Raw genomic sequence first — 112,147 nt, forward strand, 5'->3', positions numbered from 1 at the left:
TGCGCGCGTATCGGCGCCGAGATCGTCGGTGAGTTCGTTCAGCAGCGGCACGTCCTTGCCCGACAGCGCGTCGTACAGCGACTCGCCGCGCTCGGCGGCCTGCGCATCGCGCGCCAGCAGCGCCGCGAGCACGCCCGCATGGCCCAGGTCGAGACGGATGCGCGACAGGCCCGCGAGATGCAGCGAATCGAGCATCAGTTGCTGGATCTCGAGATCGGCTTCCAGCCCGGCATGCCCGTAGATTTCGGCGCCGATCTGGATCTGCTCGCGCGTCGCATGCAGGCCTCGCGGGCGCGTATGCATCACGTGGCCCGCATAGCAGAGGCGCGTCACGCCCTGACGGTTCAACAGGTGCGCATCGATCCGCGCGACCTGCGGCGTGATGTCCGCGCGCAGGCCGAGCGTGCGGCCCGACAACTGGTCGACCAGCTTGAAGGTGCGCAGGCGCAGATCGGCGCCGCCGCTCGTCAACAGCGACTCGAGATACTCGAGCAGCGGCGGCATCACCATTTCATAGCCGTACGAACGGAAGCGGTCGAGCAGCCTGCGGCGCAGCTCCTCGATCTTGCGCGCTTCCGACGGCAGTACGTCGGCGATATTCTCGGGAAGTAACCAGGTCGACATCGGTACGGTCCTACGACGGGAAACAGCGCGCGACACGCGCGCCGCGATATGAATCGGAAATTCGGAATCGGGCGGGACGAACGGCGGATGCGCCGTCCGGATCAGGTGGCGAGCAGCAGCAGCACGAGCCCGAGCACCATCACGATCAGCCCGCCGATCCGGATATGATGCGGCGGCCGCTCAGCTATTCTACGAAACGTGTCGCGCCAGGCGACGGGAAACACGAAGGGGAACGCCCCCTCGATGATCAGCATCAGCGCTACTGCGAGCAACAACGAGCCAGCCAGGTCCATGCGAGCGACGGCGCCGCTCGACGCGGCGCCCCAAGGTCAGTGTTTGCGGGGAGCAGGCGCCGCCGGTGCGGCACCGCCCGTCGGGCTGCGCATGAAGCGGAAGAACTCGCTGTCGGGATCGACGACGATGATGTCGTTGCGCTTGAACGTGTTCCGGTAGGCCTGCAGGCTCGCGTAGAACTGATAGAACTGCGGATCGCGGCCGAACGCGTCGGCGGCAATCGTCGCAGCCTTCGCGTCGCCCTCGCCCTTGATCGTCTGCGCGGACTTGTACGCGTTCGCGAGCACGGCCTGCTGCTCGCGTTCGGCGTCGGCCTTGATCTGCTCGACGTCGGCCGCGCCTTCCGCACGCACCTGCGCCGCCTGATCGCGCAGCGCGCCGATCATCCGTTGATAGACGGCGTCCGTCTGCGCGGCCGGCAAGTCGACGCGCGTCAGCTGGACGTCGACCACGTCGACGCCGAAACCGGACGCCTTCGCCTTCGCCACGTCGCGAGCCGCATCGGCGATCGCGCGCTGGCCGCCGAGGGCGTCGTCGAGCGCGTGCTTGCCGAACGCGTCGCCGAGTGCGCTCTTCAGCGCGCCGGCCAGGCGTTCGGCAGCCGCCGCCGGGTCGCCGCCCGTCGCCGTGAAATATTTCATCGGATCGCTGATCCGGTACTTCACCGCATAGGCGACGAGCAGGTCGTGCTTGTCTTCGGTTGCCAGTTGCAGCGGATCGGACGACTCGAGCGATTGCAGGCGCGTGTCGATCAGCGTGGCCGTCTGCAGCGGCGGCGGCAGCTTGAAATGGATGCCGGGGCCCGCCAGTTCGGGCTGCGCGCCGTCGCGGCCCGACAGCACGACCGTATGGCGCGGATCGACGGTGAGGACCGTCGAGGATGCCGCGAAGGCAACGATCACGATTGCGACGACGAGCGCAATGATTCGGTTCATGTTCTGCGCTCCCCGTTACTTCAGATCGTCTTCGCGCGACCGGCTGCGAAACGCTTCGCGCGATCGCAGCACGTCGCTGCCCGACGCCGCGGCGGCCGCTGCCGCGCTCGCGGGTGCGGCTGCCGCCGGTGCCGACGCCGCATCGGGCGAGGATGCGCCGGCGGGCGCCGCGGCGTTTTGCCGCCCCTGCTCGACGAGCTTGTCGAGCGGCAGATACACGACGCTGTTGCCGCCCTTGTTGCCGACGAACACCTTCGTTGCGTTCGAATAGATTTCCTGCATCGTCTCGAGGTACATCCGCTCGCGGATCACGGCAGGTGCCTTCGAGTACTGCGCGTAGACCTGCTTGAAGCGGTCGGCATCGCCTTCGGCTTCCGTGACCACGCGACCGGCATACGCGTTCGCTTCGTCGACGAGCTTCGCGGCATCGCCCTGCGCCTTCGGCAGCAGGTCGCTTGCGTACGCCTGCGCGGCGCGCTTCGCGGCCTCGCGCTCATCGCGCGCCTTCGCGACTTCGCCGTAGGCAGCCTGCGTCTGCTCGGGCGCCGCAACGCTTTGCATCGTGACGGCCGTCACCTCGAGCCCGGACTGGTAGCGGTCGAGATCGCGCTGGATCGCGGCGGAAAGCTGCTCGCGCAGCGCGTCGCGATCCTGGTTCAGCACGTCGGCCGCGCTGCGCGTGCCGACGATCGCACGCACCGCGGCCTGTGCGGCCTGCGACACGCTGCGCTCGGGATCGACGCTGCGGAACAGGTAATCGGTCGCGGAACGGATCCGGTACTGGACGATGAAGCGCACGTCGACGATGTCGGCATCGCGCGTCAGCATCGCCGCTTCCTTCACGTTTGCGAGACGCACGACGTTGTTGCGTCCGATCTCGACCGAACGGACCTGCGACGTATCGACGATCTCGTGCGACGCGAACGGATACGGCGCGCGCCAGTGCACCCCCTGGCCGACCGTGCCCGACAGCTTGCCGAACTGCAGCACGACGCCCGTCTGGCCATCCTGCACGACGAACAGCCCGCTGCCGGCATAGACCGCGACCAGCACGCCGATCACGATGCCGACGCCGACCCGCGCGGCCCGCCCGTTGTCGGGACGGAAGCCGTTGCCGCCCTTGCCGCCGAAAAGGCCGTTCAGGCGCCGGTTGAAGTTGCGCCACATCTCGTCGAGATCCGGTGGACCATCACCGTCGCCGCCTTGCGGACGCTTCGATTCGTTCGCCCGGGGACGGGATCCGCCATTGCCTTCGCCACGTCCCCAGCGGGGATCGTTGCTCGACAGCAAGGCGCGCATCCGCCGCCAGGTACTCCGCTCGTTGTATTCGTTCACCAGAGTTTGTTCACCAGATTAGACGCCGGCGAACCGGCCGGGACCGGTTAGCGCCCGTGTTCGGAAATCGTGTGGTCTTCGTGTGGTCCAGCGGACGCGCCGTCGAGCGGCATCGCGCCGGAAAGGTGTTCCGCGGAGGCGATTTCGGCGATGGCGGCACGCAACACGTCAAGACCCTGACCGGTGCGCGCGCTCAAAAAGACGCGCGAAATATTACCATACTCATCCCGCTCGACCGCGTCGCCGCGGGCCGCCAGTTCGGGCACGGCGTCGATCTTGTTGAACACCAGCACCTGCCGGATCGTGTCCGCGCCAATCTCGTGCAGCACGCCGTTGACCTGCTCGATCTGTTCGAGCCGGACCGCGCTCGACGCATCGACCACGTGCAGCAGCAGATCCGCGTGGATCGTTTCCTCGAGGGTTGCACGGAACGCGGCGACGAGTTGGTGAGGCAGCTCGCGGATGAACCCGACCGTATCCGACACGACGATCTGGCCGACCTCGTCGCCGAGGTACACGCGCCGCGACGTCGTGTCGAGCGTGGCGAACAGCTGGTCGGCCGCGTAGGCCTGCGCTTTCGTCAGCGCATTGAACAGCGTCGACTTGCCCGCGTTCGTATAGCCGACGAGCGATACCGACATCGTGCCGCTGCGCGCGCGCTGCCGGCGTTGCGTGCTGTGTTGCCGGCGCAGCCGGTCGAGACGCGACTTCAGCATCTTGATGCGCTCGCCAATCAGCCGGCGGTCGGTTTCGAGCTGGGTTTCGCCGGGGCCGCGCAGGCCGATACCACCCTTTTGCCGTTCAAGGTGGGTCCACGCACGAATGAGCCGCGTCGACAGGTATTGAAGCTGCGCGAGTTCGACCTGCAGCTTGCCTTCGTGGCTGCGGGCACGCTGCGCAAAGATGTCGAGGATGAGACTCGTACGATCGATCACGCGCCGGTTAAGTGCCCGCTCCAGATTGCGTTGCTGAGCCGGTGCCAGTGCGTGATTGAAGATGACGATTTCGACGTCGTGCGCGTCGCAGGCAAGCCGCAGTTCTTCGGCTTTGCCGCTGCCGATGAACATCGCGGCATCGGGACTGGAGCGACGGCCCGTGAGGGTGACGGCGGGATGGGCCCCCGCGCTGGAGGCGAGAAGACTGAGTTCTTCGAGACTGGCTTCGAAATCGGTCTTGCCGAAATCGATGCCGACGAGCGCTGCGTTAATCAAATTTTCGGGTGTCAAGATAAGGCGGCTGGCATCGGTCGCTCGCGGCGACCGGATGCCGGCCGCTGCGATAGGTTAGGACGAGACTTCCGCGTCCGGGTGGAAATTCACCGGGCGCGCCGGCACGACCGTCGAGATGGCGTGCTTGTACACCATCTGGGTCACCGTATTACGGAGCAACACGACGTACTGGTCGAACGATTCAATGTTCCCTTGGAGCTTGATGCCGTTGACGAGGTAGATCGAAACGGGAACGTGCTCTTTGCGCAGTGCGTTCAAAAACGGGTCTTGTAACAATTGCCCTTTGTTGCTCATGGCGTACTCCATCTTTTTTTGCAGGTTGATCTGGATTGGCGAGGAAGAAAAAGAGATCCGGCGCCAATCGCTACACTATAGCCGATTTTGCCTGCCCCGCCCGGGGCGTAGGCCTTGCGGCCTATCCCTTGCGGGGCGTGCTTCAGCCCTTGTCCGCGTACGGATTGTTCGACGAACGGAACTCTATTCGCAATGGAGTCCCGGTCAGGGAGAAAGTTTCGCGGAACCGGTTTTCCAGGTAGCGCTTGTACGTTTCCGTCACGGCGTCGAGCGCGTTACCGTGGATAACAATGAGCGGCGGATTCTGGCCGCCCTGGTGCGCGTAGCGCAGCTTCGGACGCACCGGGCCGCGCCGGCGCGGCTGCTGGAACTCGACGGCCTCGATCAGCGCGCGCGTGAGCTTCGGCGTCGGCAGCTTGGCCATCGCGGCCGCATACGCGTCGTCGACCGAGCGCATCAGCGCGCCGATGCCGGTCTTCTTCGCGGCCGAAATGTAGTGCGACTTCGCGAAGTCGAGGAATTTCAGCTTGCGGGTCAAATCCGCTTTCGCGCGATCGCGCGCGTGCTCGTCGAGCCCGTCCCACTTGTTGACGCCGATCACGAGCGCGCGGCCCTGCTCGACGACGAAGCCGGCGATGTGCGCGTCCTGGTCGGAAATGTCCTGCTGCGCATCCAGCAGAAGAATGACGACGTTCGCGTCGGAGATCGACTGCAGCGTCTTCACGACCGAAAACTTCTCGATCGCCTCGAACACCTTGCCGCGGCGCCGCAGGCCAGCCGTGTCGATCAGCGTGTATTTCTTGCCGTTACGCTCGAAATCGACGTAGATCGAGTCGCGCGTCGTGCCCGGCATGTCGAACGCGATCACGCGGTCCTCGCCGATCAGCGCGTTCACGAGCGTCGACTTGCCGACGTTCGGCCGGCCGACGATCGCGATCTTGATGCCGCGCGACGGATCGTTCTCGTCCTCGTCCTCCGGCTGGCCCGTGTACGCGACTTCCAGCGCCTCGTTGATCATGTCGGTGACGCCGTCGCCGTGCGCGGCCGAGATTGCGCGCGGATCGCCGAGCCCGAGTTCGTAGAAGTCGGTCGCGACCGCCGTGTACTTCATCCCCTCGGCCTTGTTGACGACGAGGAAGATCGGCCGGCCGGTCTTGCGCAGGTAGTCGGCGATCGACTTGTCCTGCGGTGCGAGGCCGTTGCGGCCGTCGACAATGAACACGACGACGTCGGCTTCCTCCACGGCCTGCCGCGTCTGGCGCGCCATTTCGTGCAGGATGCCGTCCTTCGCGACGGGTTCGAAGCCGCCCGTGTCGACGACGAGATACGGCCGCTCGCCGACGCGCCCTTCGCCGTAATGGCGATCGCGCGTCAGGCCTGGCAAGTCGGCGACCAGCGCATCGCGCGAGCGCGTGAGCCGGTTGAACAGCGTGGATTTCCCCACATTGGGGCGCCCAACGAGGGCAATGACCGGTTTCATCTGTGTTTTCTACGGTGATGCGCAGCAGCGGGAGGCCCGCTGCTGCGGGCGGCTGCGCTGAATGAAAATATCACGAATTCGCGCCGCGCCGGATGCGCGCGCCGGGCGCGCGTTGCGCGCCGTCGTCTTTCGTCTCGAACTGCCTTTCAAATACCGAGCGGCCGGGAACACCGGCCGCCTTCATGTCGCGCGGCCCGGGCGCGCGGGACAAACCCGCCGCGCCGCGGCCGCGCATGTTTCCTGCGTCAGCGCGGACGGAACCCGTACAGGCCGCCGTCCTTCGTCTGCACGACGAGCGTATTGCCCGCGAGGACCGGCGCCGCCGTAATCGCGCTGCCGTCGGTCTTCATCCGCGCGATGAAGCTGCCGTCTTCGCGCGACAGGAAGTGCACGAAGCCCTGGTAATCGCCCATCACGACCGCATGCCCGAGCAGGTACGGCACGCCGACGTCACGACTCTTCAGCTTGTCGTTGCGCCAGAGCTGGTTGCCGGAGGCCGCGTCGTACGCCGTCACGACCGACCAGTCGTCGCCGCCTGCGACAACCGAATCATCCTGCGCGAGACCGCTGCGGCTCGAGAACGCCTTTTCCCACAGCGGGCGGCCCGAGTTCGCATCGAAGCAGCCGAGCTGACCCTGGAACGTCACCGCGCAGGCTTCCGCGCCCACGAGCGTCGGCGGGCCGCTGACGTCGTTGATGCGCTCGACCTCGGTCACGCCCTTCGGGAACGACACGGGCGTCTGCCAGAACGGCTCGCCCGACTGCAGGTTGATCGCGACGAGGCCGCCGCCGGGGAAGCCCGCCAGCACCGCCGCGTCACCCGCGAACGTCATGCCGGCTGACACGCGCAGGTTCAGCGGAACCGCGCGGTTGCGGTAGTTCCACTTCTGCTCGCCCGTCTGCGCGTTGAACGCGATCACCTGGCCATCGATCGTGCGGATGACCACGAGGCCATTGCCGACGAGCGGCGGCGAGAAGATCTCGCCCTGCACGCTGGTCTTCCACAGCTGCTTGCCGTCCGGACCCAGCACGAACACGCCACCCTTCAGCGCGCCGACCGCGGTCAGGTTGCCGTCGCTGCCGACACCGGCCGACAGGTCCGAACCGACCTTCGAGCGCCAGAGCGTCTGGCCCGTCTTCGCGTCGATCTTCTCGACCGAACCGTTTTCGCCCGCCGCGTAGACGGCGTCGCCCACGGCCACCGGCGAGAACAGGTAGCGTCCGCCCTTGCCGACACTCGCCTTCCAGACCTGTTGCACATCCATCACGGGCTTGAACTCGGTGAGCGGCGTCGGCACGCGGCGCGCGTCCTTCGACGACGAGCAGGCCGCCAATGCGAGGACAGCCGCCGCGCAGGCAACGGGCACAGCGTAACGTTTCAGCAAATTCATCGGTTAGCGAAGCAGAGTTAAGAGGTTGAGGGGACCGGGGTTCAGCCGCCGAGCGCGTCCAGCTTGAACTGCACGAGCTGGCGCGCAGACTGGTCGTCCTTCGACAGGCCGTCGAGCGCGAGCTTGTAAGCGGCGCGCGCGTCGTCGGTCTTGCCTTGCGCGGCAAGCAGATCGCCGCGGCGATCGGCCACAAGGCCCTTGAATGCATCGACCGGCGTACCCGACAGCAGCGCGAGGCCCGCGTCGTATGCCTTCTCGTCGAGCAGCAGCGACGCGAGGCGCAGCTTCGCGATCTGCTTGTACTCGTCATCCTTGGCGTGGTCGACGGCCCATTGCAGTTGCGCCTTCGCGCCTGCCGCGTCGCCGGCCGCGTACAGCACCTTCGCGGCCGCGAGCGCCGTCATCTGCGCATACGGCGTGCTGCTGAATTTGTCTTCCATGTCGGCGGCCGCGCGGGCCATCGTCGCCTTGTCGTTCGCGGCGGCGGCCTTCTGGACCTGCTCGTACAGCCCGGACGCCTCGGCAGCCTGACGGCGCTGCCAGTAGTTCCAGCCGTTGAAACCGGCCGCGACGACGAGCGCCGCGAGCACGATCCACGTGGTGAGGTTGCCCCAGCGGGTCCACCACGCCTTGAGACTTTCAATCGATTCTTGTTCGTCGTGATAACTCATCGGCGAGCGATTCCTTCCTGTTCAGGCCTTTCTTGTCGAGCGGATACCAGCGCGATCAGTCGTCGCCGTCTTCGGCGGATGCAACCATCGCATTGATTAGGAATTCGGTCAAGCTTTCGACCGGTACGGTCTGCTGAACGTTCTTTTCCCCTTCCTCGCCCGCACCGCGCAGCGCTTTCACGCCCACCGTACCGTTCGCGACCTCTTCTTCGCCGAAGATCACCGCGAACGCGGCACCGCTTGCGTCGGCCCGCTTCATCTGCGACTTGAAGCTCGCCGTCGCGCCGTCGGCGCTGCAGTGGAAGATCACGTCGAGGCCCGTGTCGCGCAGGCGCTCGGCCGCGATGAACGCCTGTTCGCGCGCGGTCTCGCCCTGGTGCACGACATACACGTCGACGCCTTCCTGCTCGGGCGCGAGATCCTCTTCCTTCAGCAGTTCGAGGATGCGCTCGATGCCCATCGCCCAGCCGCACGCGGCGGTCGGCTTGCCGCCGAGCTGCTCGATCAGCGGATCGTAGCGGCCGCCGGCCGCGACCGTGCCCTGCGCGCCGAGCTTGTCGGTCACCCACTCGAACACGGTCAGGTTGTAGTAGTCGAGGCCGCGCACCAGACGCGGATTGATCTTGAACGGAATGTTGTTCGCGAGCAGCAGGCGCTGCAGCCCTTCGAAGTGCGCGCGCGATTCGTCGCCGAGGAAGTCGATCAGCTTCGGCGCGTTCTGCGCGATCTCCTGCAGCGCGGGATTCTTCGTGTCGAGCACGCGCAGCGGGTTCGTATACAGGCGGCGCTTGGCCTCCTCGTCGAGCACGTCGGCGAACTGCTCGAGGTACTTGATCAGTTCGACGCGGTGCGCGGCGCGCTCTTCTGCGAGGCCGAGCGAGTTGATCTCGAGCTTGATGCCGGTCAGGCCGAGGTCGTCCCACAGGCGCTGGCACATCATGATGATCTCGGCATCCGCATCGGGACCCGCGAAGCCGAGCGCCTCGACGCCGACCTGGTGGAACTGGCGATAGCGGCCGCGCTGCGGGCGCTCGTGGCGGAACATCGGGCCGATGTACCACAGGCGCTTCGGGCCGTCATACAGCATGTTGTGCTCGATCGACGCGCGCACGACGGCCGCGGTGTTTTCCGGGCGCATCGTCAGGTTCTCGCCGTTCAGCGCGTCGGTAAAGCTGTACATCTCCTTCTCGACGATGTCCGTGACTTCGCCGATACCGCGCGTGAAGAGCTGCGTATGTTCGACGATCGGCGTGCGGATGTTCTGGTAGCCGTATGCGCGCAGCAGCGATTTCACGGTAGCTTCGAAGAACTCCCAAAGGCCGGCATCCTGCGGGAGGATGTCGTTCATGCCCTTGACGCCGGCGAGCTTTTCGATTTTGCGTTTCTGTTCAGTCATCGTGTGTGTGGACGAATTAGTTCTGGGCCGCGGCGCGGCCGTAATTGCGTGCGACGTAGTCGCTGACGATCTGCTGGAATTCCTCGGCGATCCGCTCGCCGCGCAGCGTCTTGGCTTTCTCGCCGTCGATGAAGACGGGTGCGGCCGGGTTCTCGCCCGAGCCCGGCAGGCTGATGCCGATGTTCGCGTGCTTCGATTCGCCCGGGCCGTTGACGATGCAGCCCATCACCGCGACGTTCATCTTCTCGACGCCCGGATACTCCTCGCGCCAGACGGGCATCTGCTCGCGCAGGTAGGTCTGGATCTGCATCGCGAGTTCCTGGAACAGCGTGCTCGTCGTACGGCCGCAGCCGGGGCACGCGATCACCATCGGTGCGAACGAGCGCAGGCCCATCGTCTGGAGGATTTCCTGGCCGACGATCACCTCGCCGGTGCGCGACGCGCCCGGTTCCGGCGTCAGCGAGATGCGGATCGTGTCGCCGATCCCTTCCTGCAGCAACACGCTGAGCGCGGCCGTCGATGCGACGATGCCCTTCGAGCCCATGCCGGCCTCGGTCAGCCCGAGGTGCAGCGCGAAGCCGCAACGGCGGCCGAGCTCGCGGTACACCGCGATCAGGTCCTGCACGCCGCTGACCTTGCACGACAGCACGATGCGGTCACGGCCGAGGCCCAGTTCGACCGCACGCTCGGCCGAGCCGATCGCCGACTGGATCAGCGCCTCGTACATCACGCTCTGCGCGTCCCACGGCTGCGACCGCGCGCCGTTCTCGTCCATCATGCGCGCGAGCAGGTCCTGGTCGAGGCTGCCCCAGTTCACGCCGATCCGCACGGGCTTGTCGTACCTGGCCGCGGCCTCGATCATCTGCGCGAACTGCGTATCGCGCTTCGCGCCCTGACCGACGTTGCCGGGGTTGATCCGGTACTTCGACAGCGACTCGGCGCAGCCCGGGTAGTCGCGCAGCAGCAGGTGGCCGTTGTAATGGAAATCGCCGACGAGCGGCACGGTCACGCCCATCCGGTCGAGCTGCTCGCGGATCGCCGGCACGGCGGCCGCGGCCTCGGGCGTGTTGACCGTGATGCGAACCAGTTCGGAGCCCGCATTAGCGAGTTCCTTGATCTGGATCGCCGTGCCGATCGCGTCGGCCGTGTCGGTATTCGTCATCGACTGCACGCGCACCGGCGCGGCGCCGCCGATCGTCACGAGCTGCCCGCCCCAACGGACATCCACCGCATGCGACACGCGGCGCGGCTGATGCCCGCCGAACACCGGCTCGGTTGAACAAATCTGACTGCTGCGTGGGGATTGAGCTTCGGATTGCATCGATAGATCCATTTACGCGGAATGCGCCGCGACGCGGCGCACGAATTGAAAAAGCGCCGTGCCCTCACGGCCTGCCGATATCGACGACAGGCCTTCGCCACGGCGCTTGACGTCAGGGCAACGTGAACCGCGCCACATTACCCCGCGCTGCCGAATATTTTGCCGGATCGACAGGCTTTCCGTCGAACGCGACCGCGTCGAGGCCCGCCTTGTTGCCGATCGTGACCTTGAACGGCCCGTCGCCGGCGACCTGCTTCGTCTCGCCGGCCCGTACCAACGCCGAGAACAGCTCCTTGCCGTTCTTGTCGCGCACGCTGAACCAGCAATCCTGCTTGACCTTCAGTTCGACCATCGACTGCCCTGCCGCGACCACGACGCTCGCCGGCTGAGCCGGCGCGGCGGCGCTCGCCACCGTCGTTGCCACGACAGGCTGCGATGCAGACGCCGTCACGACCGGTGCCGCTGGCACCGGAACGGCGGACGCAATCGCCTGCGCCGCGACTGCGGACGTCGCAACCGGGGCCGGAACCTCATTGGCAGCCACGGTCGACGCGCCGTTCGCGGCCGCCTCTTCGACGGACGACGAGGATGCCGCCGACGCGCTCGCGGCCGACGCATGCTCCGCGTCGGCGCCCTTGAAGCGCGCGAGCAGGCTCGACGAATCGCCGCCAGTGTGCCACATCAGTACTGCGACCACCGCGACGACGACGATCGCCGTTCCCCACAGCCACGGGTGGTGGCCCGACGAGCCACCCAGCGGAATCGACACGCGGCCGCGCGGCAGATCCGTCCCGGACGACGCAGGCATCGACAGGTCGACTTCCTGCACGCCGCGCTCGCGGCGCAGCGCCTGCGCGAACGGTTCCGGGTCGACGCCGAGCATCTTCGCGTAGCTGCGCACGACACCGAGCGCGAACGTCACACCCGGCAAATGGCTGATGTCGCCGGCCTCGAGCGCCCGAAGCTTCTGCGGTGCGACCTTGAGCCGCGCCGACACGTCGTCGACCGTCCAGCCTTTCGCATCCCGAAGCTGCGCCAGCCGGCTGCCGACCGCCGCCAGCGATTCCAGCCCCGCCGGTGCCGGCTTCGCGGCATTCGTCTCTGCGCCGTTAGACGGCTGCGGCTCACTCATCCTTGTCCTCGCGTCGATTCTTCTTCACTGGCGGCCGCCGCCGGCTCCCGCCAGCCGGCACCCGCAACTGTCCGTACCATGCGCGGCGCCGTGGCGCCGCGACCGATCGCTATTCGCGTGCTGTACCGCCAAAAGGTTCGGGCATCCCCGGCCAGGCGCCCCCGTCAAACCGCCCGAACCTCGATGATTTTTCCTGCTGCGCCCGTTCGTTCCGCGAGGCGCGTGCGGTCCTTCACCGCGCCGGCCAGCTGGCCGCACGCGGCATCGATGTCGTCGCCACGCGTCTTGCGCACGGTCGTGACGACACCCGCATCGATGAGGACCTGCGCAAAGCGCTTGATCTGTTCCGGCTTCGAGCGGATGAGGCCCGATTCCGGAAACGGATTGAACGGGATCAGATTGAACTTGCACGGCACGTCTCGCGTGACGGCCAGCAGTTCGCGCGCATGCGCTTCGGTGTCGTTGACGCCGTCCAGCATGCAGTATTCGAAAGTAATGAAGTCGCGCGGCGCGACTTTCAGATAGCGCTGGCACGCAGCCATCAACTCGCGAAGCGGATACTTCTTGTTGAGCGGCACCAACTCGTCGCGCAGCGCATCGTTCGACGCGTGCAGCGAAACAGCCAGCGCGACCGGCAACTCGGCGCCGAGGCGGTCCATCATCGGCACCACACCGGACGTCGACAGCGTGACGCGGCGGCGCGACAGGCCGTACGCGTTGTCGTCGAGCATCAGCCGCATCGCGGGCACGACCGCGCTGTAATTCAGGAGCGGCTCGCCCATGCCCATCATCACCACATTGGTGACGACCCGTTCGGCCTTGCCGTTCGGGCCGGGCGCACGGCCCAGCGACGCTCGCAATGCAAATTCGGCCATCCGCAGCTGGCCGATGATTTCGGCTGTCGACAGGTTGCGGGAAAAGCCCTGCTTGCCCGTCGAACAGAAGCGGCAGTTGACCGCACACCCGGCTTGCGACGACACGCACAGCGTGCCGCGCGTCTCTTCCGGGATGAACACGGTTTCGACCGCATTGCCGCTTCCGACGTCGATCAGCCACTTGCGCGTGCCGTCGGTGGAAACGTGATCGCTGACGATGTCCGGCATCACGATCGACGCGCGGCCCTTGAGCTTTTCCCTCAGGGACTTCGCGAGATCGGTCATGCCGTCGAAATCGCCGGCGTTGTACTGGTGGATCCAGCGCTGCAACTGCTTGGCGCGGAACGGCTTCTCGCCGAGGCTGCCGCAGTACGCGACAAGACCCTCGGCATCGAAGTCGAGAAGATTGACGGAAGTTTCGCTCGTCATGATGTGCTGCCTTGCCGCGTGCGCTGAATCCTGCCTACTTGCTGTCAGCCAGGGCTTAACGCGAGTAAACGTTCATTTCCGGGAAGAAGAACGCGACTTCGACAGCAGCCGTTTCCGCTGCGTCCGAGCCGTGCACGGCGTTCGCGTCGATGCTGTCGGCGAAGTCGGCGCGGATCGTGCCCTTTTCCGCCTTCTTCGGATCCGTTGCGCCCATCAGGTCGCGGTTCTTCAGGATCGCGCTTTCACCTTCCAGAACCTGGATCATCACCGGGCCCGAGATCATGAAATCGACGAGGTCCTTGAAGAACGGACGCGCTGCGTGAACCGCGTAGAACTTCTCGGCATCGGCACGCGACAGGTGCGCCATGCGCGATGCGATGACCTTCAGGCCGGCGCCTTCGAAACGGCTGTAGATCTGGCCGATCACGTTCTTTGCCACCGCATCCGGCTTGATGATCGACAGGGTGCGCTCGATTGCCATAAAAACTCCAAGAAATTAAGAAGTTACAGGTTCAAATGAATCCGCTATTGTAGCACGATCCCGTGTATCATTGCGATTGAACCCTTACACACGTGAAAGGTTCAGAATCCATATATTTTGCGCCGCCCTGGCATTGAAACCTCGCGGCACGGAACGTATCTTAGCCATAGCTGCTCCGGTTTGCTGCGCCGCACACCGCGCGCGCCGAACCGGCCCCGGACGCCCACGCGTTCAATGTTAGGAGAAACCATGAACGACTATCCGTACAATTTCGGCCGCGGCGGTTCCGTCAGCACCGCCGAGGTTCGCAACCGCGTGCTGCGGAACACGTACTGGCTGCTCGCGTTGTCGATGGTGCCGACCGTGCTGGGTGCCTGGGTCGGCGTCACGACGGGCTTCTCGCTGTTCGCGGCCACGAGCCCGATGATGAGCCTGCTCGCGTTCTTCGCCATCGCGTTCGGCTTCATGTTCGCGATCGAGCGGACGAAAAACAGCGCGGCCGGCGTGTTCGTGCTGCTCGGCTTCACGTTCTTCATGGGCCTGATGCTGTCGCGGCTGCTGAGCTTCATCCTCGGTTTCTCGAACGGCCCGTCGCTGATCATGCTCGCGTTCGGCGGCACCGGCATCATCTTCGCCACGATGGCGACGATCGCCACCGTCAGCAAGCGTGACTTCTCGGGGCTCGGCAAGTGGCTGTTCATGGGCGTGATCGTGATCCTGCTCGCGTCGGTCGCGAACATCTTCCTGCACCTGCCGGCACTGATGCTCACCGTGTCGGTGCTCGCGATCGCGATCTTCTCCGCGTACATGCTGTTTGACGTCCAGCGCGTCGTGAACGGCGGCGAGACGAACTACATCTCGGCGACGCTCGCGATCTACCTCGATCTGTACAACGTGTTCACGAACCTGCTCGCACTGCTCGGCATCTTCGGCGGCAACCGCAACTGACGTTCGTCAGGCACCACGAAAAACCGGCCCGAGGGCCGGTTTTTTTTCGTCCGCCGCCTGGCTCAGTCGCGCTCGAACAGCGCGATCGATTCGACGTGCGACGTATTCGGGAACATGTTCACGACACCGGCGCCCTTCAATCGGTAGCCGGCCTCGTGCACGAGCAGGCCGGCGTCGCGCGCAAGCGTCGACGGGTTGCACGATACGTAGACGATGCGCTTCGGCAGCGGGCCTTCGCCGCTCTGCGCAATCTCGGCCAACGCCTTCGACACCGCGAGCGCGCCTTCGCGCGGCGGGTCGATCAGGAACTTGTCGAATGCACCGAGCGCGCGGATGTCGTCACCCGTCACTTCGAACAGGTTCCGGCACGCGAACGTCGTGTGTCCGTCCACACCGTTCTCGCGCGCGTTCGCCAGCGCGCGCGTCGTCAGCGTGTCGCTGCCCTCGATGCCCATCACCTCGCGCGACAGCCGCGCGAGCGGCAGCGTGAAGTTGCCGATCCCGCAGAACAGGTCGAGCACGCGTTCGTCGCGCGACGGCGCGAGCAAGCGCAGCGCGCGGCCCACCAGCACGCGGTTGATCTGATGGTTGACCTGCGTGAAGTCGGTCGGCTTGAACGGCATGCGGATGCCGAATTCCGGCAGCGTGTAGTCAAGCGACACGTCGAGCGGATAGAACGGCGTCACCGTGTCGGGGCCCTTTGGCTGCAGCCAGAACTGCACCTTGTGCTCGTCCGCGAACGCGCGCAGCAGCGCTTCGTCGTCCGCGTTGATCGGCTCCAGCACGCGCAGCACGAGCGCCGTGACTTCCGAGCCGACCGCGAGCTCGATCTGCGGCATCCGATCGCGGATCGACAGCCCCTCGACGAGCCGGCGCAGCGGCACGAGCATCGCCGATACGTGCGGCGGCAGCACCTCGCAGCTCGTCATGTCGGCGACATAGCTGCTCTTCTTCTCGTGGAACCCGACCAGCACGCCGCCCTTCTTCGCCACGTTGCGCACGGTCAGGCGCGCACGGTAGCGATAGCCCCACGACGGGCCGTGGATCGGCGCGAACATCGTTTCCGCGCGCAGCTTCGCCAGGTGCCACAGGTTGTCTTCGAGCACGCGCTGCTTGATCGCCACCTGCGCGCGCATGTCGAGATGCTGCATCGAGCAGCCGCCGCAGGTGCCGAAGAACGCGCATTTCGGCTGCGTGCGCATCACGCTCGGGCGCAGAATGTCGACAACCGTCGCCTGCTCGTAGCTCGGCTTGCGGCGGTAGCTCGAATAGGTCACGCGCTCGCCCGGCAGCGCACCCTCGACGAAGATGACCTTGCCCGGCTCGCCGTCCTCGTTCATCGTGCGGCCGACACCGCGCGCTTCCATGTCGAGCGATTCGATCTCGAGAACCGGGGCGATCCCGGGCGCGACGGGCGCATTTTTCGATTTGCGCGCAGAAGTGGGGACGGCTTCGGACACCAGCTTTTCCTGACAAACGTTGAAGAAGGCGAGATTGTAGACGACGAAGGCCCGCATCGCCCGCTTTGCATGGGGCGAGCGTCCACACTGAAGCATAGACGGCCCTGCATCGCGCCGGAACGGGCAGGCAGGCGGCTCGCCCCGTCGGTAGCCGGCGGGGCGTAGAGCCAATCAGGACAGGCCGGAAGGCCAAAATCCGCCCGGCAGGAGTTCGACCATGCGACTGATCGACTGGAACATCCAATGGGGTCGGGACGCGGACGGCGTTGTCGACCTTTCGCGCACCGTCGCGGCCATCCGCCGGCTCGGCGATTTTGACGTGCTGTGCCTGCAGGAGGTCACGCGCGGCTTCCGCGCACTGCCCGGCGAGCCCGGCCCCGACCAGTTCGCCGAACTCGCGGCGCTGCTGCCTGGCTATCTGATCGTCGAAGCAATCGGCGCCGACCTGCCGGCCATCGAACCCGGCGCACCGCGCCGCCAGTTCGGCAATGCGATCGCGACCCGGCTGCCGGTCGGGCGCGTGCTGCGCCAGTTGTTGCCGTGGCCGGCCGACGCCGGCGCGCCGTCGATGCCGCGCGTCGCGCTCGACATCGAGCTGCAGGCACCCTTCGGGCCGCTGCGCGTGGTCACCACGCATCTGGAATATTATTCGGCGTGCCAGCGGCTTGCGCAGGTCGACGCGCTGCGCGACCGGCATCGCGAGGCCTGCGCGCACGCGGAACGCCCGGCGCCCGCCGAAACCGCCGAAGGACCGTTCAGCGCGACAGACCAGCCGCGCGATGCGATCGTCTGCGGCGATTTCAACAGTGCGTTCGGCAGCGATGCCTACTGCCGCTTCCTGGCGCCGATCGCAGACGCCCCGTGCTTCGTCGACGCATGGGTCGAGCGGCACCCCGGCCGCACGCCGCCGCCGACGGCCGGCGTCTACGATACGGTGCAATGGTCGGAAGGGCCGCTCGCCTGCGACTTCGTGTTCGTGACCGATACGCTGCTGCCGCGCGTCATGCGGTGCGAGATCGACGGCGGCGTGCGCGCGTCGGATCATCAGCCGGTGCTGCTCGAACTCGCGTGATCGCACCGGCTGCGGTGCGGCCCGCCTGCGTTACGCGTCGAAAGCAGCCAGGTATTCGGCCCAGTGCGGCGCGGGTTCCTGCGCGAGCGCGTTCTTCACGAGCAGGATCTCGTCCGCATACTCGCTCTGCGTCAGGCCGCCGCGCATCAATTGGAACCGGCAATACAGCAGGTAGGTATTGACGACGTCGGTTTCGCAATAGTTGCGGATTTCGTCGATCCGGCCGTCCTGGAACGCCGGCCACACCTGGCCGCCGTCCATCCCGAGCTTGCCCGGGAAGCCGCACAGCTTCGCGAGCGCGTCGAGCGGCGCGTTCGCGCGCGCCTGATACATCGCGAGCACATCCATCAGATCGGTATGCCGCGAGTGATAGCGCGAGATGTAATTGTTCCACTTGAATTCGCGGTCGTCCTCGCCGAGATCCCAGTAGCGGGTCGCGGGGATCCCGTGCACGAGCGCACGATAATGGAGCACCGGCAGATCGAAGCCGCCGCCGTTCCACGACACGAGCTGCGGCGTGTATTTCTCGATCACGCGGTAGAACGACTGGATCAGCGTCGCTTCGTTATCCTGCGGCGTGCCGAGCGAGCGCACGCGAAAGCCGTTGTTGTCGCGGAACACGCACGAGATCGCCGCGATGCGCTGCAGGTGGTGCGGCAGGAAATCGCCGCCGGTCTTCTCGCGGCGTGCGGCAAATGCATGTTCGGCCACCGCGGCATCGTCGAGTGTCGCGGGCAGGTCTTCCAGACGGCGAATGCCGTCGACATCGGGAATCGTCTCGATGTCAAAAACGAGAATCGGTGTCATCAGTTACAGAACGGCGTCCTTGCGCACGCCGTTGGAGGCGAAAAACCGCTTGAGGCGCACCAGCGCTTCCTGCTGGATCTGCCGCACGCGCTCGCGCGTGAGCCCCATCTCGTCGGCCAGCTCCTCGAGCGTTGCCGGTTCGATGTGGTTCAGGCCAAAGCGACGCTCGATCACGTGCCGATGCTTGTCGGACAGCCGCGACAGCCACGCGCGCGTCAGCGTCTCGAGCTCGCGGTGCTGCACCTCGGCGTCGGGCGACTGGCTCTGGTCGTCGGGCAGCAGGTCGAGCAGGCTGCTCGCGGGATCGAGGTCGAGCGGCGCGTCGAGCGACGCCGTGTGCTCGTTGAGCGCGAGGATGTCGGTGACTTCCTCGGCGGTCTTGCCGGTGAGATAGGCGATGTCGTCGATGCTGGCTTCGCGGCGTTCGGCCGCCTCGCCCGTCGACATCGAATTCTTTTCGAGGTGGCGCTTCGCGCGCAGCACCTGGTTCAGTTCACGGATCACGTGCACGGGCAGGCGCACCGTGCGGGCCTGGTTCATGATCGCCCGCTCGATGCTCTGCCGAATCCACCACGTCGCGTAGGTCGAGAAACGGAAACCGCGCGTCGGGTCGAATTTCTCGATCGCGTGCATCAGACCGAGGTTGCCCTCCTCGATCAGGTCGAGCAGCGGCACGCCGCGGTTCAGATACCCCTTGGCGATACTGACGACGAGACGCAGGTTGCGCTCGATCATCACCTGCCGTGCCTCGAACTCGCCGGCCTTGGCGAGACGGGAATAGCGCTGCTCCTCCTCGACGGTCAGCAGCGGCTTCACGCTGATGCGGTTCAGGTAATGCTGGATCGTGTCGGCCGTGAGTTCGGCCTGCAGCAGCGTGCGGAAATCGTCGACATCGGGCGCTGCTTCCGGGCGGCCTTCGCGCTCGTCGTCGCCACTGTCCGCCTCGGCGTCGCGTGCCTCGAGTTCGCGTTCGTTTTCCGCGACGTCGTCTTCGTCGTCCGTCGAAGCACCCGCTCGCCTCACCGATGCTTGCGTGGCACGACTGATCTTCTCAGACTCGGCTTGCGGCTCGTGGCGCTTCGATTTCGGCATGGTCGTCTCGGTTATTGAGGCGGCAAATACTTCAGCGGATCGACAGGCTTACCCTGCCGGCGAACCTCGAAATGCAGCATCACGCGGTCGGCATCGCTATTACCCATCTCGGCGATCTTCTGCCCCTTCGTTACCGCGTCCCCCTCTTTTACCATCAAAGCGCGATTATGTGCATACGCCGTGAGGTAAGTTGCATCGTGTTTGATGATAATGAGGTTGCCGTAGCCGCGCAGGCCGCTGCCCGAGTAGACGACGCGGCCGTCGGCCGCCGCCTTCACGGCCTCGCCGGCCGTGCCGCCGATATTGACACCCTTGTTCTTCGCGTCGTCGAACCCGTTCAGCACGGGGCCGCGCGCGGGCCACGCGAACGTCACGGCGCCGCTCGGAGCTGCCGCCGTGTCGCTCGATCCGGTGGCCGCGGCCGGCGGCGTCGCGAGCGTGGACGACGTGCCGGCGCCCGGCATCGCGGGCCCGCTGCTCAGCGGCGCGGTCGCGACGGCTGCGCCCGCGATCGGCGCGGCGGCCGGTGCGCCCGCAGCCGGTACGCCCGCAGCCGGTACGCCCGCAACCGCGGCGCCGCCCGGCGGCGCGACGCGCAGCAACTGATCGACCTCGATCTGGTTCGGGTTCGTCAGGTTGTTCCACGACGCGATGTCGCGGTAGTTCTGCCCGTTCTCGAGCGCGATCCGGTACAGCGTGTCGCCCGGCTTCACACGGTAGAAGCCAGGCGGCGGCGGGCCGAGCGGCACCGCGGGCTGCGTGGTGGCGGTCGAGCCCAGCGACCCGGAGCGGTCGACGACGGGCGCGTTGTCGAGCCGCGTCGCACAGGCGGCCAGTAGTGTGGAGAACGCGGCTACACAGATCGCGCGCTGGGCGAGTGTGAGCGGTTCCCTGGATCGGTTGTTTTGCATCGCGCGCAACATACTCATCGGTTTCAAATCACTCCGGATTTTAAAGGGACAAAGAAAACGCGATCAAGCCGTGACTCTCGCCATTGCGCGTGCGCGACGCGCTCGACGAGCGTGAGCACCTGGTGCTGCCCGCTCTGCGCGCCGACCGGCGCGACGAGCCGCCCGCCGATCGCGAGCTGCTCGAGCAGCGCCTGCGGCACGTCGAGCCCCGCCGCCGCGATCACGATCGCGTCGAACGGGGCCGCGGACGGCAGACCGACACGCCCGTCGCCGTAGTGCAGACGGATGTTCGGCACGCGCAGCGGCCGCAGGTTCAGCTTCGCGCGCTCGTAGAGCGGCTTGATGCGTTCAATCGAATACACGTCGCGTGCCACGTGGCTCAGCACGGCGGCCTGATAGCCGCAGCCCGTACCGATCTCGAGGACGCGCTCGAGCGTGCGGCCGGCCATCGCGAGCTCGATCATGCGCGCGACGACCGACGGCTTTGAAATTGTTTGCTGATGGCCGATCGGCAACGCCGAATCTTCATAGGCCTGCGTCGCGAGCCCCGGATCCACGAACAGGTGGCGCGGCACCGCGGCCATCGCGTCCAGCACACGCGCGTCGGTCACGCCGTTCGCGCGCAGCCGTTCGACCATCCGCTCGCGCACACGTTCCGACGTGAGCGCGAACGCGCCGGCCGGCGCGACGCTCGGCGCAGCCGGCTTCGGCAGCGCGGGCTTCAGCGCGGTCGGCTTCGGCGCGGTCGCGGGCTTCGCGGCGGCGGAACCCGGCAACGTCGTCCGCACGACAGCGGGCTTCACCGCAACCGGTTTCAGCACGGCCGCGGGCTTGTCGGCGGCCTTCGGCACCGCGACCGCAGCATGGCGTTCGCCGGCCCGACCCTCCGACTTGCGTGGCGCTCGCTTGAGATCTTCGAGCGCGAGCGGGAACCGCTTCGCGCGCTCGCCGCTCATGAAGCCCGCCCTCCGGCGCGCGCCCATTCGCGCGTCGCAGGCAGCATCTGCGTATGCGTGAGGTCGAGCTGCAGCGGCGTGATCGACACGAAACCGTTTGCCACGGCATGGAAATCGGTGCCGTCGCTCGCGTCCAGCGCCGCGCCCGCCGCACCGATCCAGTAGACTGGCTCGCCACGCGGGTCGGTCTGGCGAATCACCGGCTGCGACGGATGACGCTTGCCGAGGCGCGTGACCTTCCAGCCCTTCAGTTCGGCGTACGGCAGGTTCGGAATATTGACGTTCAGCAGCGGCTGGCCCGGCAGCGGATGCGCGAGGTAGTGCTCGACGATTTCCGCGGCGACGCGCGCGGCGTCCGCCAGATGAGCCCAGCCCTTGTCGGCCAGCGAAAATGCGATGGCCGGCACGCCGAACATGATGCCTTCGGTGGCGGCTGCAACTGTCCCCGAATAGAGCGTGTCTTCGCCCATGTTCTGGCCGTTGTTGATCCCCGACACGACGATGTCCGGCCTTGCGTCGGTCATCCCTGTCAGCGCGACGTGCACCGAATCGGTCGGCGTGCCGTTCACGTAGAAGAAACCCGTACCCGGCGCGCGCTGCACCGACAGCGGCCGCGACAACGTGAGGGAATTCGACGCGCCGCTGCAGTTCTGCTCCGGCGCGATCACCGTGAGTTCGGCCAGCGGCTGCAGCGCTTCGCTGAGCGCGGCGAGACCGGGGGCGAGATAGCCGTCGTCGTTGCTGAGTAGGATTCGCATCCGGCGATTGTAACCGAGGAAAGATGGCGCGAGAGCGACAGTCCGGCGGCCGCGGATGGAAGGGTGTGCGCACGCGCACCCGATGCGCCGCCGCGTTGTGCGGCGGTGTTCTGCGCTCTCAAGAAAACGCCGGGCCGCCCCAAGTTTTCCGCCCCGCAGGAAGTCCCCTTGGGGGATGCCCCCGTCGGGGGGCCTGGCACGAAGCGACCGGTCTGGAGGCGCTCAAATCGCGCCCGCGTGGCGCAGCGCGGCAATCGCCTGCACGTCGTAGCCGAGGCCGCGCAACACCTCGTCCGTATGCTCGCCGAGTTCGGGCCCGAGCCAGCGCGTTTCGCCGGGCGTGTCCGACAGCTTGGGCGTGATGTTCGGCAGCGGAATGTCGGTGCCGTCGGCCAGCTTGAAGCGCTGGATCATCTGCCGCGCGACGAACTGCGGATCGGTGAACATGTCGGCGGCGCTGTAGATGCGCCCGGCCGGCACGTCGGCCGCGTTGAGCACGACGAGCGCGTCGTCGATCGTGCGCGGCGCGAGCCACGCGGCAATCGCGTCGTCGATCTCCTGCGTGCGCGGCACGCGCCCGTCGTTTCGCGCCAGCGCGGGATCGTCGGCGAGGTCGTCGCGCTCGATCGCCTTCATCAGCCGCTTGAAGATCGGGTCGCTGTTGCCGCCGATGACGATGCTGCCGTCGCGGCACGCATACGTATTCGACGGAACGATGCCCGGCAGCGACGCGCCGGTGCGCTCGCGCACCATCCCGTACACGCCGTATTCGGGCACCACGCTTTCCATCATGTTGAATACGGCTTCGTACAGTGCAACGTCGACCACCTGCCCCGCACCGCCATTGACCTGGCGGTGATGGAGCGCCATCAGCGCGCCGATCACGCCGTGCAGCGCGGCGATCGAATCGCCGATCGAGATGCCGATGCGCGGCGGCGGCAAATCGGGATAGCCGGTGATGTGGCGCAGCCCGCCCATCGATTCGGCGATCGCGCCGAAGCCGGGCCGGTCGCGGTACGGGCCCGTCTGCCCGTAACCGGACAGGCGCACCATCACGAGGCCCGGGTTGTCGGCCGACAGCACGTCGTAGCCGAGCCCGAGCTTTTCGAGCAGGCCCGGACGGAAGTTCTCGATCACGATGTCGGCCTCGCTCGCGAGCTGCCGCGCGATCGCCTTGCCGGCATCGGCTTTCAGGTTGAGCGTGACCGATTTCTTGTTGCGCGCCTGGACGGACCACCACAGCGACGTGCCGCCCTGCTCCGGGTGGAGCTTGCGCCACTTGCGCAGCGGGTCGCCGCCGTTCGGATCCTCGATCTTGATCACTTCCGCGCCGAATTCGGCGAACAGCCGCGATGCGAACGGCCCCGCGATCAGCGTTCCGAATTCGAGCACTTTGACGCCCGCGAGCGGGCCCTGGCTGGTGCTCATGTGTCTCCCTGGCATGAGGAACGGCGCCGCCTGCAAGCGGCGCCCGGCTTACATCGTGCGGCGGTCGAGCATCGCACGGGCGATGGTGCCCGCGTCGACGTATTCGAGCTCGCCGCCCACCGGCACGCCGCGCGCGAGGCGCGTGACCGCGAGCCCGCGCGCCTTCAGCGTCTGGCCGAGGTAGTGCGCGGTGGCTTCGCCCTCGTTCGTGAAGTTGGTCGCGAGCACGACTTCCTTGACGATTCCGTCGGACGCGCGGCGCACGAGGCGGTCGAAATGGATTTCCTTCGGGCCGATTCCGTCGAGCGGGCTCAGTCGCCCCATCAGCACGAAATACAGCCCGCGGTAAGTCATGGTCTGCTCGAGCATGATCTGGTCGGCAGGCGTCTCGACGACGCACAGCAGCGTCGGATCACGCTCCTCGTCGCTGCAGACCTCGCAGATCTGCGCTTCGGTAAACGTGTTGCACTTCTCGCAGTGCTGCAGGTGCTCGGTCGCGAACAGCAGCGACCGGCCGAGCCGCTCCGCGCCCTCCCGATCGTGCTGCATCAGGTGGACCGCCATGCGCTGCGCGGATTTCGGCCCGACGCCGGGCAGCACGCGCAACGCTTCGACGAGAGCGGACAGGGCGGACGGCTGTTTCATACGGCGGCAAAAAGTGGCACGGACGCCGCGCTCAGAACGGCAGCTTGAAGCCCGGGGGCAGCGGCAGGCCCGACGTCATGCCGCTCATCTTTTCCTGCGACGTCGCTTCGGCCTTGCGCACGGCGTCGTTGAACGCAGCCGCGACGAGATCCTCGAGCATGTCCTTGTCGTCCGCGAGCAGGCTCGGGTCGATCGACACGCGACGCACTTCGTTGCGGCACGTCATCGTCACCTTGACGAGGCCCGCCCCCGACTGCCCTTCGACTTCGATCAGCGCAAGCTGCTCCTGCATCTTCTTCATGTTTTCCTGCATTTGCTGCGCTTGCTTCATCAGTCCGGCGATGTTGCCTTTCAACATGGGAATACTCCTTCGTGATCGTGTGAAAACCGGCACGCGGCGCGTGCCGGCCAATGTGTGCGGGCGTAATTGTGCCTGTCGCGGTGCGGTCAGTTCAATGCAGCGTCGGCGGCGGGCCGTCCGGCGCCGAATCGGCGAGCGGACGCACCGAACCCTCGACGATGCGCGCACCGAAGTCGCGCACGAGCTGCTGGACGAACGGATCGCCGTGAATCTCCTGCTCGGCCTCGCGCTGACGTGCCGCGCGTACGGCCGCATCGAGCGCCGCCGCCGTACGCCGTGCGGGCCCGACCTCGACCGCCACCTCGACCGGCTTGCCGAGCGCGTCGGCCAGCGCGGCCTTCAGCTTTGCCACCTGCGCGGCGTCCGCATACTGCGGCACCGGCACGGAAAGTTTCAAGGTGGTCGCATCGACGGCCGTCAGTTCGCTGTTGAACGCGAGCTGGTACGCGACGCCCTTGAGCGGCAGCTGCGCGGCCAGCGCCGGCCATTCGCCGTCGAAGCCGACCGGATCGAGCGCGATCGCGGGCGGCAACGGGCGCGAGTCGACCGGTGCGGCCGGACGGGCGTCCGCCAGCTTCGGCGTCACGCGCACATCGTCGGGACCGCTGTCGAACACCGGCACGAAGCCATCGTCGGACGGGCCGCCGAACATCTCGTCGGCACTGAGCGGTACGTAGTCGTCCGGCGGGATGTCTTCCCACGGCGGCGAGGCCTGGCGCGAATCGGCCGCCTGCGGCGCACGGGCGGCAGCGCGCGGCGTCGGCACCTGTACGGCGGGACGCGGCGCGGCCGGCTTCTCGGCGGCCGGCTGGGCCGCCGGTTTCGGGGCGGCACCTGCCCGCCCGCGGTCGGACGACACGCGCATCCCCGCATTGCGCAACACGTCGAGCGCGGCGGCGGCACCGCCTGAACGTGCTGCCTGACGTGCGGCCGGCTCGGGCGGCGCAGCACGCGGTGCCGGTTCCGCCGGCGCAGCCGGTTCGTCCGCAACCGGCTCATCGCTTTGCTGCGCAACGGCAACAGCGGCCGGCGGCTCGGGCTCCTTGCGAGCGGGTGGCGGCATATCGCCCGCCGTCGCCGCTTGCGGCGCGGCATCCGTTTCCGGCTGCGGCGTCTCGATAACTTGCGCGTCAACCGAAGCCGGCACGGATGCCTGGACGGCAGCCGGCTTCGCGGCCGGCCGGCCTGCTTCGTCGCCGGACTGCGCCGGTGCCGGTGCTGGTGCTGGTGCCGGCGCTGAACGCGCAACCGGCGCAGCGGGTGCGTCAACCTGCGGACGCACTGCCTCGGCGGGCACAGCCGATACCGGCTTCGCCGCAGCGGCCGATGCCGCGGCAGCGCGCGGGACCGGCACGGCACGCGGCACGGACGGCTGGCCGCCCGGCGCACTGCCGGCGGCAACCGCCGGTTCGAACGCGAGCATCCGCAGCAGCGTCATCGTGAAACCGGCGTATTCGTCCGGAGCCAGGCCGAGCTCCGCGCGACCGACCGTCGCGATCTGATAGAACAGCTGAACCTGTTCGGGGCTCAGCGTCTCGGCGAAGCGGCGCAGGTCGGCCGCTTCCGGCCATTCGTCGAGCACCGAGCCCGGCGCGAACTGCGCCCACGCGATCCGGTGCAGCAAGCTCGCGAGATCCTGCAACGCCGTCGAGAACGACAGGCTGCGCAGCGACATCTCGTCGGCAATCGCGAGGATTTCCGGGCCGCTGCCGGCCGCGAGCGCGTCGAGCAGGCGCACCATGTAAGTCTGGTCGAGCGCGCCGAGCATGCCCGACACGGCCGACTCGGTCACCTCGTTCGCCGAATAGGCGATCGCCTGGTCGGTGAGGGACAGCGCGTCGCGCATGCTGCCCTGCGCGGCGCGCGCGAGCAGGCGCAGCGCCTGCGACTCGAACGTGATCTGCTCTTCGCCGAGGATCCGTTCGAGATGCGACACGATGTGCCCGGCCGGCATCTGTTTCAGGTTGAACTGCAGGCAGCGCGACAGCACGGTGACGGGGATTTTCTGCGGATCGGTCGTCGCGAGGATGAACTTGACGTGCGGCGGCGGCTCTTCGAGCGTCTTCAGCATCGCGTTGAACGCGTGATTCGTCAGCATGTGCACTTCGTCGATCATGTAGACCTTGAAGCGCGCATCGACGGGCGCGTACACCGCGCGCTCGAGCAGCGCGGCCATCTCGTCGACGCCACGGTTGCTCGCGGCATCCATCTCGACGTAATCGACGAAACGGCCTTCGTCGATCTCGCGACAGGCACGGCACACGCCGCACGGCTGCGACGTGACGCCGGTTTCACAGTTGAGTGCCTTCGCGAAGATCCGCGACAGCGTCGTCTTGCCGACACCGCGGGTTCCGGTAAACAGATAGGCGTGATGGAGACGCCCGCCGTCGAGCGCGTGCGTGAGCGCCCTGACGACGTGCTCCTGGCCGACGAGCGAAGCGAAATCCTTCGGACGCCACTTGCGTGCGAGAACTTGATAGGTCATCGGGAAATTGTATCAGTAACGCTGCGTCGCGCCGACACGCGAAACGGTGCGGAAGACGGGCAAAGCGCAGGTAAAACGGAGTGTGCCGCAGAAATAAAAAACGCCCGGCGAACGGGGCGAGAAGAAAGGTGACGAGCCCGACCCTCGGCACTGGCAGAAAACGATTGTGGCTGCTTCGTTCCCGACCTGACCAGGTTCACCGCCCCACCATGCGAGGAGGCCCGTCACGACATATTCTATCACCGCTTCCGGATGAATGCGACCGTTTGTTCGCATCAATGCGAACGGCCGGGCAAACCGTCGCGCATCCGGCCGCACGAATCGCATGCGTGCCCGCCCCCTTGTAATTTGCGAGCCGGCCTCCACCTGCAGGGCACAACGGTCGAACGTCGCGTCGTACCCCTACTCGCGAAGCGGCTACTATCGCCGCCCGCAGCAGATAGCAAATTAGGCTAATATGACGCCCGAACGACCCGCGAGCCGCGGCATGCAGCGCTTACGCCCTTCCTTTACGTAGAGCGGAGCGACCTGCCGCAGCGGCCGGCAGCCAACGGCGGCCGGCACGCCGCAACGCGCAAGCAGGCAGTCCCCGAACCTGTAAGAGGTATTGACCCAATGAGCGAACAGATCAAACACATCAGCGACGCATCGTTCGAACAGGACGTCGTCAAGTCCGACAAGCCCGTGCTCGTCGATTTCTGGGCCGAATGGTGCGGCCCGTGCAAGATGATCGCCCCGATCCTCGACGAAGTCGCGAAGGATTACGGCGACAAGCTGCAGATCGCGAAGATCAACGTCGACGACAACCAGGCAACGCCTGCGAAATTCGGCGTGCGCGGCATCCCGACGCTGATCCTGTTCAAGAACGGCGCGGCCGCCGCGCAGAAGGTCGGCGCGCTGTCGAAGTCGCAGCTCACCGCATTCCTGGACAGCCACCTGTAATACCGGCAGTTCCGCGGACGTGTTGTCAACCGGCAACACGTCCGTCATCAAGCCGCCGATCGGCCGCTCAAGCGCGAATCGGCCTATGCTAGAATTAAAAAACGTCTACAAGACGCATTTAAGTCTCTGAGCGCCTCCGCTCGCCCTCCTCCCTTTATTTCTTTCGTCGCTTCTCCTCCCTGGCGGGTTCCCCGTATGCATTTATCCGAGCTCAAGTCTCTGCACGTCTCCGAACTGATCGAAATGGCCAATGGCCTCGAGATCGAAAACGCGAACCGCCTGCGCAAGCAGGAGTTGATGTTCGCCATTCTCAAAAAGCGCGCCAAGACGGGAGAGACGATCTTCGGCGACGGTACGCTCGAAGTGCTGCCGGACGGCTTTGGCTTCCTGCGCTCGCCGGAAATGTCGTACCTCGCGAGCACCGACGACATCTATATCAGCCCGTCGCAGATCCGACGCTTCAACCTGCACACCGGCGACACCATCGAAGGTGAAGTCCGTACGCCGAAGGACGGCGAGCGCTATTTCGCGCTGGTGAAGGTCGACAAAGTCAACGGGCAGCCGCCCGAGGCCTCGAAACACAAGATCATGTTCGAGAACCTCACGCCGCTGCACCCGAACAAGCCGCTCTCCCTCGAGCGCGAAATGCGCGGCGAGGAAAACGTCACGGGCCGCATCATCGATATGATCGCGCCGATCGGCAAGGGCCAGCGCGGCCTGCTCGTCGCGTCGCCGAAGTCGGGCAAGACCGTGATGCTCCAGCACATCGCGCACGCGATCAAGCAGAACCACCCGGACGTGATCCTGTTCGTGCTGCTGATCGACGAGCGCCCTGAAGAAGTGACCGAAATGCAGCGCTCGGTCGCCGGCGAAGTGATCGCATCGACGTTCGACGAACCGGCCACGCGCCACGTGCAAGTCGCCGAAATGGTGATCGAGAAGGCCAAGCGCCTCGTCGAAATGAAGCACGACGTCGTGATCCTGCTCGACTCGATCACGCGTCTCGCACGCGCGTACAACACCGTGATCCCGGCGTCGGGCAAGGTGCTGACGGGCGGTGTCGACGCGAACGCACTGCAGCGTCCGAAGCGCTTCTTCGGTGCGGCGCGCAACATCGAGGAAGGCGGTTCGCTGACGATCATCGGCACCGCGCTGATCGAAACCGGCAGCCGCATGGACGACGTGATCTACGAAGAGTTCAAGGGCACCGGCAACATGGAAGTGCACCTCGAGCGCCGTCTCGCGGAAAAGCGCGTCTATCCGTCGATCAACCTGAACAAGTCGGGCACGCGCCGCGAGGAAATGCTGATCAAGCCCGAGATCCTTCAGAAGATCTGGGTGCTGCGCAAGTTCATCCACGACATGGACGAAGTCGAGGCAATGGAATTCCTGCTCGACAAGATCCGCCAGACGAAGAGCAACTCCGAGTTCTTCGACCTGATGCGCCGCGGCGGCTGATCGCCCCCGCCCCGCAACGAACGGCCGCCCGTGCATCTTGCTCGGCGGCCGTTTTTCGATCCCAACCTGAACGTGAACGTACAGGTTGATCTATAATCGCGCCATCGCCCCGACCGAATCCTCCGCTTCCCGATGCCGAACGACGCCTCCACCCCATTGCTGACCGTGAGCGATGCCGCGTCGCGGCTCGGCGTCACGCCGCGCACGCTGAAGTATTACGAAGAGCGCGGGCTCGTCACGCCGTCGCGCAGCGAAGGCCGCTACCGCCTCTACGACGAAGCCGACCTCGAGCGCTTCGCGCGCATCCTGCGGCTGCGCGCGCTCGGCTTCTCGCTGCACGGCATCACCGAAATGCTGAAGCGTCCGCTGGAAGAAACGGGTGACGGCCGGCGCCGCTATTCGGATGCGTCGCTGCGCGACATTCGCACCGGCCTCGCCGAGCAGATCGGCACGCTCGACCGGCGGATCGCGGCCGTCCAGCGCGAACTGAAGGAAGCCGTCGCGCTGCGCAAGGAACTGCAGCACGACATCGACTACGTCGAGCGGCGTCTCGCCGGCGAAAACCCCGATGCACTGATCGCGCAGCGACAGGCCGAAGCCGGAACGCGGCGCACGCGCAAGGATCGCGAATGAACGCGGTGCCCGGTCGCTCGCCGCTGTGGAGCCGCGCGAACCTGCGCGCGGACCTGTTCCCGTGGGCGCTCGCGCTCGTCACCGGCATCGACTACTTCGACAACGCGGTCTTCTCGTTCTTCGCGAGCTATATCGCGGGCGGCATCAACGCATCGCCCGACGAACTCGTCTGGTCGTCGAGCGCGTACGCGGTCACGGCCGTGCTCGGCATCCTGCAGCAGCAATGGTGGGTCGACCGGCTCGGGCATCGCCGCTACGTCGCCGGCTGCATGCTGATGTTCTCGTTCGGCGCGATCGCGGCCGCCCTCGCCGATACGTCGCTGGAACTCGCGTTCGCGCGCGGTTTCCAGGGGTATTTCATCGGCCCGATGATGGGTGCGTGCCGGATCCTGATCCAGATCAGTTTCAAGCCGCAGGAACGGCCGCCCGCGACGCGGGCGTTCCTGATCATGATCCTGCTCGGCAGCGCGCTCGCGCCGATCGTCGGCGGGCTGCTCGTCGCGCATTCGACGTGGCGCGCGCTGTTCGCGTGCACGGCGCCGGCCGGCATCGCGTTCGCGATCCTCGCGCTGCTCACGCTGCCCGATTCGGGCAGGACGCCCGACGACGAACGCGGCTCCGGACACTTCTGGCCGTATCTCGTGTTCGCGCTGGCGCAAGGCGCGCTGCAGATCGTGCTGCAGCAGGTGCATTACCAGCTCTACAGCGGCTCGCCGATGCTGATCCTGCTGACGATCGCGGGGGTCGGCGCGCTCGCGTGGTTTGCGTATCACCAGTGGAATCATCCGACGCCGCTCGTGCGGCTGCATGCGTTCCGCGAGCGGACGTTCCAGGTCGGGCTGCTGCTCTACATGTTCTATTACTACGAGACGACGGGTTTCAGTTACCTGACATCGCGGCTTCTCGAAGGCGGGCTCGGCTATCCGGTCGAGAACGCCGGGCGCCTGGTGGGTACGATGTCGCTGATTTCAGCCACCGCGCTGTTCGCCTACCTGCGCTACGCGAAATTCGTCACGCACAAGAAGTGGTTTGTCGTGCCGGGGTTCGCGATCGCCATCACGGCCGCGCTGTGGATGACGCGCATGACGCCGCAGGTCGGCGAAGCCGCGCTGATCGTCCCGCTGCTGCTGCGCGGGCTGCTGCTGCTCTTCATCGTGCTGCCGGTGGCCAACCTGACGTTCCGGATCTTCGCGATCGACGAATACACGCACGGCTACCGGCTGAAGAACATCGTGCGGCAACTGACGATCTCGTTCGCGACGTCGTCGGTGATCATCGTCGAGCAGCACCGCGTGGCCGTGCACCAGACGCGGCTCGTCGAGCGCGCGAACGTGTTCGACCCGCTATTTCAGCAGACCGTCGACACCCTCACGCGCAGCTATGCGGCAGCCGGCCACGCGCTGAACGAGGCGCACGGCCTCGCGATCGCCGCCATCGCCCGAATGGTCGCGCAACAGGCGTCGTTCCTCGCGTCGCTCGACGGCTTTTACTTCCTTGCGGGCGTTGCGCTCGTCGGCGGCCTCTTCGCAGCATGGCAAAAAGAGATCGATTGAGTTAAAAGACAGGCTTTGGATTACCATCCGCCGCCTCCATGCTCTCGAAACTGACCCGCTGGTTCGACGACCGCCGCCGCGACCGCGCACTGCGCAGCCACCCGATCTCCGATGCGCTGTGGCAGGAAACCATCGAGCGCCTGCCGTTCCTCGCGACGCTGTCGCCCGACGCGCTCGGCCGGCTACGCGAGCTGACGAGCCTGTTCGTCGCGAAGAAATCGTTTTCGACCGCGCACGGGCTCGAGCTGACCGACGCGATGATCGTCGCGATCGCCGCGCAGGCCTGCCTGCCCGTGCTGAATCTCGACCTGTCGCTGTACGACGGCTGGGTCGGCGTCGTCGTGTATCCGGGCGAATTCGTGATCCGCAAGACCGTGCAGGACGAGGACGGCGTGGTCCACGAAGTCGAGCAGGATGCGAGCGGCGAGGCATGGGAAGGCGGCCCCGTGATCCTGTCGTGGGAAGACGCGCAGATGACGGACGGCCACGACGCGTACAACGTCGTGATCCACGAGTTCGCGCACAAGATCGACATGGTCAACGGCTCGGCCGACGGCTATCCGCCCCTGTTTCGCCGCTGGCACGCGCCGCACCTCGACGCGCAGGCGTGGGCCGACGTGTTCGAGCATGCGTACGACCAGTTCTGCGCGCGCGTCGACGCGGTGCCGGACCGCGCGTGGGCGCGCTTCGAGCGGGAATCGCTGATCGATCCGTATGCGGCCGACCACCCGTCGGAATTCTTCGCGGTGTGCAGCGAAGCGCTGTTCGTGCGGCCGCGCGCGTTCGAGGCCGAATTTCCGGAGCTGTACCGGCTGCTCGCCCGCTACTATCGGCAGGATCCGGCCGGCACCGGCGCGCTCGACGCACCATGAAAATTATTCGCCAACCATCTGATTTTCTGGCATAATCGCCGTTTTTCGACCTTAGGCAAGTGGCTCGCGCCGAGCTTGGCGTGGTCTGGTACGCGCGATTCGCGCGATCCGGCACGACAAGCGGCGGGTTGGCTACCGCTCTCACCAAGGAAAGACCATGAAAGAAGGCATCCACCCGAATTACCGCGAAGTCGTCTTCCAAGACATGTCGAACGGCTTCAAGTTCATCACGCGCTCGACGATCCAGACGCGTGAAAACATCGAACTCGACGGCAAGACCTACCCGCTCGCCAAGATCGAAGTGTCGTCGGAATCGCACTCGTTCTACACGGGCCAGCAAAAGATCATGGACACGGCCGGCCGTGTCGAGAAGTTCAAGAACAAGTTCGGCGTACGCGCCAGCGGCAAGGCGAAGTAAGCTTCGCACCGCATCCGGTGGTTGCATCGCACCGGTATCGCACAAAAGGGCAGCCCAGGCTGCCCTTTTTTGTCTCTGCTCGCCCGGAAACCGCCGGCCGGCGCCCGGGCATCGACCTGACGCGCAACAGCCGGCGCGTCTACAATGCCGGATGCTCGAAACCGGCTCGACCGCTCGCAACCGCGCCGGCCGCCCGCCCATAATAAATCGCTCATCTGCATGAAGCCTGTCGTCCGTCTCACCGCCTCCGCCACGCGTGCGCTGCCGCGCTGGCTGCTGCTCACGCTCTGCCTCGTCTACGCGGCGTTCGGCCTGTTCGGCCGCGACCCGTGGAAAAACGAGGACGCGGCGGGCTTCGGCGTGATGTGGACGATGGCCAAGGGCGGCTGGCACGACTGGCTGCTGCCGAACCTGGTCGGCAAGTTCATCACGACCGACGGGCCGCTCGGCTACTGGCTCGGCGCGCTGTCGATCCGCGGCCTCGGCCCGTGGGTCGATGCGAGCAACGCGTCGCGCGTCGATACGGGCGTGCTGTTCTGCGTCGCGTGCGCGTTCGTCTGGTACGCGGCCTACCTGCTCGGCCGGCGCGCCGAAGTCCAGCCGTTCAAGTACGCATTCGGCGGCGAACCCGAGCCGCGTGATTATGGCCGCACGCTCGCCGACGGCGCGCTGCTGGTCCTCGTCGCGTGCTTCGGCCTCGCGGAACGCGGGCACGAGACGACGCCGCAGCTCGCGCAGTTCGCGTGGATCGCGATGCTCGTCTACGGGATCGTGCGCGGCATCGACAAGCCGATGCAGGGCGCACTGTGGTGGGGCCTCGCGATCGGCCTCGTCGCGCTGTCCGGCAACCCCGTGCTGGTCGTCGCGCTGCTCGCCGGCACGGCCGCGCTGTGGCTCGTCACGCCCGAGATGCGCAACCTGCGCCTGCCGCTGGTCGGCGTGCCGCTCGCGGCCGCGATCTTCGCGTTGTGGCCGCTTGCCGCGTTCGTCGCGGCGCCCGACGATGCCGCCTGGTTCTTCAACCAGTGGATTCACGGCAGCCTGATGCGCTTTTCGGGCCCGCCGACCGCCGTGCTCGGGTATGCAGCGAAGAACCTGCCGCTGTTCACGTGGCCCGCGTGGCCGCTCGCGATCTGGGCCTGGTGGAGCTGGGCCGGCATGCGCCGCCGCGCGCATATCGCGATTCCGCTGTCGGTCGCCGTGCCGCTCGTCGCGCTCGTGATCCTGCAGAGCCAGCAATCGAACCGCATGTACATGCTGCTGCTGCCGCCGCTCGCGGTGCTCGCGACGTTCGCGCTGCCGACCCTCAAGCGCGGCGCGATCAACGCGATCGACTGGTTCGCGGTGCTGAGCTTCACGATCCTCGGCACCTTCGTGTGGCTCGTGTGGCTCGCGTCGCTCACGGGCTTCCCGCATCCGCTCGCGCGCAACCTCGCGCGCCTGGTGCCCGGCTACGAGCCGCATTTCAAGATCCTGTCGTTCATCTGCGCGGTGGTCGTCACGGTGTGCTGGTGCGTGCTGGTGCGCTGGCGCATCTCGCGGCAGCCGAAGGTGCTGTGGCGCAGCGTCGTGCTGTCGGGCGCGGGCACCACGCTGATGTGGGTGCTGCTGATGACGCTATGGCTGCCGATCGTCAACTACGGCCGGACCTATCGCGATGTCGCGCAGCAGATCGCGGTGCACCTGCCGTCCGACTATGAGTGCATCTCGCCCGTGCGGCTCGGCGATGCGCAGATCGCAACCTTTGCGTATTTCGGCGACATGCACTTCGACTTCTCCGGCGACTGCGACGTGATCCTGCGCCAGGACCGCGCGGACTTCGGCGAGCCGAGCGCGATGTCGCAATACGTATGGCGTCTCGTGTGGGAAGGTCGCCGCGTCGCCGACCGCGACGAACGCTTCCGTCTGTACGAGCGCATCGAACGGCCGAAGACGCCCGTCAAGCGGCGTCCGCCGCGCCGCCAGGCGGCCGATTGACGATGTTCGGCGACATCCGCCGGATCGTCGGTCTTGCGTGGCCGGTGCTCGTCGGCCAGCTTGCAATCATCGCGTTCGGCGTGATCGACACTGCGATGGTCGGCCGCTACTCGGCCGTCGATCTGGCCGCACTCGGGCTCGGCTCATCGATCTACGTCTCGATCTATATCGGCCTGACGGGCATCCTGTCCGCGCTGCAGCCGATCACCGGGCAGCTGTATGGCGCGCGGCGCTATGCCGAGATCGGCGAGGAGGTGCGCCAGGCGCTGTGGCTCGCGCTGCTGCTCGCGGTGCCCGGCTTTCTGCTGCTGCATTTTCCCGAATTCCTGCTGCGCGTCGCGCACGCGCCCGCCGCGCTGCACGACCGCACCGTCGACTACCTGCGCATCCTGTCGTACGGGCTGCCCGCCAGCCTCGTATTCCGCATCTACAACGCGCTGACCAACGCGGCCGGCAAGCCGCGTCTCGCGATGATCCTGCAGATCGGCGCGCTGCTGCTCAAGTTTCCGCTCAACGTGTGGTTCATCTTCGGCGGGTTCGGCGTGCCGGCCCTCGGCGGCCCGGGCTGTGGGCTCGCGAGCACGCTGATCAACTGGGCGCTCGCGCTGATCGGCTACACGCTGCTCGCAAAGCTCGACGTGTTCGCGCCGCTCGCGATCTTCTCGCGCTTTTGCTGGCCCGTCTGGGAGCGCCAGAAGGCGATCCTGAAACTCGGGCTGCCGATGGGCCTGTCGTACCTGATCGAGGTCACGTCGTACACGTGCATGGCGCTTTTCATCGCGCAGTTCGGCACGACGACGCTCGCCGGCCACCAGATCGCCGGCAACATCGGTGCGGTGCTGTACATGACGCCGCTGTCGATCGGCGTGGCGGCCTCGACGCTGGTCGCGCGCGCGCTCGGCGCCGGACGTCCCGAAGAAGCACGGCTGCTCGGCCGGCACAGCGTGATATTCGCGTGCGGCATTGCCGCCACCTACGGCGTGCTCGTGTTGACGCTGCGCCCGCTGATCGTCAGCGGCTATACACCGAACCCGGCCGTCGCCGCGGCCGCGATGCCGCTCGTTGCGATCGTCGCGTGCTATCACTGCTTCGATGCGCTGCAGGTCACGTCGGCCTTCGTGCTGCGCGCATACAAGGTGGCGATCGTGCCGACCGTGATCTATGCGGTCGCGCTGTGGGGCGTCGGACTCAGCGGCGGCTACATGCTCGGCTTCGACGTGGGCGGCATCGCGCCCGCGTGGCTGACGGGCGCGCGCGGCTTCTGGTTCGCGAACACGATCAGCCTGATGCTCGCGGGCGCCGGGCTCGTGCTGTACCTGCGCCACGTCAGTCGTGCGCATGTAGCCGCCCACGCCTGACGCGCTGCCCGCTACGCATCCTCCAGCACGTCGGCCGCGTGATACGACGACCGCACGAGCGGGCCGGCGACGACTTCCCTGAAACCGAGCGCCAGCGCTTCGTCGCGCCACGCGGCGAAGGCGTCCGGGCTCACGTAGCGCCGCACCGGCAGATGGTGCGCGGACGGCGCGAGGTACTGGCCGAGCGTCAGCACGTCGACGTCGTGCGCACGCAGGTCGCGCAACGTGTCGCGCACCTCGTCGTCGCGCTCGCCGAGCCCGAGCATCAGCCCCGATTTCGTCACCACGGCCGGCCGCGCGGCCTTCGCCTGCGCGAGCAGCTCGAGCGAGCCGCGATAGTCGGCGCCCGGCCGCGCCGCGCGATACAGCGACGGCACCGTTTCGATGTTGTGGTTGAACACGTCCGGCCAGGCCGACGACAGCGCGTCGAGCGCGCGGGCGACGCGGCCGCGGAAGTCCGGCGTCAGTATCTCGACGCCGATGCCCGGCACGCTCGCGCGCACCGCCGCGATGCACGCGGCGAAATGCGCGGCGCCGCCGTCGCGCAGGTCGTCGCGGTCGACCGACGTGATCACGACGTAGCGCAGCCCGAGCGCCGCGGCCGCATCGGCCAGCCGCGCGGGCTCGTCGGGATCGAGCGGCTCGGGACGGCCGTGCGCGACGTCGCAGAACGGGCAGCGCCGCGTGCACAGCCCGCCCATGATCATGAAGGTCGCCGTGCGTTGCGCGAAGCATTCGCCGATGTTCGGGCACATCGCCTCCTCGCAGACGGAATGCAGCCGATGATCGCGCAGCACGGCCGCCATGTCGGCGACCGCCGCGCTCATCATCGGCCGCGCACGGAGCCACGGCGGCTTCGGCAACGCGGCACCGGCCGCGGGCTCGACGCGCACCGGAATGCGCGCGAGCTTGTCGCGGCTTCGCGCGCCCGGCTGGCCGAGCGCCGTGAGGCTGGGTCGTTCGAGCGCGGCGGCCATCGTCAGTCTCCGAGAAACGCGACGATCAGGCGGTTCACGTCGGCGGCCGCCTCCATCTGCACCATGTGCCCGCTGCCGGCGATCACCTCGGCACGCACACCGCCCGGCAAGCCCTGCGCGTGCTGCGCGGGAATCACCTGGTCGCGTTCGCCCCAGATCACGAGCGTGCGCGGCGCAAGCGACGCGAGCCGGTCGCGGAACACACGCCGTTGCGCCGCGCCGTCGAACGCGGCGTTCGCGATCTTCTCCAGCGCGGCCTGCACGCCTTCGAGCCGCTTGTACTTGACGAGATCCTCGACGAGTTGCCGCGTCACGAGCGCGTTGTCCGCGAACAGCGCGCCGAGGTGCGGCTTCAGCGTGTTGCGGCTGTTGCCGGCGACGAAGCCGTCGATGTAGGCGCGGTTGATGTCGGCACCGAGCCCCGCGCTCGCGATCAACGTCAGCGACGCGACGCGTTGCGGTGCGCGCTCGGCCGCCGCCATCGCGACCGCGCCGCCCATCGAATGGCCGATCAGGTGCGCGCGGTCGATGTGCTGCGCATCGAGCAGCGCGAGCACCGCGTCGGCCAGTTCGTCGAGGCTGCCCGTCTCGACCGCCTTGCCCGATTCGCCATGACCGGGCAAGTCGAGCGCCCACACGGGGCGGTGCGCAGCGAGGTCCGCGTGATTGAACAGCCAGTTGTTCAGATCGCCGCCGAAGCCGTGGATCAGCACGGCGGGCGTGCCCGATCCATCGCCGAGCCTCAGGAAGCGCACCGTGCGGCCGCCGATCTGCGCCTTCTCGGGCTGCGGGCCCGCGGCTTCGTCGGATGCCGCGCTCGGCACGAAATCGCGCTGGAAATCGGCGATTGCCGCATCGATGTCGGCATCGCTCGCGTCCGCGGCCGCGACGACGCCGAGCAGCGCGCCGACCGGCAGCGTTTCGCCCTCCTGCGCGACCTGCCGGCGCAGCGTGCCGTCGAACGCGCATTCGACGCCCGACGAGATCTTGTCGGTCTCGACGTCGAGCACTTCGTCGCCCTTCGTCACGCGTTCGCCGATCGCCTTCAGCCAGCCGTTGACCTGCCCCTGCTCCATCGACAGCCCCCACTTGGGCATCGTGATCATGTGAATCGACATCGTGTCAGCTCCTCGTCTTCAGGACCGCCTGCGCAATCGCATCGGCGGATGGGATGTACAGTTCTTCCAGCACGCTCGCGAACGGTGCGGGCGTATGCGGCGCCGTCACGAGCTCGATCGGCGCCTTAAGCGTTCGGAACGCGCGCTGCGCGACGAGCGCGGCGATGTCGGTCGCAATCGAGCAGCGCGGGTTCGCTTCGTCGACGACCACCACGCGCCCGGTGCGCGCCGCGCTTTCGAGGATCGTCTCCTCGTCGAGCGGCGATGTCGTGCGCAGGTCGATCACGTCGACCTGGATGCCGTCCTTCGCGAGCTTCGCGGCCGCATCCATCGCGAGATGCACCATCCGGCCATACGTGACGATCGTCGCGTCGTCGCCGTCGCGCATGACGTTCGCCTCGCCGAACGGAATCGCATAGGACTCCTCTGGCACGTCGCCCTCGCGCGTATAGAGCAGCTTGTGTTCGAGGAAGATCACGGGATCGTTGTCGCGGATCGCCTGGATCAGCAGCCCCTTCGCGTCGTACGGCGTCGACGGACACACGACCTTCAGCCCCGGGATGTGCGTGAACAGCGACGTGAGCATCTGCGAATGCTGCGCAGCCGCGCGCAGCCCGGCGCCGTACATCGCTCGGATCACGACCGGCGTCACGGCCTTGCCGCCGAACATGTAGCGGAATTTCGCGGCCTGGTTGAAGATCTGGTCGAAGCACACGCCCATGAAATCGATGAACATCAGCTCCGCGACGGGCCGCATCCCGCACGCGGCCGCGCCGACCGCCGCGCCGATGTAGCCGCCTTCGGACAGCGGCGTATCGAGCACGCGGCCCGGAAACTTGTGGAACAGCCCCTTCGTCACGCCGAGCACGCCGCCCCACGCGTCGTCCTCGCCCGGCGCGCCCGCGCCGCCCGCATTGTCCTCGCCCATCACGATCACGCTGTCGTCGCGCGCCATTTCCTGCGCGAGCGCCTCGTTGATCGCTTGCGAATAAGTGATCTTCCTTGCCATGTCTGTCTCCTGGAATGTTCGGTTCGCCGTGCCGGCTGCGGTATCAGGCCGCGCTCACGGGTACGACACGTAGACGTCGGTCAGCAGGTCGGCTGCGTCGGGCACCGGCGCGGCTTTCGCCTGCGCGACCGCGTCGTCGATCAGCGTCTTGACCTGTGCGTCGACCGCGCGCAGATCGTCGGTCGTCAGCGCTTCGGCGCGCACGACGCGCGTCTCGAAATGCTTCAGGCAATCCTTCTCGTCGCGCAGCCTCTGCACCTCGCCGGGCGCGCGGTAGGTTTGCGCATCGCCTTCGAAATGACCGAAATAGCGCGTGAGCTTCACCTCGACGAGCGTCGGGCCGCCGCCGTTGCGCGCACGCTCGACGGCCTCGCCGAGCGCTTCGTGCACCGCGAAGAAGTCGAAGCCGTCGACGATCACGCCCGGCATCCCGAACCCGTTCGCGCGATCGGCGATGTTGTCGGTCGCGACCGACCAGCTCGACGACGTCGCTTCCGCATAGCCGTTGTTCTCGGCCACGAAGATCGCGGGGAGCCGCCACACCGACGCGAGGTTCATCGATTCGAAGATCACGCCCTGGTTCGACGCGCCGTCGCCGAAGAAGCACACGCCGACGCCGCCCGTCTTCCGGTGCTTCGCCGCGAGCGCCGCGCCGCACACGAGCGGGCCGCCCGCGCCGACGATCCCGTTTGCGCCGAGCATCCCCATCGACAGGTCGGCGATGTGCATCGAGCCGCCCTTGCCGTGGCAGACGCCCGTCTTCTTGCCGTAGATCTCGGCCATCATCCCATGCACGTCGACGCCCTTCGCGATGCAATGGCCGTGGCCGCGGTGCGTGGTCGCGACGTAGTCGTCGAGGCCGAGGTGCAGTATCGTGCCGACCGCGGACGCCTCCTCGCCCGCATACAGGTGAACGAAGCCGGGGATTTCGCCGGTCGCGAACTCGACGTGCAGGCGCTCCTCGAATTCGCGGATCGTGCGCATCAGCCGGTAGGCGTCCAGCAGCTTGTCCCTGCTGAGCTGTGTCGAAACGGTCATGTGTGTCTCCTGGGTAGGTCTGACTGCGAATGTCGCCGCGGCCGTGCCGCGGCGACGGACTTTGGCGTTCACCCGCGCCACGCATCGGCATCGCGCAGCAGTTGCCGCGAAGCCGCGTAGCGCAGCGTGCGGCCGACGTCGACCGTCAGCGGCCCGCGCCAGTCGAGCGAAATCTCGTAGCGATCGCCGCGCGCGACCTCGATCTCGCGTTCTCCATCGAACGCGAGCGTGCCGCGCTCGAACGGAATCGCCTGCCACGCATCCGGCTCGAGCCGCTCGCAACTGCGCATCACGACGCGATCGACGCGGCCCGGCGCGATGGGCGCGATCAGCGGCGTGCCGGCCGTCTTGCCTTCGGCCGCGAAGCGCATCGCAAGCCCGTGCGGCGCGCTGCGTTCGAGCGGCGCCCACGCGCCGCCGAGCGCAGACAGGCCGATACCGTCCGGTTCCGCGAACGTCAGGTAGAGCGAGTCGATATCGTCGGATCCCGAAATCGCGCGGGCGCCGATGAAGCGCTGTCGCGCCGCGCACACGTCGACGAGCGCGATCTCTTCGCGCCCCGGCTGCACACCCGCCACGCAGCGCACGACGAGCCGCTTGTTGCGCGTGAACGCAACCTCGGCCGGCACGGCACCGGTCGCGGCGAGTCCCGCCGCGACGCCTGCGACGGTTGCTTCGCGATGTTCGGGAAACGCGTTGTTGGTGCCGGTGGACAGCGCGACGAGCGGCGTCGCGCCGCAATGCGCGGCAACAGCGCGATGGGTGCCGTCGCCGCCGAGCACGACGATCAGCGCGACCTCCATCCGGTGCAGGTACGCGGCGCCGGCCTGGGTGTCGGCAACGGTATCGGTGATCGGCAGGTCGACGAATTCGACTGCGGGCCAGCGCTCGTGCGGCGCGACCGCGCGATGCGTGTCGAGCGCGCGCAGCAGCAGCGTCGCGATGCCCGCCCGGTCGCGCAGCGTCAGCACGCGCTCGACACCCATCGCGCCGAGACCGGCCAGGAGGCGCACGACCATGTTCGCCTTCTCCGCCGTCGGGAACACGGATGCATGCGTCGTGAGGCGGCGGATGTCGCGCCCCGATGCGGGGTTCGCAATCACACCGACAGTAACGGGCGTCGTCACGGGTTTGTCTCCATCCAGTGGACCGGGACTGGCGCATTGGCGCCCGCTTCGGTCCTGCCTGTTTCGTCCGCTGCCATCGACGGGCTGCGGATCGTCGTCGCCGACGCGACCGCGCCGGACTTGCCCGTGATCTCTGCAAGCGGCGTGCCATCATGCATGCGATGACCGCAAAACCCGCGCGCATGCTGGCGCGACAGGCACGCCCGGGTTCCGGATTCGCTACCGTGACGACGCAGCGCGCGGCGAATCTGCCCGTCCGTCTCACGCCGTCGGTGCAACGACGCGATCGTCGCGACGCCTGCGCAAGCGCGACGCGCTGCCCGCAAACCCTGCGGTATCGCGGCGCGGCGCATGCCGCGTCATGCCGGACGACTGCCGCGTGCCACGCGTTTGCGTGTCTCAAACGCGCGAGACGAGCCGGGATACCGGTGAGACGAACGTCTCACGCGGGCCGCGTGCTGCGATGCAATGTGATCCGCCGGACCGGATGTGCTACAAGAACATCGAATTCCCCGCCGTACGGAACCGGAGCCGACCATGCCCTACGCCGTCCCCCAGGCCCAGCACGCCGACCGCGTGCTCGGCGCGCTCGCCGGACGCCTGCCCGCGCCGGCCGATTCCGCGCGCCTCGTGTCGTCGTGGCAACGGTCGCTGGAGCGCTACTGTCTCGACCCCGCTTCGTCGATCGGCCCGCGCGTGCTGACCGCGGCCGAGCTGCGCGAAGTGCGCGACAAGGAGGAGGCCTTCCTGCGCGCGTCGGGCCAGTGCCTGACGCGGCTGCACGACATGATCCGCGTCGCCGATTACTGCGTGATGCTGACCGACGCGCACGGCGTGACGATCGACTACCGGATCGACCGCGAGCGCCGCAACGACTTCCGCCATGCGGGGCTGCACATCGGCTCGTGCTGGTCCGAAAGCGAGGAAGGCACCTGCGGTGTCGCGAGCGTGCTGACCGATCTCGCGGCGATCACCGTGCACAAGACCGATCACTTCCGCGCGGCCTTCACGACGCTCACCTGCAGCGCGGCGCCGATCTTCTCGCCGGGCGGCGAACTGATCGGCGTGCTCGACGCGTCGGCTGTCCATTCGCCCGACGGCCGCGACAGCCAGCGCCTCGTCTACCAGCTCGTGCGGCAGAGCGCGGCACTGATCGAGGACGGCTACTTCGTGCACAGCACCGCGCAGCACTGGATATTGTTCGGGCATCCGAACCGTCACTACGTCGAAGCGCAACCCGAATGGCTGATCGCGTTCGACGAATGCGGCAACATCGTCGCCGCGAACCGGCAGGCGCGCGATGCGCTACCGGCGCTGCGCGAACCGCGCCATATCGACGAGATCTTCGATGCGACCGAGATGCCGCTGCGCGATGCCGCGCGGCTCGACGCGATCGTCGCGCTGCGGCTGCGCGCGACCGGCGCACCGCTCTATGCGCGGCTGCGTGCGCCGCTGCGGCGCGCCGGCCGCGAACCCGGCACGGCATCGCGCCGCCCGGGCACCGCGCAACGCCACGTCGGCGCGCTGACGCCGTTCCTGCACAGCAGCGACACCCACATCGCACAACAGGCCGAGCTCGCGCTGCGTGTCGCGAGCAAGCGCCTGCCGATTCTCGTGCTCGGCGAAACCGGTGCGGGGAAGGAGGTGTTCGCGCGCGCGATCCACGATGCCGGTGCGCGGCGCGCGCGGGCGTTCGTCGCCGTCAACTGCGGCGCGCTACCGGAAGCGCTGATCGAGAGCGAACTGTTCGGCTACGCAGCCGGTGCGTTCACCGGCGCGCGCAAGCACGGTGCGCGCGGCAAGATCGCGCTCGCCGACGGCGGCACGCTGTTTCTCGACGAAATCGGCGACATGCCGCTCGCGCTGCAGACGCGCCTGTTGCGCGTACTCGCCGACGGCGAGGTCGTGCCGCTCGGCAGCGACACGCCCGTGCGCGTCGATCTCGACGTGATCTGCGCGACGCACCGCGATCTCGCGCGGATGGTTGCCGACGGCACGTTCCGCGAGGATCTGTACTACCGGCTGAGCGGCGCAACGTTCGAACTGCCGCCGCTGCGCGAGCGCGCGGACGTGCGCGACGTGATTGCCGCCGTGTTCGCCGAGGAGGCGCAGGCGACGGGCCACGTGCTCACGCTCGACGCGACGCTCGCCGAACAACTCGCCGCCTATCCGTGGCCCGGCAACGTGCGGCAACTGCGCAACGTGCTGCGCTACGCATGCGCGGTGTGCGACGCAGCGCGGGTAACGCATCGCGACCTGCCGGCCGGCATCGCCGCGCAGTTCGGCGCCGACCCGGCCGGCGCGCTGCCCGACGACGAACGCGGCCGCATCGTCGCGGCGCTCACCGCGCACCGCTGGCGGCCCGACGCGGCCGCGCAGGCGCTCGGCATTTCGCGCGCGACGCTGTACCGGCGCATCGCGAAACACCGGATCGTCGCACCGCACCGCGCGTGACGCGCCGGCGCGGCCGCCATCATGCGGCCTGCGCGACCGCTTCGCTCGCCTTCCCGGCCTCACCGGCCTCAACGCCCGCTTCGTCGCGCCGTACGAATACCTCGTGCGCGGCGAACAGTGCGTTGAGGGCGGCCGGGAAACCCGCGTAGACGGCCATCTGCATGAACACCTCGACGATCTCGTCGCGCGTGCAGCCGACGTTCAGCGCGGCCTCGATATGCACCTTCAACTGCGGCTGCGCGTTGCCGAGCGCGGCCAGCGCCGCGATCGTCGCGATCTCGCGCGCTTTCAGGTCGAGCTGCGGCCGGCTGTAGATGTCGCCGAAGCTGAACTCGACCAGGAGCCGCCCGAAGTCCGGCGCAATCGGCGCGAGCGCCGCGATCACGCGTTCGCCCACTTCGCCGTCGATTTCCTTCAGTTTGTTCCAGCCGCGCGTATAGCGGTCTTCAACGAGTCGTTCCATGGTGTCCGTCCTGTTCCGATGCAGAGTGAGAAGGATTTGCCCGTCGTTCCGTTTCGCGCTCCTGCGCCTCGTAGTACGCGATCTTGTCGCCGATCGCGTCGAGGCTCGCCTGCAGCTCCGCGATATGCACGCGCACCGCGTCGCGATGCGCGACCAGCAACCTGCGCCGCGCACCGAACGTCGGCTCGCCTTGCGCACGCAGCGCCGCGAACGCCTGCATCTGCGCGATCGGCATGCCGGTCGCCTTCAGGCGCATCACGAAGGCCAGCCAGTCAAGGTCGGCCGGTGCATAGAGCCGGTGCCCGGCCGCCGTGCGCGAAATCGCGCGCAGCAGGCCGGCCTGCTCGTAATACCGCAACGTATGCGTCGACACGCCCGTCAACTCGGCGACTTGCCCGATCGTCAGCGGACCGGCGGCGGAAGGTTTGGATACGGTTTTCGACATGGCAGGCTCAAGGTTAGGAGTTAGAGTTCACTCTAAGTCAAGCCCTGTCGAACAGCCAGCGCGGCGACACCCCGCGACACCGTAAAGAATGGTCAAAATCGCTGCCTGACACGGGTTTCGGCCTTTACAGCAATGCAAGCCTTCAGCAAGATTCGGTCAGCCTGTCTTAAAAAGGGCACGCATTTGTCCTATGCTTAACGGCGATGCCCGGCCGGGTCTCGCCCCGCCGTCCGTTGCAACAGCCATTCATCCGTCAGAACCAGGGAGCCTTTGCCATGCTGAAAAAGCTGCTGATGCTGTTCGTCGCGCTATCGCTGTCGCTCGCCGCAGGCCTTGCCGCGGCCGTCGAAGTCAACACGGCTGACCAGGCCGCGCTCGAATCCGTGAAGGGTCTCGGGCCCGTGAAGTCGAAGGCGATCATCGACGAACGCATCAAGAACGGCCCGTTCAAGGACGCCGACGATCTTGCAAGCCGCGTGAAGGGACTCGGCACGAAATCGGTCGGACATCTTGAGGAGAATGGCCTGACGGTCGGCGGCGCGTCGACGCCGCCGAAGGGCGTGAAGCTGTCGAAGCCGGCCGCGACCGCGACGGCCGGCACGTCGGCGACGACGTCGGCAGGCACCGCGTCGACGTCCACGACCGCGACGGCCGGCACGACGGCGCCGGCCCCGGCTGCCAGCGCGCCGGAAGCGGCGGCGAAGCCGACGAAGAGCAAGCGGGCATCGAAGAAGGAAAAGGCAGCGGCTGCCGCGTCGGCGTCCGCAGAAGCGGGTGCGAGCGCACCGGCCGCAGCTTCGTCCGCAAAGGCGACGAAGGGTTCGAAGAAGAGCAAGAAGGACAAGGCAGCCTCCGCCGCCGCGGCGTCGGGCGCCTGATGTGCGCCGCGCGCGCGACGGCGTGCGCGCGGCATTCGTTCAACGGGCGCCCTTATCGTGGCGCCCTTATCGGTAAAGGTGAAGAATCATGGGTCTCCTCGACATCGTTGGCGGTCTGATCGGCGGCCAGGCCGGCGGCAACTCGCAAAGCGCGCTGATCACGACCGCACTCGAATTCATCAACAACCAGCCGGGCGGGCTGAACGGCCTGATCGAGAAGTTCAAGGCCGGCGGCGCCGGCGACGTCATCGGCTCGTGGGTCGGCACCGGCCAGAACCAGCCGATCTCGCCCGATGCGCTGCAGAACGTGCTCGGCTCGGACGCGATCGGCGCGCTGGCGAGCAAGTTCGGCGTCGATCCGTCGATGGCCTCGACCGTCCTCGCCCAGGTGTTGCCGCACGTCGTCAACCACGCGACGCCGGACGGTGCAGTGCCGGCCGATGGCCAGGCCCAGGTCGACACGTCGAGCGTGCTCGGCTCGCTCTCGCAGATCGCGGGCATGTTCGGCGGCAACAAGCAGGGCTGAGCGCGCACCGCGCAGCGGCCAATTCGGCCGCGCCATAAGCAAACACCCCGCCGAGGCGGGGTGTTTTTTTGCGCGCCCGGCGCGAACCGGGCGGGCGGCCGAAGGCCTGCGATCAATGCACGACGCGGTCGAACACGAACTTGCCGTCGTTGAGGTCGACCGGAATCACGTCCTTCGGACCGAAGCGGCCCGCGAGGATGAGCTTCGCGACCGGGTTCTCGATCTCCTGCTGGATCGCGCGCTTCAACGGCCGCGCGCCGAACAGCGGATCGTAACCGACCTTCGCGATCTGCTCGAGCGCCGCTTCCGACACGTCGAGCGCCATGTCGAGCTTCGCGAGCCGTTCGTGCAGGCGCGCCAGCTGGATCTTCGCGATCGACTCGATGTTGCTGCGGTCGAGCGCATGGAACACGACGACGTCGTCGATCCGGTTCAGGAACTCGGGGCGGAAATGCTGCTTCACCTCGAGCCACACCGCGTCCTTGATCTCGTCCTGCGGCGCGCCCGTCAAGGCCTGGATCACCTGCGAGCCGAGGTTCGACGTCATCACGATCACCGTGTTCTTGAAGTCGACCGTGCGCCCCTGCCCGTCCGTCATGCGGCCGTCGTCGAGCACCTGCAGCAGCACGTTGAACACGTCCGGATGCGCCTTCTCGATCTCGTCGAGCAGGATCACGCTGTACGGCTTGCGGCGCACGGCTTCCGTCAGGTAGCCGCCTTCCTCGTAGCCGACATAGCCCGGCGGCGCGCCGATCAGCCGCGCGACGCTGTGCTTCTCCATGAACTCGCTCATGTCGATGCGGATCAGGTGTTCTTCCGAATCGAACAGGAACGACGCCAGCGCCTTGCACAGCTCGGTCTTGCCGACACCCGTCGGGCCGAGGAACAGGAACGAGCCGTACGGACGGTTCGGATCGGCGAGACCCGCGCGCGAACGGCGGATCGCGTCGGCCACCGCGCTGATCGCCTCGTGCTGGCCGACCACGCGCTCGTGCAGCTTCTCCTCGATGTGCAGCAGCTTCTCGCGTTCGCCCTGCATCATCCGCGACACGGGAATGCCGGTCGAACGCGACACGACTTCCGCGATTTCCTCGGCGCCGACCTGCGTGCGCAGCAGGCGCGGACGCGTCGGGTTGTGCTGCTCCAGCTCTTCGGCCTGCGTGACCTGCTTCAGTTGCGCCTCGAGCTGCGGCAGCTTGCCGTACTGCAGCTCGGCGACCTTCTCCAGCTTGCCGTCACGCTGCAGCCGCGCGATGTCCGCACGCACCTTCTCGATCTCTTCCTTGAGCTGCGCGCTGCCTTGCACCGCGGCCTTCTCGGCGGTCCAGATCTCGTCGAGATCCGCATACTCGCGGCCGAGGCGGTCGATCTCCTCCTCGATCAGTTGCAGGCGCTTCTGCGACGCTTCGTCCTGCTCCTTCTTCACGGCTTCGCGCTCGATCTTCAGCTGGATCAGCCGACGGTCGAGCTTGTCCATCTCTTCGGGCTTCGAATCGATTTCCATCTTGATCTTCGAAGCGGCCTCGTCGATCAGGTCGATTGCCTTGTCGGGCAGGAAACGGTCGGTGATGTAGCGGTGCGACAGCTCGGCCGCGGCGACGATCGCCGGGTCGGTAATGTCGACGCCGTGGTGCAGTTCGTACTTCTCCTGCAGCCCGCGCAGGATCGCGATGGTCGCCTCGACGCTCGGCTCGTCGACGAGCACCTTCTGGAAGCGGCGCTCGAGCGCGGCATCCTTCTCGATGTACTTGCGGTATTCGTCGAGCGTGGTCGCGCCGATGCAATGCAGCTCGCCGCGCGACAGCGCCGGCTTCAGCATGTTGCCCGCATCCATCGCGCCTTCGGCCTTGCCCGCGCCGACCATCGTATGGATTTCGTCGATGAAGACGATCGTCTGGCCTTCGTCCTTCGCGATGTCGCTGAGCACGGCCTTCAGGCGCTCCTCGAACTCGCCGCGGTACTTCGCGCCCGCGAGCAGCGCGGCCATGTCGAGCGACAACACGCGCTTGCCCTTCAGCGTCTCGGGCACCTCGCCGTTGACGATCCGCTGCGCGAGCCCTTCGACGATCGCGGTCTTGCCGACGCCCGGCTCGCCGATCAGCACCGGGTTGTTCTTCGTGCGGCGCTGCAGGATCTGGATCGAGCGGCGGATTTCGTCGTCGCGGCCGATCACCGGATCGAGCTTGCCCGCACGGGCGCGCTCGGTCAGGTCGACCGTGTATTTCTTCAGCGCCTCGCGCTGGCTTTCCGCGTCCTGGCTGTGCACCTGCGAGCCGCCGCGCACCGCGGCGATCGCGGCTTCGAGCGCCTTGCGCGTGAGGCCGTGCTGACGCGCCAGCTTGCCGGCGTCGCCCTTGTCGTCGGACGCGGCGAGCAGGAACATCTCGCTCGCGATGAACGTGTCATTGAGCTTCTGCGCTTCCTTGTCGGCCTGGTTCAGCAGCCCGGCCAACTCACGGCCGATCTGGATGTCACCGCTCGTGCCCGTCACTTGCGGCAGGCGCGAGATCGCTTCGTTCAGCGCGCCTTGCAGCGCCTGCACGTGAACGCCCGCGCGCGACATCAGCGAGCGGGCGGAGCCGTCCTGCTGCGCGACCAGCGCCGCCAGTACGTGAACGGGTTCGATGTATTGATTGTCGCGGCCTGCCGCGAGGCTTTGCGCGTCCGCGAGTGCTTCCTGGAACTTGGTGGTGAGCTTGTCGATTCTCATTTAGTCGAGACCTCCAATTTTCGATTAACACCAAGATGAGGATGGTTATGCGGCTTTCAAGCGAAATTCGGGTTGATTCAGCGCAAAAATCGCTGGATATCTCTGAAGCGGCCCGAGGGCGGGCCGCTGGCGGATCGCGGAACGCGGCGCCCGCGTGTCAGCCGGCCGTCGGCGGCGGCTCGACGGGCGCAGGCGCTGCGTCCGGTGATGGCGCGGCACGCACGAGCGCGACCGGACGGATGCCGAGCAACGCCACGAGCGGCGACGCGGGTTCGGCCAGCTCGCCGAGCGTGTGACGGTCGAGTTCGGCGAAGAACGCATCGCGCGCGGCCGCCAGCACGCCCTTCAGGCGGCACTGCGGCTCGATCACGCAGCCGCGCGACTCGCCGCCGTCGGCCGAAAAGCAGCCGACCAGCGCGAAGTCGCTCTCGGTCGCGCGCACGACCTGGCCGACCGTCAGTTGCAGCGATTCGGGGAAAAGCCGCAGCCCGCCATGGCGGCCGCGAACCGTGTCGACCCATCCGAGCTCGCCGAGCTGCTGCACGACTTTCATCAGATGGTTCTTCGAGATGCCGTAGGCATCCGAGATCTCCTGGATCGTCGCGAGCCCCTCGCCGCGCACGGCAAGGTACAGCATCACGCGCAGCGAATAGTCGGTGTAGTCGGTGAGTCTCATGGGCGAATACGGAAAATATCGATCGTGCCCCGATTACGTGAGCCGAGCCGATCGGGACGCGCGCCGGGCCGGCCTGATGGCCCCGTTCAGCGGCCCCGGGTTGCCGGGATGGCGCGCACACAATAAGATGCGTGACATCTACACGTTTTTCAGGGGTTGGTGGACGCTATTTTGCGTCAAAATCCGGCCGGCGTCCTGCACGTTGCCCGCGCCGCCGCTCCATCGCTGCCCCGATCTCCCGGCCCTTTTTGCCATGACTGCCCTGCCCGCCTCGCCCGATACCGCACCGGCCCGCCCTCGCGATGCCGAGCCGACCGAAGACAACATCCGCGATCTCGTCTACGCGTTCTATGACCGCGTGCGCGCCGATCCGCTGCTCGGCCCCGTGTTCGACGCGAAGCTGGCCGGTCGCTGGGACGACCACCTGCCGAAGATGGTCACCTTCTGGTCGAGCCTCGTGCTCGGCACCAAGGGCTATCGCGGCAACGTGCAGCAGGCGCACCAACCGCTCGACGGGATCGAGCCGGCCCATTTCAGCCGCTGGCTGTCGCTGTTCCTGAAGACCGTCGAGACGCGCTACGCGCCGCCCGCTGCGATCCGCTTCATGGAACCCGCGCTGCGGATCGCGCAGAGCCTGCAGTTAAGCCGGTTCGGCTGGGATTATCAGATTCCGCCCGAGCAGCAGGCGCTGCTCGATGCCATCGCGCCGCGCCGCCGCGACGTGGGCGACGATCCGCACGCGTTGCCGTCGCGTGCCCGCGGCGAGCCGTTTCCGACGAAGATCATCGGGCGCAGCACCGATCCGGACGCATAGCGCGCGACCCGCGGCGATTGCGCACCTGCGGCACATGGCCGCAGCCCGGACGCCGCAATCAGCGCGGCGTGTTGCCCGATTCGACGCCCCAGCGCGCGAGCGCGGCATCGTCGGTCGTGCGGGCGTCGACCCAGCGCTCGCCGTCCGGCGTCGTTTCCTTCTTCCAGAACGGCGCTTCGGTCTTCAAATAGTCCATCACGAACTCGCACGACGCGAACGCATCGCCGCGATGTGCGGCGACCGTCGCCACCATCACGATCTGGTCGAGCGGATGCAGCCTGCCGACGCGATGCACGATCGCAACGTCGATGCCCGGCCAGCGCCGGCCGGCCTCGGCGGCGATCTTCTCGAGCGCCTTCTCGGTCATCCCCGGATAGTGCTCGAGCTCCATCGCGGCGACCGAATCGCCTTCGTTCAGATCGCGCACCGTGCCGACGAAACACGCGATCGCGCCGATCTTCGGGTTGCGCGCGCGCAATGCCACCACTTCGGCGTTCAGATCGAAGTCGTCGGCCTGGACTCGTACCGTTGCCATCACAAGCCTCTCACCCGCCCGTCACCGGCGGAAAGAACGCGACCTCGCAGCCCTCGGTGAGCCGCGTGTCGGGATCGGTCATCTCGTGGTTGCATGCCATACGCAGCGCACGCCCTTCGGCGAGTGTCTCGGCCCACGCACCGCCGCGCACGCGCAGCCACGCGCGCACGTCGCCGACGGTCGTCACGCCGTCCGGCACGTCGGCCTGCTCGTCGGCGACGCCCAGTGCCTCTCGCACGCTTGCAAAAAATTTCAGCTGAATCTTCATGGTTCGGGAAGCCGTCGCGTTACGACAGCAATTCGGAAAACGGAATGAAACGCACGGTCTCGCCCGCGCTGATCGCGTGCTGCGGCGGATTGTCGATCAGGCCGTCGCCCCAGACCGTCGACGTCAGCACCGCCGAGCTCTGGTTCGGGAACAGATCGAGGCCGCCGGCCGCGTTGACGCGCGCGCGCAGGAATTCGTTGCGCCGATCGCCCTTGCTTTGCGAAAAGTCGGCGCGCAGCGACAGCGCACGCGGCGTGACGTCGCGCACGCCGGACAGGCGCAGCAGGAACGGCCGCACGAACAGCAGGAACGTGACGAAGCTCGATACAGGGTTGCCGGGCAATCCGATGAAATGCGCAGCGGGGCGATCGTCGCCGCGGCGCACCGCGCCGTAGGCGAGCGGCTTGCCCGGCTTCATCGCGATCTGCCACAGCGCGAGCCGCCCTTCGGCCTCGACGGCCGGCTTCACGTGATCCTCGTCGCCGACCGACACGCCGCCGCTCGTCAGGATCACGTCGTGATCTCGCGCGGCCTCGCGCAGCGTGTCGCGCGTCGCGGCGAGCGAGTCGGGCACGATCCCGTAGTCGGTCACGTGGCAGCCGAGCCGCTCCAGCAGCCCGCGCAGCGTGAAGCGGTTCGAGTTGTAGATCGCGCCGGGCCTCAGCGGCTCGCCCGGCATCGTCAGTTCGTCGCCGGTGAAGAACACCGCGACGCGAATCCGCCGTGCGACCGACAGTTGCGCGCAGCCAACCGATGCGGCAAGACCGAGCGCCTGCGGCGTGAGCCGCGTGCCGGCCGGCAGGATCACCGAACCTTGCCGGATGTCCGCGCCCTGCGCGGTGATCCATTCACCGGCCTTCGGCGTGTGCAGGATCTCGACCGCGTCGCCGTCGGCCGATGCCTGCTCCTGCATCACGACGGCGTCGGCGCCAGGCGGCACCGTCGCGCCAGTGAAGATCCGCGCGGCCGTGCCGGCCGTGAGCGGCGCGGCCGGATGGCCGGCCGGAATGCGCTGCGACACCGGCAAACGCCGCTCGCCGTGCAGCAGGTCGGCGACGCGCACCGCATAGCCGTCCATCGCGCTCGTATGCATCGGCGGCACGTCGAGCGGCGAACTCACGTCGGCCGCCAGCACGCGGCCCAGCGCATCGAGCGTGGCGACGGTTTCGGCGCCGGGCAGCGGCTTCGCGGCTTCGAGCAGCGCGGCGAGCGCCTCGGCAGTCGACAGCATCGGCGCGCGCGGCGCCGCGGGATTCGGGTTCGGCATCGATGGAATCGGGGATCGTTGGATTCAATACTCCATTGTAGCGACGCCGTCGCACGGGCGCGCGATATGGCGGACATGCGAAAACTGTGATCGGCGCGCACGCGCGGCTCTGGCACTTGTTGCATGCGAGGGGCCGCGGCAGGCGCGCGGCGGGGTGTCGAACACCTGCGCACCGCAGCACCGCGCCACCAAACGAAACGGCCGGAACCCCGATCCGTTCGACGAATCGGCATTCCGGCCGCGCTGCGCAGCCGGGCCCGCGGCCCGGCCGTGCGTCATGCGCCCGTATGTGCGGCGATGAAGTCCTTCACTTGCTGCGCGTCGGCCTTCACGACCTCGAAGCGCTGCGGCAGCGCCTCGATCCCGTCGAATGCGGCCGGCCGCTCGGGCTCGCGATCGAGCGCTTCGCGGATCGTCTCGCCGAACTTGATCGGCTGGGCGGTCTCGAGCACGACCATCGGCACGCCCGCGTCGAGATGCTCGCGCGCGACCTTCAGGCCGTCGGCCGTATGCGTATCGATCGTCGTGTTGTAGCGCGAGAACACGTCGCGGATCGTCGCGATGCGGTCCGTGTGGCTGCTGCGGCCCGACACGAAACCGAACTCGGCGACGCGCGCGAAATCGCCGCTCGCCGCGAGATCGAAGCCGCCCTTCTCCTCGACGTCGCGGAACAACTGCATCACGCGTGCCGGATCGCGGCCGAGCAGGTCGAACACGAAGCGCTCGAAGTTGGACGCCTTCGAGATGTCCATGCTCGGGCTGCTCGTGTGATACGTGTTCTCGGCACTGCGCACGCGATACGCGCCCGTGCGGAAGAACTCGTCGAGCACGTCGTTCTCGTTGGTCGCGACCACCAGCTTCGCGATCGGCAGCCCCATCATCCGCGCGATGTGGCCCGCGCAGACGTTGCCGAAGTTGCCCGACGGCACCGTGAACGACACGCGCTCGTCGTTGGACTGCGTCGCCGCGAAATAACCCTTGAAGTAGTACACGACCTGCGCGACGACGCGCGCCCAGTTGATCGAGTTGACCGTGCCGATCTTCTGCTGCGCCTTGTACGCGTGATCGTTCGACACGGCCTTCACGATGTCCTGGCAGTCGTCGAACACGCCTTCGACCGCGAGGTTGAAGATGTTCGGATCCTGCAGGCTGAACATCTGGGCCGTCTGGAACGCGCTCATCTTCTGGTGCGGCGACAGCATGAACACGCGCACGCCGACCTTGCCGCGCATCGCGTATTCGGCCGCGCTGCCCGTGTCGCCCGACGTCGCACCGAGAATGTTCAGCGCCTCGCCGTGCTTCGCGAGCGTGTACTCGAACAGGTTGCCGAGCAACTGCATCGCCATGTCCTTGAACGCGAGCGTCGGGCCGTTCGACAGTTCGAGCAGCGACAGCGGCGCGCCGTTCTCGGTGCCGAGCGTCCTCAGCGGCGTGATGTCGGACGCGCTCTCGCCGTGGCGCGTGTTGCTGTACACGTCGGCCGTGTACGTGCGGCGCGTGATCGCGCGCAGGTCGTCGGCCGGCACGTCGTCGCAGAACTTCGCCAGGATCTCGAACGCGAGATCCGCGTACGGCAGCGTGCGCCAGCGCGCGAGCTCGTCGGCGGAAACCTTCGGATACTCGGCCGGCAGGTAGAGCCCGCCGTCCTTCGCGAGACCGCCGAGCAGGATGTCGGAGAACGTGTGGCGCTCGCCGATGCCGGCGCCGCGCGTGGAGATGTAGTTCATATCAGCCTTCAGTTCAGCGCTTCCATGCGCAGCTTCGTCACATTCGAGACGACCGTCGCGAGGCTCTCGATTTGCGCGATCGCCGCATTGACGTTCTTCTCGATCGTTTCGTGCGTGATCAGGATGATGTCGGTTTCGCCGTTCGCGTCGTCGACCTGTTCCGACTCCTTCTGCAGCAGCGCGTCGATCGAGATGCCCGATTCGGCGAGGATGCGCGTGATGGCGGCGAGCACGCCCGTCTGGTCGGCCACCCGCAGGCGCAGGTAGTAGCCGCTCGTGACTTCCTCGATCGGCAAAATCGGCGTGTTCGACAGGCTGTCGGGCTGGAACGCGAGGTGCGGCACGCGATGCTCGGGGTCGGCCGTATGCAGGCGCGTGACGTCGACGAGATCCGCGACGACCGCCGATGCGGTCGGCTCCGCGCCCGCACCCTTGCCGTAGTACAGCGTCGTGCCGACCGCGTCGCCATGCACGACGACCGCGTTCATCGCGCCTTCGACGTTCGCGAGCAGGCGCTTCTCCGGGATCAGCGTCGGGTGCACGCGCAGTTCGATGCCGTTTTCGGCGCGGCGCGTGATGCCGAGCAGCTTGATCCGGTAGCCGAGCTCTTCCGCATAGCGGATGTCGGTCGCGTCGAGCTTGCTGATACCCTCGACGTACGCGCGGTCGAACTGCACCGGCACGCCGAACGCGATCGCGCTCATGATCGTCGCCTTGTGCGCGGCGTCGACGCCTTCGATGTCGAAGGTCGGATCGGCTTCCGCGTAGCCGAGCTCCTGCGCAGCCTTCAGCGCGGTCGCGAAGTCGAGCCCGCGGTCGCGCATTTCCGACAGGATGTAGTTGGTCGTGCCGTTGATGATGCCCGCGATGTACTGGATGCGGTTCGCGGTCAGGCCTTCGCGCAGCGCCTTGATGATCGGGATGCCGCCGGCGACGGCCGCTTCGAACGCGACCATCACGCCCTGCTCGCGTGCGGCCGAGAAGATCTCGGTGCCGTGCACCGCGAGCAGCGCCTTGTTCGCCGTCACGACGTGCTTGCCGTTCGCAATCGCGCGCAGCACGAGCTCGCGCGCAATGCCCGTGCCGCCGATCATCTCGGCAATGATCGCGATCGACGGATCGTCGACGACCGAATTGAAATCGTCGGTGATCTGCGCGGTGCCGGCGTCGCCGCCGAGCGCAGCCTGCGCCTTGGCCGGGTTGCGCACGGCAATGCGCGTCACCTCGATGCCGCGCCCCGCGCGTCGCTTGATTTCTTCCTGGTTGCGGCGCAGCACCGTGAAGGTGCCGCTGCCCACCGTGCCGAAGCCCAACAGGCCAACTTTGATCGGTTCCATGCTGCGTGTGATCGATGAGTAAAAAGGGGTTAGTCCGGCGTGGCCTTGCCCGGCTCAGGCCGAATGACGCTTGCGATAGCCGTCGAGGAAGCGCGCGATCCGCTCGATCGAATCGGTCAGATCGTCGAGGTTCGGCAGGAAGACGACGCGGAAGTGGTCCGGCGTCGCCCAGTTGAAACCCGTGCCCTGCACGAGCAGCACGCGCTCCTCGAGCAGCAGGTCGAGAATGAACTGCTGGTCGTTCTGGATCGGGTAGAGCTTCGGGTCGAGGCGCGGAAACATGTACAGCGCGGCCTGCGGCTTCACGCAGGTCACGCCCGGAATCGACGTAAGCATGTCATACGCGAGTTCGCGCTGTTTGTACAGGCGCCCGCTCGGCACGATAAGCTCGTTGATGCTCTGGTAGCCGCCGAGCGCCGTCTGGATCGCGAACTGCCCGGGCACGTTCGCGCACAGGCGCATCGACGACAGGATGCCGAGCCCCTCGAGGTAATCCTTCGCATGCCGGCGGTTGTCGCCGCCGAGGCCCGACACGGCCATCCAGCCCGCGCGGTAGCCGCACGAGCGATAGCTCTTCGACAGGCTGTTGAACGTGACGGTGATCACATCCTCCGACAGCGAACCCATCGCCGTGTGCTCGAGGCCGTCGTAGACGATCTTGTCGTAGACCTCGTCGGCGAACACGATCAGCCCGTGCTGGCGCGCGATCTCGAGCAGTTCGAGCAGCAATTCGTCGGAATAAAGCGCGCCCGTCGGGTTGTTCGGGTTGATCACGACGATCGCCTTCGTGTTCGGCGTGATCTTGCTGCGAATGTCGTCGAGATCGGGCATCCACGCGTTCTGCTCGTCGCAGACATAATGCACCGGCGTGCCGCCCGACAGGCTCACCGCCGCCGTCCACAGCGGGTAGTCGGGCGCGGGCAGCAGCACTTCGTCGCCGTCGTTCAGCAGCGCCTGGGTCGCCATCACGATCAGCTCGGACGCGCCGTTGCCGATGTAGATGTCGTCGAGGCCGACGCCCACGACGCCCTTTTGCTGCGTGTAGTGCATCACGGCCTTGCGGGCCGAGAACACGCCCTTCGAATCCGAATAGCCCGACGACGTCGGCAGATTGCGGATCATGTCCTGGATGATCTCGTCCGGCGCGTCGAAACCGAACGGCGCGAGGTTGCCGATGTTCAGCTTGATGATGCGGTGGCCTTCTTCCTCGAGGCGCTTGGCGTGCTCGAGCACCGGGCCACGGATGTCGTAGCAGACGTTGAGCAGCTTGTTCGACTTCTGAATCGGTTTCACGACGACACGGTTCCTGGGTTGGCCTTGCGGCCGGGGGGACGGGATCAAAACTGGAAAGCGGCCGGTCTGTGCGCGCTGTCTAGACTGGGAAAAAGCGGGCGATCGGGCACGACTTGTGGCAGCGCGCGATGCAAGTGGCGCCCGGGGGCGACCAAAAAGTTATAATTTAGCGGATTTTGGCCGACTTTCGCAATGCACCATAGCCGCGCCGGGCCCGCGCCGTCAGGCGTCCCGCGTGCGCAGGCGCGCGAAACCGGCCGCCCGGGGCCCGTGCGGCCCTGTGACACCTTCCCCTACGGAACCGCGGAAACCCGATTTGAAACTGCACCAGGACGCGAGCGGCGCGCTCAACACCGTCACCGGCTACGGCCCCGATTATGTCGACGTCAATCTCGAACGCCATGAAACGAGCGTCATCGTGCTGCCCGGCGCGCCGGTCCAGGCGTGGCCCGTGTCGTCGTTCGACGCGCTCGCGCCCGAGCATTTCGCGATGCTGCTCGACCCGACGCCCGAACTCGTGATCTTCGGCAGCGGTGCGCGGCTGCGCTTCCCGCACCCGCGGCTCGTCGCGGCGCTCACGGCCAAGCGGATCGGCGTCGAGACGATGGATTTCCAGGCCGCCTGCCGCACCTACAACATCCTGATGGCCGAGGGCCGCAAAGTCGCCGCCGCGCTCTTAATTGAACGTTAATCCCCGATGCGGTAAAACTCGGGCCGGCGCAGCGGGTCGATCCCCCGGATCGGCCCGGCCAGGCCGCCCGCCCCCGGCGCAACCCGCCGGCGGCCCGTCACAACAACCAACAGGCTGAAAACCCATGAACGATACGCCGTCGAGGCTACCGCTCAATCGCATCACGCTCGTCCTCCTGCTCGTCGCGCTCGCGATCGTCTGGTTCGCGCCGCTCGGGCTGCGCCACCTGATCCCGAGCGACGAAGGCCGCTACGCGGAGATGGCGCGCGAGATGTTCGTCACCGGCGACTGGATCACGCCGCGCTACAACGGCTACAAGTACTTCGAGAAGCCGCCGCTGCAGACCTGGCTGAACGCGCTGACATTCGCGTGGTTCGGCATCGGCGACTGGCAGGCGCGCCTCTACACGGCCATCGCGAGCTTCGCGGGCGTGCTGCTCGTCGGCTTCACCGGCGCGCGCCTGTTCAACCCGCTGTCGGGCTTCCTCGCGGCCGTCGTGCTCGCGTGCTCGCCGTACTGGAACCTGATGGGCCACTTCAACGCGCTCGACATGGGGCTCGCGTTCTGGATGGCGCTGTCGCTCTGCTCGCTGCTGCTCGCGCAGCGGCCCGGGCTGCGCCCGGCCGCGATGCGCGGCTGGATGTGGGCGTGCTGGGCCGCGATGGCGTTCGCGGTGCTGTCGAAGGGCCTCGTCGGCCTGATCCTGCCCGGCGCCGTGCTCGTGCTCTATACGCTGGTCGCGCGCGACTGGGCGCTGTGGAAGCGCCTGTACCTGATCAGCGGCCTCGTGATCTTCTTCGCGATCGTCACGCCGTGGTTCGTGCTCGTCCAGCAGCGCAACCCCGAATTCTTCAACTTCTTCTTCATCGTCCAGCAGTTCCGCCGGTACCTGACCCCGGAACAGAACCGCCCGGGCCCGCTCTACTACTTCGTGCCCGTGCTGCTGGTCGGCTTCCTGCCGTGGCTGTCGGTCGCGTGGCAGAGCATCCGCCATGCGCTGCGGATGCCGCGCCAGCCGAACGGCTTCTCGCCGATGCTCGTGCTGCTGATCTGGAGCGCATTCATCTTCCTGTTCTTCAGCACGTCGCATTCGAAGCTGATCTCGTACGTGCTGCCCGTCGCGCCGTCGCTCGCGCTGATCATCGGCGCGTACCTGCCGCTAATGACGGCCGACCGGTTCCGCCGCCACCTGCTCGGCTACCTCGTGTTCTTCGTCGCCGCGGCGTTCGGGATCATCTTCCTCGCTTACCTGGGCGACGCCCGCACGCCGAACGCGCTGTACCGCGCGTTCCAGATGTGGCTGTACGCGGGCCTCGCGATCGCGGCCGCACTGACGCTCGCGGCCGCGCGGCTGAACCGCCGCGCGGGCGTCGCGACCGCGATCACCGCGTTCGGCGCCGCGTGGCTCGCGTTCTGCACGATCGGCGGCACCGGGCACGACGAGTTCGGCCGCTACAGCTCGGGCGCGCTGCTCGCGCCCGCCGTGCGTGCCGAACTGGCGAAGCTGCCGCCCGACACGCCGTTCTACTCGATCGAGATGCTCGATCACACGTTCCCGTTCTATATGGGCCATACGACGATCATGGTCCAGCGCCAGGACGAGCTCGCGTTCGGGATCTCGGTCGAGCCGAACAAGTGGATTCCGACCGTCGGCGAATGGATCACGCGCTGGCAGCAGGAAACCCATGCGCTCGCGATCATGCCGCCCGGCCAGTACGACACGCTGGTCAAGCAAGGCGTGCCGATGCGCGTGATCGCACGCGACAACCGCCGCGTGATCGTCGAGAAACCGCAATCGTAAGGACGCCCACCGCATGAATCCCGTTTCGTTCGTCTGCATCATCACCGGCGTAATGCTCAACGCCTGTGCGCAACTTCTGCTGAAAGCCGGCGTCAATGCCGTCGGGCACTTCGAATTCAGCCGTGCGAACATCGTCCCGGTCGGCCTGAAGATCGCGACCCAGCTGCCGATCATCGGCGGCCTCGGCTGCTACGTGCTGAGCGTCGTCGTGTGGATCCTCGGGCTGTCGCGAGTCGACGTGTCGATCGCGTACCCGATGCTGTCGCTCGGCTACGTCGTCAACGCATTCGCGGCCTGGTACCTGTTCGGCGAAGTGCTGTCGGTCCAGCGGCTCATCGGCATCGGCATCATCCTGATCGGGGTGCTCGTGCTCGCGCGAAGCTGAGCAAGCCCGCGGCGTTAAGCGTCCGCCTACAAAAAATCACGGTACGAATCCGCCAACCGGTGTTTAATGCCGGTTTCGGACGGGATCGCCCGACCCTTTTATTACACGCCATTACAGGCCAAAGCGTTCATGAGCCAGACTACCGCTCCGTTTCTGCCGTTCACCCGCCCCGAGATCGATGAGGAAACCATCCAGGGCGTCGTCGAAGTGCTGCGCTCGGGCTGGATCACCACCGGCCCGCAGAGCCAGAAATTCGAAGCGGCGCTGTCCGAGTACTGCGGCGGCCGTCCTGTCCGCGCGTTCAATTCGGGCACCTGCACGCTCGAGATCGGCCTGCGCATCGCGGGTGTCGGCGCCGGCGACGAGGTGATCACGACGCCGGCGTCGTGGGTCTCGACCAGCAACGTGATCCTCGAGACCGGCGCGACGCCCGTGTTCGCCGACATCGATCCCGTCACGCGCAACATCGACCTCGACAAGCTCGAGCAGGCGATCACGCCGCGCACGAAGGCGATCATCCCCGTCTACCTGGCCGGCCTGCCGGTCGACATGGACCGCCTGTACGCGATCGCGCGTGCGCACAACCTGCGCGTGATCGAGGACGCCGCGCAGGCGCTCGGCTCGACGTGGAACGGCAAGCGCATCGGCGCGATCGGCGACATCGTGTCGTTCAGCTTCCACGCGAACAAGAACCTGACGACGATCGAAGGCGGCGCGCTCGTGCTGAACAACGAGGACGAGGCGACGCTCGCGCAGAAGTACCGGCTGCAGGGCATCACGCGCACGGGCTTCGACGGGATGGACTGCGACGTGCTCGGCGGCAAGTACAACCTGACCGACGTCGCCGCGCGCGTCGGCCTCGGCCAGCTGCCGCACCTCGAGCGCTTCACCGCGCAGCGCCGCGCGCTCGCCCGCGCGTATTTCGCCGCGTTCGACGGCGGCCCTGCCGTGAAGCTCGGCGTCGGCCTGCCCGTCGCCGAATTCGAGAACGGCAACTGGCACATGTTCCAGATCACGCTGCCGCTCGAGCGGCTGTCGATCCCGCGCGCCGATTTCATGGCGCAGATGAAGGAGCGCGGCATCGGCACGGGCGTCCACTACCCGGCGATCCATCTTTTCACGCTGTACCGTGCGCGCGGCTTCAAGGAGGGCATGTTCCCCCACGCCGAACGGTACGGCGCGTCGACCGTCACGCTGCCGCTCTTCACGCAGATGACGGAAGGCGATGTGCGTCGCGTGGTCGACGCCATCAACCAGATTTGCGAACAATACGGAAAATAAGCGTACATGAGTCACCTTGAAGCACGCGCCGGGCATCCGGGCGCCGGGCACCTGGACGCCGGCCGGCCCGAAGTATCGATCATCATCCCCGTGTACAACGAGGAAGATGGCCTCGCCGCGCTGTTCGCGCGGCTGTATCCGGCGCTCGACGCACTCGACACGTCATACGAAGTGATCCTGATCAACGACGGCAGCCGCGACCGCTCGGCCGCGATGCTCGCGGACCAGTTCCACGTACGCCCCGACACGACGCGCGTCGTGCTGCTCAACGGCAACTACGGCCAGCACATGGCGATCCTCGCCGGCTTCGCGCAGTCGCGCGGCGAGATCGTCATCACGCTCGACGCCGACCTGCAGAACCCGCCCGAGGAAATCGGCAAGCTGATCGCGAAGATGCGCGAGGGCTACGACTACGTCGGCTCGATCCGCAAGCAGCGCCAGGACAGCCTGTGGCGACGCAAGGCGTCGCAGATGATGAACCGGCTGCGCGAGCGCATCACGCGCATCAAGATGACCGACCAGGGCTGCATGCTGCGCGCGTACAGCCGCCGCATCATCGACACGATCAACGTGTGCGGCGAGGTCAACACGTTCATCCCCGCGCTCGCCTACACGTTCGCGCAGAAGCCGACCGAGATCGAGGTCGCGCACGAGGAACGCTTCGCGGGCGAATCGAAGTATTCGCTGTACAGCCTGATCCGCCTGAACTTCGACCTCGTGACGGGCTTCTCGGTCGTGCCGCTGCAGTGGCTGTCGTTCATCGGCGTGATCCTGTCGCTCGGCTCCGCCGCGCTGTTCTTGCTGCTGCTCGTGCGGCGCTTCATCGTCGGCGCGGAAGTGCAAGGCGTGTTCACGCTGTTCGCGATCACGTTCTTCCTGCTCGGCGTGATCATCTTCGCGCTCGGCCTGCTCGGCGAATACGTCGGCCGCATCTACCAGCAGGTGCGCGCACGGCCGCGCTACCTGATCCAGGCCGTGCTCGAGCAGCACGACGGCGTGCCGGCGGTGCCGGCCGGCGCGAACCGCGCGGGGGCCGCGCAATGAAGCCGCGCGCGGTCGTCTTCGCGTATCACAACGTCGGCGTGCGGTGCCTGCAGGTGCTGCTCGCGCGCGGCGTCGATGTCGCGCTCGTCGTCACGCACGAGGACAACCCGAACGAGAACATCTGGTTCGGCAGCGTCGCGTCCGTCGCGGCCGAGCACGGCATTCCGGTCGTCACGCCGGCCGATCCCGCCGATCCGGCGCTGCGCCGCGCGGTATCGGACGCGCAGCCGGATTTCATCTTCTCGTTCTACTACCGGCACATGCTGCCGGTAGACCTGCTCGCGATCGCGCCGCGCGGCGCGTACAACATGCACGGTTCGCTGCTGCCGAAATACCGGGGTCGGGTACCGACCAACTGGGCCGTGCTGAACGGCGAGACCGAAACCGGCGCGACGCTGCACGAGATGGCCGCGAAGCCCGACGCGGGCGCGATCATCGGCCAGACCGCGGTGCCGATCCTGCCGGACGACACGGCCACGCAGGTGTTCGACAAGGTCACGGTGGCGGCCGAGCAGACGCTCTGGCGCGTGCTGCCCGCGCTGCTCGCGGGCGAGGCGCCGCACCTGCCGAACGATCTCGCGACCGGCAGCTACTTCGGCGGGCGCAAGCCCGAAGACGGCCGCGTCGACTGGTCGAAGCCGGCCGCGCAGGTCTACAACCTGGTGCGCGCGGTCGCGCCCCCGTATCCGGGCGCGTTCACGGACGTCGACGGCACGCGTTTCGTGATCGCGCGCGCGCGCCTCGCGGCGCCCGGCAGCGCTGCTGCCGCGGCTGCGGCAGATTTGCCGCCCGGCCTGCACGTAAGCGATAATGCGCTATTCGGCGTCTGCGGCGACAGCCGCGCCCTATCCATTCTCGAGCTGTGGCAGCAGCGCGACGGCAGCGAAACCGTCGTGACGCCCGCGGAATTCGCGCAGTTCATTCATTCTTCCCGTCATTCATGAAAGCAAAAAAAGTCCTGATCCTGGGTGTGAACGGCTTCATCGGCCATCACCTGTCGAAGCGCATTCTTGAAACCACCGATTGGGAAGTGTTCGGCATGGACATGCAGACCGATCGGCTTGGCGACCTCGTCAACCACGAGCGGATGCATTTCTTCGAAGGCGACATCACGATCAACAAGGAGTGGGTCGAGTATCACGTGAAGAAGTGCGACGTGATCCTGCCGCTCGTCGCGATCGCGACGCCCGCCACCTACGTCCAGCAGCCGCTGCGCGTGTTCGAACTCGACTTCGAGGCGAACCTGCCGATCGTGCGTTCGGCCGTGAAGTACGGCAAGCACCTGGTGTTCCCGTCGACCTCCGAGGTCTACGGCATGTGCTCGGACGAGCAGTTCGACCCGGACGCATCGGCGCTCACCTACGGCCCGATCAACAAGCCGCGCTGGATCTACGCATGCTCGAAGCAGTTGATGGACCGCGTGATCTGGGGCTACGGGATGGAAGGCCTGAACTTCACGCTGTTCCGTCCGTTCAACTGGATCGGCCCGGGCCTCGACTCGATCTACACGCCGAAGGAAGGCAGCTCGCGCGTCGTCACGCAGTTCCTCGGCCACATCGTGCGCGGCGAGAACATCAGCCTCGTCGACGGCGGCTCGCAGAAGCGCGCGTTCACCGACATCGGCGACGGCATCAGCGCGCTGATGAAGATCATCGAGAACCAGAACGGCGTCGCATCGGGCAAGATCTACAACATCGGGAATCCGAAGAACAACTTCTCGGTTCGCGAGCTCGCGCACAAGATGCTCGAACTGGCGGCGGAATTCCCCGAGTACGCCGATTTGGCCAAGCAGGTGAAGCTCGTCGAGACGACGTCCGGCGCCTACTACGGCAACGGCTACCAGGACGTGCAGAACCGCGTGCCGAAGATCGACAACACGATGCAGGAGCTCGGCTGGGCGCCGCAAGCGACGTTCGACGACGCGCTGCGCAACATCTTCGAAGCGTATCGCGGCCACGTGGCCGACGCCCGCGCGCTCGTCGAACAGCAAGGCTGAGCGGGACTTTCGCTTGGCTCGCATCGTCCTCAAGATCGACGTCGACACGCTGCGCGGCACGCGCGAAGGCGTGCCGAACCTCGCGCGCATCTTCGACCGCTTCGCTGCGCGCGCGACCTTCCTCTTCAGCCTCGGGCCCGATCACACGGGCTGGGCGCTGCGGCGCGTGTTCCGCCCCGGCTTCCTGCAGAAGGTGTCGCGCACGTCGGTGGTCGAACACTACGGCGTGAAGCAGCTGATGTACGGCGTGCTGCTGCCGGGCCCCGACATCGGCCGCCGCGCGATCGCCGACATGCGCGCGATTCACGAGGCCGGCTTCGAATGCGGGATCCACACGTGGGATCACGTGTACTGGCAGGACAACGTCCGCGTGCGCGATCGCGACTGGACCGCGCGTGAAATGCAGAAGAGCCACGCGCGCTTCATCGAGATCTTCGGCGCGCCGCCCGTCACGCACGGCGCGGCCGGCTGGCAAATGAACGACTCCGCGTTCGAACAGATCGACGCATGGGGGATGCGCTACGCATCCGACGGCCGCGGCCATTCTCCGTACCTGCCCGTCGTCGGCGGCCGCACGCTGTCGCACGTGCAGATGCCGACGACACTGCCCACGCTCGACGAAGTCCTCGGCATCGACGGCATCGACACGCACAACGTCGCCGCGCACATCCTCAAGTTCAGCGAAACCAATCCGCACGACCAGGTGTTCACGCTGCATGCGGAACTGGAAGGCCAGAAGCTCGCGCCCGTGTTCGAGCAACTGCTCGCCGGCTGGCGCGCGCAAGGCCACACGTTTGCGACGATGGGCGACTACCACGCGACGCTGGACCGCGACTCGCTGCCATCGTACCCTGTCACGTGGGGCGAAATCCCCGGCCGCTCCGGCGAATTGATCGTCCAGCCCGACTGAGTTCGCGCGCGAGCCGGCGTCGCCCGCTGCGCCCTTGCGGCGCGCTGCCGCGACGCCCCGCCGAACCGCGCCGCCGCAGCGGCGCCTTTCCATAACAACAGGAGAAACACGTGTCTGTCGAAGTTGACCGTCAAGTTCCCGATTTCACCGCACCGGCCACGGGCGGCGACATTTCGCTGTCCGACCTGAAGGGCAAGAAGCTCGTGCTGTACTTCTATCCGAAGGACAACACGCCGGGCTGCACGACCGAAGGGCTGCAGTTCCGCGATCTCTATCCGAAGTTCAAGAAAGCCGGTGCGGAAGTCATCGGCGTGTCGCGCGACAGCCTGCGCTCGCATGACAATTTCAAGGCAAAACTCGAACTGCCGTTCCCGCTGATTTCCGATGCCGACGAAGCGCTGTGCGCGCTGTTCGATGTCATCAAGATGAAGAAAATGTATGGCAAGGAAGTGCGCGGAATCGAGCGCTCGACGTTCCTGATCGACGCCGACGGCGTGCTCCGTCAGGCATGGCGCGGCATCAAGGTACCGGGCCATGTGGACGACGTGCTAAGTGCTGTACAAGCGCTTTGAGGCGCGTTATATTGGGCCGCAATGAATGCCAGTTCGCCCCATCTTTCTCGTAGCTGCGCCGGTGCTCGTTGCGATGCTTGCCGGCACCTGACGCGCATTACGACGGTATCAGCCAAGCCGCATGTCCCTGTCGACGGGGCAGCGGCTTTTTTTATGGATTGCGCGCCGGTCCTTGGTCCGGCCCTCACCCCGTCAAGGAGCTGATCGACACTTAGGCGAACCGGCTAGACGAAATTCCTGTGCGCCACCGCGCGCAAACTGCATGCGTCTACGTCACGCAGGATGCGATCAGCGGCGCACGCCATGCGACCCGATTCCTCCCGAGGGACACCATGCCTTTGCCTACTCCCCCCAGCAAGCTCGGCAGCCTGCTGCCGCCCGACGAATACAAGGCGAAAGCGCGGCCCGCGAAAGCCGCGAAGAAATCCGCCGAAGGGGACGCATCCACAGCCGGTGACTATGGCCCGGCCAGCGTGGCCCAACCGATGATCGAAGCCGCGAACACGGCCGCGCCGCTGCGCGCCGTCGCGTCTTCGGCGCAGGATGCCGCGAGCGCACCCGCACGCGGCCGCAAGACCAGACAGACGGCTGCCCTGCTGCAGCCGATGCAGGCGCCCGCCGAACCCGCGGCGCCCGTCGTCGCGCGCGACGACAAGCCGGCCGCCGACAAACCGGCCGCGGCTCCCGCGCGCGGCGCCGGCGCAGCGACGAAGTCGCGCGGCCGCAAGCCCGCCGAAGCCGAACTGCAGAAACTGTTCGTGCTCGACACCAACGTGCTGATGCACGACCCGAGCAGCCTCTTCCGCTTCGAGGAACACGACGTCTATCTGCCGATGATGACGCTCGAGGAACTCGACAACCACAAGAAGGGGATGTCCGAAGTCGCGCGCAACGCGCGCCAGGTCAGCCGCACGCTCGACGCGCTCGTCGCCGATGGCGGCCCGATCTCGGCCGGTATCCCGCTGTCGCGCCTCGGCAGCCGCGAGGCGCTCGGCCGCCTGTACTTCCAGACGAAGCTCACCGACATCGCGCCCGTCGAAGGCTTGCCCGAAGGCAAGGCCGACAACCAGATCCTCGGCGTCGTGCGCGCGCTGCAGCGCGACCGGCCCGACCGCCAGGTCGTGCTGGTGTCGAAAGACATCAACATGCGGATCAAGGCGCACGCGCTCGGCTTGCCCGCGGAAGACTACTTCAACGACCAGGTACTCGAGGATTCGGATCTCCTCTACACCGGCGTGCGCGAACTGTCGCAGGACTTCTGGACCAAGCACGCAAAGGGCATGGAGAGCTGGCAGGACACGAAGACGGGCACCACGTACTACCGCGTGACGGGTCCGCTCGTCACGTCGATGCTCGTCAACGAGTTCGTCTATCTCGAGCCGCAGAACGGCGAGCCGACGTTCCACGCGATCGTCCGCGAGCTGAACGGCAAGACGGCGCTGCTGCAGACGCTGCGCGACTACAGCCACCACAAGAACAACGTGTGGGGCATCACCGCGCGCAACCGCGAGCAGAACTTCGCGCTGAACCTGCTGATGAACCCCGAGATCGACTTCGTCACGCTGCTCGGCCAGGCCGGCACCGGCAAGACGCTCGTCGCGCTCGCGGCCGGCCTCGCGCAGGTGCTCGACGACAAGCGCTACAACGAGATCATCGTGACGCGCGCCACCGTGCCCGTCGGCGAGGACATCGGTTTCCTGCCCGGCACCGAGGAAGAGAAGATGCAGCCGTGGATGGGCGCATTCGACGACAACCTCGAAGTGCTGCAGAAGACCGACGACGCTGCCGGCGAATGGGGGCGTGCCGCGACGCAGGAGCTGATCCGTTCGCGCCTGAAGGTGAAGAGCATGAATTTCATGCGCGGCCGCACGTTCGTCGACAAGTACCTGATCATCGACGAGGCGCAGAACCTGACGCCGAAGCAGATGAAGACGCTCGTCACGCGCGCGGGCCCCGGCACGAAGATCGTGTGCCTCGGCAACATCGCGCAGATCGACACGCCCTACCTGACCGAAGGCAGCTCGGGCCTGACCTACGTCGTCGACCGCTTCAAGGGGTGGGGCCACAGCGGCCACGTGACGCTCGCGCGCGGCGAACGCTCGCGGCTCGCCGACTACGCGTCGGACATCCTGTAACGCGGCAGGCTGGCCGATCGGCCGGCTTTCGACGCATCGCGGCGCTCCGTTTCCGGAGCGCCGTTTTTATTTGGGGTCGAAAACGCAGGTAATCCGTCGTCACGAAACAACCCTGTTTACGCGCGAAACTTCAAGTAAATTCTCAAGAATGGTTGCTTAAGCCCCGCCGGAGCGTCTACCATCGGGTCTGTCTGTTGTCATACGATTCGCGAGCGCACCGCGCTCGCCCGCCTTGCCATGCTTCGATTCTGGGTTCCCGTCGCCGTCGTTTCGCTGCTTGCGGCCTGCTCCAGCGTGCCGCCGCAGTCGGCATCGCGCACCGCCTCGGGCATGAAGATCACGACGCCGCGCGCGTTCCCCGCACCCGCCAATTTTCCGAAATTCGTCGATCACAGCGTCGGCCAGGAAGAAATCTCGATCCAGGCGATGAGCCTCGTCGGCGTCCCGTATCGCTGGGGTGGCAACACGCCGACGAGCGGCTTCGACTGCAGCGGGCTCGTCCGCTACGTGATCGGCCGCGCGGCCGACGTGAACCTGCCGCGCACGACCGCCGACATGAGCGACCGCGGCGTGTCGATCGATCCCGACCAGGTCGCGCCCGGCGACCTGATCTTCTTCAATACGACCGGACGGCCGCATTCGCACGTCGGCATCTATGTCGGCAAGCTGCGTTTCGTCAATGCACCGTCGACGGGCGGCACCGTGCGGCTCGACTACCTGACGAATCCGTACTGGGCCAAGCGTTTCGACGGCATTCGCCGCGTCGCACCGCCGCGTGCGACGCCCACGCCGTTCGATGCGCCGACCTACGATGCACGGCGCGACGAGCCGCGCAACCCGCCGGCGGTTGCGCCCGCCCCTGTCGTGACGGCCGCCGTGCCGCGGCAGCCTGCCTATGCTTCGCCGCAAGCTGGCGCGACCCAGTCGCCCGCTCCGGTCATGCCGGCCACGCAGGCCGTGTCGACCGCCGCAGTTGCCCCTGCGGCCGCGCCCGCCGATCCGTACGAGCCGCCGCCGCCGCGCGTGCAGGCGGCTCAGCAACAAGCAACATTCGCGACTGGCGGAATGACGGCCAATGCAGCGCCGGCCACGCCGGCAGAGGTCGGCACGCAGATTCCGACGACGGCGCTGACGGCTGCCCAGGCCGCCGCTTTCGATGCGGAGCCGCCGTCCGCAACCGCCGCGACGTCGCCGCGCAGCACCGAGCCCGCGCCCGCTGCCGTGCAGGTACTGCGTGCGTCGACGCAATCCGCGCCCGTCAGCACGCGCCCCGGCACGGCAGATGACCCGATTGCCCGGTTCGCAAACGGAAGTGACTAGTTCGCTTCGCCAACCCCGGCCACCCGGGACGGCATCCGCCATTCGTCGCACACTCCCGCGCCCCTAAAGAAAATGCGCCGCAGCCTTTCGGCATGCGGCGCATTTCATGTCGGCCCGGCTGCGTTGGCGATCAGAAGATCCGGTGCCCGAGCCACCATCCGCCGGCCGCGATCAGCGCCGACGCCGGAATCGTCAGCACCCACGCCCACACGATGTTGCCGGCAACGCCCCAGCGCACGGCCGACAGCTTCTGCGTCGCGCCGACGCCGACGATCGCGCCGGTGATCGTATGCGTGGTCGATACGGGGATGCCGAGGAACGACGCAATGAACAGCGTGATCGCACCGCCGCTTTCCGCGCAGAAACCGCCGACCGGCTTGAGCTTCGTGATTTTCTGACCCATCGTGCGCACGATGCGCCAGCCGCCGAACAGCGTGCCGAGACCCATCGACAGGTAGCACGCGCCGATCACCCACGCGGGCGGCGCATCGGACGTCGCCGACGCATAGCCCGACGCGATCAGCAGCATCCAGATGATGCCGATCGTCTTCTGCGCGTCGTTACCGCCGTGGCCCAGGCTGTACAGGCCGGCCGACAGCAGCTGGAGGCGCCGGAACCGCCGGTCGACCTTGCTTGGCGCGGTACGGAAATACAGCCACGACACGCCGAGCATGAACAGCGAACCGAGGATGAAGCCGAGCAGCGGCGAAATGAAGATGAACGCGACGGTCTTCATCAGCCCGTCGATGTTCAGCGAGCTCCAGCCCGACTTCGCGAGCGCCGCGCCGACCAGGCCGCCGATCAGCGCGTGCGACGAGCTCGACGGGATCCCGTAGTACCAGGTGATCACGTTCCAGCCGATCGCGCCGACCAGCGCGCCGAACACGACATAGTGGTCGACGATCTCGGGATCGATCGTGCCTCTGCCGACGGTCTGTGCGACTTTCAGGTGGAAGATGAAATACGCGATGACGTTGAACGCGGCCGCGAACACCACGGCCTGCTGGGGCTTCAGCACCCCGGTGGACACGACGGTGGCGATCGAGTTCGCCGCGTCGTGAAAGCCGTTCATAAAGTCGAATACGAGCGCGACGAGCACCAGCGTCGCGACCATCCATAGGGCGAGTTGTATCGAATGCATCGTGGTCCGCTCAGGCGTTTTCCAGCACGATGCCTTCGATGATGTTCGCGACGTCTTCGCATTTGTCGGTGATCTCTTCGAGCAGCTCGTAGATCGCCTTCAGCTTGATGAGCGTCTTCACGTCGTCTTCCTCGCGGAACAGCTTCGACATCGCTGCGCGCAGCACGCGATCGGCCTCCGACTCCCAGCGGTCGATCTCCTCGCATTGCTTGAGGATCTGCGCCGACTGCTTCATGTCGGACAGCATCCCGACAGCCTGCTGCACATGCTGGGCCGACTGCGTGACGATGTGCGCGAGCTGGCTCGCCTCGGACGTGACGGCCTGCACGTCGTACAGCGACACGGCCGTCGCGACGTCCTCCATCAGGTCGAGGATGTCGTCCATCGTCGTGATCAGCTTGTGGATCTCGTCGCGATCGAGCGGCGTGATGAAGGTCTTGTGCAGCAGATCGATCGCTTCGTGCGTGAGCTTGTCAGCCGCCTTCTCGGCGGTCTGCACGTTTTGCTTGTGAATCTCGGCGTCGGCGAGATTGTCGATCAGCAGTTCGAGCTCGCGGCCACCGGAAACGATGTACTTCGCGTGCGCATTGAAGAGTTCAAAGAACTTGCCCTCGGTGGGCATGAATCGACCGAACATGGGATTCCTGAGAGATTGTCAAACTACTGTCACGAAAACGGGCGACATTGTACCGTTTCCGGTCGCGCCGCGGCGCGCGCATATACACGCGCCGGGATTGGATACAACGCTTGGCGAAATAGGGGTTTACTTCCGGCGCTATTCGCCGTGGAAGTTTTGCGCCCCTGCAAAGTTGTCGAACTTCGTGTATTGACCCAGGAACGTGAGCCGAACGGGGCCGATCGGGCCGTTACGCTGCTTGCCGATGATGATTTCGGCCGTGCCCTTGTCGGGGCTGTCCGGGTTGTAGACTTCGTCGCGGTAAATGAACAGGATCACGTCCGCATCCTGTTCGATTGCGCCCGATTCGCGCAAATCCGACATCACCGGACGCTTGTTCGGGCGCTGTTCGAGGCCGCGGTTCAGCTGCGACAGTGCGATCACCGGCACGTCGAGTTCCTTCGCGAGACTCTTCAGCGAACGTGAAATTTCCGAGATTTCGGTCGCACGGTTCTCGCCCTGCGACGACCCCGACATCAGCTGCAGGTAGTCGACGATGATCAGGCCTAGCTTGCCGCACTGACGCGAAAGCCGGCGTGCGCGCGAACGCAGTTCCATCGGGTTCAGGCCGCCCGTTTCGTCGATGAACAGCTGCGCCTCGCTCATTTTCTGCACCGCGTGGGTGAGCTTCGGCCAATCCTCGTCGGTCAGGCGGCCCGTGCGCATCCGGTGCTGGTCGAGCCGGCCGATCGAGCCGAGCATCCGCATCACGAGCTGCGTGCCCGGCATTTCCATCGAGAACACCGCGACGGGCAGGCCATACTCGACCGCGACGTATTCGCCGATGTTCATCGAGAGGGCCGTCTTACCCATCGACGGGCGCCCCGCGACAATGATCAGCTCGCCGCCGTGCATGCCCGACGTCATCCGGTCGAGGTCGACGAAGCCCGTCGGCGTGCCTGTGACATCGCTCGGGTTCGCGGTGTGATACAGCGTGTCGATCCGCTCGACGACCTGCGTGAGCAGCGGGCCGATCTCGAGAAAGCCCTGGTTGCCGCGTGCGCCGTCTTCGGCGATCGAGAACACCTTCGATTCCGCCTCGTCGAGCAACTGGCGGACTTCCTTGCCCTGCGGATTGAATGCGTCGGCGGAGATCTCGTCGGCTACCGACACGAGGCGACGCAGCACCGCGCGGTCGCGCACGATTTCCGCGTAGCGGCGGATGTTGGCCGCGCTCGGCGTGTTCTGTGCGAGCGCGTTCAGGTAGGCGAGCCCGCCGACGTCGTTCGCCTTGCCGGACGTCGTCAGCGCTTCGTACACGGTCACCACGTCGGCCGGGCGCGTCGACGCGATCAGCCGGCCGATGTGCTCGTAGATGATCCGGTGGTCGTAGCGGTAGAAATCGCCCTGCGACAGGAAGTCGGCGATCCGGTCCCATGCCGCGTTGTCGAGCAACAGGCCGCCGAGCACCGACTGCTCGGCTTCGACCGAGTGCGGCGGGACTTTCAGCGATTCGATTTGGGGATCTTGCGGCGCGTTCATGGGTTGGGATTATCGCGAATTACACAGGACGGCGCCATACCGGCCGCCAGTGATGCGGCAATAAAAAAGGCAGGCCCCGGTTGCCCGGGCGCCTGCCCTTGTCCGGACGACGGAAGCCGCCCGGAAAGCTTGCGTACGCTTACGCGTGGTCGCCGATCACGTTGACCGTGATGTCGACGATGACGTCCGTGTGCAGTGCAACCTGGACGTTGTGCTCGCCGATCATCTTCAGCGGGCCTTCCGGCATGCGAACCTGCAGCTTCTCGACTTCGAAACCTGCCTTCTTCAGCAGTTCCGCGACGTCGCCGTTCGTGACCGAGCCGAACAGACGGCCGTCAACGCCCGACTTCTGCGTGATTTCGAACGTCTGGCCGTTCAGCTTCTCGCCGACTGCCTGCGATGCCGCCAGCTTTTCAGCGGCGATCTTTTCGAGTTCAGCGCGGCGCACTTCGAATTCGGCGATCGCTTCCTTCGTTGCACGGCGAGCCTTGCGGTTCGGGATCAGGAAGTTGCGAGCGTAACCGTCCTTGACCTTGACGATGTCGCCGAGGTTGCCCAGATTGGCGACTTTTTCCAACAGAATGATTTGCATTCGAATTCTCCTTATTGCGTCGCCTGATTACGCCTTGTGCTGATCGGTGTACGGCAGCAGCGCGAGGAAACGCGCACGCTTGATTGCCGTATCCAGCTGACGCTGATAGTGCGACTTCGTACCCGTCAGGCGAGCCGGCGTGATCTTGCCGTTTTCGCCGATGAAGTCCTTCAGCGTATCCGTATCCTTGTAGTCGATGTGATCGACACTGGCTGCCGTGAAACGGCAGAACTTCTTGCGCTTGAAGAGCGGGTTTTGTTGCTGACGACGCTTGTCGAATTTCTTACCAGTCGGGCGGGGCATGATTTCAGTCCTTTCCAATGTCCTGCAATGCTGTGATGTGAAACACCAAGGTTCTCGCGTTGCGGCTTTTCTTTGCCAGGAAGCCCGTGAACAGCGTTTCGACGCCCATTTCACGGCTTTCCAGCCTGCCGCTCGCCTCACCGGCCGCCACCGCCTCGATCGTCATTTCGACCTGACGGGGAATGCCTGCTTCGACGACTTCCGTGCGGTGGTGCAACGTGGCGCTTGCGATCGGAACGCCGGCCGGCGTATATCGCACCGGTGCGCGTTCGACGACGCTCGCCGTCAATTGCAACCTGTTCACGTGAGTGGCGCGCTCCTTGATGGCTTAATGAATGACGAACTTAAGCCTGCGCTTCGGTCGGCTGAGCTGCAGCCGCCTTCTTGGCTTCTTCGCGCTGAACTTCCTTCATCATCGGCGACGGGCCGGTCTCGGCCTTCTTCATCTTGACGATGAGGTGACGCAGCACGGCGTCGTTGAACTTGAACGCGTGTTCGAGTTCGTCGAGCGTCGTCTGGTCGCACTCGATGTTCATGCAGACGTAGTGAGCCTTCGCGAGTTTCTCGATCATGTAGGCCAGTTGGCGACGGCCCCAGTCTTCGACGCGGTGGATCTGACCGCCGTGCGACGTGATCGTGGTCTTGTAACGCTCGATCATCGCGGGCACTTGCTCGCTCTGATCGGGGTGCACGATGAATACGATTTCGTAATGACGCATTACACACTCCTTGTGGATTAAAGCCACCCGGGCGTCTGAACCGGTGTGGCAAGTGAGAAGCCGAAGATTCTAACCTGGATACGGGGCGCATGCAAGGCCAATCGACGCTACGCGAGCGGATTCAGCCGTGTTTTCAAAGACTTGAATAGCCGGGCCAGCGAACGCCATAGGCTTTCGGCCTTTTCTAGATCGGGGTCGGATCTCAAGCGAGCCCGAGGCCCGCAACCCATCATGCCGTCACTCGCTGCGCGTGCCGGCGAGCCGCGCGTCGAGCGCCGTCCTGAACGCCGCAAGCGCCGACGGCTCGGCGTCGGTCACGGCCCACCATGTCATCCCGGCCGCGTCCCAGCGGTCGAGCGCATAACCCTGCGACACGGTCGCGTACGGCGCGGCCGCCGGCCCTTCGCCGGCCGGCCGCACGTAGACGTCGATCACGTGCTGCCGGTAGCGGTAGACGAGCACCGCGACGCGGCGCCGTCCGACGTAGTCGAGCCGGCCGCCGACCAGCGCGAAGCCGCTCGCCGCGAGATCCTCGACCGGCGGCGCATAGTCGAGCCGGCCGTTGAACCACGGCTTGACCGTGTGCCGGTCGGTCGAGATCACGTCGATGTCGCGCGCCGACAGGTCGGCACGCACGTGGCTCGCGACGAGTTCGTCGACCGTCCGGTCGGTGTCGGCATGGCGCGCGGACAACGCCATTCCGGCCGCTGCGGCAAGCGCCACCATCAGCGCGACGCCCCAGCCGAGCCCGGGCAGCGCGGCAACGCGCGGCCCCGGGCCGGCAGGCGCCGGGCGTGCCGACACGCCGCGGCCGGTCGGCCAGGAGAACCAGCGGCGGCCGCGCGGCTGCGGTTGCGATCGAGGCTCGGGCCGCGACTCTGCACGCGACTGCCCGCGGGCCCGCCCGTCGTCCGCCGCCGGCAGCCCCGCGAGGATGCTCGCCCGCAGCGCATCCGGCGCACGGTGATAGTCGGCCTGCCGCACGGCCTGCACCAGCGTGACGATCCGCGCGCGTTCGCGGCGGCACGCGTCGCACCCTTCGACATGCTGCTGGACCCGCAACGCATCGGGCGCCGACAGCTCGCGGTCGACGTCCGCGTCCAGCAATGCTCGCGCTTCGTTACAGTCCATCGATAGCCTCCGATGCGGTTCCACCCGCCTGCGCACGGCCCGGCTTGCCTCCGGACGCCGGCGCCGGCACGCCGCCCAGCAGCGCGGCGAGCCTGCGGCGGCCGCGCGAGAGCCGCGACATCACCGTGCCGACCGGCACGTCCGCGATCGCCGCGATCTCGCGGTAGCTCAGGTCCTCCATCTCGCGCAGCACAAGCACCTCGCGGTATTCGGGCGGCAGCTTCGCGAGCGCCGCATTCACGAGCCGCACGTTCTCGCCGCGCAGCAGTTGTGCGAGCGGATCCTCGGTCGCGGGCTGCCAGTCGTCTGGAACGTCGGTGTCGTCGAGCGTGTCGGGCAGCGCGACCTCGTGCGCATGCGTGCGACGCCGCCATTCGGTGTACCAGGTGTGGCGCACGATCGTCAGCAGCCACGGCCGTGCGTTGTCGCCGCGACACGAATCGACGAAGCGCAGCGCGCGCATGCACGCGTCCTGGACAACGTCGTCCGCATCGCCCGCGCTGCCGCTCAGCCAGCGTGCGAGGTTGTATGCGGCGTCGAGATGCGGCAGCACGAGCACGCGAAACCGCTCGCCGCGCGCCACCGCGTCGTCCGCGGCCCGCTCCTCGACCGCCTGTCCGGCTTGCGCCACATGGCCTCCCTGGTCCCGGCGGCCAAGGCCGCGCCCGTTCCGCGCACGGCGCCCGGACAGACCGGCAACGTGCGCGCTCGATGACCTTACCGTCGCTGCATCGAGTTTATTCCCGCGCCACGCGCATGAAGCGTAAAAAAATCGCCGGACGCCCCTGCGGCCGGGCCGCCCGCCCCGCTACGGCGTGGTGCTCCAGTAGCCGGGGCGCGCGTATGCGGCGCGCAGGTAGTCGATGAAATAGCGCACGCGGGCCGGCACGTAGCGCTGCTGCGGGTAGACCGCGAGGATGTCGTAGTCCGGCAGCGCATACTCGTCGAGCACGGTCTCGAGCTCGCCCGTCTCCAGCTGCGCGGCGATTTCCCACGTCGAACGCCAGCCGAGCCCGAGGCCTTCGGCCACCCAGCGGTGCAGCAGCTCACCGTCGTTGCAGTCGAGATTGCCGGCCACGCGCATCGTCGCGATCTTGCCGTGACGCTGGAAATACCAGCCGCGGTTCTGCCCGCCCTGCAGGTTGAACGCGAGGCAGTTGTGCTTCAGCAGGTCGTCGAGCGACTTCGGCCGGCCGTGCCGGCGGAAATAGTCGGGCGTGCCGCACACGACGCGCCGGTTCGATGCCAGCTTCACCGCGACGAAGTTCGGATCGACGGCGCCGCCGATCCGGATCGACAGGTCGTAGCCCTCGCGCACGAGATCGACGACGCGGTCGGTCAGGTTGAACGACAGCTGCATCTCGGGCTTGTCGGCGAGAAAGCCGGGCGCATGCGGCGCGACGTGCTTGCGCCCGAACGCGGCCGGCGCGGACACGATCAGGTGCCCGCTGACCGCACGCCGCCCGGCGGCCAGCTCGTTCTCGGCCTGGTCCCATTCGGACAGCAGCCCGCGGCAACGCTCGAGGAACGCGGCGCCCTCCTCGCTGACCACCAGCCGCCGCGTCGAGCGGTACATCAGCTTTACGCCGAGGCGCTTCTCGAGCGCGTCGATGCGCCGCCCGAGCACCACCGGCGACACGCCCTCCTCGAGCGCCGCCGCCGCGAGGCTGCCGGCATCGGCGACCCGCACGAACGTCTCGATCTGCTTGAAGCGATCCATCTCCGGTCTCCGTCTCTGTTCCGACACCGGCGGGAAACCCCGTCCGGCCGTCATTCAATACTTTTAGTTTCGAAATAAGCGACTCCGGCGGATCTTATCAAACCTTTCCTGCGTCCCTAAAGTGTTCCCAACAGACCCATTCGCAAGATCCACCACATTCAAGGAGACATCCATGGCCAAGATGAGAGCCGTCGACGCAGCTGTGCTCGTGCTCGAGAAGGAAGGCATCCAGACCGCGTTCGGTGTGCCGGGTGCAGCAATCAACCCGTTCTACTCCGCGATGCGCAAGTCGGGTGGCATCAGCCACGTGCTGGCCCGCCACGTCGAAGGCGCATCGCACATGGCCGAAGGCTTCACGCGTGCCGCCCCGGGCAACATCGGCGTGTGCATCGGCACGTCGGGCCCCGCCGGCACCGACATGATCACGGGCCTCTATTCCGCATCGGCCGACTCGATTCCGATCCTCGCGATCACGGGCCAGGCGCCGCGTGCACGCCTGTACAAGGAAGACTTCCAGGCCGTCGACATCGAGTCGATCGCAAAGCCCGTCACCAAGTGGGCCGTCACCGTCCGCGAGCCGGCGCTCGTGCCGCGCGTGTTCCAGCAGGCATTCCACCTGATGCGCTCGGGCCGTCCGGGCCCGGTGCTCGTCGACCTGCCGATCGACGTACAGCTCGCCGAAATCGAATTCGACATCGACACGTACGAACCGCTGCCGATCTACAAGCCCGCGGCGAGCCGCGCGCAGATCGAGAAGGCGCTGACGATGCTCAACGACGCGGACAAGCCGCTGATCGTGTCGGGCGGCGGCGTGCTCAATGCGGCGGCCGAAGACCTGCTCGTCCAGTTCGCCGAAACGATCGGCGTGCCGGTGATCCCGACGCTGATGTCGTGGGGCGCGATTCCGGACGATCACCCGCTGATGGCCGGCATGGTCGGCCTGCAGACGTCGCACCGCTACGGCAACGCGACGATGCTCGCTTCCGACTTCGTGCTCGGCATCGGCAACCGCTGGGCGAACCGCCACACGGGCAGCGTCGAGGTCTATACGAAGGGCCGCAAGTTCGTGCACGTCGACATCGAGCCGACGCAGATCGGCCGCGTGTTCGGCCCGGATCTCGGCATCGTGTCGGACGCGAAGGCGGCACTCGAGCTGTTCGTCGCCGTCGCACAGGAATGGAAGGCGGCCGGCAAGCTGAAGGACCGCAGCGCGTGGGTGGCCGACTGCCAGGCACGCAAGCGCACGCTGCAGCGCAAGACGCACTTCGACAACGTGCCGGTCAAGCCGCAGCGCGTGTACGAAGAAATGAACAAGGTGTTCGGCCGCGATACGTGCTACGTCAGCACGATCGGCCTGTCGCAGATCGCCGCCGCACAGTTCCTGCACGTGTTCAAGGCACGCAACTGGATCAACTGCGGCCAGGCTGGCCCGCTCGGCTGGACGATCCCCGCCGCACTCGGCGTGCGTGCGGCCGATCCGAGCCGCCCGATCGTCGCGCTGTCCGGCGACTACGACTTCCAGTTCATGATCGAGGAACTGGCAGCCGGCGCGCAATTCAAGCTGCCGTACGTGCACGTCGTCGTGAACAACTCGTACCTCGGGCTGATCCGCCAGGCGCAGCGTGCGTTCGACATGGACTACTGCGTGCAGCTCGCGTTCGACAACGTGAACGCACCGGAACTGAACGGCTATGGCGTCGACCACGTGGCAGTGGCGGAAGGTCTCGGCTGCAAGGCACTGCGCGTGTTCAAGCCGGAAGAAATCGAGCCGGCACTGCGGCAGGCGCAGAAGCTCGCGGAAGAGTTCAGCGTGCCGGTGGTGGTCGAAGTGATCCTCGAGCGCGTGACGAACATCTCGATGGGCACCGAAATCGACGCGATCAACGAATTCGAAGATCTCGCCGAAAAGGCCGAGCACGCACCGACCGCAATCTCGATGCTCGACTGATCTGCACGACATTTTTGACTGACCGACCGAAGAGGCTTAGCTCATGCCGAAGTTTGCTGCAAACCTGACCATGCTGTTCAACGAAGTGCCGTTCCTCGACCGCTTCAAGGCGGCCGCGGACGCGGGCTTCGACGCCGTCGAGTTCCTGTTCCCGTATCCGTACGCGAAAGAGGAACTCGCCGCACAGCTCGAGACGCACCGCCTGCGCCTCGTGCTGCACAACCTGCCCGCCGGCAACTGGGACCAGGGCGAGCGCGGCATCGCTTGCCTGCCCGATCGTGTCGGCGAATTCCAGGAAGGTGTCGGCCGTGCGATCGAGTACGCGAAGGCACTGAAGGTGCCGCAGCTGAACTGCCTCGTCGGCATCCCGTCGGCCAGCACGGCGCGCGACAAGACCTTCGTCACGATCGTCGACAACCTGCGCTTTGCCGCCGACGCGTTGAAGCGCGAAGGCATCCGCCTGCTCGTCGAGCCGTGCAACAGCTTCGACATCCCGGGCTTCGCGCTGAACCGCTCGTCCGAAGGGCTCGACGTGATCCGCGCGGTCGGCTCGGACAACCTGTTCCTGCAGTACGACATTTATCACATGCAGCGCATGGAAGGCGAACTGGCCGCGACGATCGAACGCAACCTCGCGTCGATCGGACACATCCAGCTCGCGGACAACCCGGGCCGCAACGAGCCGGGCACGGGCGAGATCAACTACGCGTTCCTGTTCGCGCTGCTCGACCGGCTCGGCTATGCCGGCTACGTCGGCTGCGAATACAAGCCCCGCTCCACCACGACGGAAGGCCTCGGCTGGCTGCAAAGCGTCGCCGGCTGCGCACCGGGCTCGGCGCGTCGCGCCGCCTGAGATCCGCCCTTCCCGCTTTCGCCCCTATAGGAGACTTTCACATGGCAACCATCGGTTTCATCGGCCTCGGCATCATGGGCGCGCACATGGCGCGCAACCTGCTCAAGGGCGACCATCAGCTCGTCGTGAACGGTGCGTTCCCGATCCCGGACGACCTGCGCGCCAGCGCGAAGGTCGTCGCGAACTCGACCGAAGTCGCACAGAACGCGGACATCATCGTCGTGATGGTTCCGGATACGCCCGACGTACGCAACGTGCTGTTCGCCGACGACGGCGTTGCGAAGGGCCTGACGGCCGGCAAGCTCGTGATCGACATGAGCTCGATCTCGCCGCTCGACACGCAGGAATTCGCGAAGCAGATCAACGCGCTCGGCTGCGACTACCTCGACGCGCCGGTGTCCGGCGGCGAAGTCGGCGCGCGCGAAGCATCGCTGACGATCATGGTCGGCGGCCCGGAAAAGGCCTTCGAACGCGCGAAACCGCTGTTCGAGCTGATGGGCAAGAACATCACGCTCGTCGGCGACAACGGTGCGGGCCAGACCTGCAAGGTCGCGAACCAGATCATCGTCGCGCTGAACATCGAGGCCGTCGGCGAAGCGCTGCTGTTCGCCGCTCGCTCGGGCGCCGATCCGGAGCGCGTGCGCCAGGCGCTGATGGGCGGCTTCGCCGCATCGCGCATCCTCGAAGTGCACGGCGCGCGGATGACGAAGCGCACGTTCGATCCGGGCTTCCGCATCGAGCTGCACCAGAAGGACCTGAACCTCGCGCTCGATGGCGCACGCAAGCTCGGCCTCGCACTGCCGCATACCGCGAGCGCGCAGCAGCTGTTCAGCGTGTGCGCATCGCACGGCGGCAAGGCATGGGATCACTCGGCACTCGTGCGCGCGCTCGAGATCATGTCGAACTTCGAGATCGGCCAGACGCCGGCCGCGTAACGCGGACGCAACGACGCGCGTTTCCGCTGCAATGGCGGATACGCGCGACAGACACGCGCGACCGGTCGCGGCCGGTCGCATCGATGCGCGACGCACTCGCGCATCACGGTGGGGCGCCCCGCCCCGCATCGCCAACGGCGTGCGGGACGGGGCGAAAAACGCCGCTCTGGGCTGAGAGCGGCGTGGTGGGGTCCGCAGCGGCACCCGGCGGCGCCGGGGAAGCCTTGGTCGGTCAGACGTCGTCGTCGGGTGTCCGCCTGTCGGATTTCGCGTATTACATTTCTTTACGTTCAAGCGTGCGATTTTTCATGCAATCGTCGCGTTGAACGCCTACACTTTCGCCACGCCTTTCGAGAAAACCGCCGCGCTTGCGGTCACCTTCGGTGACCGCGCCCAGCGCGGTGTTTTTTTCGCCACTTCACGGCGCGTTTTCTTTTCAACCACCTAAGGAGTGCAGCGATGGGTCTTCTTTCGTTTATCAAAGAGGCGGGTGAAAAACTGCTGGGTCACGCCGACACGCAAGCGGCGGAAGATCCGAATGCCGCGAACCAGACCGCGGCCGATGCGATCAAGAATTACATCAACTCGCAAAGTCTCGACACGTCGAACCTGACCGTCGCGTTCGACGGCGCGTCGCGTACCGTCACGTTGTCGGGCAGCGTCGCCGACCTCGACACGAAGGCCAAGGTCAAGGTCGCGGCCGGCAACGTGCAGGGTGTCGCAGGCGTCAACGACGACGATCTCCAGCCGGACGATCCGGAAGTGCAGTACCACGACGTGAAGTCCGGCGACACGCTGTCGGCGATCGCCCAGGAAGTGTATGGCGACGCAAGCAAGTATCCGGTGATCTTCGAGGCGAACAAGCCGATGCTGTCGAGCCCGGACCGGATCTACCCGGGCCAGAAGCTCGTGATTCCGCCGCAGTCCTGAGCATTCTTGCCGGACTGACGCAAAAAGAAGGCAGGCCGATGGCCTGCCTTTTTCATGGGCGACGCGCGCCGCTCGATCGACGCGTATCGCGTCACAGCGTATCGAATGCGCGCTGCAGTTCGTCGCGACCGCACATGCCGTTCGCGAGCGCGAGCATCAGCAGCACGCGCGCCTTGAACGGGCCCAGCGACCCTGCGCTCACGAAGCCGAGCGCATCGTCGTTCGCGGCGCCGTTGCGCATCACGTGCCCCGAACCGACGCGCGACGCGCGGACCACCGCAACGCCCGCGTTCGCCGCATCGGCCAGCGCCGCCTGCAGCGTCGCATGGATCGACCCGTTGCCCGTGCCCGCGACGACGAGGCCGCGCACGCCGGCCGCGACGAGCGCGTCGACGGCCGTACGCGTCACGCCCGCATAGCTCGCGACGACTTCGACGGGCGGCCACGTTGCGGCGATCGTCAGCTGCGTGTCGCGCGAACGCGTGACGCGGCGCGCGAATTCGACACGGCCATCCTGCACCCAGCCGAGTGCGCCGAGTTCGGGCGACTGGAAAGCGTCGACCGCATAGGTGCTGGTCTTCACGACGTCGCGCGCGCCATGGATCCGGTTGTTGAAGGCAACCAGCACGCCCTGCCCGCGCGCGGACGGATGCGCGGCCACCGTCACCGCGTTCAGCAGGTTCAGCGGGCCGTCGGACGACAGCGCGGTCGCCGGTCGCATCGCGGCCGTCAGCACGACCGGCTTGTCGCCCCGGACGACCAGATGCAGCGCATAGGCGGTTTCCTCGAGCGTGTCGGTGCCGTGGGTGACTACGATGCCGTCGACCGCCGGATCGGCCATCAGCGCGTCGATCCGCGCGGCGAGCGTGTTCCACAGCGGCAGCGCGAGATCCTTGCTGTCGATGCTGGCGATCTGCTCGGCGTCGATGCGCGCGACCGACGCGAGCGCCGGCACCGCGTCGACCAGGAAATCGACGCCGAGCGCGCCGGCCTGGTAGCCGGCCGTGCTGGCCGCGTCGGGCGCGGCGCCGGCGATCGTGCCGCCGGTGGCGAGCACGGCGATGCGCGGCAAGGCTGCAGCGGACGGAGGGGATGCGGGATTCGGAGTATTCATGGCCGCGATTGTAATGGCTCGCGGCCGGGATCCGGCAGGTTCCGGCGCGGCGGCCGACGCCGGCCGCTGCGCGTCATGGTTTGTCCCGATCGCCCGGCCGGGCGCGCCGTCAACGGCCGTGACGCCCGCAACGTTATAGAAAGTGCCGTTTTGGTGTTTTCACATTGATTTGCCATAATCGGAGCGCGCGGCGCGATGCGGCCCTATCCTCATCGCATCGTGCTTCGTGACGGCGTCGATAAAACGCAATTCACCCCATGGGAGTGTCGAAATGAAAATCCAATCGCTCGTAGCCGCAGTGCTTCTCGGCGGCATGCTGGCTTCCCCCGCGTTCGCGGCGAACAGCCAGCAGGACAAGATGAAGGCCTGTAACACCCAGGCAACCGGCAAGACGGGCGACGAACGCAAGGCGTTCATGAAGGACTGCCTGTCGGCGAAGCCCGCGAAGGCGATGACGCAGCAGGAAAAGATGAAGGCGTGCAACACGCAGGCCACCGGCAAGAAGGGCGACGACCGCAAGACATTCATGAAGAGCTGCCTGAGCAGCCAGCCGGCCGCCTGAGTCCCGGCGCTCCCGTCTCGAATGCCGCGCACCGCTTCGGCGGGCGCGGCATTTTTGTTTTCGTTGCACGCGCATCGACGCGCGCGTTCCGCCTCCTCCCGCCCGCTTTCCCGGTCCGCGATCCCGGGCCGCCACATGGTGCGGCAATTCGCCGCGTTTTCTTCTATGATGGCTGCAACGCGGCCCACCCAAGTACAAGAAGCGCCATCGGGCCGCCCTCGAGACGGACGCGCACGCGCGTCAAACGGAGGCATGGATGGCATGGAGACAACACCGCTGGTTCCGCCGCTGGCTGATCGTGATCGTGTTCTGGGCCGTGCCCGTCGCGATCGTCGCCGTCCGCGAGATCCGCGAGGAAATGGCCTACAACAAGGCGGACCTGCAGCTCGCACTGACCACCTGGCAGCTCACCGACGCGCAGCAGGCAGCCGGCACCGCCGCGAAGTGCCACGGGGATCCTGACGAGGCGCGCGCGGCCGGCTGCCCGGCCGACGTGCTCGCCGCCAATGCACCGCGCCAGCAGGCGGCCCGCGACGAATACATGGTGCGCCGCAGTACGCTCGCGGGCTACCTGTGGCATGCGTTCGTCGGCTACTGGGTCGTACCGGCCGCGTTCCTGTTCGCCTGTGGCGTCGTGATCGCGCTGATCCGCCGCGCGCTGCGCCGCCCGCCGATCAAGCCGCCCGTCCCGCCGGTCCCGCACTGACGCGCCGCGCACGCGCCGCCGCCGTCCGATTGACCATCGTGTTCCCCGCATGCCGATCAGGCACGGGCGCGCCCGGCGCGCGGGCGCCAGCTCATCCGTTGGCGCGCCGCGACACACCCGAGCGATTTGACGCTTTTTCACGCGGCAACGAAAAGGGGCTGTAATCCGCTGTGATATAACTGCCGACGTGATCCGCTCCTTGAGCGAGACTCACTCCGAACATCATCCGATGGAGAAGAACGATGCAAAAACGGAATCTTGTGCTGAAAGCCGCCGCTGCGCTTATCGTCGGTAGCCTCGCGCTCACCGGTTGCACCACCACCCCGGACAAACCGGACAACGCCGCGACCAACGCGTCGAAGCGCCAGGCGATCGACTCGAGCGTCGACGCCACGCTGTCGCGCATGTATTCCACGGTCAAGGGTTCGCGTGAACTCGTCGCGAAATCGCGCGGCGTGCTCGTGTTCCCAGACGTGATCCAGGCGGGCTTCATCGTCGGCGGCCAGTCCGGCAACGGCTCGCTGCGCGTCGGCGGCAGCACGGTCGGCTACTACAACACGTCGTCGCTGTCGGTCGGCCTGCAGGCCGGTGCGCAATCGAAGGCGATCGTATTCCTGTTCATGACGCAGGAAGCGCTCGACGAATTCCGCGGCTCGGACGGCTGGGCGGCCGGCGCCGGCGCATCGGTCGCGCTCGTGAAGATGGGCGCGAACGGCGCGGTCGACACGACCACGGCCACCGCGCCGGTCCAGGTGATCGTGCTGACCAACGCGGGCCTGATGGGCGACGTGTCGATCAACGGCACGAAGGTCACGAAGCTCAAGATCTGACGCTGACGCACTGCCCGTGCGCACCACGCGCGGGCCATGCGCAAACGGCGATGTCCTTGCGGGCATCGCCGTTTTTTTATCCGCCCGCGTCCCGCGTCAGGTCGTCGAGTCGATCACCTTGAAGCGCGAGCGCTTCTGCGCGCGGATCACCGACTGGTAGACGTCGACGTACTGCTGCGCCATCCGGCGCGACGTGAAACGCTCCTCGAAGCGCTGCCGCACGCGCGCACGCGGCAGCAGGTGCAGCCGGTTCACGGCGGCCACCGCGCTGATTTCATCCTCGACGATGTAACCCGACACGCCTTCGTCCACCACTTCCGGCACCGCACCGCGATTGAAGGCGATCACCGGCGTGCCGCACGACATCGCCTCGATCATCACCAGGCCGAACGGCTCCGGCCAGTCGATCGGAAACAGCAGCGCGTGCGCGCCCGACAGGAATTCGGCCTTCTCGTGATCGGCGATCTCGCCGATGTATTCGACGTGCGGCAACGCGAAGAGCGGCTTGATCTCGCGATCGAAGTACTCCTGGTCGGCCGCATCGATCTTCGCGGCGATCCTGATCGGCAGCCCGCACTGGCGGGCGATGCGGATCGCCGTGTCGACGCGCTTCTCCGGCGAGATACGGCCGAGGAACGCGAGATAGCGCGGCTCGACGGGCTGCGGCAGGTACAACGTGTCGGGCAGCCCGTGGTAGACGGTCGTCAGCCATTTCGCCTGCGGCAGCGGCTGGCGCTGCGAGTTCGAAATCGAGATCACCGGCGCCGTGTTGAACGTATCGAACACCGGCTGCTGCTCGGGCAGGTCGAGCCGGCCGTGCAGCGTCGTCACGTAAGGCGTTTCCTGCCGGTTGAAGACCGAGAACGAGTAGTAGTCCATGTGGAAATGGAGCACGTCGAAGTCCTTCGCGCGGCGCGCGACCGTCTCCATCAGCAGCATGTGCGGTGCGACCCGGTCGCGGATCGACGAGTCGAGCCGCAGCGCGCGCGGCCAGACGGGCTCGAGTTTCGCCTGCGTCGTCGAATCGCCGCTGGCAAACAGCGTCACGTCATGGCCGAGATCGACGAGCGCCTCGGTGATGTAGGACACGACGCGCTCCGTGCCGCCGTACAGCTTCGGCGGCACGGATTCGGTCAGCGGGGCGATCTGGGCAATTCTCATGGTCCACGTCTCCTGTGTCCTGTCCCTTGTTGTACAGCCGGCGGGCGTTTGCGCTTGCGCGCTCACCCTCCCCCATGCAGCGCTGGCCGGCATGGCGCCAGCCGGATATCCCGTCATTATTCGCGATCCCGATGCCCGGAACCGCAGGACTTTCATTTTATGGACGTTGTTACAGACAGGATACATTCGGTCCGTCGGGTCCGCTCGCACCGCATCGTGCGCAGCCGGGCCGATTCGGTCCCCCGGGCGACGATCGCGGCCGAACGCACGCCACCCTGCCCGTCAACGCGACGGCCACTTCCATGCCGGCAAGTCGCGTGTGTCGGCATCGACGAGCGCGGTCGCGCCGAGTTGCTTGTCGAGGACCAGCGATTCGCAGCCGGCCTCGCGCTCGAGCGTGGCGATGAGCCGCGCCGCATGCGACACGACGAGCACCTGCGAACGCTGCGCGGCCTGCGCGATCAGGCGGCCGAGCGCCGGCAGCAGATCGGGATGCAGGCTCGTCTCCGGTTCGTTCAGCACCATCAGCGCCGGCGGCCGCGGCGTCAGCAGCGCGGCCGCGAGCAGCAGGTAGCGCAGCGTGCCGTCGGACAGCTCGGCCGCCGCGAGCGGCCGCAGCAACCCCGGCTGACGCATCAGCACGTCGAAGCGGCCGCGGCCGCCCGGATTGTCGATCTCGACCGACGCGCCGGGAAACGCGTCGTCGATCGCCGCATCGAGTGCCACACCGTCGCCGATTTCGCGGATCGTCTGCAGCGCGGCGGCCAGGTCGGCGCCATCGTCCGCGAGCACCGGCGTATGGGTGCCGATGTGCGACTGCCGTGCCGACGCCTGCGCATCGGTCCGGAAATGATCGTAGAAGCGCCACGAGCGGATTCGCTCGCGCACCGCGATCATCTCGGGCGCGCCGATCGGGTCGGCGAACTCGGTCATCATGCTGTCGAAGCTCGCGACCGGCTGAGGCACCGTCTGCCAGTCGCCCGACGCGCTGCGCGCGCGGATCTGCGCACCCTGCCGGTCGACCAGCAGCGTCGACGGGCGCAGCAGCGCGCCGCCCCAGATGCACTCTCGCTTGACGACGGGATCGAGCGCGAACATCGATGCTTCGTTCTTCACCGGCAGGCCGAGATCGATCGCATAGCCGAAATCGTCGCACGCGAAGCCGAGCTTCAGGCTCACGGGCCCGTTGCGCACCGTGCCGGTCACCGGCGCGTCGCCCGCCAGCATCGCCCGCGAGAAGCGTTCGGGGCCCGCCCACAGCGTCGACGGCAACCCGCCCTCGCGGGCGAGCGACGGGATCACGCGCCCCTGCGCGGTATCGGCAAGCAGCCGCAGCGCGCGGTACACGCTCGACTTGCCGCTGCCGTTCGGCCCCGTGACGACGTTGAGCGCCGCGAGCGGCACGATCAGCTCGCGCAGCGAGCGGTAATTGGCGATGGCGAGCGTTTTCAGCGCGGTCATGGCGATGGATGGCGGGCCGGCACGCGGGCCGCTTTCAGCGGCCTTCGATGGCCTGCGGATCGGCTGCGGTGTTGGCCGCCGTACTGGCGGCAGGCGACCGCGCATGCGGTCGTTCGGGATTCGGCGCGTCCGGCGCGGCATCATGCGGATACAGCTCCATCCGGCTGCGCGGCAGGCATTGCGGATAGCGGTCCTGCAGGTACGCGATCAACCCTTCGCGCACACGGCAGCGCAGATCCCAGCACGACGACGAATCGGCCGCGCTGACGAGCGCGCGCAACTGCATCGTGCGCTCCGTCGCGTCGGTCACCTGCAGTACCTGCACGCGGCCGTCCCACTCGGGCGCCGCATGGACGAGCCGCGCGAGTTCCTCGCGCAGCGGCGCGAGCGGCGTGCGGTAATCGACCGACAGGTAGACCGTGCCGATGATTTCCGAGCTGCTGCGCGTCCAGTTCGTGAACGGGTTCTCGATGATCCACTGCAGCGGCACGACGAGACGCCGCTGGTCCCACAATCGCACCGACACGAACGACCCGGTGATTTCCTCGATGCGCCCCCACTCGCCCTGGATCACGACCACGTCGTCGAGCCGGATCGGCTGCGTGAGCGCGATCTGCAGCCCGGCAATCAGGTTGCCGAGCACCGGCCGCGCGGCGATACCGGCGACCAGGCCCGCGACGCCGGCCGACGCCAGCAGGCTCGCGCCCACCTGGCGCACATTCGGGAATGTCATCAGCGCGGCGCCGGCGCCGATGATCACGATCAGCACCATCACGGTCCGCACGAGCACCTTGGCCTGCGTATGGATGCGCCGCGCCTGGAGGTTGTCGACGGTATCGATCGGATGCGCCTGGATGATCGCGTCGCCGACGCCGGCCACGAGCCGCACCAGCAGCCAGGTGAGCGACACGATGGAGCCGACCGCCGCCGCGGTGCGCATGCCGCGCACGAACGACATGCCGTCGTCTGCCTGGACCCACAGGAATTCGAGCGCCAGCAGCGCGAGTACGACGAGCGACGGCTTGTCGGTGTAGCGCAGGATCACGCTCATCAGCGGATACGGCTGCGCGATGCGCTTGACGATGCGTGCGCCGAGACGGTGCACGATCGTGACGACCAGTACGACGATGACCGACACGGACAACGTGCCGAGCCACGAATGCAGCGGCGCATCGGCGATGCGCTGGAGTTCCTCGATTGAAATCATCGGCGCCCGGGATGCCTGGGTTATGAGGCGCGCGCGCCTCGTCCTGGATGCGTCGGCGACGTCCGGGCAACGCATGCGCCCGGACACGGCGTCAAATCAGTTGCCGCTCCGGCAGGGAAACGCCTTGCCGAGACCGAGCGACACCGCAGTGCTCGCGTTGTAGTCGGCCAGCTTCGGATTTTCCGCGATGTACTTGCGCACCGCGTCGGTCATCTGCTGCGCCCGGATGTCGGGCGGCAGGCAGAAATACTGACCGACACGCGGCCCCGTGGTGCCGCCGATCGCGTCGATGGTGTTGTAGACGCCGTCGGCAGCGCCTTCGATATAGGCCGCGCACGACGCCCGCGACTTGACGTCCGTCTTCGCGCACAGCCGGTCGAGATCCGCGCCCGTGAAAGCCGCCGCCGACAACGGCACGGCAAACGCCGCGGCACAAAACATTGCGCGCAACATGGTGTTCCTTATGTCAATGCGGCTCGAGACCGCCTGCTGCCTTGGCCGGCGCGGCGCCGGGCGCCCTGCTCAGGCCGGAATCCGGCCGGCCGGGCACGCACCGCCGCACCGAAAACCGTCATTTTGCACTCTTTTGCGCATCTGCCGGCGCCGATCCGCCGACGCGCACCGTCCGCTTGCTCAGGATGTCGATCGCGTCCGGCGCCTTGTAGTGCTTCGCGAACTCGAGCGCGGTGATGCCGAGCTGGTTCTTCACCTGCGGATCGGCCCCCTGGTCGAGCAGCAGGTTGACCGTCGTCGCATGGTTGCCGCGCGCGGCCATCATCAGCGGCGTCGTGCCGTTCGGCGATGCGGTATCGATATACGCGTCGTGATCGAGCAGCACCTTGACGACCGCGTCCTGGCCGTTGGTCGCCGCGTAATGCAGCGGCGCCCAGCCCTTCTTGCTGACTTCCGCGCCCTTGTCGATCAGCAGCTTCACGAGGCCGACATCGCCGTTCAGCGACGCGAGCATCAGCGCGTTCTCGCCGGCCTTGTCTTCCTTCTCGAGGTCGACGTTCGGCGTCGTGGCGATCGCCGCCGCGACCTTGTCGGACTTCTCGCGCGCGGCGATCACCAGCAGCGGATCGCCGTTCGGCGCGAGCGTGTTCGGATCGAGGCCGTTCTTGAGCTGCTTGCCGATGTCGGCGATGTCGTCGAACTTGACCGCCTTGACGATCGCGTCGAGCGACTCGGCATGCGCGCCGGCTGCGGCGAACAGGCCGCTCGCGACGAGCGCGGCGGCGACGAGTGCGCGTTTGGGCAGATGGTTGGTCGGCTTCGTCATTGTTGTGGGCTCCTTCCCTGGGTTGTCGGCTGCGCGCCCGTCGTTAGCGGGCGATCTTGAACAGCCGGAAAAAATTCTGCGTCGTCGCATCGGCGAGCGCCTCGACGGCGATCCCGCGCTCGGATGCGATAAAGCGTCCGACATGGCTGACGTACGCAGGTTCATTCGGCTTGCCGCGATACGGCACCGGCGCGAGGTACGGCGAGTCGGTCTCGATCAGCAGCCGGTCGAGCGGCACGCGCCGCGCGACGTCCTGCACGTCGGTCGCCTTCTTGAACGTGACGATGCCCGACAGCGAGATATGGAAGTTCTGCGCGAGCGCCTGCTCGGCGACGACCCACGGCTCGGTGAAGCAGTGCATCACGCCGCCCGGCACGTCCGCGCGCTCCTCGGCCATGATCCGCAACGTGTCCTCCGACGACGAACGCGTGTGGACGATCAGCGGCTTCATCGTCGCGGTCGCGGCGCGGATGTGCGTGCGAAAGCGTTCGCGCTGCCATTCCATGTCGGCGATCGAGCGCCCTTCGAGACGGTAGTAGTCGAGGCCCGTTTCGCCGATCGCGACGACCTTCGGGTGCGCGGCCAGCTCGACGAGCTCCGCGAGCGTCGGCTCGCGCGCGTCCTCGTGATCGGGATGCACGCCGACCGACGCGTAGACGTTGTCGTGCGCGTCCGCGATCGCGAGCACCTCGGGCAGCGTCTCGAAATCGACGGACACGCACAGCGCGTGCGTGACGTCGTGCTCGCGCATGTTCTCGAGAACGGCCGGCAGGCGGTCGGCGAGGCCCTTGAAATTGATGTGGCAGTGAGAGTCGACGAACATCGTGTTTCCTAATACGTAAGGCGGGCGCTCATGCGCTCGCCGGCGTGCGGCAACGGGCGGCGTTCGCGGGCCGGGCGGCCACGGTCGCGTCGCGGCGTGAACCGGTCATCGTTTCGCAACCCGCGGGAAACAATGCCGGATCACGCGAACATTTCCTGATACCCGAGAAACAATTCCTCGAATACGAGCCGCGCGTTGAGCGGATGGTTCTCGACCGTCCGCTGGCGCGTCACGGCTTTCATGAAGCGCGCGAATGCGTTCGCGTCGACCGACTCCGCGCAGCGCGCGAGCGCCGTCGCGTGCATCGGGAAGTAGCGCGGCGTGCCCGCCATCCGCTGCGCGAGCAGATCGTACAGCCAGCGCTGCAGCCAGCCGAGTACCAGCGGCACCGGCAGCTTCTGCAGTGTCTCGCCGCACGCGAACGGGTCGCACGCCGCACCGGCCGCGAGCTGCCCGAGCGTGTAGTCGCGCAGCGGGCGGTTTTCGTCGCTCGCGAGCGCCAGCGCGGCGAGCGGCGCGCCGCCGACCTCGGCGAGCAGCGCAGGCGCATGGTCGACGCCCTGCGCGGCGAGCCAGGCCGTGGCCGCGTCGGGCGCCGGCACGGTCATCGGCCACTGCCGGCAGCGGCTGATGATCGTCGGCAACAGGCGGTCGATGCGCGCCGACACGAGCAGGAACACGACGCCGGACGGCGGTTCCTCCAGCGTTTTCAGCAGCGCGTTCGACGCGGCGACGTTGAGCGCCTCGGCCGGATACAGCACGACGACGCGCGCGCCGCCGCGGTGCGAACCGACCCCGCAGAAGTCGAGCAGCGCGCGCACCTGCTCGATCTTGATTTCCTTGCTCGGCGCGCGCGTCTTCTTGCCGCCTTCGTCCGCGTCGGCCGGCTTCGCGTCGTCCGCGGCGCCCGGCGCCTCGCCCGCGAGCGCCTCCGGCAGCACGATCCGGTAGTCCGGATGGTTGCCCTGCGAGAACCAGGTGCAGGCCGCGCAGGCGCCGCACGGCTCGCCGTTCGGCCGCGGCGATTCGCACAGGAAGCCCTGCGCGAGATGCTGCGCGAACTGCAGCTTGCCGATTCCGGTCTGGCCGTGCAGCAGCAGCGCATGCGGCCATTGCGGGCGCAATTGCTGCAGGCGGTTCCAGTCGTCGGTCTGCCACGGATAGATCATGTGGTGCGTTCCTTGCGAATTACAGCGCGGCGAGCACGCGTTCGAGCTGCCGGCGGATGTCGGGAATCGACTGCGTCGCGTCGACGAGCGCGAAGCGGTGCGGCGCCTCTTCCGCACGCCGCAGGTATTCGCGGCGCGTGCGCGTGAAGAACGCGTCGGACTCGCTTTCGAACTTGTCGGGCATGCGCGCGGCGCCGCGGCGCTCGCTCGCGACCTGCGGCGCGACGTCGAACAGCACCGTGAGGTCGGGCTGGAAGCCGCCCTGCACCCAGCGCTCGAGCGTTTCGAGCTTGTCGCGCGGCAGCCCGCGGCCGCCGCCCTGGTACGCGAACGTCGCGTCGGTGAAGCGATCGGACACGACCCAGTCGCCGCGCGCGAGTGCCGGCTCGATCACGAGCGCAAGATGCTCGCGGCGCGCGGCGAACATCAGCAGCGCTTCCGTCTCGAGATCCATCGGCTGGTTCAGCAGGATCTCGCGCAGTTTTTCGCCGAGCTGCGTGCCGCCCGGCTCGCGGGTGACGACGACCTGTCGGCCGGCCGCGGCCAGCTTGCCCTGGAGGCGTTCGCAGAACCATTGCAGGTGGGTGGTCTTCCCCGCCCCGTCGATGCCTTCGAACGTGATGAATTTACCGCTCGCCATTATTGACCTCGTATGTACTTGTCCACGGCCTTGTTGTGGTCGCCTAGCGTGTCCGAGAACACGCTCGTGCCGTCGCCCTTCGCGACGAAATAGAGCGCGCTCGTCTGTGCCGGATTGATCGCCGCCTGCAGCGCGGCAACGCCCGGCAACGCGATCGGCGTCGGCGGCAGCCCGCGTCGCGTGTAGGTATTGTAAGGAGTGTCGGCCTGCAGGTCGCGCTTGCGCAGGCGGCCGTCGTACGCGTCGCCGAGCCCGTAGATCACCGACGGATCGGTCTGCAGCGGCATGCCGATGCGCAGCCGGTTCGCGAACACGGCCGCGACGAATGCGCGGTCGGCCGCGTGGCCCGTTTCCTTCTCGACGATCGATGCGATCGTCAGCACTTCGTAAGGCGACTTGTACGGCAGCCCCGGCGTGCGTGCGGCCCAGGCCTCGTCGAGGCGCGTCTGCATCAGATGGTACGCACGCCGGTAGATGTTCACGTCGCTCGTGCCCTTGTCGAACAGGTAGGTGTCGGGGAAGAACAACCCCTCGCCGCTGCCGCGCTGCACGGCGCCGTCCGACGCGCCGATCGCGCGCAGCAGCTCGGTGTCGCTCATCGCGGCCGTCGTGTGCGCAAGATCGGGATTCGCGTCGAGTTCCGCGCGCATCCGCTTGAAGGTCCAGCCCTCGATGACGGTCGCGACGTACTCGTTCACGTCGCCGCGCGCGATCTTCTGCAGGACTTCGTAGGGCGTGATGCCCGTCTTGAATTCGTAGTTGCCGGACTTGAGCCGGCTCGACAGCCCGAGCACGCGCGTCATCGCGACGAAACCCAGCGGCTCGACCGGCACGCCGCCGCGCTTGAGCTGCAGCGCGACGCTCTTCACGGTGCTGCGCGGCTTGATCGTGACGTCGAGCGATGCCGAGCCCAGCAACAGCGGCCTGGTTGCCCAGTAATACCCGCCGCCCGCGCCGGCAGCGGCCACAACGACGGCCAGCGCCACGATCGTCGCGGCGCATTTCTTCAGTAGGGACATGGAAACGTGACTCAGGTAAGACCCATATAATACTTGCTCGCCTCCGTCAAAGTCAGGGTTGACTGTTCCCTCATTCCATGAGCACACCGTTCGCTTCACCGGCTGCCCAGGCCGCATCCGCCTCGCTCCCCGTTTTCTCCCGTCCGTCCGCCGCCGATTTCGACGCGCCGGGCGCCTGCATGCCGCTTCCGCAGTTCGGCGTGATCGACGTGGCCGGCGACGACGCCGCAACCTTCCTGCACAGCCAGTTGACCAACGACATCGAGCATCTCGATGCCGCGAGCGCGCGGCTGTCCGGCTATTGCTCGGCGAAGGGGCGCCTCCTCGGGTCGTTCCTCGCGTGGCGTGCCGGCCACGGCGTGCGCCTGCTGGTGTCGAAGGACGTGCAGCCCGCCGTGCAGAAACGGCTGTCGATGTTCGTGCTGCGCGCGAAGGCGAAGCTGACGGACGCGAGCGACACGCTCGCGGTGGCCGGCTTCGCGGGCGACGTGCGCGACGCGCTGTCGGGCATCTTCGATGCGCTGCCGGACGGCGTGCACGTGAAGGTCGACGGCCCGGCCGGCGCGCTGATCCGCGTGCCCGATGCGGCCGGCCGCAAGCGCTATCTGTGGATCGGCCCGCGCGCGGAAGTCGACGCGCGCCTCGCCGCGCTCGCCGGCACGCTGCCGGTCGTGTCGCCGGCGGTGTGGGACTGGCTCGACGTTCGCGCGGGCGAGCCGCGCATCACGCAGCCGGCCGTCGAACAGTTCGTGCCGCAGATGGTCAACTTCGACGTGATCGGCGCCGTTAACTTCCGCAAGGGCTGCTATCCGGGCCAGGAAGTGGTCGCGCGCAGCCAGTACCGCGGCACGATCAAGCGCCGCACCGCGCTTGCGCACGTCGCCGGCGAGACCGATACCGTGCACGCCGGCGTCGAGTTGTTCCACAGCGACGATCCCGGCCAGCCGTGCGGGATGATCGTCAACGCGGCGGCCGCACCCGCGGGCGGCGTCGACGCGCTCGTCGAGATCAAGCTCGCCGCGCTCGACAACGGCACGGTGCACCTCGGTTCGGCCGACGGTCCGGCGCTCGCGTTCGACACGCTCCCGTACGCATGGTCGACGGAAGCGTGACGCACTGACAACCCGTTCGCGCGCCGGCTCGCGAGTCGCAGCCGGCGCCCGATGTTTCCTGCGAGAGATTCACCCGATGTGTCTGATCGCTTTCGACTGGCAGCCCGATGCCGCCGCCGGTCCCGTCTTTACCCTCGCCGCCAACCGCGACGAGTTCTTTCGCCGCACGAGCGCGCCGCTCTCGTGGTGGGAGGATGTGCCGGGCGTACTGGCCGGCCGCGATCTCGAAGCGGGCGGCACGTGGCTCGGCGTATCGCGCGACGGCCGCTTCGCGGCGCTGACGAACTACCGCGCGCCGTTCGATATCCGCGCGGGCGCGCCGACCCGCGGCAAGCTCGTGTCCGATTTCCTCGGCGGCCCGTCCGTCGCGCCGCTCGACTATCTCGGGCAGCTTGCCGAGCATGCGGCCGTGTACAACGGCTTCAACCTGCTCGTCGGCGACTGGAAGCGGCGCGAACTCGCGTGGTTCTGCAACCGCGCGCCCGAGGGCGAAAGTAGCGTCGCCGCGCCCGTCACGATCATGCCCGGCGTGCATGCGCTGTCGAATGCGCGGCTCGATACGCCCTGGCCGAAAGTGGTGCGCAAGCGCGCGGAACTCGGCACGCTGCTCACCGACAATCCGACCCCGACGCTCGACGAACTGATCGCGCTGATGCGCGACCCGCATGTCGCGGACGACGACGCGCTGCCGCACACGGGCATTCCGATCGAGCGCGAGCGCGCGCTGTCGGCCGCCTTCATCGAAACGCCCGAGTACGGCACGCGCGGCACGACCGCGCTGCGCGTCACGATGAAGGAAGGCGTGCGGCTGACGGTCGAGATCAAGGAGCGCTGCGACGACGACGGCTCGCACCGCACCGTCCGCCCGGGCACGTTCGAGCGCGCGTTCACGTTCGACCTCGACGTCGACGCGACGCCGCCGCGCTGAACGCGCGTACCCCGCGCTACGGCGCGCGCATCATCTCGACGTGCGGCACGCCGGCTTCGACGAAAGGTTCTCCGACCGCCGCGAAGCCGTGCCGCACATAGAACGACACCGCGGAATCCTGCGCGTAGAGCCGCACGACGGTTTCGCCGCGGCGCCGCGCGGCATCCAGCAGCGCGTCCAGCACGGCTGACCCGATACCCTCCCCGCGCGCGTCGGCCAGCACCGCGACGCGGCCGATCGTGCCGGACGGCAGCAGCCTCCCCGTCGCGATCGCTCGGCGGATGCCTGTCGCTGCGTCGATCCGGTATGCAACCGCATGGAGCGACAGCGGATCGTCGTCGTCGAGCTCCCATTCCGGCGGAATTCGCTGCTCGCGAACGAACACCGCGTCGCGAATCCGCGCGGCATCGCCGCCCAGTACCGTCCAGTCGCCCGTTTCCACCACGCTGTCCGTCATCGCTGCCCTCCATGCGGCGCGCCCGCCGTCAAACGTCGTCGAATGCGGCCTTCAGCGCCGCAATCGCGTCGGCATGCGCGGCCCGCACCTCGGGCACGTAGCCGCCCATCTTGAAGAATTCGTGGATCATCCCCGGATAGCAGACCAGCGTGACCGCATTGCCGGCCGCGCGCAACTTGTCCGCATACGCGGCGCCCTCGTCGCTCAGCGGATCGTATTCGGCCGTCGCGATCCATGCCGGCGCGACGCCCGCGAACGACGGCGCACCGCGCGTGCCGTCGAGCGGCGCGAAGCGCCAGTCGTCGCGGTCGGCCCGGTCGCGCACGTATTGTGTGAAGAACCACTGGATCGTGTCCTGCGACAGCAGGTAGCCGTTCGCGAGCCGTGCGTGCGATCCGCTTTCCTGGTAGCCGGTCACGCCCGGATAGATCAGCATTTGAAGCGCCAGGCGAATGCCTGCGTCGCGCGCGAGCACCGCGCAGACCGTCGCGAGCGTGCCGCCCGCGCTGTCGCCGCCGACCGCCAGCCGCGATGCGTCGATGCCGAACGCGGCAGCCTCGCGATGCAGCCACCGCAATGCGTCGTCGGCGTCGTTCACCGCGGTCGGGAACCGGTGTTCGGGCGCGAGCCGGTAGCCGACCGACAGCACCGCGCATTGCGCATCGTGCGCGAACATCCGGCACAGCGCATCGTGCGTGTCGACGCTGCCGACCGTGAAGCCGCCGCCGTGGTAGTAGACGAGCGCGGGCAGCGGCTCCGCGAGGCTCGGCTCGACCGGCAGGTACAGCCGAGCGCCGATCGTGCGACCGTCGCGCGTCGGCACGACGCATTCCTCGACCGAATGCATCGTCGCCGGCGCGACGTCGAGAATCGGCGCGCTCTTCTCGTACGCGGCGCGCGCCTGCTGCGGCGTCTGGTGGTGATAGGACGGACGTTTCGCGCGCTCGATCATGTCGAGCACCTGGGCGATCTTCGGATTCAGCGGCATCGGTGAGGACGGCGCCGGTGCGGCGCCGTGAACGGACAAGCGTGCATGATGCCACGCCCGCGTCGGGCGAGCGCGAAGCGCCGCGTGCCGAAATCCCGGCCCTTCGGCGCCCCGTGAAACGCGTCCGGTGCGCGAACCCGCGCCGCAAAACAAAACGGTCCTGCCGCTGGAGAAGCAGGGCCGTGCGGACAGGTGCTTATGCGTCGCTCGGGCCAGGCTGGGCGTCCGGTGCCGTGCGCGAACGTTGCCGCTTGATGTCGCGGCCCACCGCGAGCCGCCGCATGTACTTGAACGTGCCGAGCGCCTTCGCGACGAAATTGCCGTCGCTGTCGCGCACTTCGCCTTCGCAGTAGGCCATCGTCGTCGAGCGATGCATCACGCGTCCGTAAGCGCGCAGTTCGCCGCGGCCCGGCTGCATGAAGTTTACCTTCATCTCGACCGTGACGACGCCAACGCCGTCGTCGGTCAGGCTGCGCGCGGCCATTGCGAGCGCGATGTCCGCAAGCGTCATCGTCACGCCGCCGTGCGCGATGCTCCACGTGTTCATGTGCCGCTCGTCGAGCGGCAGCACGATCTCGCTCGCACCGTCCTTCGCGGACACGAGTTGCACGCCGAGCAGGTCGACGAACGGGCTTTCGATCGACGGGCCGTCCGTCGGGGATGCCGCGTCGCTCATCGTGCGCTGTCGACGACGTAGTCGACGCACTGGCGCGATTCGGCCACCGCGACGACGAATTTCTTCACTTCCTGGTGAACCGGATGCACCTGGTACGCGTCGAGCGCGGCCTTGTCCGTGAAATCGGACACGAGCACGATGTCGGAGGTCGCGTCGAGGCCGGGCGTCGCCACGCCGACGTCGATCTGCAGGATGCCCGGCACGAGGTCGCGGCAGCCTTCGAGCTTTTCCTTCAGCTTCAGCGCGTTCTGCGCGCGCGTCGCGCCTTCCGCCGATTCCTTCAACTTCCACATGACGATATGTCTGATCACTTCGGTTGCTCCTGTTTGTTGAGGTTCACGATGCGGGCTCGGCTCGCATCGCGGCCGGCCGGGCGACGCCCGGCCGGCCGTCTGTCTGCTTCGCTTGCACGCGGTCGCGGGCAACCGGGAAAAAAACGCGTATCGAATCGGCTATCGTCCGTCCTTTCCGGCGACGATACGCACTTTTTCACCGCGTCGATAATCGACGGCGCGATCCGCCCAAACGACGGCAGGCACCAAGCCTACCAAACTTGACGGCTCCGATGGAACGATCGCGCGGTTCGCGGCCCGAACCGGTGCCGATCATGCGGCCGTCGACCACCGGGCCGGTTATCCGGAGCGCGCTTCCGGGCCGGCAACGGCGCACGTCTTCCATTGAATCGCAGGAACGCGGATTGCTCGGGCTTCGCGCGCTGCGTTTCCGCGCATTCCGGCCTCGCCCGACAACAGCCGGCACAAACGCGACGATTCAATTGCTGTCCGGCATCAATCTCCGGATTGAAACGCCATTGCCAATTGTTTCGCCGCCGAATATCCGGGCTTCATTATTCACTTCCATTAAATCGCATATTTTACCGACTCGACGAGTAATAATTGCGATTATCTTCTAAATCCAATATCAGAAAATATAGAAAATATTATTGACTTCAACTTTCCCGTAAATTTAGAATCCCCTACGACGGCTTACGTTTTATTTTCTCCCGCCGCACACGAGTGGCCATTCGCCCGCACGAAAGCCCTCCACAGGTTATTTTCCCGTGTCGCACCGGGGCGATACCCTCTGCCAGTTCCGTTTTCGGCATTGATCAGTCATTCGCTATTTGCCGCTCAATTCGTTTACCGCAGAAGCCTCACATCCCGATTAATGACGAAACGGACAGAAGATCCGTTCATTCGAACATTTCGATAAAAATCGCCAGTCATCAGGAGGGACATCAACATGCATCGCCTTGCGAAGTCGCTATGTCTCGGGTTCGTCTGCGCAGCTCTGCTCGCGGCCTGCAACGACGACGACGTCCAATCGAGCGGCCCCCCGTCGAACAACGCCGCGCTGTCGTTCCGCATGGACACCGGCGGCCAGATCAACGCGTTCTACCGGCAGGACAAGGTTGCCGCGCACTTGCTGGCGCGCTCGTCGACGAAACCGCGCCTGCTCGTGGTCTTCCCCGCCGGCAACAGCGGCACGGGGCTGTGGTTCGACGACACCGCGCAGCCGGTGAACTGGAGCCTCGACACGCCGCCGTCCGCGCTGTCGGCTCCCGACACCCACGGCCGCCCGCTGTACGGCATCGGCGCCGACGTGTCGGTGGACACCGGCACGCTGACGATCCGCCAGGGCGTACTCAGCAACGTGCGCTTCCTGCGCGACTTCAACGGCGGCGCAACGATTCCGCAGCAAATCATCGCGGCGCCGACGATCCAGGGCAGCGCTGCGCAATGGCAACGCGACCGGATCGACGGCGCACCCGGCTATGCGCTGCGCATCACGCTGCGCGACGGCGGCAGCATCGCGCCGGCAGCGGGCGGCAAGCTCGTGTTGAGCGCACCGGCGGGCTCGCACACGCTGCGGCTGCATGTCGATGCACTGTCGGGCGAGACGCCGTTGTCGCCGATCACGCGCGCCGACCTGCTCGCGCCGTCCGTGAACCCCGACCCGGTGAGCCAGAACGTGCTCGAATTCCTGAGCTTCCACGACAAGCTGCTGGCCGGCTCATGGCAGTACGACACGTACTTCGGCCGCGATACGCTGATCTCGGTCCGCATGCTGATGCCCGTGCTCGAACCCGCGGCGGTCGAGGCCGGCTTGTCGTCGGTGCTGAGCCGGCTATCGGGCGACGGCAAGGTCGCGCACGAGGAAGGCATCGGCGAATTCGCGCTGATCGACAACCAGAAGAACGGGCGGCCGAACGATCCGACGCCGACCTACGACTACAAGATGATCGACAGCGACTACCTGCTCGCGCCGATCGCGGCCGCGTGGCTGATCGACGATACGCGCGGCCAGGCGCGCGCTGCCGCGTATCTGGCGCAGCGCGGCAGCGACGGGCAGACCAACGGCAGCCGCCTGGTCGTCAACCTGCTGCACGTCGCGACGACCGCGCAACCGTTCGCGCAGCAGCCGTCGGTCGCGAACCTGATCCACCTGAGACCCGGCGAAATCGTCGGCAACTGGCGCGACAGCACCGACGGCCTCGGCGGCGGCGTCTATCCGTACGACGTGAACGCGGTGCTCGTGCCGGCCGCATTGCGCGCGGCGAACGCGTTCCTCACGCGCGGCCTGCTCGATCCGTACCTGGATGCCGGACAGCGCGCAACGCTCGCCAGCACGGCGAACGAAGCCGCCACGTGGGAAACGCAGGCGCCGCCGCTGTTCCAGGTCAGCGTGCCGGCCGCGCAGGCAGCCACCGACGTGTCGGCCTATGCGCCGTCCGCCGGCGTGCCGGCCGGCGCCGCGCCTGGCGCACCGCTGGCGTTCTACGCGCTGTCGCTCGATCAGCAGGGCAATCCCGTTCCGGTGATGAATTCGGACGGCGGCTTCGCGCTGCTGTTCGGTACGCCGCCGGACGACGAACTCCAGCGGATCGTCACCGACGTCACGCGGCCGTTCCCGACCGGGCTCGTGACCGATGCCGGAATGCTGATCGCGAACCCGGCGTATGCGAACCAGGCGCTGTGGCCGAAGTTCACGAGCTCCGCGTATCACGGCACGGTGATCTGGTCGTGGCAGCAGGCGATGTGGGTGGCCGGGCTCGATCGCCAGCTCGCACGCCAGGATCTGTCGGCCACGACACGCACGCTGCTCACGCAGGCGCGGCAGACGATCTGGCAGGTGATCTCGAACGGACGCGACATGCGGACTTCGGAAATGTGGACGTGGTCCTACGTGAACGGCCAGTACCGGACCGATGCGTTCGGCACGCGCAGCGCGGACGCCACCGAAGCCAACGCGGCGCAGCTCTGGAGCACGACGTATCTCGCGATCCGCGATCCGCAGCAGCGCGCGGGCAAGTACTGGTGGCAGGCGTCGCAGCGCATGCAGGAGGGGCAGCCGAAGGACGCGGCGACCATGGCAGCGCGATAGCGCACCGCCCATCGCGCTGACCGTGCATGCAAACGCCCCGGGGGCATTGCCGCCTCCGGGGCTTCGGTAGGGATTGATTCGATCGACGCTTCCGCAAGACCGCGTTGCCGAACACACCGCACCCGATCACCGGCGCGAGCATGCCGCTCGCCCCCGCGTCACCGCGACACGACCCGGTTCCGCCCTTCCCGCTTCGCCTGGTACAGCCGCTCGTCGACCACGCGCAGCAACGCATCGACGGTACTGCCGTCGACCCCGTATTGCGCGACGCCGACGCTGACCGTCACCTGCACGCGCTTGAAGTCCAGCCCGAACGGCGAACTCGCGATCGTCGAGCGCACGCGCTCGGCCGTCATCCGCGCGCCTTCGAGCGGCATCTCCGGCAGCAGCGCCATGAACTCCTCGCCGCCGACCCGCGCGAGCCCGCCTGCCGGGCGAATCGCCTCGAGGCACTGGCGCACGACGCCACGCAGCACCTCGTCGCCGATCTGGTGCCCGTACGCATCGTTGATGTTCTTGAAATTGTCGAGATCGAGCGCGAGCAGGCAAAACGGCGTGCCTTCGCGCTCGGCCCGCACCATCTCGCGCTCGACCTGCGCGATGAACTGCCGGCGGTTCGACGCACCCGTCATCGGGTCGGTCGCGGCCATGTACTCGAGCTTCTGGTTCGTGCGCCGCAGTTCCTGCAGCGCACTCTCGGCGCGCGCCATCGATTCCGACAGCCGGCTCATCAGGTCTTCCTGGCTGTAGATTGCCGAAAACGAGCGCGTCGTCTGCAGCGCCTGCACGACGCCGTAGCTGAGCAGGAAGAACCCGCCCGCGAAGATCGCGTGCGCGAGCCACCACATGTGATTCCACGGCTTGCCGAGAATGAACGCGAGCGACGACAACGCGAACGCCATGATCGACATGCCGTAGATCACCATCAGCGGCGAGCGGATCCGCCGCGCGAGCAGCACGCCGACATTCAGCAGCGAGAACACGAGCGCGCCGCCCTCCATCGACAACCGCGTGCCGAGCGCACCCGCGACCGGCGAATACGCAATGTACGCAACGGCCACGTTGACGATCACGAAGAACACGATCCACGGCAGCCACGTCCGCACGCTCGTGCGCTTCTCGATGCGATCGGACGGGCGCGAATACGACAGCAGGCCCGTGAGCAGCAGGATCGACATCACGAACCGCGATGCGGGCCCGTACAGCAGGAACAGCCAGATATTGTGGTGCGCCATCCCGGTGAAGACACCGTGCAGCGCATAGATCATCGCGAAGCCGAGAAAGCCGAGCGTCAGCCAGCGCAGCAGCGGCTCGCCGGACGACCGGTAGCACACCCATGTCACGTAGGTGACGAACGCGCCCTCGAGGGTTGCGGCCGCAATTGCGATTTCGTGGAACGCGTGGCTCTCGAACACGACGCGCGGGTCGCTGAAAAACCACAGATAGGCGATCAGATAGGCAGGCAGCAACGCGAATCCGATCAGCAGGCATTTCGCGTAAAGCCTCGCGGCCGCGCTGACGACGCGCGGCGGTTCCCCGGCTGCATAGGTCGTACTCATTCGGTCCCCGGTCGGTCTGCTGCGTTTTGGTTCGAACCTTCGCGGCACGGATCACGCGCTGCACGATCCTGCCCATCGTGCCGAAAGGCAAATGTCAGAGCAAGTATAGGTGGGGCAATTCGTTTGACAAGTAAGGGGAAACGGCATTGCCGAGAGCACGTCTTTTGCTTCCCGATTGTTTCGAATGGCGGCCCTGCGCGCCGATTCGCGCGCGGCCGCCGGCTCGCCGAAGCGAAACCGCGGCCGCCACCGGCCAAAGATCAGATGATTTCGAACAATCCGGCCGCGCCCTGCCCGCCGCCGATGCACATCGTGACGACCACGTACCTCACGCCGCGCCGCTTGCCTTCGATCAGCGCATGGCCGGTCAGGCGCGCGCCCGACACGCCGTACGGATGGCCGACCGCGATCGCGCCGCCATTCACGTTCAGGCGATCCTCGGGAATCCCGAGCGTATCGCGGCAGTACAGCACCTGCACCGCGAACGCCTCGTTCAGTTCCCACAAGCCGATGTCGTCGACCTTCAGCCCCGCCTGCTTCAGCAGCTTGGGCACCGCGAACACGGGGCCGATGCCCATCTCGTCCGGCTCGCAGCCGGCCACCGCGAAGCCGCGGAACACGCCCAGCGGCTGCAGCCCTTCGCGCTGCGCGGCATCGGCGCTCATCACGACGCACGCCGATGCGCCGTCCGAGAACTGGCTCGCATTGCCGGCGGTGATCACGCCGCCCGGCATGGCCGAACGGATCTTCGACACGCCTTCGAGCGTCGTGTCGGGGCGGATGCCTTCGTCGGCCGATACCGTCACTTCCTTCGTGAACAGGCGCCCCGTCGCCTTGTCGGCAATCCCTGCGCGCACGGTGATCGGCACGATCTCGTCGCGAAAGCGACCGGCTTCCTGGGCGGCCGCGGCCCGCAGTTGCGACTGTACGCCGTACTCGTCCTGCCGCTCCTTCGCGATCCCGTAGCGCTTCGCGACGTTCTCGGCCGTCTGCAGCATGTTCCAGTAGATCTCGGGCTTGTGCTCGACGAGCCAGCCCTCCTGGATCATGTGCCGGTTCATCTCGTTCTGCACGCACGAGATCGATTCGACGCCGCCCGCGACATACACGTCGCCTTCGCCCGCGATGATCCGCTGCGCGGCCAACGCGATGGTCTGCAGCCCCGACGAACAGAAACGGTTCACCGTCATCCCCGGCACCGTGACGGGCAGCCCCGCGCGCAGCGCGATCTGCCGCGCGATGTTGGCACCGGTCGCGCCTTCGGGGTTCGCGCAGCCCATGATCACGTCCTCGACGCGCGCGGGGTCGAGCTTCGCGCGTTCGAGCGCGGCCGCGACCACGTGGCCGCCGAGCGTCGCGCCGTGCGTCATGTTGAATGCGCCGCGCCAGGATTTCGCCAGCGGCGTGCGTGCGGTCGATACGATTACGGCTTCGGTCATGCGAGTCTCCTTCGGTCCTGCTGAATCGGATGGGGAATGCGCTACGCCGCCGGGCGCGCGCCCGCGGACGTCGCATGTGCGACACCCGCTGCCTGCATCTGCTGCCATGCGTGCGCGAGCGACCCGTTCAGGTCGATGGCACGGCACGCATCGTTGATCACCGCGGCTTCGAAACCGGCCGCGCGCGCATCGAGCGCCGACCACGCGACGCAATAGTCGGTCGCGAGCCCGCAGCACCACACGCGCTTCGCGCCGAGCTCGCGCAGATAGCCCGCGAGCCCCGTGCGCGTCGTGCGGTCGGCTTCGACGAATGCGGAATAACTGTCGACCTGCGCGTCGCCGCCCTTGCGGATCACGAGCCGCGTATGCGGGATGTCGAGGTCGCGATGCAACGCCGCGCCGTCGGTGTCCTGCACGCAGTGCACGGGCCACAGCACCTGCGCGCCGTACGGCAGCGCGAGCGTGGAGAACGGCTCGCGGCCCGGATGGTTCGCCGCGAACGACACGTGGTCGCGCGGGTGCCAGTCCTGCGTCAGCACGACCTGGTCGAAGCGTCGCGCGAGCGCGTTGATCACCGGCACGACCGCGTCGCCGTCCGGCACCGCGAGCGCGCCGCCCGGCATGAAGTCGTATTGCACGTCGATCACGAGCAGCACGTCGTCGGTGCGTTTCATTGCGTTTCTCCGAATGTCGACCGGAGCGGGCGCTTCAGCACCCGCTCCGATTCCGTGTCCTTCGCGCCGCCACGCGGCGGCGTCAGCCGTTGAACCCGCGGCCGGCCTTCGCAAGCTCGGCGATCGACGGCGCGAGCTGCCATGCGTCGCCGTTCGGCGCGGCCGCGTGGCGGCGAATCGCGCGCTCGACGTTGTAGAGGCCGACCAGGTCCGCGTACAGCATCGGGCCGCCGCGCCACAGCGGGAAGCCATAGCCGGTCAGATAGACCATGTCGATGTCGGACGCCTTCGACGCGACCTTCTCTTCGAGGATCTTCGCGCCTTCGTTGACGAGCGCGAACACCAGCCGCTCGACGATCTCGTCGTCGCCGATCTTGCGCCGCTCGACGCCGCGCTCCTTCGAATACGCGACCACCATCTCGTCGACGAGCGACGACGGCTTCGCCTTGCGCTCGCCCGGCACGTAGTCGTACCAGCCGGCGCCCGTCTTCTGGCCGAAGCGGCCCTGCTCGCACAGGCGGTCGGCGATCTTCGAGTACTGCAGATCGGGCTTCTCGACGTAGCGGCGCTTGCGGATCGCCCAGCCGATGTCGTTGCCGGCGAGGTCGCTCATCCGGAACGGCCCCATCGCGAAACCGAACTTCTCGATCGCGCGATCGACCTGCGCGGGCAGCGCGCCCTCCTCGAGCATGAAGAGCGCCTGGCGGATGTACTGCTCGATCATCCGGTTGCCGATGAAGCCGTCGCACACGCCCGACACGACCGCCGTCTTGCGAATCTTCTTCGCGACGGCCATCACGGTCGCGAGCACGTCCTTCGCAGTCTGCGCGCCGCGCACGACCTCGAGCAGCTTCATCACGTTCGCCGGGCTGAAGAAGTGCATGCCGACGACGTCCTGCGGACGCTTCGTGAATGCCGCGATCTTGTCGACGTCGAGCGTCGACGTGTTCGACGCGAGGATCGCGCCCGGTTTCGCGACTTCGTCGAGCTTCTTGAACACCTGCTCCTTCACGCCGAGCTCCTCGAATACGGCCTCGACGATCAGGTCGGCATCCTTCAGGTCGTCGTAGGACAGCGTCGGCGTGATCAGCGCGATGCGCGCGTCGAGCTTCTCCTGCGTGAGCTTGCCCTTCTTCACCTGTGCGTCGTAGTTCTTGCGGATCGTCGCGACGCCGCGCTCGAGCGCGTCCTGCTTCGTTTCGAGCAGCGTGACGGGCACACCCGCGTTGATGAAGTTCATCGCGATCCCGCCGCCCATCGTGCCCGCGCCGATCACGCCGACGCGGCGAATCTCGCGCAGCGGCGTATCGGCCGGCACGTCGGGAATCTTGCTCGCCGCCCGCTCGCCGAAAAACGCATGGCGCAGCGCGCGGCTTTCCGGCGTCATCATCAGCGCGACGAAACCCTCGCGCTCGGCGACGCTACCCTTGTCGAAGCCGTTCAGCACGCCGGCCTCGATCGCGTCGATGCACTTGTGCGGGGCGGGGAAATTCGGCGCGGCGGCCTGCGCGGAATTGCGCGCGAACTGGATGAAGCCCGCGGCGTTCTCGTGAACGATCTTGCGATCGCGCACGCGCGGATGCGGCCCATTCTGCGCACCGACCTTGCGCGCGAACGCGACGGCCGCGTCGAGCAGGTCGCCCTCGGCCATTTCGTCGAACAGGCCGCTCTTCGCGAGTTGCTCCGACGGCACGGGCGCGCCCGACACGATCATGTTCAGCGCGGTTTCGAGCCCCACCGCGCGCGGCAGGCGCTGCGTGCCGCCCGCGCCCGGCAGCAGGCCGAGCTTCACTTCGGGCAGCGCGACCTGCGCGCCGGGCGCCGCGACGCGGTAGTGCGCGCCGAGCGCGAGCTCGAGGCCGCCGCCCATCACGACGCTGTGCAGCGCCGCGACGACGGGCTTCGCGCTCGCCTCCACCGCGCGGATCACGGTGTGCAGCGTCGGCTCCTGCAGCGCCTTCGGCGTGTTGAATTCGGTGATGTCGGCGCCGCCCGAGAACGCGCGGCCCGCGCCGGTCAGCACGATCGCCGTGACCGACGGATCCTGCGCGGCGCGATCGAGCGCGTCCATGACGCCGAGCCGGGTCGACAGGCCGAGCCCGTTGACGGGCGGATTGTTGAGCGTGAGGACGGCCACGCCGTCGCGAGTCGAGTAATCCACTGCCATCTGCCTGCCTCCATGCATCGCGCGCCAGGGTGGCTGCGCTTCATTGTGCGCGGTCGAACAGCCGCATGTCCGGATCGAACGGAGGCAGCATACAACGAAAAAGCACGGTCGTTCAATTTTAATTTTCATCCCGATCCGGGGACGGATCGGGCGACCGGATCGCGGCCGTTGCCGGTCCGGGCGCCGGCCTTACGGCTCGCCAACCGCCGTCGGCAACACGTAATCGCGGAACGTCTCGCGCAGCTTCAGCTTCTGCAGCTTGCCGGTCGCGGTGTGCGGCAGCGATTCGACGAATACGACGTCGTCGGGAATCCACCACTTCGCGACCTTGCCTTCATAGAACGCGAGCAGCGTGTCGCGGCTCAGGTTCGCGCCTTCGCGGCGCACCACGACGAGCAGCGGGCGCTCGGTCCATTTCGGGTGCGCGCACGCGATGCACGCGGCCTCGGCCACGCTCGGGTGCGCGATCGCGACGTTCTCGATGTCGATCGAGCTGATCCACTCGCCGCCCGACTTGATCACGTCCTTGCTGCGGTCGGTGATCTGCAGGAAGCCGTCGGGGTCGATCGTCGCGACGTCGCCGGTCGGGAACCAGCCGTCCGACAGCGGCGACGCATCGCCGCGAAAGTAGTGGTCGATCACCCACGGCCCGCGCACCTGCAGTTCGCCGAACGCGACGCCGTCCCACGGCAGTTCGTGGCCGTCTTCGCCGACGATACGCATGTCGACGCCGCAGATCACGCGCCCCTGCTTCTCGAGCAGCCGGCGCTGCGCGTCGAGCGGCCGCTGCGACTGCGCCCAGTTGAGCTTCGCGAGCGTGCCGAGCGGCGACAGTTCGGTCATCCCCCATGCATGGATCACGCGCACGCCGTATTCGTCCTCGAACGTGCGCAGCATCGCGGGCGGGCATGCGGAGCCGCCGATCACCGTACGGTTCAGCGTCGAGAAGCGCACGCCGGCTTCGCGCATGTAGTTCAGCAGGCCGAGCCACACGGTCGGCACGCCCGCGGAGAACGTCACGCGCTCGGCCTCCATCAGCTCGTACAGCGATTTCCCGTCGAGATCCTTGCCGGGCAGCACGAGCTTGCCGCCCGTGAGCGGCACCGCGTACGGCAGCCCCCACGCGTTGACGTGGAACATCGGCACGACGGGCAGCACCGCGTCCATCGCGGACAGGTTCATTGCGTCGGGCAGCGCGGCGCCGTACGCATGCAGCACGGTCGAGCGATTCGAATACAGCACGCCCTTCGGGTTGCCGGTCGTGCCCGACGTGTAGCAGAGCCCCGATGCCTGCTGCTCGTCAAGGCGCGGCCAGTCGTAGCGGCCGTCCTCGGCTTCGACGAGCGTTTCGTAGCAGAGGAACGGCGTCGCACCGGACGGCAGGTGCGCGGCGTCCGTCATCGCGATCCAGCCCTTCACGTGCGGGCACTGCGGCGCGATCGCGTCGACCAGCGGCGCGAAATTGATGTCGAAGAAGACGTAGCGGTCTTCCGCGTGATTGACGATGTACGCGATCTGCTCGGGGAAAAGGCGCGGGTTGATCGTGTGGCACACCGCGCCCATGCCGCCGATCCCGTAATACGCCTCCAGATGCCGGTAGCCGTTCCACGCCAGCGTGCCGACGCGCTCGCCGGTTTCGACGCCGAGCCGCGCGAGCGCCTGCGCCAGCTGCTTCGCGCGGCGTTCGCAATCGCGGTACGTGTAGCGATGCAGGTCGCCTTCCACGCGCCTCGACACGATCTCCGTGTCGCCGGCGTGCCGCGCGGCATGCGCGATCAGCGAGGACACCAGCAACGGCATGTCCATCATCTGGCCCAGCAACGGCTTACCCATCGTCTTGTTCTCCCTGAAGGACGCGAATCGGTGACCAGTTCCTGCGTGCCCCGTCGGCGGCCCGGACGGGCGTGGCGCACGGTGCGCGGGCCGCCATGCGGGCGGCGCGGCGCCGCCTTACAATATCGGCTTACCCAGAGGCGCTCAACATGTCGTTTTCCCGAAGCGCAGCCGATACGGCTGACACCCTCCCCGACCTCGCCGCCACGCTCGGCGCGCCCGCCGAAGGTGCGTTCGTGCGACTCGGCGACGCGTTTCATACGCGGCTGCCGGCCGCGCCGCTTGCCGCGCCGTACGTCGTCGGCTTTTCCGACGAAGTCGCGCAGTTGCTCGACCTGCCGGCGTCGATCGCCGCGCAGCCCGCGTTCGCCGAGCTGTTCGCCGGCAACCCGACGCGCGACTGGCCCGCGAACGCGATGCCGTACGCATCGGTGTATTCCGGCCACCAGTTCGGCGTGTGGGCCGGCCAGCTCGGCGACGGCCGCGCGCTGACGATCGGCGAGCGCACCGGCACGGACGGCCGCCGCTACGAGCTGCAACTGAAAGGCAGCGGCCGCACGCCATACTCGCGGATGGGCGACGGCCGCGCGGTGCTGCGCTCGTCGATCCGCGAATTCCTGTGCTCGGAAGCGATGCATCACCTCGGCATCCCGACCACGCGTGCGCTGACGGTGATCGGCTCCGACCAGCCGGTGGTCCGCGAGGAGATCGAGACGTCGGCCGTCGTCACGCGCGTGTCGGAAAGCTTCGTGCGCTTCGGCCACTTCGAGCACTTCTTCTCGAACGATCGCCCCGACCTGCTGCGCCAGCTCGCCGATCACGTGATCGAGCGCTTCTATCCGGCATGCCGCGACGCGAGCGATCCGTACCTCGCGCTGCTCGAAGCCGCGACGCTGCGCACGGCCGACCTCGTCGCGCAATGGCAGGCCGTCGGCTTCTGCCACGGCGTGATGAACACCGACAACATGTCGATCCTCGGCGTGACGATCGACTACGGCCCGTTCGGCTTCGTCGATGCGTTCGACGCGAACCACATCTGCAACCACTCGGACACCAGCGGCCGCTACGCATACCGGATGCAGCCGCGCATCGCGCACTGGAACTGCTACTGCCTCGCGCAGGCGCTGCTGCCGCTGATCGGGCTGCAGCACGGCATCGCCGACGAAGACGCGCGCGCCGAGCGCGCGGTGGACGACGCGCAGGCCGTGCTCGCGAAGTTTCCCGAGCGCTTCGGCCCCGCGCTCGAACGCGCGATGCGCGCAAAGCTCGGCCTCGAGCTCGAACGCGAGAACGACGCCGAACTCGCCAACAAGCTGCTCGAGACGATGCATGCAAGCCACGCGGATTTCACGCTGACGTTTCGCCGGCTCGCGCAACTGTCGAAGCACGACGCGAGCCGCGACGCGCCGGTGCGCGACCTGTTCATCGACCGCGACGCGTTCGATGCGTGGGCGAACCTCTACCGTGCACGGCTGTCCGAGGAAACGCGCGACGACGCGGCACGCGCGGCCGCGATGAACCGCGTGAACCCGAAATACGTGCTGCGCAACCATCTGGCCGAAGTCGCGATCCGACGCGCGAAGGAAAAGGATTTTTCCGAAGTCGAGCGGCTCGCGCAGGTGCTGCGCCGGCCGTTCGACGAACAACCGGAGCATGAAGCGTACGCGGCGTTGCCGCCCGACTGGGCCGGGTCGCTCGAAGTGAGCTGCTCGTCCTGAGGCATCCAACCCGCGCGTATCGACCGACCGATCAGGAGAACCCCCACATGTCCCACGATTCCGACGACAAGACCTTCCCGTACCCGAAGAACGACGCCGAGCTGCGCCGCCGGCTCACGCCGATGCAGTACGAGGTCACGCAGCATGCGGCGACCGAGCGCGCGTTCACCGGCGAATACACCGACACCGAAGACGCCGGCATCTACACATGCGTCGTCTGCAGCACGCCGCTGTTCGAATCCGGTTCCAAATTCCACTCGGGCTGCGGCTGGCCCAGCTACTTCAAGCCGCTCAACGGCGAGGTGATCGACGAAAAGGTCGACCACTCGCACGGGATGGTGCGCGTCGAGGTCCGCTGCAACCACTGCGGCGCGCATCTCGGCCATGTATTCGAGGACGGCCCGCGCGACCAGACCGGTTTGCGGTACTGCATCAATTCGGCTGCGTTAAACTTCGAGTCCCGACCCGAAGACGAATAAGCGACGCCGGGCGGGTCCCTACAACGGTGAAAGGCCGCGCGAGCGGCCTTTCACGCAGCTGCGAGCGCCATGAAATTCCTGTTCGATCTGTTTCCGATCATCCTGTTTTTCGCCGCCTTCAAGGTCTGGGGCATCTTCACCGCCACCGCCGTCGCGATTGTCGCGACGCTGGCCCAGGTCGCGTGGGTCGCCTTCCGGCACCGGAAGGTCGACACGATGCTGTGGGTCAGCCTCGGCGTGATCGTCGTGTTCGGTGGTGCCACCCTCGTCCTGCATGACGAGAAATTCATTCAATGGAAACCGACTGTGCTGTACTGGCTGTTTGCGATCGGGCTGCTCGCCGCGCGCTATGCATTTAGCAACAACCTGATCGAAAAGATGATGGGCAAGCAGCTCACGCTGCCGCACCCCGTGTGGGACAAGCTGAACGTCGCATGGGCACTGTTCTTTGCGGTGCTCGGCGTCGCGAACCTGTACGTGGTGCACAACTTCACCGAATCGCAATGGGTGAACTTCAAGCTGTTCGGCACGACCGGCGCGATGGTCGTGTTCATCATCCTGCAGAGCCTGTGGCTCACGAAATACCTGAAGGACGAGTGACATGACGGACGCCTTTCTCGACGCATCGCCCGACGAACGCATCGCGCTGATCGAATCGCGCCTCACCGCGTCGCTCGCGCCGCTGTCGCTCGCCGTGCGCGACGACAGCGCGCAGCACGCAGGCCACGCCGGCGCGGCCTCCGGCGGCCATTACACGGTCACGATCGTGTCGGCCGCCTTCACCGGCAAGCCGCGCGTCGCGCGGCACCGGCTGGTGTATGATGCGCTCGCTGATGCGATGCAGCGCGGCATTCACGCGCTCGCGATCGTGGCTTATACGCCCGAAGAATTCAACGAATCTTCAATCTAGTCTCATTAGGAATTCCCGATGATCCTGAAATCCCCTCGCCTGTGGGTCGCGGCGGCTGCATTCGCAGCGGCACCGGCATTTGCCCAGAACATCGCCGTCGTCAACGGCACGCCGATTCCGAAGTCGCGCGCCGACGCGATGGTCGCGCAGCTCGTCCAGCAAGGCCAGACCGACAGCCCGCAACTGCAGCAGGCCGTGCGCCAGGAACTCGTGAACCGCGAAATCCTGATGCAGGAAGCGATCCGCGAAGGCATCCCGAACCGTCCGGACGTGAAGGCGCAGGTCGCCGTCGCGCAGCAGACCGTCGTGCTGCGTTCGATGATCGAGAGTTTCCTGAAGAAGAACCAGCCGACCGACACCGAAGTGAAGGCGCGCTACGACGATCTCGTCAAGGGCGCCGGCGGCAACCGCGAGTACCACCTGCACCATATCCTCGTCGACAGCGAGCAGCAGGCGAAGGACCTGATCGCGAAGATCAAGGCCGGCGCGAAGTTCGAGGATCTCGCGAAGCAATACTCGAAGGATCCGGGATCGGGCAAGAACGGCGGCGATCTCGACTGGTCCGACCCGAAGGCGTACGTGCCGGAATTCGCGGCGGCCGCGC

Annotated in this window: 108 protein-coding genes, 1 other RNA gene and 1 pseudogene (2 of these 110 cut by a window edge); 40 read left to right on the forward strand and 70 right to left on the reverse strand. The window is 67.0% G+C overall.

Going from position 1 to position 112,147, the window contains the following annotated elements; all coding sequences use genetic code 11:
- From CUJ89_RS10055 to ndk, 14 genes are all read right to left on the reverse strand, one after another.
- On the reverse strand, positions 1–624 hold the 5' portion of the coding sequence (locus CUJ89_RS10055; RefSeq protein WP_114177202.1) for an ATP phosphoribosyltransferase regulatory subunit. 525 nt of this gene lie to the left of the window's left edge; 624 of the gene's 1,149 nt are visible here — the first part of the coding sequence; it begins with the start codon at positions 622–624; its stop codon lies off the left edge, out of view.
- 101 nt (positions 625–725) lie between these two features.
- Positions 726–917 (reverse strand): DUF2065 domain-containing protein, encoded by a 192-nt coding sequence (locus CUJ89_RS10060; protein ID WP_006478685.1) that lies wholly within the window; start codon positions 915–917, stop codon positions 726–728.
- Between the two features lie 36 nt (positions 918–953).
- Positions 954–1,853: a protease modulator HflC gene (gene hflC / locus CUJ89_RS10065; RefSeq protein WP_114177203.1), complete on the reverse strand. Its 900-nt coding sequence runs from the start codon at positions 1,851–1,853 to the stop codon at positions 954–956.
- Positions 1,854–1,868: 15 nt separating this feature from the next.
- Positions 1,869–3,188 (reverse strand): FtsH protease activity modulator HflK, encoded by a 1,320-nt coding sequence (gene hflK, locus CUJ89_RS10070; RefSeq protein WP_114177204.1) that lies wholly within the window; start codon positions 3,186–3,188, stop codon positions 1,869–1,871.
- A 47-nt stretch (positions 3,189–3,235) separates the two neighbouring features.
- Positions 3,236–4,399 carry a GTPase HflX gene (hflX, locus tag CUJ89_RS10075; RefSeq protein ID WP_201752231.1) on the reverse strand — a complete coding sequence of 388 codons (1,164 nt, stop codon included), beginning with the start codon at positions 4,397–4,399 and terminating at the stop codon, positions 3,236–3,238.
- Positions 4,400–4,471: 72 nt separating this feature from the next.
- A complete protein-coding gene (gene hfq, locus CUJ89_RS10080) occupies positions 4,472–4,711 on the reverse strand; it encodes an RNA chaperone Hfq (RefSeq protein ID WP_014896913.1) in 240 nt (79 codons plus the stop codon).
- Between the two features lie 142 nt (positions 4,712–4,853).
- A complete protein-coding gene (der, locus tag CUJ89_RS10085; RefSeq protein WP_114177206.1) occupies positions 4,854–6,191 on the reverse strand; it encodes a ribosome biogenesis GTPase Der in 1,338 nt (445 codons plus the stop codon).
- Positions 6,192–6,436: 245 nt separating this feature from the next.
- Positions 6,437–7,582, reverse strand: a complete 1,146-nt coding sequence (gene bamB, locus CUJ89_RS10095) for an outer membrane protein assembly factor BamB (RefSeq protein WP_114177207.1) — start codon at positions 7,580–7,582, stop codon at positions 6,437–6,439.
- A gap of 41 nt (positions 7,583–7,623) precedes the next feature.
- A complete protein-coding gene (locus CUJ89_RS10100) occupies positions 7,624–8,253 on the reverse strand; it encodes a tetratricopeptide repeat protein (protein ID WP_114177208.1) in 630 nt (209 codons plus the stop codon).
- Between the two features lie 55 nt (positions 8,254–8,308).
- On the reverse strand, positions 8,309–9,649 hold the full coding sequence (gene hisS / locus CUJ89_RS10105) for a histidine--tRNA ligase (protein WP_114177209.1): 1,341 nt from the start codon (positions 9,647–9,649) through the stop codon (positions 8,309–8,311).
- Positions 9,650–9,665: 16 nt separating this feature from the next.
- Positions 9,666–10,970, reverse strand: coding sequence for a flavodoxin-dependent (E)-4-hydroxy-3-methylbut-2-enyl-diphosphate synthase (gene ispG, locus CUJ89_RS10110; protein WP_114178570.1), 1,305 nt, complete (start codon positions 10,968–10,970; stop codon positions 9,666–9,668).
- 112 nt (positions 10,971–11,082) lie between these two features.
- Positions 11,083–12,102 (reverse strand): helix-turn-helix domain-containing protein, encoded by a 1,020-nt coding sequence (locus tag CUJ89_RS10115; protein ID WP_114177210.1) that lies wholly within the window; start codon positions 12,100–12,102, stop codon positions 11,083–11,085.
- A gap of 164 nt (positions 12,103–12,266) precedes the next feature.
- The gene (rlmN, locus tag CUJ89_RS10120) at positions 12,267–13,406 is read right to left on the reverse strand and encodes a 23S rRNA (adenine(2503)-C(2))-methyltransferase RlmN (RefSeq protein ID WP_114177211.1); all 1,140 of its coding nucleotides are present in this window, start codon (positions 13,404–13,406) and stop codon (positions 12,267–12,269) included.
- A 55-nt stretch (positions 13,407–13,461) separates the two neighbouring features.
- On the reverse strand, positions 13,462–13,887 hold the full coding sequence (gene ndk, locus CUJ89_RS10125; RefSeq protein ID WP_114177212.1) for a nucleoside-diphosphate kinase: 426 nt from the start codon (positions 13,885–13,887) through the stop codon (positions 13,462–13,464).
- A gap of 249 nt (positions 13,888–14,136) precedes the next feature.
- Between ndk and CUJ89_RS10130 the strand changes: the two genes are divergently transcribed.
- Complete coding sequence (locus CUJ89_RS10130) at positions 14,137–14,835, forward strand: Bax inhibitor-1/YccA family protein (protein ID WP_114177213.1); 699 nt, start codon at positions 14,137–14,139, stop codon at positions 14,833–14,835.
- Between the two features lie 62 nt (positions 14,836–14,897).
- Here the strand turns inward: CUJ89_RS10130 and rlmD are convergent, their stop codons facing one another.
- Positions 14,898–16,352, reverse strand: coding sequence for a 23S rRNA (uracil(1939)-C(5))-methyltransferase RlmD (gene rlmD / locus CUJ89_RS10135; RefSeq protein ID WP_415859025.1), 1,455 nt, complete (start codon positions 16,350–16,352; stop codon positions 14,898–14,900).
- Between the two features lie 160 nt (positions 16,353–16,512).
- Here rlmD and CUJ89_RS10140 point away from each other — a divergent pair, with 160 nt between their 5' ends.
- Complete coding sequence (locus CUJ89_RS10140; protein ID WP_114177214.1) at positions 16,513–17,367, forward strand: endonuclease/exonuclease/phosphatase family protein; 855 nt, start codon at positions 16,513–16,515, stop codon at positions 17,365–17,367.
- Between the two features lie 30 nt (positions 17,368–17,397).
- On the opposite strand, the gene CUJ89_RS10145 is transcribed toward CUJ89_RS10140, so the two are convergent.
- The 10 genes from CUJ89_RS10145 to ffs form a co-directional block, all read right to left on the reverse strand.
- Positions 17,398–18,174 carry a 3'-5' exonuclease gene (locus CUJ89_RS10145; protein ID WP_114177215.1) on the reverse strand — a complete coding sequence of 259 codons (777 nt, stop codon included), beginning with the start codon at positions 18,172–18,174 and terminating at the stop codon, positions 17,398–17,400.
- A gap of 3 nt (positions 18,175–18,177) precedes the next feature.
- Complete coding sequence (gene rpoS / locus CUJ89_RS10150; protein WP_114177216.1) at positions 18,178–19,266, reverse strand: RNA polymerase sigma factor RpoS; 1,089 nt, start codon at positions 19,264–19,266, stop codon at positions 18,178–18,180.
- Between the two features lie 11 nt (positions 19,267–19,277).
- Positions 19,278–20,195 carry a peptidoglycan DD-metalloendopeptidase family protein gene (locus tag CUJ89_RS10155; RefSeq protein WP_114177217.1) on the reverse strand — a complete coding sequence of 306 codons (918 nt, stop codon included), beginning with the start codon at positions 20,193–20,195 and terminating at the stop codon, positions 19,278–19,280.
- Between the two features lie 5 nt (positions 20,196–20,200).
- Entirely contained in the window at positions 20,201–21,133 is a 933-nt protein-coding gene (locus tag CUJ89_RS10160; protein ID WP_114178572.1) for a protein-L-isoaspartate(D-aspartate) O-methyltransferase, read from the reverse strand.
- Positions 21,130–21,891, reverse strand: coding sequence for a 5'/3'-nucleotidase SurE (gene surE, locus CUJ89_RS10165; protein ID WP_114177218.1), 762 nt, complete (start codon positions 21,889–21,891; stop codon positions 21,130–21,132). The genes CUJ89_RS10160 and surE overlap by 4 nt, the downstream gene beginning before the upstream one ends.
- A 222-nt stretch (positions 21,892–22,113) precedes the next feature.
- The gene (locus CUJ89_RS10170; RefSeq protein ID WP_114177219.1) at positions 22,114–23,319 is read right to left on the reverse strand and encodes a CaiB/BaiF CoA transferase family protein; all 1,206 of its coding nucleotides are present in this window, start codon (positions 23,317–23,319) and stop codon (positions 22,114–22,116) included.
- A 48-nt stretch (positions 23,320–23,367) separates the two neighbouring features.
- A complete protein-coding gene (gene recR, locus CUJ89_RS10175) occupies positions 23,368–23,964 on the reverse strand; it encodes a recombination mediator RecR (RefSeq protein WP_034181272.1) in 597 nt (198 codons plus the stop codon).
- Positions 23,965–23,995: 31 nt separating this feature from the next.
- Complete coding sequence (locus CUJ89_RS10180; RefSeq protein ID WP_114177220.1) at positions 23,996–24,322, reverse strand: YbaB/EbfC family nucleoid-associated protein; 327 nt, start codon at positions 24,320–24,322, stop codon at positions 23,996–23,998.
- Between the two features lie 94 nt (positions 24,323–24,416).
- Positions 24,417–26,810, reverse strand: a complete 2,394-nt coding sequence (locus tag CUJ89_RS10185) for a DNA polymerase III subunit gamma/tau (RefSeq protein ID WP_114177221.1) — start codon at positions 26,808–26,810, stop codon at positions 24,417–24,419.
- A gap of 127 nt (positions 26,811–26,937) precedes the next feature.
- An RNA gene (ffs, locus tag CUJ89_RS10190) (signal recognition particle sRNA small type) lies at positions 26,938–27,036 on the reverse strand.
- Positions 27,037–27,425: 389 nt separating this feature from the next.
- On the opposite strand from ffs, the gene trxA reads away from it, so the two are divergent.
- The 8 genes from trxA to CUJ89_RS10235 all read left to right on the forward strand — a co-directional run bounded on the left by trxA (position 27,426) and on the right by CUJ89_RS10235 (position 36,021).
- On the forward strand, positions 27,426–27,752 hold the full coding sequence (gene trxA, locus CUJ89_RS10195) for a thioredoxin TrxA (protein ID WP_006402348.1): 327 nt from the start codon (positions 27,426–27,428) through the stop codon (positions 27,750–27,752).
- Between the two features lie 195 nt (positions 27,753–27,947).
- A complete protein-coding gene (rho, locus tag CUJ89_RS10200; protein ID WP_006478662.1) occupies positions 27,948–29,210 on the forward strand; it encodes a transcription termination factor Rho in 1,263 nt (420 codons plus the stop codon).
- Between the two features lie 132 nt (positions 29,211–29,342).
- Entirely contained in the window at positions 29,343–29,843 is a 501-nt protein-coding gene (locus tag CUJ89_RS10205; protein WP_114177222.1) for a MerR family transcriptional regulator, read from the forward strand.
- A complete protein-coding gene (locus CUJ89_RS10210; RefSeq protein ID WP_114177223.1) occupies positions 29,840–31,396 on the forward strand; it encodes an MFS transporter in 1,557 nt (518 codons plus the stop codon). Before CUJ89_RS10205 ends, CUJ89_RS10210 begins: the two co-directional genes overlap by 4 nt.
- Before the next feature lie 38 nt (positions 31,397–31,434).
- A complete protein-coding gene (locus tag CUJ89_RS10215; protein WP_114177224.1) occupies positions 31,435–32,268 on the forward strand; it encodes a zinc-dependent peptidase in 834 nt (277 codons plus the stop codon).
- A 157-nt stretch (positions 32,269–32,425) separates the two neighbouring features.
- Positions 32,426–32,686 carry a type B 50S ribosomal protein L31 gene (locus CUJ89_RS10220; RefSeq protein WP_006753671.1) on the forward strand — a complete coding sequence of 87 codons (261 nt, stop codon included), beginning with the start codon at positions 32,426–32,428 and terminating at the stop codon, positions 32,684–32,686.
- 144 nt (positions 32,687–32,830) lie between these two features.
- A complete protein-coding gene (locus CUJ89_RS10230; protein WP_114177225.1) occupies positions 32,831–34,663 on the forward strand; it encodes an ArnT family glycosyltransferase in 1,833 nt (610 codons plus the stop codon).
- Between the two features lie 2 nt (positions 34,664–34,665).
- Complete coding sequence (locus CUJ89_RS10235; RefSeq protein WP_114177226.1) at positions 34,666–36,021, forward strand: MATE family efflux transporter; 1,356 nt, start codon at positions 34,666–34,668, stop codon at positions 36,019–36,021.
- An 11-nt stretch (positions 36,022–36,032) separates the two neighbouring features.
- On the opposite strand, the gene lipA is transcribed toward CUJ89_RS10235, so the two are convergent.
- The 5 genes from lipA to CUJ89_RS10260 all read right to left on the reverse strand — a co-directional run bounded on the left by lipA (position 36,033) and on the right by CUJ89_RS10260 (position 41,290).
- Positions 36,033–36,998 carry a lipoyl synthase gene (lipA, locus tag CUJ89_RS10240; RefSeq protein WP_114177227.1) on the reverse strand — a complete coding sequence of 322 codons (966 nt, stop codon included), beginning with the start codon at positions 36,996–36,998 and terminating at the stop codon, positions 36,033–36,035.
- Positions 36,999–37,000: 2 nt separating this feature from the next.
- Positions 37,001–38,116, reverse strand: coding sequence for an acetoin dehydrogenase dihydrolipoyllysine-residue acetyltransferase subunit (locus CUJ89_RS10245; protein ID WP_114177228.1), 1,116 nt, complete (start codon positions 38,114–38,116; stop codon positions 37,001–37,003).
- 4 nt (positions 38,117–38,120) lie between these two features.
- Entirely contained in the window at positions 38,121–39,125 is a 1,005-nt protein-coding gene (locus tag CUJ89_RS10250) for an alpha-ketoacid dehydrogenase subunit beta (RefSeq protein WP_114177229.1), read from the reverse strand.
- A gap of 54 nt (positions 39,126–39,179) precedes the next feature.
- Positions 39,180–40,163, reverse strand: a complete 984-nt coding sequence (locus CUJ89_RS10255; protein WP_114177230.1) for a thiamine pyrophosphate-dependent dehydrogenase E1 component subunit alpha — start codon at positions 40,161–40,163, stop codon at positions 39,180–39,182.
- Positions 40,164–40,231: 68 nt separating this feature from the next.
- Positions 40,232–41,290 (reverse strand): ATP-NAD kinase family protein, encoded by a 1,059-nt coding sequence (locus tag CUJ89_RS10260; protein ID WP_114177231.1) that lies wholly within the window; start codon positions 41,288–41,290, stop codon positions 40,232–40,234.
- A gap of 537 nt (positions 41,291–41,827) precedes the next feature.
- Between CUJ89_RS10260 and CUJ89_RS10265 the strand changes: the two genes are divergently transcribed.
- A complete protein-coding gene (locus CUJ89_RS10265; RefSeq protein ID WP_114177232.1) occupies positions 41,828–43,744 on the forward strand; it encodes a sigma-54-dependent Fis family transcriptional regulator in 1,917 nt (638 codons plus the stop codon).
- Positions 43,745–43,763: 19 nt separating this feature from the next.
- Here the strand turns inward: CUJ89_RS10265 and CUJ89_RS10270 are convergent, their stop codons facing one another.
- Together CUJ89_RS10270 and CUJ89_RS10275 are read right to left on the reverse strand one after the other, a co-directional pair.
- Positions 43,764–44,207 (reverse strand): carboxymuconolactone decarboxylase family protein, encoded by a 444-nt coding sequence (locus tag CUJ89_RS10270; RefSeq protein ID WP_114177233.1) that lies wholly within the window; start codon positions 44,205–44,207, stop codon positions 43,764–43,766.
- On the reverse strand, positions 44,191–44,652 hold the full coding sequence (locus CUJ89_RS10275) for a MerR family transcriptional regulator (protein ID WP_114177234.1): 462 nt from the start codon (positions 44,650–44,652) through the stop codon (positions 44,191–44,193). Before CUJ89_RS10275 ends, CUJ89_RS10270 begins: the two co-directional genes overlap by 17 nt.
- Before the next feature lie 275 nt (positions 44,653–44,927).
- On the opposite strand from CUJ89_RS10275, the gene CUJ89_RS10280 reads away from it, so the two are divergent.
- Positions 44,928–45,530, forward strand: a complete 603-nt coding sequence (locus CUJ89_RS10280) for a ComEA family DNA-binding protein (protein ID WP_114177235.1) — start codon at positions 44,928–44,930, stop codon at positions 45,528–45,530.
- An 88-nt stretch (positions 45,531–45,618) separates the two neighbouring features.
- The gene (locus tag CUJ89_RS10285; RefSeq protein WP_114177236.1) at positions 45,619–46,056 is read left to right on the forward strand and encodes a YidB family protein; all 438 of its coding nucleotides are present in this window, start codon (positions 45,619–45,621) and stop codon (positions 46,054–46,056) included.
- A 112-nt stretch (positions 46,057–46,168) separates the two neighbouring features.
- Here CUJ89_RS10285 and clpB read toward each other — a convergent pair whose 3' ends face one another.
- Positions 46,169–48,766, reverse strand: a complete 2,598-nt coding sequence (clpB, locus tag CUJ89_RS10290) for an ATP-dependent chaperone ClpB (protein WP_114177237.1) — start codon at positions 48,764–48,766, stop codon at positions 46,169–46,171.
- Positions 48,767–48,923: 157 nt separating this feature from the next.
- The gene (locus tag CUJ89_RS10295) at positions 48,924–49,442 is read right to left on the reverse strand and encodes an Rrf2 family transcriptional regulator (protein WP_114177238.1); all 519 of its coding nucleotides are present in this window, start codon (positions 49,440–49,442) and stop codon (positions 48,924–48,926) included.
- A 253-nt stretch (positions 49,443–49,695) separates the two neighbouring features.
- On the opposite strand from CUJ89_RS10295, the gene CUJ89_RS10300 reads away from it, so the two are divergent.
- On the forward strand, positions 49,696–50,256 hold the full coding sequence (locus CUJ89_RS10300) for a group III truncated hemoglobin (protein ID WP_114177239.1): 561 nt from the start codon (positions 49,696–49,698) through the stop codon (positions 50,254–50,256).
- A gap of 58 nt (positions 50,257–50,314) precedes the next feature.
- On the opposite strand, the gene CUJ89_RS10305 is transcribed toward CUJ89_RS10300, so the two are convergent.
- The 6 genes from CUJ89_RS10305 to CUJ89_RS10330 all read right to left on the reverse strand — a co-directional run bounded on the left by CUJ89_RS10305 (position 50,315) and on the right by CUJ89_RS10330 (position 56,683).
- Positions 50,315–50,791: a molybdenum cofactor biosynthesis protein MoaE gene (locus tag CUJ89_RS10305; protein WP_114177240.1), complete on the reverse strand. Its 477-nt coding sequence runs from the start codon at positions 50,789–50,791 to the stop codon at positions 50,315–50,317.
- Positions 50,792–50,801: 10 nt separating this feature from the next.
- A complete protein-coding gene (moaD, locus tag CUJ89_RS10310; protein WP_031403202.1) occupies positions 50,802–51,059 on the reverse strand; it encodes a molybdopterin converting factor subunit 1 in 258 nt (85 codons plus the stop codon).
- A 19-nt stretch (positions 51,060–51,078) separates the two neighbouring features.
- Entirely contained in the window at positions 51,079–52,326 is a 1,248-nt protein-coding gene (glp, locus tag CUJ89_RS10315; RefSeq protein ID WP_114177241.1) for a gephyrin-like molybdotransferase Glp, read from the reverse strand.
- A 275-nt stretch (positions 52,327–52,601) separates the two neighbouring features.
- Positions 52,602–54,053 (reverse strand): threonine synthase, encoded by a 1,452-nt coding sequence (gene thrC / locus CUJ89_RS10320; protein WP_114177242.1) that lies wholly within the window; start codon positions 54,051–54,053, stop codon positions 52,602–52,604.
- 8 nt (positions 54,054–54,061) lie between these two features.
- Complete coding sequence (locus CUJ89_RS10325) at positions 54,062–55,390, reverse strand: homoserine dehydrogenase (protein ID WP_114177243.1); 1,329 nt, start codon at positions 55,388–55,390, stop codon at positions 54,062–54,064.
- Positions 55,391–55,444: 54 nt separating this feature from the next.
- Complete coding sequence (locus tag CUJ89_RS10330) at positions 55,445–56,683, reverse strand: pyridoxal phosphate-dependent aminotransferase (protein ID WP_114177244.1); 1,239 nt, start codon at positions 56,681–56,683, stop codon at positions 55,445–55,447.
- A 316-nt stretch (positions 56,684–56,999) separates the two neighbouring features.
- Between CUJ89_RS10330 and CUJ89_RS10335 the strand changes: the two genes are divergently transcribed.
- From CUJ89_RS10335 to CUJ89_RS10375, 9 genes are all read left to right on the forward strand, one after another.
- Complete coding sequence (locus CUJ89_RS10335; protein WP_041492864.1) at positions 57,000–57,374, forward strand: Mth938-like domain-containing protein; 375 nt, start codon at positions 57,000–57,002, stop codon at positions 57,372–57,374.
- A gap of 124 nt (positions 57,375–57,498) precedes the next feature.
- Positions 57,499–59,175, forward strand: coding sequence for a glycosyltransferase family 39 protein (locus CUJ89_RS10340; protein WP_114177245.1), 1,677 nt, complete (start codon positions 57,499–57,501; stop codon positions 59,173–59,175).
- A 13-nt stretch (positions 59,176–59,188) separates the two neighbouring features.
- Positions 59,189–59,560 carry an SMR family transporter gene (locus CUJ89_RS10345; RefSeq protein ID WP_114177246.1) on the forward strand — a complete coding sequence of 124 codons (372 nt, stop codon included), beginning with the start codon at positions 59,189–59,191 and terminating at the stop codon, positions 59,558–59,560.
- A gap of 129 nt (positions 59,561–59,689) precedes the next feature.
- The gene (locus CUJ89_RS10350; RefSeq protein WP_114177247.1) at positions 59,690–60,841 is read left to right on the forward strand and encodes a DegT/DnrJ/EryC1/StrS family aminotransferase; all 1,152 of its coding nucleotides are present in this window, start codon (positions 59,690–59,692) and stop codon (positions 60,839–60,841) included.
- A 6-nt stretch (positions 60,842–60,847) separates the two neighbouring features.
- Complete coding sequence (locus CUJ89_RS10355; protein ID WP_114177248.1) at positions 60,848–61,885, forward strand: glycosyltransferase; 1,038 nt, start codon at positions 60,848–60,850, stop codon at positions 61,883–61,885.
- On the forward strand, positions 61,882–62,829 hold the full coding sequence (locus CUJ89_RS10360; RefSeq protein ID WP_048246848.1) for a formyltransferase: 948 nt from the start codon (positions 61,882–61,884) through the stop codon (positions 62,827–62,829). The genes CUJ89_RS10355 and CUJ89_RS10360 overlap by 4 nt, the downstream gene beginning before the upstream one ends.
- On the forward strand, positions 62,826–63,881 hold the full coding sequence (locus CUJ89_RS10365; RefSeq protein ID WP_114177249.1) for a bifunctional UDP-4-keto-pentose/UDP-xylose synthase: 1,056 nt from the start codon (positions 62,826–62,828) through the stop codon (positions 63,879–63,881). The genes CUJ89_RS10360 and CUJ89_RS10365 overlap by 4 nt, the downstream gene beginning before the upstream one ends.
- Positions 63,882–63,894: 13 nt before the next feature.
- Positions 63,895–64,791: a polysaccharide deacetylase family protein gene (locus tag CUJ89_RS10370; protein ID WP_114177250.1), complete on the forward strand. Its 897-nt coding sequence runs from the start codon at positions 63,895–63,897 to the stop codon at positions 64,789–64,791.
- A 110-nt stretch (positions 64,792–64,901) separates the two neighbouring features.
- Positions 64,902–65,363: a peroxiredoxin gene (locus CUJ89_RS10375; protein ID WP_006756046.1), complete on the forward strand. Its 462-nt coding sequence runs from the start codon at positions 64,902–64,904 to the stop codon at positions 65,361–65,363.
- Between the two features lie 192 nt (positions 65,364–65,555).
- Here CUJ89_RS10375 and CUJ89_RS38925 read toward each other — a convergent pair.
- A pseudogene (locus CUJ89_RS38925) lies at positions 65,556–65,800 on the reverse strand (hypothetical protein); the annotation flags it as partial.
- Here CUJ89_RS38925 and CUJ89_RS10385 point away from each other — a divergent pair.
- Positions 65,696–67,498 carry a PhoH family protein gene (locus CUJ89_RS10385; protein ID WP_114177251.1) on the forward strand — a complete coding sequence of 601 codons (1,803 nt, stop codon included), beginning with the start codon at positions 65,696–65,698 and terminating at the stop codon, positions 67,496–67,498. The pseudogene CUJ89_RS38925 and the gene CUJ89_RS10385 overlap by 105 nt on opposite strands.
- 237 nt (positions 67,499–67,735) lie before the next feature.
- Complete coding sequence (locus CUJ89_RS10390) at positions 67,736–68,818, forward strand: C40 family peptidase (RefSeq protein WP_114177252.1); 1,083 nt, start codon at positions 67,736–67,738, stop codon at positions 68,816–68,818.
- Between the two features lie 130 nt (positions 68,819–68,948).
- On the opposite strand, the gene CUJ89_RS10395 is transcribed toward CUJ89_RS10390, so the two are convergent.
- The 10 genes from CUJ89_RS10395 to CUJ89_RS10440 all read right to left on the reverse strand — a co-directional run bounded on the left by CUJ89_RS10395 (position 68,949) and on the right by CUJ89_RS10440 (position 76,582).
- A complete protein-coding gene (locus CUJ89_RS10395; RefSeq protein WP_114177253.1) occupies positions 68,949–69,959 on the reverse strand; it encodes an inorganic phosphate transporter in 1,011 nt (336 codons plus the stop codon).
- Positions 69,960–69,969: 10 nt separating this feature from the next.
- Positions 69,970–70,596 (reverse strand): DUF47 domain-containing protein, encoded by a 627-nt coding sequence (locus CUJ89_RS10400; protein ID WP_114177254.1) that lies wholly within the window; start codon positions 70,594–70,596, stop codon positions 69,970–69,972.
- 138 nt (positions 70,597–70,734) lie between these two features.
- Positions 70,735–72,117: a replicative DNA helicase gene (locus CUJ89_RS10405; RefSeq protein ID WP_114177255.1), complete on the reverse strand. Its 1,383-nt coding sequence runs from the start codon at positions 72,115–72,117 to the stop codon at positions 70,735–70,737.
- Positions 72,118–72,256: 139 nt separating this feature from the next.
- Positions 72,257–72,709 carry a 50S ribosomal protein L9 gene (gene rplI, locus CUJ89_RS10410; protein ID WP_114177256.1) on the reverse strand — a complete coding sequence of 151 codons (453 nt, stop codon included), beginning with the start codon at positions 72,707–72,709 and terminating at the stop codon, positions 72,257–72,259.
- A 27-nt stretch (positions 72,710–72,736) separates the two neighbouring features.
- Positions 72,737–73,012 (reverse strand): 30S ribosomal protein S18, encoded by a 276-nt coding sequence (gene rpsR / locus CUJ89_RS10415; RefSeq protein WP_114177257.1) that lies wholly within the window; start codon positions 73,010–73,012, stop codon positions 72,737–72,739.
- A 4-nt stretch (positions 73,013–73,016) separates the two neighbouring features.
- A complete protein-coding gene (gene priB, locus CUJ89_RS10420) occupies positions 73,017–73,316 on the reverse strand; it encodes a primosomal replication protein N (protein WP_011657069.1) in 300 nt (99 codons plus the stop codon).
- Between the two features lie 40 nt (positions 73,317–73,356).
- On the reverse strand, positions 73,357–73,731 hold the full coding sequence (gene rpsF, locus CUJ89_RS10425) for a 30S ribosomal protein S6 (protein ID WP_006402295.1): 375 nt from the start codon (positions 73,729–73,731) through the stop codon (positions 73,357–73,359).
- 237 nt (positions 73,732–73,968) lie between these two features.
- Positions 73,969–74,862: an anti-sigma factor family protein gene (locus CUJ89_RS10430; protein WP_114177258.1), complete on the reverse strand. Its 894-nt coding sequence runs from the start codon at positions 74,860–74,862 to the stop codon at positions 73,969–73,971.
- Positions 74,852–75,493 (reverse strand): RNA polymerase sigma factor, encoded by a 642-nt coding sequence (locus CUJ89_RS10435; protein WP_114177259.1) that lies wholly within the window; start codon positions 75,491–75,493, stop codon positions 74,852–74,854. The genes CUJ89_RS10430 and CUJ89_RS10435 overlap by 11 nt, the downstream gene beginning before the upstream one ends.
- A 177-nt stretch (positions 75,494–75,670) precedes the next feature.
- Positions 75,671–76,582 carry a LysR family transcriptional regulator gene (locus CUJ89_RS10440; RefSeq protein WP_047900886.1) on the reverse strand — a complete coding sequence of 304 codons (912 nt, stop codon included), beginning with the start codon at positions 76,580–76,582 and terminating at the stop codon, positions 75,671–75,673.
- A gap of 172 nt (positions 76,583–76,754) precedes the next feature.
- Here CUJ89_RS10440 and gcl point away from each other — a divergent pair, with 172 nt between their 5' ends.
- The 4 genes from gcl (at position 76,755) to lysM (ending at position 81,248) form a co-directional block, all read left to right on the forward strand.
- The gene (gene gcl / locus CUJ89_RS10445) at positions 76,755–78,530 is read left to right on the forward strand and encodes a glyoxylate carboligase (RefSeq protein WP_114177260.1); all 1,776 of its coding nucleotides are present in this window, start codon (positions 76,755–76,757) and stop codon (positions 78,528–78,530) included.
- Between the two features lie 43 nt (positions 78,531–78,573).
- The gene (hyi, locus tag CUJ89_RS10450; RefSeq protein ID WP_114177261.1) at positions 78,574–79,383 is read left to right on the forward strand and encodes a hydroxypyruvate isomerase; all 810 of its coding nucleotides are present in this window, start codon (positions 78,574–78,576) and stop codon (positions 79,381–79,383) included.
- A 41-nt stretch (positions 79,384–79,424) separates the two neighbouring features.
- Entirely contained in the window at positions 79,425–80,318 is an 894-nt protein-coding gene (locus CUJ89_RS10455; RefSeq protein ID WP_114177262.1) for a 2-hydroxy-3-oxopropionate reductase, read from the forward strand.
- Between the two features lie 459 nt (positions 80,319–80,777).
- Positions 80,778–81,248 carry a peptidoglycan-binding protein LysM gene (gene lysM, locus CUJ89_RS10465; protein ID WP_114177263.1) on the forward strand — a complete coding sequence of 157 codons (471 nt, stop codon included), beginning with the start codon at positions 80,778–80,780 and terminating at the stop codon, positions 81,246–81,248.
- Between the two features lie 91 nt (positions 81,249–81,339).
- On the opposite strand, the gene CUJ89_RS10470 is transcribed toward lysM, so the two are convergent.
- Positions 81,340–82,362, reverse strand: a complete 1,023-nt coding sequence (locus tag CUJ89_RS10470) for an asparaginase (protein WP_114177264.1) — start codon at positions 82,360–82,362, stop codon at positions 81,340–81,342.
- Between the two features lie 271 nt (positions 82,363–82,633).
- Here CUJ89_RS10470 and CUJ89_RS10475 point away from each other — a divergent pair, with 271 nt between their 5' ends.
- The 3 genes from CUJ89_RS10475 (at position 82,634) to CUJ89_RS10485 (ending at position 84,460) form a co-directional block, all read left to right on the forward strand.
- The gene (locus CUJ89_RS10475) at positions 82,634–82,924 is read left to right on the forward strand and encodes a PsiF family protein (protein WP_114177265.1); all 291 of its coding nucleotides are present in this window, start codon (positions 82,634–82,636) and stop codon (positions 82,922–82,924) included.
- Positions 82,925–83,180: 256 nt separating this feature from the next.
- A complete protein-coding gene (locus CUJ89_RS10480; RefSeq protein ID WP_201752232.1) occupies positions 83,181–83,630 on the forward strand; it encodes a hypothetical protein in 450 nt (149 codons plus the stop codon).
- Positions 83,631–83,872: 242 nt separating this feature from the next.
- The gene (locus CUJ89_RS10485) at positions 83,873–84,460 is read left to right on the forward strand and encodes a YSC84-related protein (RefSeq protein ID WP_114177266.1); all 588 of its coding nucleotides are present in this window, start codon (positions 83,873–83,875) and stop codon (positions 84,458–84,460) included.
- Positions 84,461–84,556: 96 nt separating this feature from the next.
- Here the strand turns inward: CUJ89_RS10485 and CUJ89_RS10490 are convergent, their stop codons facing one another.
- The 9 genes from CUJ89_RS10490 to mltG all read right to left on the reverse strand — a co-directional run bounded on the left by CUJ89_RS10490 (position 84,557) and on the right by mltG (position 93,219).
- Entirely contained in the window at positions 84,557–85,621 is a 1,065-nt protein-coding gene (locus CUJ89_RS10490; protein WP_114177267.1) for a glycosyltransferase family 4 protein, read from the reverse strand.
- Positions 85,622–85,903: 282 nt separating this feature from the next.
- A complete protein-coding gene (locus CUJ89_RS10495; RefSeq protein ID WP_114177268.1) occupies positions 85,904–87,082 on the reverse strand; it encodes an AAA family ATPase in 1,179 nt (392 codons plus the stop codon).
- Between the two features lie 34 nt (positions 87,083–87,116).
- The gene (locus tag CUJ89_RS10500; RefSeq protein ID WP_114177269.1) at positions 87,117–88,289 is read right to left on the reverse strand and encodes a mechanosensitive ion channel family protein; all 1,173 of its coding nucleotides are present in this window, start codon (positions 88,287–88,289) and stop codon (positions 87,117–87,119) included.
- Between the two features lie 96 nt (positions 88,290–88,385).
- Positions 88,386–88,742: a Rap1a/Tai family immunity protein gene (locus tag CUJ89_RS10505; protein WP_006485939.1), complete on the reverse strand. Its 357-nt coding sequence runs from the start codon at positions 88,740–88,742 to the stop codon at positions 88,386–88,388.
- 118 nt (positions 88,743–88,860) lie between these two features.
- A complete protein-coding gene (locus CUJ89_RS10510) occupies positions 88,861–89,568 on the reverse strand; it encodes an ankyrin repeat domain-containing protein (protein ID WP_114177270.1) in 708 nt (235 codons plus the stop codon).
- 43 nt (positions 89,569–89,611) lie between these two features.
- Positions 89,612–90,391, reverse strand: a complete 780-nt coding sequence (locus CUJ89_RS10515; protein ID WP_114177271.1) for a TatD family hydrolase — start codon at positions 90,389–90,391, stop codon at positions 89,612–89,614.
- Between the two features lie 140 nt (positions 90,392–90,531).
- Positions 90,532–91,560 (reverse strand): DNA polymerase III subunit delta', encoded by a 1,029-nt coding sequence (locus CUJ89_RS10520; protein ID WP_114177272.1) that lies wholly within the window; start codon positions 91,558–91,560, stop codon positions 90,532–90,534.
- A gap of 19 nt (positions 91,561–91,579) precedes the next feature.
- On the reverse strand, positions 91,580–92,200 hold the full coding sequence (gene tmk, locus CUJ89_RS10525) for a dTMP kinase (protein ID WP_114177273.1): 621 nt from the start codon (positions 92,198–92,200) through the stop codon (positions 91,580–91,582).
- On the reverse strand, positions 92,200–93,219 hold the full coding sequence (gene mltG / locus CUJ89_RS10530) for an endolytic transglycosylase MltG (RefSeq protein WP_114177274.1): 1,020 nt from the start codon (positions 93,217–93,219) through the stop codon (positions 92,200–92,202). Before mltG ends, tmk begins: the two co-directional genes overlap by 1 nt.
- A 77-nt stretch (positions 93,220–93,296) precedes the next feature.
- On the opposite strand from mltG, the gene CUJ89_RS10535 reads away from it, so the two are divergent.
- On the forward strand, positions 93,297–94,331 hold the full coding sequence (locus CUJ89_RS10535) for a YgfZ/GcvT domain-containing protein (protein WP_114177275.1): 1,035 nt from the start codon (positions 93,297–93,299) through the stop codon (positions 94,329–94,331).
- 76 nt (positions 94,332–94,407) lie between these two features.
- Positions 94,408–95,259, forward strand: a complete 852-nt coding sequence (locus tag CUJ89_RS10540) for an NRDE family protein (RefSeq protein WP_114177276.1) — start codon at positions 94,408–94,410, stop codon at positions 95,257–95,259.
- Positions 95,260–95,275: 16 nt separating this feature from the next.
- Here CUJ89_RS10540 and CUJ89_RS10545 read toward each other — a convergent pair whose 3' ends face one another.
- The 4 genes from CUJ89_RS10545 to CUJ89_RS10560 all read right to left on the reverse strand — a co-directional run bounded on the left by CUJ89_RS10545 (position 95,276) and on the right by CUJ89_RS10560 (position 97,691).
- Positions 95,276–95,716 carry a GNAT family N-acetyltransferase gene (locus CUJ89_RS10545; RefSeq protein ID WP_114177277.1) on the reverse strand — a complete coding sequence of 147 codons (441 nt, stop codon included), beginning with the start codon at positions 95,714–95,716 and terminating at the stop codon, positions 95,276–95,278.
- A gap of 28 nt (positions 95,717–95,744) precedes the next feature.
- Complete coding sequence (locus tag CUJ89_RS10550) at positions 95,745–96,704, reverse strand: alpha/beta hydrolase (RefSeq protein ID WP_114177278.1); 960 nt, start codon at positions 96,702–96,704, stop codon at positions 95,745–95,747.
- A gap of 196 nt (positions 96,705–96,900) precedes the next feature.
- Complete coding sequence (locus tag CUJ89_RS10555; RefSeq protein ID WP_114177279.1) at positions 96,901–97,380, reverse strand: PaaI family thioesterase; 480 nt, start codon at positions 97,378–97,380, stop codon at positions 96,901–96,903.
- Positions 97,377–97,691: a Dabb family protein gene (locus CUJ89_RS10560; RefSeq protein WP_114177280.1), complete on the reverse strand. Its 315-nt coding sequence runs from the start codon at positions 97,689–97,691 to the stop codon at positions 97,377–97,379. Before CUJ89_RS10560 ends, CUJ89_RS10555 begins: the two co-directional genes overlap by 4 nt.
- A 931-nt stretch (positions 97,692–98,622) precedes the next feature.
- Here CUJ89_RS10560 and CUJ89_RS10565 point away from each other — a divergent pair.
- Positions 98,623–100,764, forward strand: coding sequence for a hypothetical protein (locus tag CUJ89_RS10565; protein ID WP_114177281.1), 2,142 nt, complete (start codon positions 98,623–98,625; stop codon positions 100,762–100,764).
- Between the two features lie 158 nt (positions 100,765–100,922).
- On the opposite strand, the gene CUJ89_RS10570 is transcribed toward CUJ89_RS10565, so the two are convergent.
- The 5 genes from CUJ89_RS10570 to CUJ89_RS10590 all read right to left on the reverse strand — a co-directional run bounded on the left by CUJ89_RS10570 (position 100,923) and on the right by CUJ89_RS10590 (position 108,436).
- Positions 100,923–102,323 (reverse strand): GGDEF domain-containing protein, encoded by a 1,401-nt coding sequence (locus CUJ89_RS10570; RefSeq protein ID WP_114177282.1) that lies wholly within the window; start codon positions 102,321–102,323, stop codon positions 100,923–100,925.
- 260 nt (positions 102,324–102,583) lie between these two features.
- A complete protein-coding gene (locus tag CUJ89_RS10575; RefSeq protein ID WP_114177283.1) occupies positions 102,584–103,762 on the reverse strand; it encodes an acetyl-CoA C-acyltransferase in 1,179 nt (392 codons plus the stop codon).
- A 41-nt stretch (positions 103,763–103,803) separates the two neighbouring features.
- Positions 103,804–104,436: a bifunctional nicotinamidase/pyrazinamidase gene (gene pncA / locus CUJ89_RS10580; RefSeq protein WP_114177284.1), complete on the reverse strand. Its 633-nt coding sequence runs from the start codon at positions 104,434–104,436 to the stop codon at positions 103,804–103,806.
- Positions 104,437–104,518: 82 nt separating this feature from the next.
- Entirely contained in the window at positions 104,519–106,603 is a 2,085-nt protein-coding gene (locus tag CUJ89_RS10585; RefSeq protein WP_114177285.1) for a 3-hydroxyacyl-CoA dehydrogenase NAD-binding domain-containing protein, read from the reverse strand.
- A 189-nt stretch (positions 106,604–106,792) separates the two neighbouring features.
- On the reverse strand, positions 106,793–108,436 hold the full coding sequence (locus CUJ89_RS10590) for a 3-(methylthio)propionyl-CoA ligase (protein ID WP_114177286.1): 1,644 nt from the start codon (positions 108,434–108,436) through the stop codon (positions 106,793–106,795).
- A gap of 149 nt (positions 108,437–108,585) precedes the next feature.
- Between CUJ89_RS10590 and CUJ89_RS10595 the strand changes: the two genes are divergently transcribed.
- The 5 genes from CUJ89_RS10595 to CUJ89_RS10615 form a co-directional block, all read left to right on the forward strand.
- On the forward strand, positions 108,586–110,154 hold the full coding sequence (locus CUJ89_RS10595) for a protein adenylyltransferase SelO (RefSeq protein WP_114177287.1): 1,569 nt from the start codon (positions 108,586–108,588) through the stop codon (positions 110,152–110,154).
- 47 nt (positions 110,155–110,201) lie between these two features.
- Positions 110,202–110,633: a peptide-methionine (R)-S-oxide reductase MsrB gene (msrB, locus tag CUJ89_RS10600; RefSeq protein WP_114177288.1), complete on the forward strand. Its 432-nt coding sequence runs from the start codon at positions 110,202–110,204 to the stop codon at positions 110,631–110,633.
- A 69-nt stretch (positions 110,634–110,702) separates the two neighbouring features.
- Positions 110,703–111,233, forward strand: a complete 531-nt coding sequence (locus CUJ89_RS10605) for a septation protein A (RefSeq protein WP_114177289.1) — start codon at positions 110,703–110,705, stop codon at positions 111,231–111,233.
- Between the two features lies 1 nt (position 111,234).
- On the forward strand, positions 111,235–111,543 hold the full coding sequence (locus tag CUJ89_RS10610) for a BolA family protein (RefSeq protein ID WP_114177290.1): 309 nt from the start codon (positions 111,235–111,237) through the stop codon (positions 111,541–111,543).
- Between the two features lie 18 nt (positions 111,544–111,561).
- Positions 111,562–112,147: the 5' portion of a peptidylprolyl isomerase gene (locus CUJ89_RS10615; RefSeq protein WP_114177291.1), read on the forward strand. 197 nt of this gene lie beyond the right edge of the window; only the first 586 of its 783 coding nucleotides appear in the window; its start codon is at positions 111,562–111,564; the stop codon falls past the right edge of the window.

Origin of the sequence: Burkholderia pyrrocinia (genome assembly GCF_003330765.1) — a bacterium.
Classification (GTDB): Bacteria; Pseudomonadota; Gammaproteobacteria; order Burkholderiales; family Burkholderiaceae; genus Burkholderia; species Burkholderia pyrrocinia_B.

What these genes read in the sequence shown, in the direction of transcription:
- CUJ89_RS10060 (WP_006478685.1), bottom strand. Translation starts at nt 917, where the DNA reads ATGGACCTGGCTGGCTCGTTGTTGCTCGCAGTAGCGCTGATGCTGATC.
- hflC (WP_114177203.1), bottom strand. Translation starts at nt 1,853, where the DNA reads ATGAACCGAATCATTGCGCTCGTCGTCGCAATCGTGATCGTTGCCTTC.
- hfq (WP_014896913.1), bottom strand. Translation starts at nt 4,711, where the DNA reads ATGAGCAACAAAGGGCAATTGTTACAAGACCCGTTTTTGAACGCACTG.
- der (WP_114177206.1), bottom strand. Translation starts at nt 6,191, where the DNA reads ATGAAACCGGTCATTGCCCTCGTTGGGCGCCCCAATGTGGGGAAATCC.
- bamB (WP_114177207.1), bottom strand. Translation starts at nt 7,582, where the DNA reads ATGAATTTGCTGAAACGTTACGCTGTGCCCGTTGCCTGCGCGGCGGCT.
- CUJ89_RS10100 (WP_114177208.1), bottom strand. Translation starts at nt 8,253, where the DNA reads ATGAGTTATCACGACGAACAAGAATCGATTGAAAGTCTCAAGGCGTGG.
- hisS (WP_114177209.1), bottom strand. Translation starts at nt 9,649, where the DNA reads ATGACTGAACAGAAACGCAAAATCGAAAAGCTCGCCGGCGTCAAGGGC.
- ispG (WP_114178570.1), bottom strand. Translation starts at nt 10,970, where the DNA reads ATGCAATCCGAAGCTCAATCCCCACGCAGCAGTCAGATTTGTTCAACC.
- CUJ89_RS10115 (WP_114177210.1), bottom strand. Translation starts at nt 12,102, where the DNA reads ATGAGTGAGCCGCAGCCGTCTAACGGCGCAGAGACGAATGCCGCGAAG.
- rlmN (WP_114177211.1), bottom strand. Translation starts at nt 13,406, where the DNA reads ATGACGAGCGAAACTTCCGTCAATCTTCTCGACTTCGATGCCGAGGGT.
- ndk (WP_114177212.1), bottom strand. Translation starts at nt 13,887, where the DNA reads ATGGCAATCGAGCGCACCCTGTCGATCATCAAGCCGGATGCGGTGGCA.
- CUJ89_RS10130 (WP_114177213.1), top strand. Translation starts at nt 14,137, where the DNA reads ATGAACGACTATCCGTACAATTTCGGCCGCGGCGGTTCCGTCAGCACC.
- rlmD (WP_415859025.1), bottom strand. Translation starts at nt 16,352, where the DNA reads ATGCGGGCCTTCGTCGTCTACAATCTCGCCTTCTTCAACGTTTGTCAG.
- CUJ89_RS10140 (WP_114177214.1), top strand. Translation starts at nt 16,513, where the DNA reads ATGCGACTGATCGACTGGAACATCCAATGGGGTCGGGACGCGGACGGC.
- CUJ89_RS10145 (WP_114177215.1), bottom strand. Translation starts at nt 18,174, where the DNA reads ATGACACCGATTCTCGTTTTTGACATCGAGACGATTCCCGATGTCGAC.
- rpoS (WP_114177216.1), bottom strand. Translation starts at nt 19,266, where the DNA reads ATGCCGAAATCGAAGCGCCACGAGCCGCAAGCCGAGTCTGAGAAGATC.
- CUJ89_RS10155 (WP_114177217.1), bottom strand. Translation starts at nt 20,195, where the DNA reads ATGAGTATGTTGCGCGCGATGCAAAACAACCGATCCAGGGAACCGCTC.
- CUJ89_RS10160 (WP_114178572.1), bottom strand. Translation starts at nt 21,133, where the DNA reads ATGAGCGGCGAGCGCGCGAAGCGGTTCCCGCTCGCGCTCGAAGATCTC.
- surE (WP_114177218.1), bottom strand. Translation starts at nt 21,891, where the DNA reads ATGCGAATCCTACTCAGCAACGACGACGGCTATCTCGCCCCCGGTCTC.
- CUJ89_RS10170 (WP_114177219.1), bottom strand. Translation starts at nt 23,319, where the DNA reads ATGAGCACCAGCCAGGGCCCGCTCGCGGGCGTCAAAGTGCTCGAATTC.
- recR (WP_034181272.1), bottom strand. Translation starts at nt 23,964, where the DNA reads ATGAAACAGCCGTCCGCCCTGTCCGCTCTCGTCGAAGCGTTGCGCGTG.
- CUJ89_RS10180 (WP_114177220.1), bottom strand. Translation starts at nt 24,322, where the DNA reads ATGTTGAAAGGCAACATCGCCGGACTGATGAAGCAAGCGCAGCAAATG.
- CUJ89_RS10185 (WP_114177221.1), bottom strand. Translation starts at nt 26,810, where the DNA reads ATGACCTATCAAGTTCTCGCACGCAAGTGGCGTCCGAAGGATTTCGCT.
- trxA (WP_006402348.1), top strand. Translation starts at nt 27,426, where the DNA reads ATGAGCGAACAGATCAAACACATCAGCGACGCATCGTTCGAACAGGAC.
- rho (WP_006478662.1), top strand. Translation starts at nt 27,948, where the DNA reads ATGCATTTATCCGAGCTCAAGTCTCTGCACGTCTCCGAACTGATCGAA.
- CUJ89_RS10205 (WP_114177222.1), top strand. Translation starts at nt 29,343, where the DNA reads ATGCCGAACGACGCCTCCACCCCATTGCTGACCGTGAGCGATGCCGCG.
- CUJ89_RS10210 (WP_114177223.1), top strand. Translation starts at nt 29,840, where the DNA reads ATGAACGCGGTGCCCGGTCGCTCGCCGCTGTGGAGCCGCGCGAACCTG.
- CUJ89_RS10215 (WP_114177224.1), top strand. Translation starts at nt 31,435, where the DNA reads ATGCTCTCGAAACTGACCCGCTGGTTCGACGACCGCCGCCGCGACCGC.
- CUJ89_RS10220 (WP_006753671.1), top strand. Translation starts at nt 32,426, where the DNA reads ATGAAAGAAGGCATCCACCCGAATTACCGCGAAGTCGTCTTCCAAGAC.
- CUJ89_RS10230 (WP_114177225.1), top strand. Translation starts at nt 32,831, where the DNA reads ATGCCGGATGCTCGAAACCGGCTCGACCGCTCGCAACCGCGCCGGCCG.
- CUJ89_RS10235 (WP_114177226.1), top strand. Translation starts at nt 34,666, where the DNA reads ATGTTCGGCGACATCCGCCGGATCGTCGGTCTTGCGTGGCCGGTGCTC.
- lipA (WP_114177227.1), bottom strand. Translation starts at nt 36,998, where the DNA reads ATGGCCGCCGCGCTCGAACGACCCAGCCTCACGGCGCTCGGCCAGCCG.
- CUJ89_RS10245 (WP_114177228.1), bottom strand. Translation starts at nt 38,116, where the DNA reads ATGTCGATTCACATGATCACGATGCCCAAGTGGGGGCTGTCGATGGAG.
- CUJ89_RS10250 (WP_114177229.1), bottom strand. Translation starts at nt 39,125, where the DNA reads ATGGCAAGGAAGATCACTTATTCGCAAGCGATCAACGAGGCGCTCGCG.
- CUJ89_RS10255 (WP_114177230.1), bottom strand. Translation starts at nt 40,163, where the DNA reads ATGACCGTTTCGACACAGCTCAGCAGGGACAAGCTGCTGGACGCCTAC.
- CUJ89_RS10265 (WP_114177232.1), top strand. Translation starts at nt 41,828, where the DNA reads ATGCCCTACGCCGTCCCCCAGGCCCAGCACGCCGACCGCGTGCTCGGC.
- CUJ89_RS10270 (WP_114177233.1), bottom strand. Translation starts at nt 44,207, where the DNA reads ATGGAACGACTCGTTGAAGACCGCTATACGCGCGGCTGGAACAAACTG.
- CUJ89_RS10275 (WP_114177234.1), bottom strand. Translation starts at nt 44,652, where the DNA reads ATGTCGAAAACCGTATCCAAACCTTCCGCCGCCGGTCCGCTGACGATC.
- CUJ89_RS10280 (WP_114177235.1), top strand. Translation starts at nt 44,928, where the DNA reads ATGCTGAAAAAGCTGCTGATGCTGTTCGTCGCGCTATCGCTGTCGCTC.
- CUJ89_RS10285 (WP_114177236.1), top strand. Translation starts at nt 45,619, where the DNA reads ATGGGTCTCCTCGACATCGTTGGCGGTCTGATCGGCGGCCAGGCCGGC.
- clpB (WP_114177237.1), bottom strand. Translation starts at nt 48,766, where the DNA reads ATGAGAATCGACAAGCTCACCACCAAGTTCCAGGAAGCACTCGCGGAC.
- CUJ89_RS10295 (WP_114177238.1), bottom strand. Translation starts at nt 49,442, where the DNA reads ATGAGACTCACCGACTACACCGACTATTCGCTGCGCGTGATGCTGTAC.
- CUJ89_RS10300 (WP_114177239.1), top strand. Translation starts at nt 49,696, where the DNA reads ATGACTGCCCTGCCCGCCTCGCCCGATACCGCACCGGCCCGCCCTCGC.
- CUJ89_RS10305 (WP_114177240.1), bottom strand. Translation starts at nt 50,791, where the DNA reads ATGGCAACGGTACGAGTCCAGGCCGACGACTTCGATCTGAACGCCGAA.
- moaD (WP_031403202.1), bottom strand. Translation starts at nt 51,059, where the DNA reads ATGAAGATTCAGCTGAAATTTTTTGCAAGCGTGCGAGAGGCACTGGGC.
- glp (WP_114177241.1), bottom strand. Translation starts at nt 52,326, where the DNA reads ATGCCGAACCCGAATCCCGCGGCGCCGCGCGCGCCGATGCTGTCGACT.
- thrC (WP_114177242.1), bottom strand. Translation starts at nt 54,053, where the DNA reads ATGAACTACATCTCCACGCGCGGCGCCGGCATCGGCGAGCGCCACACG.
- CUJ89_RS10325 (WP_114177243.1), bottom strand. Translation starts at nt 55,390, where the DNA reads ATGGAACCGATCAAAGTTGGCCTGTTGGGCTTCGGCACGGTGGGCAGC.
- CUJ89_RS10340 (WP_114177245.1), top strand. Translation starts at nt 57,499, where the DNA reads ATGAACGATACGCCGTCGAGGCTACCGCTCAATCGCATCACGCTCGTC.
- CUJ89_RS10345 (WP_114177246.1), top strand. Translation starts at nt 59,189, where the DNA reads ATGAATCCCGTTTCGTTCGTCTGCATCATCACCGGCGTAATGCTCAAC.
- CUJ89_RS10350 (WP_114177247.1), top strand. Translation starts at nt 59,690, where the DNA reads ATGAGCCAGACTACCGCTCCGTTTCTGCCGTTCACCCGCCCCGAGATC.
- CUJ89_RS10355 (WP_114177248.1), top strand. Translation starts at nt 60,848, where the DNA reads ATGAGTCACCTTGAAGCACGCGCCGGGCATCCGGGCGCCGGGCACCTG.
- CUJ89_RS10360 (WP_048246848.1), top strand. Translation starts at nt 61,882, where the DNA reads ATGAAGCCGCGCGCGGTCGTCTTCGCGTATCACAACGTCGGCGTGCGG.
- CUJ89_RS10365 (WP_114177249.1), top strand. Translation starts at nt 62,826, where the DNA reads ATGAAAGCAAAAAAAGTCCTGATCCTGGGTGTGAACGGCTTCATCGGC.
- CUJ89_RS10385 (WP_114177251.1), top strand. Translation starts at nt 65,696, where the DNA reads ATGCCTTTGCCTACTCCCCCCAGCAAGCTCGGCAGCCTGCTGCCGCCC.
- CUJ89_RS10390 (WP_114177252.1), top strand. Translation starts at nt 67,736, where the DNA reads ATGCTTCGATTCTGGGTTCCCGTCGCCGTCGTTTCGCTGCTTGCGGCC.
- CUJ89_RS10395 (WP_114177253.1), bottom strand. Translation starts at nt 69,959, where the DNA reads ATGCATTCGATACAACTCGCCCTATGGATGGTCGCGACGCTGGTGCTC.
- CUJ89_RS10400 (WP_114177254.1), bottom strand. Translation starts at nt 70,596, where the DNA reads ATGTTCGGTCGATTCATGCCCACCGAGGGCAAGTTCTTTGAACTCTTC.
- CUJ89_RS10405 (WP_114177255.1), bottom strand. Translation starts at nt 72,117, where the DNA reads ATGAACGCGCCGCAAGATCCCCAAATCGAATCGCTGAAAGTCCCGCCG.
- rplI (WP_114177256.1), bottom strand. Translation starts at nt 72,709, where the DNA reads ATGCAAATCATTCTGTTGGAAAAAGTCGCCAATCTGGGCAACCTCGGC.
- rpsR (WP_114177257.1), bottom strand. Translation starts at nt 73,012, where the DNA reads ATGCCCCGCCCGACTGGTAAGAAATTCGACAAGCGTCGTCAGCAACAA.
- rpsF (WP_006402295.1), bottom strand. Translation starts at nt 73,731, where the DNA reads ATGCGTCATTACGAAATCGTATTCATCGTGCACCCCGATCAGAGCGAG.
- CUJ89_RS10430 (WP_114177258.1), bottom strand. Translation starts at nt 74,862, where the DNA reads ATGGACTGTAACGAAGCGCGAGCATTGCTGGACGCGGACGTCGACCGC.
- CUJ89_RS10440 (WP_047900886.1), bottom strand. Translation starts at nt 76,582, where the DNA reads ATGGATCGCTTCAAGCAGATCGAGACGTTCGTGCGGGTCGCCGATGCC.
- gcl (WP_114177260.1), top strand. Translation starts at nt 76,755, where the DNA reads ATGGCCAAGATGAGAGCCGTCGACGCAGCTGTGCTCGTGCTCGAGAAG.
- hyi (WP_114177261.1), top strand. Translation starts at nt 78,574, where the DNA reads ATGCCGAAGTTTGCTGCAAACCTGACCATGCTGTTCAACGAAGTGCCG.
- CUJ89_RS10455 (WP_114177262.1), top strand. Translation starts at nt 79,425, where the DNA reads ATGGCAACCATCGGTTTCATCGGCCTCGGCATCATGGGCGCGCACATG.
- lysM (WP_114177263.1), top strand. Translation starts at nt 80,778, where the DNA reads ATGGGTCTTCTTTCGTTTATCAAAGAGGCGGGTGAAAAACTGCTGGGT.
- CUJ89_RS10470 (WP_114177264.1), bottom strand. Translation starts at nt 82,362, where the DNA reads ATGAATACTCCGAATCCCGCATCCCCTCCGTCCGCTGCAGCCTTGCCG.
- CUJ89_RS10475 (WP_114177265.1), top strand. Translation starts at nt 82,634, where the DNA reads ATGAAAATCCAATCGCTCGTAGCCGCAGTGCTTCTCGGCGGCATGCTG.
- CUJ89_RS10480 (WP_201752232.1), top strand. Translation starts at nt 83,181, where the DNA reads ATGGCATGGAGACAACACCGCTGGTTCCGCCGCTGGCTGATCGTGATC.
- CUJ89_RS10485 (WP_114177266.1), top strand. Translation starts at nt 83,873, where the DNA reads ATGCAAAAACGGAATCTTGTGCTGAAAGCCGCCGCTGCGCTTATCGTC.
- CUJ89_RS10490 (WP_114177267.1), bottom strand. Translation starts at nt 85,621, where the DNA reads ATGAGAATTGCCCAGATCGCCCCGCTGACCGAATCCGTGCCGCCGAAG.
- CUJ89_RS10495 (WP_114177268.1), bottom strand. Translation starts at nt 87,082, where the DNA reads ATGACCGCGCTGAAAACGCTCGCCATCGCCAATTACCGCTCGCTGCGC.
- CUJ89_RS10500 (WP_114177269.1), bottom strand. Translation starts at nt 88,289, where the DNA reads ATGATTTCAATCGAGGAACTCCAGCGCATCGCCGATGCGCCGCTGCAT.
- CUJ89_RS10505 (WP_006485939.1), bottom strand. Translation starts at nt 88,742, where the DNA reads ATGTTGCGCGCAATGTTTTGTGCCGCGGCGTTTGCCGTGCCGTTGTCG.
- CUJ89_RS10510 (WP_114177270.1), bottom strand. Translation starts at nt 89,568, where the DNA reads ATGACGAAGCCGACCAACCATCTGCCCAAACGCGCACTCGTCGCCGCC.
- CUJ89_RS10515 (WP_114177271.1), bottom strand. Translation starts at nt 90,391, where the DNA reads ATGTTCGTCGACTCTCACTGCCACATCAATTTCAAGGGCCTCGCCGAC.
- CUJ89_RS10520 (WP_114177272.1), bottom strand. Translation starts at nt 91,560, where the DNA reads ATGATCTATCCGTGGCAGACCGACGACTGGAACCGCCTGCAGCAATTG.
- tmk (WP_114177273.1), bottom strand. Translation starts at nt 92,200, where the DNA reads ATGGCGAGCGGTAAATTCATCACGTTCGAAGGCATCGACGGGGCGGGG.
- mltG (WP_114177274.1), bottom strand. Translation starts at nt 93,219, where the DNA reads ATGTCCCTACTGAAGAAATGCGCCGCGACGATCGTGGCGCTGGCCGTC.
- CUJ89_RS10535 (WP_114177275.1), top strand. Translation starts at nt 93,297, where the DNA reads ATGAGCACACCGTTCGCTTCACCGGCTGCCCAGGCCGCATCCGCCTCG.
- CUJ89_RS10540 (WP_114177276.1), top strand. Translation starts at nt 94,408, where the DNA reads ATGTGTCTGATCGCTTTCGACTGGCAGCCCGATGCCGCCGCCGGTCCC.
- CUJ89_RS10545 (WP_114177277.1), bottom strand. Translation starts at nt 95,716, where the DNA reads ATGACGGACAGCGTGGTGGAAACGGGCGACTGGACGGTACTGGGCGGC.
- CUJ89_RS10550 (WP_114177278.1), bottom strand. Translation starts at nt 96,704, where the DNA reads ATGCCGCTGAATCCGAAGATCGCCCAGGTGCTCGACATGATCGAGCGC.
- CUJ89_RS10555 (WP_114177279.1), bottom strand. Translation starts at nt 97,380, where the DNA reads ATGAGCGACGCGGCATCCCCGACGGACGGCCCGTCGATCGAAAGCCCG.
- CUJ89_RS10565 (WP_114177281.1), top strand. Translation starts at nt 98,623, where the DNA reads ATGCATCGCCTTGCGAAGTCGCTATGTCTCGGGTTCGTCTGCGCAGCT.
- CUJ89_RS10570 (WP_114177282.1), bottom strand. Translation starts at nt 102,323, where the DNA reads ATGAGTACGACCTATGCAGCCGGGGAACCGCCGCGCGTCGTCAGCGCG.
- CUJ89_RS10575 (WP_114177283.1), bottom strand. Translation starts at nt 103,762, where the DNA reads ATGACCGAAGCCGTAATCGTATCGACCGCACGCACGCCGCTGGCGAAA.
- pncA (WP_114177284.1), bottom strand. Translation starts at nt 104,436, where the DNA reads ATGAAACGCACCGACGACGTGCTGCTCGTGATCGACGTGCAATACGAC.
- CUJ89_RS10585 (WP_114177285.1), bottom strand. Translation starts at nt 106,603, where the DNA reads ATGGCAGTGGATTACTCGACTCGCGACGGCGTGGCCGTCCTCACGCTC.
- CUJ89_RS10590 (WP_114177286.1), bottom strand. Translation starts at nt 108,436, where the DNA reads ATGGGTAAGCCGTTGCTGGGCCAGATGATGGACATGCCGTTGCTGGTG.
- CUJ89_RS10595 (WP_114177287.1), top strand. Translation starts at nt 108,586, where the DNA reads ATGTCGTTTTCCCGAAGCGCAGCCGATACGGCTGACACCCTCCCCGAC.
- msrB (WP_114177288.1), top strand. Translation starts at nt 110,202, where the DNA reads ATGTCCCACGATTCCGACGACAAGACCTTCCCGTACCCGAAGAACGAC.
- CUJ89_RS10605 (WP_114177289.1), top strand. Translation starts at nt 110,703, where the DNA reads ATGAAATTCCTGTTCGATCTGTTTCCGATCATCCTGTTTTTCGCCGCC.
- CUJ89_RS10610 (WP_114177290.1), top strand. Translation starts at nt 111,235, where the DNA reads ATGACGGACGCCTTTCTCGACGCATCGCCCGACGAACGCATCGCGCTG.